This is a genomic window from Streptomyces sp. NPDC007157, from assembly GCF_040634235.1.
Lineage (GTDB): Bacteria > Actinomycetota > Actinomycetes > Streptomycetales > Streptomycetaceae > Streptomyces.
Genome location: NZ_JBEYFE010000002.1, coordinates 397,548 through 509,943 on the forward strand (window position 1 = coordinate 397,548; position 112,396 = coordinate 509,943).

Here is a 112,396-nt window from a genome sequence, read left to right on the forward strand (position 1 = left end):
CCGGGAGCGGTGCGGGTCGGGGAGCCGCACGTCACTCGCCCTGTTCCGGCCGCTCCTCCAGGGCCTGCCGCAGGAGCTCCGCCACGTCCTCGCGGCTGACCCTCTTGGCGTCGATCTCGACGGCCGGGCCGCGCTCGTGCCGGACGCTCAGTTTCACGTCGCTGCGGCGCGGCTGGGTGATCCAGGCGCGCAGGCAGGAGGCGAGCACGGTGAGCGGGCCGCCCGCGCCCAGCAGTACGGACACCGTGTCGAGCGGGACGCCCAGCTGCCCCTCGGCCGGGCCGTCCCCGGTCAGCCGGACCCTGCCGGCGAGCGCCGGCTCGCCTCTGAGCCAGTCGGTCAGGGACTCGGCGTCCGCGACCGGGGCAGGGCTCAGGACGGAGATGATTGCAGTTGCCACGGATCCCCCCGATGCGTGTGCGGACCTTGCCCGACGCGTGCACGGACCTTGTCGGGCGACGGTGTCGACCTCGGCGGCCAGTGTAGGGCCGGGGCAGCGGAACGTGACCTGGTCAGTACGGGCGGCGACGGGGTCGGGTGAACGTACGGGCCACGCAGGACGGGATCACCGTGCTCTCGTCGTGGTCCCGCGCCCGGTACGCGCTCGGCGTCTCCCCGACCAGCTCGGTGAACCGCGAGCTGAAGGATCCGAGCGACGTACAGCCGACGGCCATGCACACCTCCGTCACGGTGAGGTCGCCGCGCCGCAGCAGCGCTTTGGCCCGTTCGACCCGCCGGGTCATGAGATAGCTGTACGGCGTCTCCCCGAAGGCCTTGCGGAAGCTGCGCTGGAAGTGCCCCGGCGACATGAGGGCCGTCCGCGCGAGCTCGGTCATGTCGAGCGGCTCGGCGTACTCGCGGTCCATGCGGTCGCGCGTTCGGCGCAGCCGCCTCAGGTCCTCCAGAGTCATGGCCTCAGCATGGCATGCACATCGCGCCCGCGGACCGGGTCTGTTCTTGAGCCTCCGTTTGCCTCCGGTTCTCGCGCAATTGGCTCACGCTTGTTTGCATAAAAGAATGGACCACATCACGTTCCTCGTGGCGGTCGTGATCGTCACTGCGCTGGCTTTCGACTTCACCAATGGGTTCCATGACACGGCGAACGCGATGGCCACGTCCATCGCGACCGGTGCGCTCAAACCGAAAACGGCCGTTCTGATCAGCGGGGTACTGAACCTGGTCGGAGCCTTCCTCTCGACGGAGGTCGCCAAGACGATCTCCGGCGGCATCGTGAACGACGCCAAGGTGACCCCCGGGATGATCTTCGCGGGGCTGGTGGGTGCGATCCTCTGGAATCTGCTGACCTGGCTGGTCGGACTGCCCTCCAGTTCTTCCCATGCCCTGTTCGGCGGGCTGATCGGCGCGGTGTGGGTCGGCGCCGGCTCGGGGGCGGTCAACTTCGACAAGGTTCTGGAGAAGATCATCATCCCGGCGTTCGCCTCGCCGGTGGTGGCGGGCGTCGCCGCGCTGGTAGCGACGTACTGCGCCTACAAGCTCACCGCCCGCGGCCGCGAGTCCTCGGTGACCCGGGGCTTCCGGCTCGGGCAGATCGGCTCGGCCTCGCTGGTCTCGCTCGCGCACGGCACCAACGACGCCCAGAAGACCATGGGCATCATCACCCTGACCCTGATCTCCGTCGGCGCGCTCCCGGGCGACGCCGGCCCGCCGGTCTGGGTCATCCTCACCGCCGGTCTCGCCATCGCCCTCGGCACCTACATCGGCGGCTGGCGGATCATCCGCACCATGGGCAAGGGCCTGACCGAGATCGAGTCCCCGCAGGGCTTCGCGGCGGAGACCGCCTCCACGGCCGTCATCCTGACCTCGGCCCACATGGGCTTCGCCCTGTCCACCACGCAGGTCGCCTCCGGTTCCATCCTCGGCGCGGGCCTCGGCCGGCGGCTCGCGGAGGTCCGCTGGGGCATCGCCGGCCGCATGGTGGCCGCCTGGCTGATCACCCTGCCCTGTGCCGCGCTGGTCGGCGGCATCTCCGCGGCCGCGGTCAAGCACGGCGGCAACTTCGGCACCATCGTGGTCGCGCTGGTCGGCGCGGCGCTCGCAGCGGGCATCGTCCTGCTGTCGCGTCGCAACCCGATCGACGCGAAGAACGTCAACGAAGGCCACGAGGTCGCCATCCGCACCACGCCCCCGTCCCACGTCGACACTGCCGCCTGAGTGAGGGAGTCCCCATGAACATCGACTGGACCGCACTCGGCGAGGTCACCGCGGTGAGCATCGGAGTTACATTCGCAGTGGTGGTCGTCTTCGCCTTCGGCGTCCTCGGGCTCGCCCGCCACGAGGGGGCCAAGGAGCAGGGCGGCACCAGCGCCGTGGGCGCCGCCCAGGCGGGGCTGTGCTTCCTCGCCTGCGCGGCGGTGGTGGCGTACGGCATCTACCTGATCGTGCCGCAGTTCCACTGACCCACCGACCCACAAGCCGCTGAGGAGGACTGGATGACGACGCCGGACCTGCTGTCCGACCTGGCCGACCTGAAGGTCGACTACAGCGACCCGGACGACCCCGTACTGATCCGCCCGGACGGGTCCCCGATCGACACCTGGCGGGAGAACTACCCGTACCCGCAGCGCATGGAGCGCAAGGAGTACGAGTGGCACAAGCGGCTCCAGCAGATCGAACTGCTGAAGCTGCAGACCTGGATCAAGGAGACCGGACGCCGAATAGTCATCGTCTTCGAGGGCCGCGACGCGGCCGGCAAGGGCGGCACCATCAAGCGCTTCACGGAGCACCTGAACCCCCGTGGCGCGCGGGTGGTGGCGCTGGAGAAGCCCACCGAGCGCGAGAGCGGCCAGTGGTACTTCCAGCGCTACGTCGAACATCTCCCGACGGCCGGTGAGATCGTCCTCTTCGACCGGTCCTGGTACAACCGGGCCGGTGTGGAGCGGGTCATGGGCTTCTGCTCGGACGACGAGTACCGGCGCTTCATGCGGCAGGCCCCGCTGTTCGAGCGGATGCTGGTGGACGACGGGGTGGACCTGGTGAAGTTCTGGTTCTCGGTCTCGCAGAGCGAGCAGCGCACCCGCTTCACCATCCGCCAGGTCGACCCGGTACGGCAGTGGAAGCTCAGCCCGATGGACCTGGCCTCGCTGGACCGCTGGGACGACTACACGGCCGCGAAGGTCGCGATGTTCCGGGAGACGGACACCGAGTACGCCCCCTGGACGGTGGTCAAGAGCAACGACAAGAAGCGGGCCCGCGTCGAGGCCATGCGCAGCGTTCTGGCCCGCTTCGACTACGCCAACAAGGACGAGGAGGTCGTCGGCAGCCCGGACCCGCGGATCGTGGGTGCGGCGGCGGGCCTCCTGGAGGCCGGCGAGGACGACCACCACTAGCCCCGACCCCGAAGGGGCCGACCGGTTCCCCGGCCGGCCTCTTTGCTTGCGAAACCGGTCGAACGGGGCTCGGCAGGGGGCTCCGGCATCTTCCGTATGATCCGCACCCGGATCCGACCGCCGCGACGAAGCGTCCGGTGAGGGCCTCCACCTGTTCCGGGAAAAACGACCGCACCCGGTCCGCCTCGGACGCCGTGGACGGCGACCTGCGGACCGGGTGCGGGCCGGTGGACCGGAAGGTCAGGCCTTCTTGGTCTCCCAGAAGATCTTGTCGATCTCGGCGATGAGCTCCAGGGCCTTCTCGCCGGTCTTCGGGTCCGTGGACGCCTTGGCGGCGGACAGGGCCTTCAGGGTGTCGTTCACCAGAACGTGCAGCTGGGGGTACTTCTCGAAGTGCGGGGGCTTGAAGTAGTCGCTCCAGAGCACCGACACGTGGTGCTTGGCAAGCTCGGCGCGCTGCTCCTTGATGACGGTGGCGCGAGCCTGGAAGTGCGGGTCGTCGTTGGCGGCCATCTTCTCCTGCACGGCCTTCACCGACTCCGCCTCGATGCGGGCCTGGGCCGGGTCGTACACACCGCAGGGCAGGTCGCAGTGCGCGCTGACCTTGACCTTGGGGGCAAACAGGCGGGAAAGCATGGAGCATTCCTTCCTCGTGATCGTCTTCTCAGGTGGGACATTACTCCCTGGGAAGCGTGATTTCGCGAGTGCCCCCATGGGCTTAGGACAAAAGTCCAGGGTCAGACTGAGACTGGTGGAGGAACGGACCGGGGAGGTGCCGGCGATGCCGGAGCTGTCGCAGGAGACCGAGCGGGGGAGGGGCGCGGCGCCCTTCGGACTGGCCGAGGTGACCGGCCCGTCGATGGTGCCCACGCTGTACCAGGGGGATCAGCTCCTGGTGCGGTACGGGGCCCGGGTGAGGGCCGGTGACGTCGTCGTCCTGCGCCACCCCTTCCAGCAGGACCTGCTGGTCGTCAAGCGGGCCGTGGAGCCGCGCGAGGGCGGCTGGTGGGTGCTCGGGGACAACGCGTACGCGGGCGGGGACAGCACGGACTACGGGACCGTGCCGGAGGAGCTGATCCTCGGCCGCGCCCTGTTCCGCTGGCGGCCGCTCAGGGCAGGTCAGCGTTCGCCGCTGGCGCTGGCGCGCTGGGCGTTCTCGGCGGCCCGCCCGGTGCTCGCCGACCGCTCGGGCAGGTCGGGCCGGTCCGCCTCCAGGCGTTTGCGGGCCCGGTAGGCGGCCACGTTGGCGCGGGTCGCGCAGCGGTCCGAGCAGTAGCGCCGGGAGCGGTTGGTGGAGGTGTCGAGGTAGGCGTTGCGGCACGGCGCCGCCTCGCACAGGCCGAGCCGGTCGACGCCGTACTCGGTGAGGTGGAAGGCCAGGCCCATCGCCGCGATCGCCGCGTAGCCGGCGGTGGCGTTGGAGGGGTGGTCGGCCAGGTGCATGTGCCACAGCGGGCGGTCGTCCTCGTCCCGGTGGTCGTGGCCGGAGATCTGCGGTGACACCGGGAATTCGAGCAGCAGTGAGTTCAGCATGTCCACGGCCAGCGTCTCGTCGCCCTTGTCGGCCGCCTCGAAGACCGCGCGCAGCCGGGCCCGTACCGAGCGGAAGCGGGTGACATCGGCGTCGGTGGTGCGGCGGGCCGCCGACGCGTTGACCCCGAAGAGGTCGCGGACGGCCTCGACCGAGGTCAGGGAGTCCTTGCCCCGGGCCGGTTCCTCGCTGTTGACGAGTCGGACGGCATAGTCCGAGTAATAGGCCAGTTCCACTTGTAGTCCTTACGGGGGTGTTCTACGGTCAGTGGTGCGGTCGGGTAACAGCCGGTCGTGCTTCCAGGGTATTACGGGACTCGTACGGCGGAGGGTTGCCATGACGGACGCGCAGACGACCACGACCGGGGCCGACTGGCGGGCCTGGCAGGAGAGCTGGGACCGGCAGCAGGAGTGGTACATGCCGGACCGCGAGGAACGGTTCCGGATCATGCTCGACATGGTCGAGGCGCTCGTCGGTACGGCCCCGCGGGTCCTCGACCTCGCGTGCGGCACCGGCAGCATCACCGCCCGGCTGCTCGACCGCTTCCCGGCGGCGGTGAGCGTCGGAGTCGACCTCGACCCGGCCCTCCTCGCCATCGCCGAGGGCACCTTCGCGGGCGACGATCGGGCCACGTTCGTCACCGCCGACCTCAAGGACCCGCAGTGGCGCGCGCGGCTGCCGTACGACTCGTACGACGCCGTCCTGACCGCCACCGCCCTGCACTGGCTGCACAGTGAACCCCTCGCGGCCCTCTACGGTCAGGTCGCGGAACTCGTCCGCGACGGCGGTGTCTTCATGAACGCGGACCACATGATCGACGACAGCACGCCCCGGATCAACGCGGCGGAGCGGGCGCAGCGGCATCGCCGTATGGATCAGGCCAAGGAGTCGGGGGCGCTCGACTGGGCCGAGTGGTGGCAGCTGGCCGCGCAGGACCCGGTACTGGCCGGGCCGACGGCCCGCCGGTTCGAGATCTACGGCGAGCACGCGGAGGGCGAGATGCCCCCGGCGGCCTGGCACGCGCGTGTGCTGCGGGAGAAGGGGTTCGGCGAGGCCCGGGCGGTGTGGTGCTCGCCGTCGGACACGCTGCTGCTCGCGGTCAGGTAGGCGCCGACGGAGCGAAGCGCCGAAGCCCGAAGCGCCGAAGGGGCGGTACGAGCATCCTCGTACCGCCCCTTGACGTCGCACCGCGACGGAACCGTCTGCAGCGCGACGCAACCGTCGTATTCGCCGCAGCACCGTCGGATTCGCTACAGCACCTTCGACAGGAACGACTTCGTGCGGTCGTGCTGGGGGTTGGTCAGGACGTCGCGCGGGTGGCCGGACTCGACCACCACGCCGTCGTCCATGAAGACCAGGCTGTCGCCGACCTCGCGGGCGAAGCCCATCTCGTGGGTGACGACGATCATCGTCATGCCGTCCTCGGCCAGGTCCCGCATCACGTCCAGGACCTCGCCGACCAGCTCCGGGTCGAGCGCGGAGGTCGGCTCGTCGAAGAGCATCAGCTTCGGCTGCATGGCGAGCGCGCGGGCGATCGCCACGCGCTGCTGCTGGCCGCCGGAGAGCTGCGCCGGGTAGTGGCCCTTGCGGTCGCCGAGGCCCACCCGGTCGAGGAGCCGCTCGGCGCGCTCCCGGGCCACCGCCCTGGACTCGCGCTTGACCTGGACCGGCGCCTCCATGACGTTCTCAAGCGCCGTCATGTGCGGGAAGAGGTTGAAGCGCTGGAACACCATGCCGATGTCCCGTCGCTGCGCCGCGACCTCCTTCTCCTTCAGCTCGTAGAGCTTGTCGCCGTGCTGGCGGTAGCCGACCAGACGGCCGTCGACGTACAGCCGGCCGGCGCTGATCTTCTCCAGATGGTTGATGCACCGCAGGAACGTGCTCTTGCCGGAACCGGACGGGCCGATCAGGCAGAACACCTCGCGCGGCAGCACCTCCAGGTCGATGCCCTTGAGGATGTGCGCCAGCCCGAACGACTTGTGCACGCCCTCGGCCTTGACCATCGGCGCGCCGCTGCTCGGCGGGGTGATGTCCTTGGCGAGACCGGTCATCGGGCCACCTCCGGGCGGCGGAACGAACCGAACAGGCGGAGGTTCTTGCGTAGACGCTGGAACGGCGTCGGCGGCAGGTTGCGCGTCGAACCGCGGGCGTAACGGCGCTCCAGGTAGTACTGGCCGACGCTGAAGACGCTGGTGAGGATCAGGTACCAGATCGACGCGACGAAGTACATCTCCACGACCGCCAGCGAGGTGCTGGAGATGTCCTGGGCGCGCTTGATCAGTTCGTTGAACTGCACCGCGTACGCCAGCGACGAGGTCTTGAGCATGTTGATGAACTCGTTGCCGGTCGGCGGCACGATCACCCGCATCGCCTGCGGCAGGATCACCCGGCGCAGCGTCTGGCCGCTGGTCATGCCCAGCGCGTGCGAGGCCTCGGTCTGGCCCTCGTCGACCGACTGGATGCCGGCCCGGACGATCTCCGACATGTACGCGGCCTCGTTCAGGCCGAGACCCAGCAGCGCCGCCAGGAACGGCGTCATGACCTGGTTCATCTCGTCCTTGTAGAACCCCAGGTTGAGGATGGGGAACACGAGGGACAGGTTGTACCAGAGCAGCAGCTGCACCAGCACCGGAGTACCGCGGAAGAACCAGACGTACAGCCAGCCCACGGTGCTGGTGACCGGATTCGAGGACATCCGCATCACCGCGAGGACGATGCCGAGGACCAGTCCCAGGACCATCGCGAGCACCGAGATGTACAGCGTGTGCCAGACGCCGGACAGGATGGTGCCGTCCGTGACGTAGTCCGGGATGATGCTGTAGTTGATGTTCGCGTTGGAGAAGGCGATACCGATCAGCACCAGGACGGCGATGACGGCGGCGCCGGCCACCCAGCGGCCGTAGTGGCGCACCGGGATGGCCTTGATCTGCTCCGGCGGCACCGCTGGCGCCGGAGTCTTGTCGACCGTGTCAGTCACAGTGACGACCCTTCAGTCTTGCCCGGGGTGCTCAGGAGCCGCCGTTGGTCTTCGCCTCGGTGACCCCGCCCTGCGTGACGTTCCACTTCGTGAGGATCTTCTGGTACTCGCCGTTCTTGATGATCGCGTCGAGGGCGGCCTGGAGGGCGTCACGCAGCTGGGTGTTCTCCTTGGTGACGGCGATGCCGTAGGGGCCGGCCTCGATCTGGTCGCCGACGACCTCGAAGTCCTTGCCGCCGCCCGAGGTCTTGGCGTTGTAGGCCGCGACCGGGAAGTCGTTCAGGTCGGCGACGGACGCACCCTGCTTCAGCCGGAGCAGCGCCTCGGGGTCGGTGTCGAAGGTCTGCAGGGAGATGGCCTTCTTGCCGTCCTTCGTACACTTCGTGCTCTGCGCCTTGGCGATGCCCTCGGAGGTGGTGCCCTGCTGCAGGGCGACGACCTTGCCGCACAGGTCGTCGAGGGACTTGATGCCCTTCGGGTTGCCCTTCTGGACGAGGATCGAGGTGCCGGCGGTGAAGTAGTCGACGAAGTCGACGCCGTTGCCGACCTTCTTGCCGGTGTCGGAGTCGATGCCGTTCTGGCGGTCCTTGGTGTCGTTCATCGCCGACATCACCATGTCGAACCGCTTGGACTGCAGACCCACGATGAGCTGGGCGAACTTGCCGTTCTGGAAGTCGAACTTCACACCCAGCTGCTTGCCCAGCGCGTCCGCGATGTCCGGGTCGACACCGACGGCCTTGCCGTTCTCCATGTACTCGACCGGCGGGTAGGCGATGTCCGAGCCCACCTTGATCACACCGGCCTTGCGGATGTCGTCCGGCAGCTTGCTCGCCAGCGGGGCCGAGGACGTCGAGGAGGAGCCGCTGTCGCCGCCCTTGTCCGTCTGGTCACCGCAGCCGGTGAGGATCAGGGCGCCTGCGACCGCGATCGCACCGAACGCTGCGGTCCTGGAGCGCGCGACAGTGGTACGACGGGTGGAGCCTGCGGTCATGGTGGTTTCCTCCGGCGGTGGGTTGAACAAGCCGATATACCGATGTGCCTGATATGTCGATATGCCGATGGGTCGACGGAAACACACACCATCGGGTGTCGCGACCTCGTGGGTTTACGGCATCCTGCCATTGGGATTGCTCCATTCAGGCGTGTCACGATGTCAAAATCGGATAACGGGTGACCCCCGGGACACGTCGGGCAGGACCTTCCCCGACCCGTCGCCCCGCACATCTGCGGGAATCCGACCTTCCGGCCGGAAGATCTTCGGTTCACCGCCGGTTCATCCCAGGCCGTACCCCAGGGTCGTCCGCCGGTCACTCGCACCGCTCATCTGTCGGCTATCTACGACATCCGTGATGTGACCTTGCGCCTATTCGACTCGTCGCGGGCCCGGTCCGTCCGGTAAGAAGGTTCTTTACACCCCTCATCCGGGGCTCCAGGGCGCGTGTGCGGCGCGCCCGTCGCGCAGGTGCTCGTACGTGCCACTCGTACGTATCAGTGATCGGGCCCCTGCGCGGTGCCCGTCCACTTCCTCACCGGGAGTGGCCGACCCTCAACCATGCATACCTAAGGGGTAAGACAAGTGGCAGCGGAGATCGTCAATCCTCGCAGCGACAGCACGCCGGGCAATTCGGACCAGGAAGGTGGGGCCGAGCCCCTCGATTCCTTCGATCCGGCGTTCGCGCTGCACCGCGGCGGCAAGATGGCCGTGCAGGCCACCGTGCCGATCCGTGACAAGGACGACCTTTCCCTCGCGTACACGCCCGGAGTCGCGCGCGTGTGCACCGCGATCGCGGAACAGCCCGAGCTGGTCAACGACTACACATGGAAGTCGTCCGTCGTGGCCGTCGTCACCGACGGTACGGCCGTGCTCGGACTCGGGGACATCGGCCCCGAGGCCTCCCTCCCCGTGATGGAGGGCAAGGCGATCCTCTTCAAGCAGTTCGGCGGCGTGGACGCGGTCCCCATCGCCCTCGCCTGCACCGACGTCGACGAGATCGTGGAGACCGTCGTCCGGCTCGCTCCCTCCTTCGGCGGAGTCAACCTGGAGGACATCTCGGCACCGCGGTGCTTCGAGGTCGAGCGCAAGCTCCAGGAACGGCTGGACATCCCGGTCTTCCACGACGACCAGCACGGTACGGCCGTCGTGACGCTGGCGGCGCTGCGGAACGCGGCGCGGCTCAGCCGCCGGGAGATCGGCCAGCTGCGGGCGGTGATCTCGGGCGCCGGCGCGGCCGGGGTCGCCATCGCCAAGATGCTGGTCGAGGCCGGCATCGGGGACGTCGCCCTGACCGACCGCAAGGGCATCATCTCGACGGACCGTGACGACCTCACCGCCGTCAAGCGCGAGGTGGCCGGGTTCACCAACAAGGCCGGGCTCAAGGGCACCCTCGAGGACGCGCTGGCCGGCGCCGACGTCTTCATCGGCGTCTCCGGCGGTACGGTCCCGGAGGAGGCCGTCGCCTCCATGGCCGAGGGCGCGTTCGTGTTCGCCATGGCCAACCCGAACCCGGAGGTGCACCCCGACGTCGCCCACAAGTACGCGGCGGTCGTCGCGACCGGGCGGTCGGACTTCCCGAACCAGATCAACAACGTGCTGGCGTTCCCCGGGATCTTCGCGGGCGCGCTCCAGGTGCGGGCCTCCCGGATCACGGAGGGCATGAAGATCGCGGCGGCGGAGGCGCTGGCGTCGGTCGTCGGCGACGATCTCGCCGCCGACTACGTCATCCCGTCGCCGTTCGACGAGCGGGTCGCCCCGGCGGTGACCGCGGCGGTGGCCGCGGCGGCGCGGGCCGAGGGCGTCGCCCGACGGTGACCCGAATGGCCCCGCCCGTCTTGGGCGGGGCCATTTCTTTACCCACCCACCCATCCGATCGGGTGTCTACGAGGTGAGCGTTGTCCTGGGGGCCGCGGCCCCCAGACGGCCGTACCGGGGTGGCGGGAGGCGTTGTCCGGTACCGGTGGGTGGGGGCTTGTCGCGCCCACGCGGCGGAGCCGCATATCGAATACAGCCCCGCGCCCCTTACGGCCGCTGTGGACGGGGCGTTGTGCGCAAGAGGGGATGTGTCACAGCGGCCTCCGGTTTCGCCCTCGGCTCCGGGAACCTATCGTCGGCCCCATGTTCGCCGTCTACGCCGCCCGAATCGACCGCGACCAGCCGCTCTCCGGCCTTGAGTTGGGGGACCGTCCCGCCCCCGAGGGCCGTCCCGGCTGGAGTACCGTCGATGTCCGGGCCGCCTCCCTCAACCACCACGACCTCTGGTCTCTGCGCGGCGTCGGCCTCCCTGAGGGCCGGCTGCCGATGATCCTCGGTTGCGACGCCGCCGGCGTCGACGCGGACGGCAACGAGGTCGTCCTGCACTCCGTGATCGGGCAGAGCGGCCACGGGGTCGGGCCGAACGAACCCCGGTCCATCCTCACCGAGCGCTACCAGGGCACCTTCGCCGAGCAGGTCGCCGTACCCACCTGGAACCTCCTGCCCAAGCCCAAGGAGCTGTCCTTCGCGGAGGCCGCCTGTCTGCCCACCGCCTGGCTGACGGCGTACCGGATGCTGTTCACCAACGCGGGCGTCCGTCCCGGTGACTCGGTCCTCGTGCAGGGCGCGGGCGGCGGGGTCGCCACCGCCGCCATCGTGCTCGGCAAGGCCGCGGGGCTGCGGGTCTTCGCCACCAGCCGGGACGAGGCCAAGCGCAAGCGGGCCCTGGAACTGGGCGCCGTCGAGGCGGTGGAACCGGGGGCCCGGCTGCCGCAGCGGGTGGACGCGGTGATCGAGACCGTCGGTGCCGCCACCTGGTCCCACTCGGTGAAGTCGCTGCGCCCCGGCGGCACGGTCGTCATCTCCGGCGCCACCAGCGGCGACCGGCCCTCGCACGCCGAGCTGACCCGGATCTTCTTCCTCGAACTGAAGGTCGTGGGCTCGACCATGGGGACCAAGGACGAGCTGGAGGACCTGCTCGCCTTCTGCGCCGCCACCGGAGTACGCCCCGTCATCGACGAACTGCTGCCGCTCGACCGCGCCCGCGAGGGCTTCCAGCGGCTGGAGTCCGGCGACCAGTTCGGGAAGATCGTCCTGACCAACTCGTGACCGGGCTCCTGAGCGGCGGGAGAGCGGCCAGGTCGTGCGCGAGGGGGAGGGGAAACGGGTGGGCCGTGTGCGGGCGGCCCGCTTCCCCTCGCCCCTTCCTCAGGACTTCGGGCCGCGCAGCAGCGCTCCGATGCGGGCCGCCGCCGCCGACAGGTGGCGACGGGTGTCGGCGAGCTGCTCCGTGGTGACTCCGTGGTCGCGGGCCGCGTCCCGGATGTCGTCGCGGAAGCGGTCCAGGAGCCGGTCGAGGTCGCGGGCCGGATCGCCGGTGCCGGTCTCGTCGCCGTGCGCCCACTCGGGGACGTACTGCGCCGGGAAGTCCTCCGGGGTCTGCGAGTACTCCGGTGTCCGGGGCCGGTCCGGCGTCGGCTTGCGGAGGTCCGGGCCCGATCCGGGCTGCGGCTCGGTACGGCCGCCGAAGCCGAAGTCCTTGCCGAACTCCCTCCCGAACTCCTTGCCGTAGTCCTTGCCGAACTCCCCGAACTCCTTGGCGAGTTCGGTCAGGCCCTCGCGGACCCCCGTCGGCCAGTCACCGCGGGCGAAGTGGTCCTGGACGTGCTCCTGCACCCGGTTGGCGATGCGCTGCATCTCCTCCTGGGCCTGGGCGCGGGCCCGGGCCTGGGCCTCCTGGGCCTGCCGGCGGGCCCGCTGGGCCTCCTCACGGGCCCGGCGGCTCTCGTCCTTGGCGCGACGGGCCTGTTCCTTCCACTCCTGCTTGGCGCGCCGCATCTCCTCCTTGGCGGCCCGCCAGGACTCCTTGTCACCGAGGTCGCCGAACTCCCCGGTCCCGGCCCCCGTCCCGCTGCCGCGCCGGGCCTCCGAGGCGGCTGCCCGCACCTCGCGGCGCAGATCGCCGGCCGCGCCACGGACGTCGGCCCTTATCTCGGCGGCCAGTTCGGCCACCGATTCCCGGATCTCCAGCTCCAGGTCGGCCAACTCGCCACCGCGGTCCGCCAGTTCGGCGCGACCGGCGTCGGTGATGGCGTAGACCTTGCGGCCGCCCTCGGTGGTGTGCGTGACCAGGCCCTCTGCCTCCAGCTTGGCGAGGCGGGGGTAGACGGTGCCCGCCGACGGGGCGTACAGGCCCTGGAAGCGCTCTTCGAGCAGCCGGATCACCTCGTAGCCGTGGCGCGGGGCCTCGTCCAGCAGTTTGAGCAGGTAGAGGCGGAGACGGCCGTGGGCGAAGACGGGAGGCATCTCAGAGCACCTTCTTGTCGGTCGTACCGTCGGCCGGGGCTGCGGACCCGGACTCGGGCCCGCTCTCGGACCTGTCGGACCCGGTCGCGGTCTCGGACCCGGAGGCGGGCGAGGCGGGCGAGGCGGGTGCGAAGGGGGCGGACGGCCCCGCCGGCCCTACGGGTTCTGTCGGCCCGACGGGTTCCCTCGGTCCGGAGGGGCCGGGCGTCGGGCCGGACTCCCAGGCCGTCTTCTCGTCGTCGTCCTCCTTGGGCGGGCGGCGCAGCAGGGCGATGGAGCCGGAGACCGTGGTGGCGCGGAGCTTGCCGGTGCCCGCGCCGAGGCGGCCGGTGATCTTGTGGGCGCCCCACTGGCCGTGCACCCGCAGTCCGTCGAAGGCGTTGGAGATGGTGCCGCTCGCGGTGTTGGCCTCGACCTCGGCGTCGGCCGGATGCGGCAGCCGGATGGCGATCTCGCCGGAGACGCTGGTCAGCCGGACATCCGTCGGACCGTCCGGGTCCAGGTCGATGATCATGGAGCCGCTGACCGAGTCCGCGCGCACGGCGGAGCCCGAGCCCTCGACGACGGTCAGGTCGCCGGAGACCGAGTTGAACCGCAGGTCGCCGGTGACGGCCTGGGCCTCCAGGTTCCCGGAGACGGTGTCCGCGCGGACCTGGCCGGCGAGGCCGACCAGGGTCGTGTCGCCGGTGACGCCCTTGACCACCGACGTGCCGCTGATCCCGGAGACGACCGCGGCGGCGCCGACCACGCCCACCTCCACGCGGGTCTCCGCCGGGACGGCGAGCGAGACGACCGCGCTGCGCCGCCAGCCCTTGCGGTCGAGCCACTTGAGGAAGCCCTTCCAGGGCAGGTCCTCGTAGGCCACCGTGAGGGTGCCGCCGTGGTGCGTGACGATCAGGGGCGGGCCCTCGATCTCGGAGACTTCCAGGCGGGCGGAACCCTCGTCCGTGCCCACGACGTTGACTGTTCCGTTGACGATGCGCACGTGCAGATCGCTCACGGGGGTGTCGAAGGTGAGCTTCCTGGGTTCAGCGACGGACCACTCGGACATGGTGCGGACCTCCCTCGGCCGGGCATGGCGGCTGCAGACGAGACGCGCGTGCACGGCTCGCGCCATATCGCGTCTTCCATAAACACGATATATCGTGGCTGTCGGAAGTCAAGGCGCTCTTCGGGGTGGTCGGTTGGGCTCCGTGTTGACCTCTGAAGCGGATCGAGTAGTCGCATATCGGGCGGTAAGTGGATTAATTGCCTACCGTGTGTTCATGTCGACGGATGAATCCAGCGCCTTCTCCCGGCCTCCGGGGCCCGGCACGCGTACGCCGCCGGGCGCGGACGGCCTGCCGAGAGCCCATCGGGTGGCCCTGGCCGAGATGGCGGTGGGGCTGCCGGCCGTGGCGTGGGGGATGCGCCGGCGCAGCGTGATGTGGGCCGCGGTGGGGGCGGTGCTGACGGCGCACGGGGCGATGGAGCTGTCGTACGAGACGGTGTTCCCGCGGGACTGACCGACGGCCGGCCGAGGGCTCGGCACGCCTCCCCGCCACGGGCCGGTGGGGGCCGGTCGCATGGTTCCCGCGCCCCGGGCGGGCCGCTTCGCGGGGGCGGGCCTCCTACTCCTCGTCCTCGTCGTCCAGCCGGGCCAACCATGTCGCCAGGCGCTCCACCGGGACCTCGAAGTCGGGGTTCAGGTCGACGAAGGTGCGGAGCTGTTCCGCGAGCCACTCGAAGGTGATCTCCTCCTCGCCGCGCCGCTTCTCCAGTTCCTCGATGCCTCGGTCGGTGAAGTACATGGGTTGCTCTCCTGCTGCCTGCATGTGTGGGTGCCCCGTGGTGGGCGTGTACCAGCCTAGGCGGACGGCAAAGGTGTGCCGCCGGTGATGGGTAGGGCTCGCCCGGTGGGGGAAGGACTCCTTTCCCGTGGACGGGGTCGAGGGGGACGGCGATGTCTTCCTGGGCGGGACACACGGGAAGGGGGGACGGGGAACGTATGGAACAGGACACCACGCGGATCGCGCAGGTGCGGTTGCCGGACGGTACCTCGGTGTGGGCTTGGAGAGCGGGTCCACCCGCCGTGCCGTCGGGGAGGCCGTCGTTCCCGGACGCCGGGCCGGTGGAGCGGTTCGAGGCGCGGCGGGCGGTGCCGCCCGGCGAGGTGGGCATCGGGTTCCGGGCCGGGCCGACCGCGAAAGCCGGGAAGGCCGACCGGGTGGCCGGACCGCTAGCGGTCGGGGAGGCGAAGGCAGCGACCACGGTGCCGCCGACCTGGAACGGAGGCAGACCGCCCGATCCGGACGACGCCGGCCACGACCGTTCCCCCGGCCCACCCGCGGACGCGTCCGGCGGTGCTCCGGTCTCCGGGGACGAACAGGCGGTGGGGGCGGAGGGCGGGGAATGACGGACCGGCAGAACGAGGGCGTATTCGGCGGCTGGGATCCGCCTCGCCCCGCGCTGCGTGAACTCGTGATGGCGGCCACCGTACGCATCCACCGCACAGGCGTCGGGTATGTCCCGGAAGGATCCGGGGCGTTCCTCGGCAGCGGCTTCTTCATCGCGCCGAACTGGGTCCTGACCTGTGCTCATGTCGTCGACGGCGCGGAAGGGGGTGAGGTCACCGTGGTCTTTCGGCCCGGTCCCTTCAGCGAGTCGTGCGCCGTACCCGGCGAGGTCGCGGCGTTCGTTCCGGAGCGCGTCCACCACTCCTCCCAGGGCGACCGGCCCGCCCCCGACCTCGCGCTCGTCCGGCTGCGCGAGCCGGTGGACCACGACTGCCTGTACGTCTCCGAGCGGCCGACGCCGCACTACACCGAGGGGCGGGTGTACTACGCCGGCTGGGCCTTTGCCGAAGGGCAGCCGCAGCCGTCGGACGGCTTCCTGACCGTGCACGGCACCATCGGCGGCTGGTCCTCGGACGTCCAGATGCGCCTCGGCGGGAGCGAACTCCCGCTCGGCATGTCCGGCGGCCCGGTGATCGACCCGGTGCGCGGCGAGGTCGTCGGTGTGCTGCAGTCACGCGCGGACCACGCGCCCGGCGGCACGTCGATCGGCATCGAGCGGCTGCGCACCCTCCCGGTGCCGTGGGAGGCCGGGCCGGAGGATCTCCACCGGCACGACCCGTACCAGAGCGACCTCTACCAGGCTGTCTGGCACGCCCACGACCGCTACCACCGCGACCGTCAGCGGCCCACCGACTCCACGCGCCCCACCTGGACCGACCTCCAGGCCGAACTGGGCGCCCGCCCGGGTCGTACCCTCAGCCCGTACGAGCGGGTCGAACTGCTCGGCCGGCTCGCGGACCTGCCACCCCCGGAAAGCACCCGCGGTCTGCTCGACATCCTCCACTCGCTGCCGGACTTCCGGCCGCCCGCGCTGTCGCCCGCGCCGCGCGGCTGGCGCGACGGCCTCGGCGCGCTCTACGGGAACGCGCGGCACGACGGCGTGCTCCCGCTCGTCGTCGACTACGCGATGCGGGTCATGACCGCCGAGCGTCCGCTGACGCCCTTCGTGCTCGATGCCGAACAGGCCCTGTGGGAGTGGATCAAGCAGGCCGCGACCCACCTGGGCGCCGACCGGCGCGCCGCCCTCGCCCGCAGCCGTGCCCAGCATCTCGGCGACCGGCTGCACGAGCGGGGCGGACCGAGCCGTGCCGGGCACCGCGGCGGGGACGCGGCGCGGGAGCCGTTCGCCCGGTCCGCCGTCCAGCGCTCCGTCCTGCTCCAGGTCGAGCCTCGGGCCTGGGAGCGCGGTCAGTGTGACTGGTCGGTCGCGGTGGTGGAGCGGGACGGCGAGGCGACCGGGCTGGACGATGGACAGGGCGCCGCTCTCGCCGACCTCGCCGCCTGTCTCGCCGAGCCGCTCGCCGAGGCGTTCCGGCGCTGTGACGAACCCGGGCGGTCCGCCCCGCTGTACGCCGCCCTGCCGTACCAGATGCTCGACCTGCCGGTGGACGAGTGGCGGCTGTGGTCCGGTGCCAGGCCGCTGGGCGTGGAGCGGCCGGTCCTGGTCCGCTGCTCGAACCGCGACCAGCTGTCCGGAGAGGACGACTGGTACGGCGCCGAACTCCCGGGCGACGACCTGGAGTCCGACCGTCTCGACCGCTGGCGCCGGGTACATGACGGGTACGAAGGGTACGGCGCCCGGGCCGAGGTACTGGACTGCGACGACGCGCTGCGCCGACCCGTGCCGGCCCTGTCGGTGCTGCGTGGCCTCGCGCCCGGGACCATCCCGGTGCTGTGCCGCGAGGGCGACCGGCGCTACGAGGACGACGAGACCGCGCTCGGCCGGATCATCCAGGCCGGGTACGGGGTGGTGCTGTGGCGCCGCTGGAAACGCCCGTCCGACTCCGTGTGCGGGGAGTTCCACCGGGGTGCCCGGATGACCGTCGACGGCGCGGCCGGCGCCGGGGAACTGCCCGGACTGGTGCACGGTCTGCGCGACCGCTTGCGCAAGGGGCTCACGGAGGCGTTCTGGGCCCACGGCATCGCCCTCCTGTACGACGATCCGCACCAACCCCTGCCCGGTGCGGACGACTTGCTGGAGGCGCCGTGAACTCATCGCACGCTGATATGAGGCTCTTACTACGGGCTACTGAAGGTCGATAACGTGAAGCAGATTCGACGGCTGCCCTGGGGACGGGACGGACGAGTGACGACGAGGGCCGGACATGACCGAATCCAGTGAGTGGCTCATCTACCGTGGCGCCGGGGAACCGCACGACGGCATGAGCCGGCTGCCCCCGCCGCCCCCTTGGCGGGACTTCACAGGCCGGGACGCGGGGGACGCCGGTGACGGCTCTCAGGACCGCAGGCTCGGCGGGTACCGGCATCTGGCCGAACTGCACCGGCCCGGCGCCGAGGAGCTGGAGATGATCAACGCGGCGCTCTACCTGCGCCGCCCGCTCCTGGTCACCGGCAGCCCCGGCGCGGGCAAGAGCACCCTGGCGCACTCGGTGGCGTTCGAACTGGGCCTGGGCAAGGTGCTGCGCTGGTCCATCGTCAGCCGCTCCGCGCTCCAGGACGGCCTGTACCACTACGACGCCATCGCCCGCCTCCAGGACGTCCAGATCGCCGCACGGGGCGGGGACGGCGCGGTCGGCGGCAGTCCGGACGCCATGGAGGCGATCGGCAGCTACATCCGCCTCGGCCCGCTCGGCACCGCTCTGCTCCCCTCCGACACCCCGCGCGTGCTGCTGATCGACGAGCTCGACAAGAGCGACATCGACCTGCCCAACGACCTGCTGAACGTGCTGGAGGAAGGGGAGTTCGAGATCCCCGAGCTCCAGCGGATCGCCGACCGGCTGCCGGACGGCGAGGCCGAGGTGCTCACCGCCGACGGCACCAAAGTCCGGGTCCGCGACGGTCGGGTGCACTGCCGGGCCTTCCCGTTCGTGGTCCTCACCAGCAACGGCGAGCGGGAGTTCCCGGCTCCGCTGATGCGCCGCTGCATCCACCTGGAGCTGGGCCGCCCCGACCACAGCCGCCTCGCCACCTTCGTCCGCGCCCACCTCGGCGACGAGGCGGCCCGCGCGGGCGATGACCTGATCACCCACTTCCTGGAACGCTCCCGCAGCGAACTCCTCGCCACCGACCAGCTGTTGAACGCCATCTACCTCACGGACGCGGCCGCCCCGCCCAGCCGCGACCGTCTCGCCGACCTGCTCATCCAGCGCCTCGACCGCCCGAGGTGAGCCGCTGATGCCGGAGGCAGCATCCCGACACGGCCCCGTCCCGCCCGCCCCGGACCTGGCCGGCGCTGACGGCGGCCCGCTCGCCGAACTCGTCCGCCGGATGCGGGACGGCGGGCTCGATCCCGACCTCGAGGGGCTGCGCGACGCCCTCTGGCTGGCCCGATTCGCACGTCCCGCGGCCGGGGCGGAGACGGACGATCCGCCGGGCCCGGGGTCCGCCACGCACCCTGACCCGCCGAGGGCGAGGGCCGAGGAGGCCGCCGTACCGACACCGCACCCGCGGGAGGCCGTCGCGTCCTCGGAATCCGCGGGCGACGCGAGCCGGCCGTCGGCGGTGGCCCCAGAGGCCGCCGGCGCCGACCGCCGCCTGTCCCTCTACCCCATGCCGCAGCAGCGCGGCGCCGGGCGTGGCCAGGCCGCCGCGCGGATCGCCGGGGTGCCGTTCGGGGTGCCCGCCGCCCCCGCCCTGCCCGCTCCACTCGAACTCCAGCGTGCTTTGCGACCGTTGCAGGCCTACCGAAGTGCCGCGCCGCCGCTGCGCACCGAGCTGGACGAGACGGCGACCGCCGAGCGGAGTGCGCGGGCGGGCGGCCTGATCCTGCCCGTGTACCGCGCGGTGACCCGGGGCGACACCCGGCTGCAACTGGTCATGGAGGTCTCCCCCGCGATGCGCGTCTGGGACCGGATGTTCGACGAACTGGTCCAGGTCTTCGGTCAGTTGGGCGCCTTCGGAGACATTCAGGTGAGCCATCTGCACTGCGGGCCCGACGGCGCGGCCGTGGTCAGCCGCAGCGCGGACGTGCACGCGGCCCCGCTGCACACCGCCGACCGCCTCAACGACCCGACCGGACGCAGGATCACCGTCCTCGTCAGCGACTGCGTCGGGCCGGTGTGGAGCAGCGGCCGCGCCCACCGGTTGCTCCACCAGCTGTCCCGGCAGGCCCCGGTCGCCGTGCTCCAGCCGCTGCCGCAGCGGATGTGGAACCGCACCCGGCTGCCGGTGACGTACGGCGAGCTGAGCCGGGGCGAGACGCTCGGCGGGGCCGGCGTGCTGCGGGTGCACACCCCGGCCGGGGCCGCCTCGGGCGGGCCACGCGGCGCCGTACCGGTGCCGGTGCTGCCACCCGAGCCGGTGGCGCTCGGGGCGTGGGCGAGACTGCTGTCCGGGATCGGCGCCGGACCGGTCCCGGGTGCGGTGGGCTGGGTGCGCGCGGATCAGCCGGCGGTGGCGGCGCCCCGTCCGAGACGCGACCTGTCACCGGTGGAGAGGGTCCGCAAGTTTCGTTCCGTCGCCTCGCCGCGCGCCGGCCGGCTTGCCGTCTACCTGGCAGCCGCCCCCCTCTGGCTGCCGGTGATGCAACTGGTGCAGCGGACCATGCTGCCCGACTCCGGCCCCTCCGACCTCGCCGAGGTGCTGCTCAACGGCCTGGTGACGCGCGCCCGCGAGGACCACGGCGACCTGGGCGCGGACGGCGCGCAGTGGTACGAGATGGAGACCGAGGTCCAGGAGATCCTGCTCTCCACGCTCACCCGCGACGAGGCCCTCCTCGTCCTCAGGCACTGCTCGGAGTACGTCGAGCAGCGCTTCCGCAGAGGCGGCGTCAACTTCCCGGCCCTCGCCCTCGGCCAGCTCGGCGCCGGCCCTGCCGGGCGGCCGCACACTCAGCCCGGCACCAGCCGTCCGGTCCTGACCGGCGACAACGGCGACGCGACCCTGGTCCCGCAGCCGTTCGCCGAGGTTGCCGCCCAGGTCCTCGAACGCTTCATGCCGCTGCCCGCGCAGTTCCGGCCCTACGGCCGCGACACCGCCGCACGGTCCGGTGAACGCGCCCCCCACCCGGCCGTCGACAGATCTCGCGCCCTGCTCGCCCGGTTCGACGACGAGGGCATGGTGCAGGACCTCATCGACGCCGTGCTGCTGCTGCGCGGGGCGACCGAACACGAGGAGCCGACAGGGGCGGACCCGGAACTGTGGGCGCAGTACGCGCACTGCACTCTGCGCCTGTGGGAGGTGCAGGGCGGCGCCGAGTTGCTGCGCGAGGCCGAGGAGGCGGCGCAGCGGGCCGTGTCCCACCCGCACGTGCGGCGCGAACGGGCGGTCCTGGCCCGGGTGTTGCGGGCCGCCGCGACCGACCGCAGGCGGCGCGGCGACCGGGCGCGCGCCGTCGACCTGCTGCGCCGCGCCGACCGGCAGTACGCGGTGGCCTGCGGCGACCCCGGCCTCGACGCGCCGGAGGCGCTACGGCTGACACTGGAACGGGCCGGCGTGCTGGAGGCGCAGTGGAGTCTGAGCGGCGACAGCGCGCTGCTGCACGGTGCGGTCGGCATGCTGGAGGCGTTCGCCGATGCCTGGCCGGATCTCCGGCGACCCCCACCCGAACTGTCCCTGGCCCACGGCCGCCTCCTGCTGCGCCTGTCCGGTGCGACGACCGAACCCGAAGAGGCCCGCGGCTACGCGGCGCAGAGTGCGCGGTCGCTGCGCACCGCCGTGGTGGAGAGCGGCGCGGATCCGGGCACCGGACCCTGGTCCTCGCCCGAGCACGTCCGGGTCCTGCTGGACCTGGCCGACGCGCTGCTCGCGTCGGGCGGTGACCTGGACGAGGCTCAGCAGTGCGTCGAAAGGGGCCTGGCCCGCACCGGCGAGGAGCGACTGCGCGCGGATCTGCTGGTGCGGGCGGGGCGCATCGGAACGGCGCGCTACGCGGAGTCCGGGGAGCCGCGGGAACTGCGGGCGGCGGCGCGAGGCTTCGCCGAAGCGGCGAAGAGGATGCCGTCGGACGCGCCGGCGCACGCGGACGTCCTCGCGGAGTGGGGCGAGGTCCTGCTCCGGCAGGTGGCGTCGGAGACGGGTCCGCGCTCCTCCCGGTCACTGGCCGAGGCGATCCAGGTCCTGCGGAGGTGCCGCGCGGAGACGCTGTCGGGCAGCCTCGAACTCGCCCCTCGCCTCTTCCTGCTCGGGCGTGGACTGATGGTCCGCTACCGCGCCCAGGGCGACCCTGTCGACCTCCGGGAGGCCGAGCACCTCTTCGAACTGGCGGCGGACGGCGCCCACGAACCGCTGCTGTCGGCTCGCTACCGGCTCGCACTGGGGCAGGTCCGGTTCGAGGCGTACCGGAGTCTGGGACGTGCCACCCGTCTGGACGAGGCGGTCGACTCGTTCAGGATCGCCGCGGACGCGGCCCGGGAGGCGGAGCAGGACGCCGGTTCGACCCGCGTGCGCGAGGAAGCCGTGGAACTGGGCGCGCAGGCGCACCATTGGAGGGGTATGTCCTACGAGGCGGCCGCCCGCCCCCGGGCCGCCCGCGAGGCCTATCGGTCCGCCCGTACGCTGTGGCTTCGGCTGCCCGCCGACAGGGTGGGCACGAGTGATCCCACCGCGCCGCAGACGGCGCAGCGGCTGGCGGATCTGGATCGGGGCTGAGGGACACCACGATGCGAGAGGAACCTGGGGTGGACGCACGGGACCAGTCCTTGTCGGACGCGGAGTCGGCCGGGGCGACGCAGCCGCTGCCGGACCTGCTGGAGCTGGACCTGGGGGAACTGAAAAGTGTGGACCATCCCGTGCTGCGGCAGGTGCTGGCGGAACTGACGGAACGGGCGGTCCGGCCGACCGAGATGCTGTGGGGCTTCAACAGCGCGTTCTAGGAGGGGCACGATGTCCCTGCTGATCGAGTCGTGCAGGTGGGGGTGACCGACGTGACAGGACGGGCGACGACCGGTTCCGGGACCGGGAGCGGACGGGGCAGCGCCGATCCCTCTCCGTTCCGGCAGTTCATCGTCAAGGTGCACGGTCGCTGCAATCTGGCCTGTCGTTACTGCTACCTGTACGAGGGCCCCGACCACACCTGGCGCGGGCGCCCCGCGAGAGCACCGGCCGCGGTTCTCGACCGCACGGCGGACCGGATCGCCGAGCACGCCCGCAGCCACGCGCTGACGGCGATCTCGCTCGTCCTGCACGGTGGTGAACCCTTGCTGGCGGGTGTCGACACGCTGGTCGGTTTCACCGATCTGGTACGCGACCGGGTGCCGGCCGGATGCACGGTCCACGCCACCGTGCAGACCAACGCCACTCTCCTGACCGAGGAACGGATGACGACCCTGGCCGGGCACGGCATCCGGGTCGGCATCAGCCTGGACGGCGGACTCGCCGCACACAACGCACGCCGCGTCGACCACTCGGGACGCCCTTCCTGGCCCGCCGCCTCGCGCGGGGCGCGTCTGGTCGCCGACCGCTTCCCGGACGCGTACGCCGGCATCCTCACGGTCGTCGACCCTGCTCTCGACCCGTTGGAGACGTACGAGTCCCTGCTCGCCCTGCGCCCGCCGGCCATCGACCTGCTGTTGCCGCACGGCAACTGGACCGCGCCGCCGCCGCGCATGGCGGCCACGCGCTACGGCGACTGGCTCTGCTCGGTCTTCGACCGCTGGTGGGGGGCCGGCCACCGGGAAGTACGGGTGCGCCTGTTCGAGGAGTGCATCGCGCTGCTGCTGGGCCTGCCGGGCGCCACCGAGTCGCTGGGACTCGCCCCGTTCGACGCGGTCGTGGTGGAGACCGACGGATCCATCGAGCAGGTCGACTCACTGAAGTCGGCGTACGAAGGCGCCGCCGCGACCGGCCTGGACGTGTTCCGGCACGGTTTCGACGACGCGTTGCGGCATCCCGGGGTGGCCGCCCGGCAGGCCGGCGTGGCGGCGCTCTCGGCGCAGTGCCGGGCATGCCCGCTGCTCGACGTCTGCGGCGGCGGCCAGTACGCCCACCGCTACCGGGCCGGGCACGGCTTCGCGAATCCCTCCGTGTACTGCGCCGACCTGCAGCGTTTCATTCGGCATGTGCACGGTCGGCTCACCGGGGCCACGGCGGCGGCCCCCGTACCCGTCCAGGTGGCGTCCACGTCCGAGGAGAGGGCCCTGCCCGTGCTGTTTCCCGTGCTTCCGGACCGGTCGCTGGCCGCACTGGGCCGCACCGAAGGCGATCCGGAGACGCTGGCACTCCTGGTACGCGACCAGGACACCCGGCGCCTGCTCATGCTGCGCGCCCTGCTCGACGCGGTCGAGGGCGCGGACGCGACGGTGCTCCCGGCCGGCGCTGCCGGCCGGCTGCGAGCGGACTGGCACCTGCTGGAGGAGGCCGACCGGGTGCTCCCGGCCGGGGACCGGGGGAGCCTGGCGCCGCCCTACGCCACGACCCCCGCACGTGCGCGGCTCCTGCACCCCCTGGTCGGCCCCTGGGCCCGCCAGTGCCTGCGCGGTCTGGCACCGGAAGCCGGACCGCCGACCGAGCGGCGCGTCCGCGAACTCGGGCGCGACCTCGCCTACTTCAGTGCGCTCGCCGCCGCGGCCGCCGCCCGCGCCGGGACCGCTTTCGCCGTACGGCTGACCGCCCGGGACGGGGTGCTGGTGCTGCCGTCGCTCGGGGCACTGCACACGGCCGAGCCGGGGGAGGCCCCGGTCGACGTCGTCGGTGCGGACGGGCGGCTGACACTGCGTCAAAGAGGCGCCATGGATGTCGTCGTCCGGTTGGAGGACGGTATCGGCGCGTGGTCCGGGGCGCCCGCGTGGACGCCCGCACACGCCCTGCCCGGGCTGCTCTCCGAGAGCCCGCCGGTGCCACTGGACGACCTGGATCCGTACCGCACCGTGCACGGCGGCCCCCGCCACCACGAACTGAGCGGCCCGACGGTGCTCGACGAGGCGGGCCGCAAACGCTGGCTGGAGGCCTGGTCGGGGACCGCCGAGATGCTGCGGCTGGGTGGCGAGCACCGCGTGGCCGAAGCCGTTGCCCTGTTGCGCTGCCTGATCCCACTCGCCGACCCACCACGGCCGGGCCCGGACGCCCGGGGAACCGGCAGTTGCAGCGGGACGCGTCGCGAGGCCTTCGGAGCGCTGCTCAGCAGCACGCCCCCCACTCCGGCCACGTTCGCCGCGACCATCGTGCACGAGCTCCAGCACACGAAACTCTCCGTGCTCAGCGACATGCTGGTGTTGCACCACGCCGGGCCGCGGGAACGCCACTTCGCGCCCTGGCGCCCGGACCCACGACCGTACGAAGGTCTCCTGCAGGGCGTGTACGCGCATCTGGCGCTGGCCGACTTCTTCCAGCGCTGCGCGCTCCGGGCCGAGCGCCCGGCGCACCGTGAGACGGCCTGGTCGCAGCACGCGCGCTACCGCGCTCAGGTGGCGGCCGCGTTGCCCGGGCTGGTGGGATCCTCCGATCTCACCGAGCGGGGGCGCCGGTTCGTGGATCAGATCGTCGCCACCCACGAGCGCATGGCCGAGTTCCCCGCGCCTCGGGGACACACGGCGCGAGCACAGGCGCAGGTGACAGCGGCGCGCGACCTGTGGACGCGGCGGCACGGTGTTGCGGTCCGACACCCGGACGAGTGACGAAGCGCCGTCCGTCGGTCGTCACCGCGTCGGTGACCTACCGGAGAACTGCGTGGAGGCCCTACGATTTTCGATGATCCGGGGGGAGGCGACTGCATGTCCGAAGCCCGTACACCGGGCGGGCCGACGGCGCGGGGTGCCGCGCGGGTCTCCCACGGCCGCGTTCCGGTCGTCACCGGCGAGCGATGTCTCCGGTTCGCACGAGTCCCGGCCGTGACACCCGACGTGTGGGGTGGAGCGCGTCGTCGCACCATCCGGTTCACGGATCGTGACCCGCTGCCGAATCACGTCCGCCAGCTGTGCCGGAGCTCCGAACCGGGCGCGGGCGTGGTGCCCCCGCACGGCGAGTCGGGCCCAGGTTCCAGGATTCCAGGGCTACGCGTGGAGGCCGTCGCATGTCTGAGATCCGTACGCCGGCCAGGCCGACCGAAAGGGGGGCCGTGAGGCAGACGATTACGATCAGCTTCGCTTCGTTCAACCGGGCCTGGGCGGCGTGGATCGGGGACAGGCTGGAGCGGCGTGGCGTCCGGGTCGTCTACGTGCGCTGGGATTCCCCGGCGGAGGAGAGCCTGGTGGACCTCCTGCGCGGCCTCACGCTCGCCGAGGGGCGGGTCCTCATCGTGGTGAGCGAGCGTTACTTCCAGCTCGGTCCCCGCACCTACGAGGAGTGGAACGCGGCACTGCGCGAGGTCGTCGTGCCGGACCCCGCCAAGTTCGCCGCCGTCTCCATCACCAGCACCGCCCTCCCCTCCGCCATCGCCGTACTGGCACCGGCCGACCTGACCAACATGGGCCCCGACGAGGCGGAACGGCGGTTGCTGGACCGGCTGGAACTGCCGGCCGAGGGCCACCCGCCGGCCGGCAGCCTGCGCGGTCCCTGGGGCCCCCGCTTCCCCGCCGAGATGCCCGAGGTGTGGGGCGGTGTGCCGCGCCGCAACACCCGTTTCACGGGCCGCGAGCCGGTGCTGAACGAGACGTACCGTCTGCTCCAGAGCAGCGAACCGGGCGCCGGCGTCGTCACGCTGCACGGCATGTCCGGGGCGGGCAAGACCCAGCTGGCCGCCGAGTACGTCTACCGCTTCGGTTCCGAGTACGACGTGGTGTGGTGGGTCAACGCGGGGAGCCGGGTCACCTACCGCCGTCTGCTGGCCGAACTCGCCCCGAAACTCGGGCTGTCGACGGGTGACGAGTACGGTGAGCGGCTCCGCGCGATCCGGGACTCGCTGCGCCGGGGGACCCCCTTCTCCCGCTGGCTGCTGATCCTGGACGGCGCGGACGAGCCGGACCAGATCTGGGACCTGGTCCCGACCGGCCCGGGCCATGTGATCATCACCTCGCGCAACCCCGAGTGGGGGGAGCACAACAGCAAACTGCTCGAAGTGGGCGTCTACGGCCGTGACGAGTCGGTCGCCTTCATCCGGCGCCGTGCACCCCGCCTGACGGAGCAGGAGGCCGACCAACTCGCCGAGTCCCTGGAGGATCTGCCCCTGCTGCTGGACCAGACGGCCGGCTGGCTGAACGACTCCCACCTGTCGGTCGAGGAGTACATCCGGCTTCTGGAGGGCGGCGTCGACCAGGACGTGGTGCGGGTGTCCGCGGACTTCCCCGTGGCCTTCCAGACCGCGTGGTCGATCCTGCTGAACAAACTGCGGGAGACGGTCCCGGAGTCCGTCGACCTGCTGCGCCTGTGCACGTTCTTCGCCCCGGGCTTCATCCCCGTCCGCATACTGCGCGAGACGTCCCAGCACGACGACCTGCCGGAACAGCTGACCGGGCTGCTGAACGACCCGCTCCTGTGGAACAGGGCGGTCAACCAGCTGCGCCAGTACTCCGTGGTCCGTCTGGAGTCCTACGGGAACGGTGCGGACGAGGCGTTGTCGCCCGGTGAGTCGGTGTACCTGCACAGGATGGTGCACCAAGCCGTCGGCAGGGACATGCCGGAGGAGGACCGGCGGGAGTTCATCGACGTGGTACGACGGGCGCTGGCCGAGGCCGACCCCGGCCGCCCGACCGACACCCGATGCTGGGAGACCTACGCGGACCTGGTGCCGCACCTGCAGTACGCCGACGTGCTCAACAGCACGGACCGCAGGGTGCAGACCCTGGTCCTCAACTGCCTGCGCTACATGTACTTCGCGGGTGAGTACACCGCGGGCTGGAAGCTCGGCCGGCGGGCCCTGGACATCTGGCGTGGGCTGCTCGGCGAGTCGCACCCGCGGGTCTGGGACGTGACCTTCCACTACGCCAACCTGCTGCGTGCGGACGGAAGGCTGGAAGAGACGGAGGCCATCGAACGGGCGGCCGCGGACCGGCTGCGGGAGGAGCGGGGCGAACGCGATCTCGACTACCTGCGCGCACTCAACGGACTGGCCGCCGACGCACGCGGCCTCGGCCGTTACGCCGAGGCCCTCGCCCTCGACGAACACCTGTACCCCACCTACCGGGAACTCCTCGGCGAGCAGGACCCGCGCACCCTCAACGCACTGAACAACTGGGGCTTCACCCTGCGGCTGACGGGCCGGTACCGGGAGGCCCTGGACATCGACCAGCGCACCCTGGAACAGCGCCGACTGGTGCTGAGCCACCGCCACCTGTGGACACTCTTCTCCGAGGTGTCGTTCGCGATCGGCCTCCGGCTGCTGGGCCGCTATGGCGAAGCCGAGTCCATCCAGTCCAGGAACGTGCGCGCGTACCGGATCGTCGCGGGCGTGACCCACCAGGACACCCTGCGCGCCGAGCACAACCTGGCCCTGTGTCTGCTGCGCGGCGGGGACCGCGCGGCAGCCGGAAGCCTGCTCACGAGCGTACTGGAGGGTTTCCAGCGCAAACTCGGCGACCAGGATCTCCTGACCCTCTCCGCCGCCATGAGCCACAGCTGCTTCAACCGTGAACACGGTGACATCGACCTGGCCCGCGAGACCAGCGAGTCCGTCCTGGCCCGGTACGAGCAACTGCTCCCGGAGGGGCACCCGTTCATCATCGGTGCCCGTGCCAACCAGGCGCTGGTCCTGCGCAACGTCGGTGAACGCGACCACGCCCACGCACTGATCGAGCAGGCGCTCGCCGACATGGCCGCGGCCGTGGGCGGGGACCACCCCTACACGCTCGGCTGCGCCATCAACGCCTCCGCCCTGCGCAGCCTGATCGGCGAGCCGGAGGCCGCCGCCGAACTGAGCCGGATCGCCGTGGCCCGGGCCACCGAGACCCTCGGCCGCACCCATCCGCTCACCCTCTCCGCCCGGGTCGCCCACGCGGCCGACCTGCGCGGGCTGCACGCCCGTCAGCAGGCGGAGAAGATCGAGCAGGAGGCCCTGGCCGACCTGGAGGCGACCCTGGGCACGCAGCACGTCCACACCGTCTCGGCCCGTGCCCGCTACCGCCCGTACTGGGACTTCGAGCCCCAGGCCAGCTGAGGCGACGCACACGCCGAAGGGCCCGGCCCCCCAGACGGGGGCCGGGCCCTTCGGCGTGATGATCCGGAGGATCCGCGGGCCTATGCCTCGAACACCTCGCGCACCAGCTGCTCCTGCTCCGCCTGGTGCCGCTTCGCGGAACCGACGGCCGGGGAGGAGCTGTGCGGGCGGGAGATGCGGCGCAGGCGTTCGCCGGCCGGGACGTCCGCGCCGACCGCCAGGTCCAGGTGGTCGATCAGGTTGAGGGCGATGAACGGCCAGGCACCCTGGTTCGCCGGCTCCTCCTGGGCCCACAGGTACTTCTCGGCGTTCGGGTACTTGTTGACCTCCGCCTGGAGCTCCGCACCCGGCAGCGGGTACAGGCGCTCGACACGGATGATCGCCGTGTCCGTGACGCCGCGCTTCTGCCGCTCGGCCTCCAGGTCGTAGTAGACCTTGCCGGTGCAGAAGACGACCTTGCGGACCGCGTTCGCCTCGACCGAGGCGTCACCGATGACCGGGCGGAACTGCCCGCTCGTGAACTCCTCCGCCTTCGAGGCCGCCGCCTTGAGGCGCAGCATCGACTTCGGGGTGAAGACGACCAGCGGCTTGTGGTGCGGGTTGTGCACCTGCCACCGCAGGAGGTGGAAGTAGTTCGACGGGAGGGTCGGCATCGCGACCGTCATGTTGTTCTGCGCGCACAGTTGGAGGTAGCGCTCGATCCGGGCCGAGGAGTGGTCCGGGCCCTGGCCCTCGTAGCCGTGCGGGAGCAGCAGCGTGACGCCGGAGGTCTGGCCCCACTTCTGCTCGGCCGCCGAGATGTACTCGTCGATGACGGACTGGGCGCCGTTGGCGAAGTCGCCGAACTGGGCCTCCCACATCACCAGCGCGTCCGGACGGGTGAGCGAGTAGCCGTACTCGAAGCCCATCACCGCGTACTCGGAGAGCAGCGAGTTGTAGACGTTGTAGCGGGCCTGGTCCTCGGACAGGTACAGCAGCGGGGTGTAGTCGGCGCCCGTCTCGCGGTCGATCAGGACCGCGTGGCGCTGGCCGAAGGTGCCGCGCTGGGAGTCCTGGCCGGAGAGCCGGACCGGGGTGCCCTCCATCAGCAGCGAGCCGATGGCGAGGGTCTCGCCCATGCCCCAGTCGATCGTGCCGTCCTCGATCATCGCCGCCCGGCGCTGCAGCTGCGGCAGCAGACGCGGGTGGACGGTGAAGTAGTCCGGGATGTTGACCTGGGACTCGGCGATCCGCTTGAGGACCTCCGTGGAGATGGCCGTCGGGACGGCGACCGGGAAGCCGTCCAGCGGCTCCTGGACGTCCACGGCGGCGGGCTGCGCGGTGGCCTCGCGGACCTCTGTGAAGACCTTCTCCAGCTGGCCCTGGTAGTCCTGCAGGGCCTGCTCGGCCTCCTCCAGGGTGATGTCGCCGCGACCGATCAGGGACTCGGTGTAGAGCTTGCGCACCGAGCGCTTCTTGTCGATCAGGTCGTACATCAGCGGCTGGGTGAAGGCCGGGTTGTCCGACTCGTTGTGACCGCGGCGGCGGTAGCAGATGAGGTCGATCACCACGTCCTTGTTGAACGCCTGACGGAACTCGAAGGCCAGGCGGGCCACGCGGACCACGGCCTCCGGGTCGTCGCCGTTCACGTGGAAGATCGGGGCCTCGATCATGCGGGCCACGTCCGTCGCGTACATGGAGGAGCGCGAGGACTCGGGGGCCGCGGTGAAGCCGACCTGGTTGTTGATGACGACGTGGACCGTGCCGCCGGTGCGGTAGCCCCGCAGCTGCGACATGTTCAGGGTCTCGGCCACCACGCCCTGGCCCGCGAAGGCCGCGTCGCCGTGGATCGCCACCGGCAGCACCGTGAAGTCCGTGCCGCCCTTGTTGATGACGTCCTGCTTGGCGCGGGCGATGCCCTCGATGATCGGGTCGACCGTCTCCAGGTGGGACGGGTTGGCGGCCAGCGAGACCTTGATCTGCTCGCCGTCCAGGCCGGTGAAGGTGCCGTTGGCGCCCAGGTGGTACTTGACGTCGCCGGAGCCGTGCATCGACTTCGGGTCGAGGTTGCCCTCGAACTCGCGGAAGATCTGCGCGTACGACTTGCCGACGATGTTGGCGAGCACGTTCAGCCGGCCGCGGTGGGCCATGCCGATGATGATCTCGTCCAGGCGGGACTCGGCGGCCGAGTCCAGCACCGCGTCGAGCAGCGGGATGACGGACTCGCCGCCCTCCAGGGAGAAGCGCTTCTGGCCGACGTACTTCGTCTGCAGGAAGGTCTCGAAGGCCTCCGCCGCGTTCAGCCGGCGCAGGATCCGCAGCTGCTCCTCGCGCTCCATCTTGGAGTGCGGGCGCTCCACGCGGTCCTGGATCCACTTGCGCTGCTTGGGGTCCTGGATGTGCATGAACTCGATGCCGGTGGTGCGGCAGTACGAGTCGCGCAGCACACCGAGGATGTCGCGCAGCTTCATCATCGACTTGCCGGCGAAGCCGCCGACGGCGAAGTCGCGCTCCAGGTCCCACAGGGTGAGGCCGTGCTCGATGATGTCCAGGTCGGGGTGCTTGCGCTGCTTGTACTCCAGCGGGTCGGTGTCGGCCATGACGTGGCCGCGGACCCGGTAGGAGTGGATCAGCTCGAAGACGCGGGCGGCCTTGGTGACGTCGTCGTCGTGCGAGGCGTCGATGTCCTTGAGCCAGCGGACCGGCTCGTAGGGGATGCGCAGCGCCTCGAAGATGTCGTCGTAGAAGCCGTTCTCGCCGAGGAGGTAGTTGGCGACGACGCGCAGGAACTCGCCGGAGGCGGCGCCCTGGATGACCCGGTGGTCGTAGGTCGACGTGAGCGTCATGACCTTCGAGATGCCGAGCTTGTTCAGGGTGTCCTGGGAGGTGCCCTGGAACTCCGCCGGGTAGTCCATGGAGCCGACGCCCATGATGACCGACTGGCCGGGCATCAGACGCGGCACCGAGTGGACCGTGCCGAGGCCGCCGGGGTTGGTCAGGGAGACCGTGACACCGGAGAAGTCGTCCATCGTCAGCTTGCCGTCGCGGGCGCGGCGGACGATGTCCTCGTAGGCCTGCCAGAACTCGAAGAAGTTCAGCGTCTCGGCCTTCTTGATGCCGGCCACGACGAGCTGGCGGTCGCCGTTGGGCTTCACCAGGTCGATGGCCAGGCCGAAGTTGACGTGCGCGGGCTTGACGAGGGTGGGCTTCCCGTCCTTCTCCGCGTAGTGCCAGTTCATCGACGGCATGGCCTTGATGGCCTGCACCATCGCGAAGCCGATCAGGTGCGTGAAGGAGATCTTCCCGCCCCGGGCGCGCTTCAGGTGGTTGTTGATGACGATCCGGTTGTCGAAGAGCAGCTTCACCGGGACCGCGCGGACCGAGGTGGCCGTCGGCAGCTCCAGCGAGGCGTTCATGTTCTTCGCGACGGCCGCGGCGGGACCACGCAGGGTGACCAGCTCGGGCCCCTCGGGCGCAGCGGCGGCGGGCGCGGCCTTCGCGGCGGCGGCCGGCTTCGCGGCGGCCGGAGCCGGAGCGGCGGCGGGCTTCGCGGGCGCCGGAGCGGGCGCTGCGGCCTGGGGAGCGGCCGGGGCGGCCGGAGCAGCCGGGGCGGGCGCCGCGGGCGCCGGAGCGGCGGGCGCGGGCGTGGTGGGTGCCGGCGCGGCCGGAGCCGCGGCCTGCTGAGCCTGCGGTTGCGCGGGCGTCGTGGTGCCCGCGGCCCCCGCGGCCGCGGTACCCGCCGGAGCCGAGGCGGCAGGCGCTCCCGGCTTGTAGTCGGCGAAGAAGTCCCACCAGGCTCGGTCTACCGAATTCGGGTCCTGGAGGTACTGCTGATAGATCTCGTCGACGAGCCACTCGTTCGGTCCGAACGCGGCTGCGGGATTCTTGCCCGCTTGGTCTGCGTCGGTGGAGATGCTCGAGTTACTGGGGGACTGTGGCGACACGGCGGCAACCGCCCTCTTCCGCTTCACAAGGTGATGGACAGCGGGAATAAAGGCTACGCCTCCAAGACCGCGAAGGTCAGGTCGGGCCGGTTCATCGTCGTGTAAGTCACATCGGAAACTGTGTTTCGGGCCTTGAAATGGCGGGAAACAAGCGTGGTTCCGCTGTGAGAGGACTGAAGCGGGCATGGCTCCGCCGTGCCGGTGATCACCTCGCTCCGGCCCCCGTCGCGACGTGCGCGGAGGCCGCACCTGATCACACGTGTCCGACTGCGCGGTCGTCCGCGGGACCACCGGTGGATCTTGAGGCTCCGCATCGAACTTTACGTCAACTTGGCACGGATCAAAGCCCCGGGAGGGTGACGATAATCCTGCAGCCCCGGTCGGATTCGGCCACGCCGATCCGGCCGCCGTGCAGATCCACCGCCCACCGGGCGATCGCCAGCCCCAGTCCCGTACCGCCGTCGCTGCCGGGCCCGTGCGGCCGTCGTACGGCTCCCCGGTTGAAGCGCTCGAAGACGCGGTGCCACTCCGAGCGCGGAATGCCGGGGCCCTCGTCCAGGACCTCCAGCTCCAGCGACTCCGGCTGCAGGCCGCGCCGGGCCTTCAGGGTCACCCGGCCGTGCGGCGGGCTGTGCTTGACCGCGTTGTCGATGAGGTTCGCCACCACCTGGTGGATGCGCTCCGGGTCGGCGTGCGCGGTCAGCTCCGGCGGGGAGACGTCCAGGTGCAGATGGACGTCCGTCCGGGTGTGACTGCCGGAGTTCGAGGCCAGTCCGCGCGCCCCGGCGACCATGTTGGCCTCCTTGAGCACGCCCGAGAGGTACGGCCACACCTCGAAGCGGCGCTGCCGCAGCGGTACGACGCCGTTGTCCAGGCGGGAGAGGTCCAGCAGGGTCTCCACCAGCCGTCCGAGGCGCTCGGTCTGCTTCAGGGCCGTGCGCATGGTCTCGGTGTCCGGCTCGGCGATCCCGTCGACGACGTTCTCCAGGACGGCCCGCAGGCCCGCGATGGGCGTGCGCAGCTCGTGCGAGACGTTCGCCACCAGCTCCTTGCGCTGGCGGTCCTGGGCCTCCAGCTCGTCGGCCATGACGTTGATCGTCTCGGCCAGGTCGCCCAGCTCGTCCCGGCGGTTCTCCCGCACCCGGCGCGTGTAGTCACCCTGCGAGATGGACCGGGCCACCGCGTTCATGTCGTCCAGCGGCGCGGTGAGCGAATGGGCCACGAACTGCGTTATCAGCAGAGTGGCGATCATCGAGAAGACCGTGATGAAGCGGAGCTCCGTCTTGGTGTGCACCGCGATCATCGACAGACCCGTGGTGATCAGGACCGAGACGACGACCAGGGCGCCGAGCTTGGTCTTGATCGAGAACGGGCGCACGGTGCCCCAGGGCTCGTCCCCGGGGCCTCTCGGTCCGGCCGGCCCGGCGGTCATGGCGTCGGTGTCTCCAGCGCGTAGCCCACACCGTGCACGGTGCGGATCCGTTCGGCGCCGATCTTCCGGCGGAGCGCCTTGATGTGGCTGTCGACCGTGCGGGTGCCGGAGGCGTCCGCCCAGTCCCACACCTCGGCGAGCAGCTGCTCACGGGAGAGCACCGCGCGCGGGGTGTTGGCCAGGCACACCAGCAGGTCGAACTCGGTCGGCGTGAGGTGCACGTCCTCGCTGCGCACCCGCACGCGGCGCTGCGCGTGGTCGATCTCCAGCTCGCCCAGGCGCAGGATGCCGGACCGGGGGGTGGAGGCCGCGACGGCCGCCCGCTCCACCCGGCGCAGCAGGACGTGCACCCGGGCCGCCAGCTCCCGCATGGAGAACGGCTTGGTCATGTAGTCGTCGGCGCCGACCCCGAGGCCGACCAGCATGTCGGTCTCGTCGTCGCGCGCGGTGAGCATCAGCACCGGCACCGGCCGCTGGGCCTGCACGCGACGGCAGACCTCCAGACCGTCGAAGCCGGGCAGCATGATGTCGAGGATCAGCAGGTCGGGCTGCCAGGCCTCGGCGGTGTCGACGGCCGCCGGCCCGTCGCCCGCGGTTTGCACGAGAAATCCCTCGGCGCGCAGGCGGGCCGCGATGGCGTCGACGATCGTGGGGTCGTCCTCGACGACCAGAACCCGGCGCTGGGCGCCCGGAGTAGCCGTCGCCGTGCCGTTGTGGGAGGTGTGTGTCTGCTCCATCGCCCGCCCCTGTGTGCTTTCCGGAACCAGTGGGGTGATCCCATGACTGCGATTGACGCTTGAATGATCCGCGTCAGGGATGCACATTACGGGGACAGGCGGCGCACTCGCTATCCAGGGCGGACGGCAAGGTGAACGACGTCCGGAACGCCCCGGGCAACCGGGATCTCTTCGGTACGCACCTGTTTGAACCCGGCATTCCACAAGGATTCCTCGAATTCGGCAGAGGGCTGCGCGGACCATACGGCGAGTACCCCGCCCGGCCTCAACACCCTTGCGCAGCTTGCGAGTCCGGCCGGTGAGTAGAGGCCCTCGTTGTCCTTGTCGACGGTCCAGCCGGGCCCATTGTCGATGTCCAGGCACAGCGCGTCGAATGTGTCGGAAGTCTCATTGACGTACGCGACGAGATCGTCCTCGACGATCACCGTGCGCGGATCGGCGAACGCGTCCGCGGACAGCGGCGACAGCGGGCCGTCCCGGTGCCAGTCGACGACGGCCGGCTCCCGCTCCACGACCGTGATCCGCCCCCAGCGCGGGTCCCGTGCGGCGTGCGCGAGCGAGAACCCGACGCCGAGCCCGCCGATCAGCACGGCCGGCTCCGCCCGTTGCTCCAGGGCGTCCCGGGCGGCGTCCACGAGCAGCCGCTCCGAGCGGCCGTCGGAGGTGTCCATCAGGAAGCAGCCGTTGGCGATGATCTGCAGCAGCCCGCCGTGTCTGCGCAGGACCACCTCGCCGTACGGCCCCTCACGCCGGTCCAGGACCGCGGGAGGACCGTCGTCCACGGCCATCGTGCCCATGATGTTCGCCATGTCGGCCATCCTGCCCCAACAGGGCGTTGCGGCCACGCGAATTAGGGGCGTCGGACGGGCTCCCGGGGGTCACTCGTTCGAGGGGCCGCCCGGCGCTTCGCGCCCGTCGGGGGCCGCCGGTGACTCATATGGTTCCTCCCTACCCCTCACGGTTCTTCAGAAAATCCTGTGAATCGCTCCCCGCGTGGCCTCGGTCATAGACAGCGACTCGAGGGACGGCGAAGGCTGGTGAGGTGAAACGGAAGGAGCGCCTCACCGTGGAACGGACCGTTGGGGCCGCAACGACGCCCACCCCGGAGCTCGTTCCGGCGACTTCGCCGGGGGCTCTGGCGGCGGGGCCGTTCCCCGCGGCGGAGGTGGCCGTCCTGCTGGACGGTGTGCCCCGCCAGCGCGGCTGGGGTGCGCTCCCCGCCCCGAGGGCTTCCCGTCCCGCCCTCCGGGTGCGGCCCTGGCGCCTTCTCCCCACCCCCACCGGCGCCCCGGTCACCTTCGCCTACACGGCGGTCCTGGCCCTGACCTCGCTCTTCGCCGTCTACGCCGGCCCCGGCCTGCTGCACGCCGTCTACCAGGACTCCAGCACCGACGTCGCCCACCTCCTGCGCACCCCCGTCTTCGTCCTGCTGGCCAGTGCGCTGTGGGTCGCCGGCGGTCTCCTCTCCCCGTACGCCCTCGCCTTCGTGCTGGTCCTGACCGCGCTGGAGCGGCGGATAGGGGGCGCCCGGACGATCCTCGTCTTCCTGACGGGCCATGTCCTGGCCACCCTCGCCACCGAGGTCCCGGTCGGCCTCGCGGTCCTGGTCGGCCACCTCCCCGACAGTTCCCTGCACCGCCTCGACTACGGCATCAGCTTCGGCGTGGCCGCCAGCATCGGCGCCCTCTCCGGCCTGCTCACCCCCTGGCTGCGCTGGCCCCTGCTCGCAGTGGTCGGCTACAGCCTCGTCACCGACCTCATCGCCTTCGAGGACCCGATGACCAACTGGGGCCATCTGATCTCACTGGGCATCGGGACGACTCTCTGGCCGGTGGTCCGGCGCTGGTACCGGGAACAGGCCCGGGCGGGCGCGAGCGGTACGACCACGACCGCTCCGTGACGCAGGGGCGCGGTCCCGGCGCGGCGCCGCGGGCCCCCTGGCCGACTCCGGGATTCCCGGAGCCGCTGCCGGGCCATGGGATCCGGCGTCGGCCGGCTTCCGTGGGGACGGGGCGGCAGTACTCCGTGGACCGCGTCAGTGCGCCGGGGTCCAGACGTACGGGGTCGTGGTCGTCACCGCCCTGAAGCCCAGCCGCTTCAGGATCGGGGCGCTGTCGGCCGAGGCCTCCACGAGGAGGTAGGGCGCGTTCCGGGCGGCCGCCCGGGCCGCCCGCAGGGCCACCAGCGCGCGGTAGATGCCCTTGCCCCGCCACTCGGCGAGCGTGGAGCCGCCCAGCAGCATGGCGAAGTCCGTGCCGGGCCGGAAGGTCACCCAGGCCGCCGACACGACCTCCCCGGCCGCCTCGGCCACGTACACCTCGTTGTCGTCGGGTGCGACCGTGAGCCGGCCCCTCAGGTAGCCGGCGATCCACGCCATGTCCTCGCCCCACACCACCGTCTCCAGCGCGGCGATGCGGTCCAGGTCCGCGTCGGCGGTGACCCGGCGCAGGGCCACCTCAGGGGGAAGCGCCGGGGACCGTACGGCCAGGTCCTCGACCAGGGCGATCACGACCGTCTCCCGCGGCTCGGGCACGAAGCCCGCCGCGCGCAGCCGGCCGGGGAGGTCCGCCGGGTCGTCGTGCCCGCGCGTCTTCCATTCCACCGCCTCCCCGCGGGCCGCGAAGAAGTCCCGTTGCCGGGCGATCAGCGCGTCCAGCTCGGGGCCGCGCACACCGCCCCAGTCGCGCGGCCCGGTCACGAAGCCGCGGTGCTGGCCCACGACCCGGAGCACGGGGCCGTCGTGGTGGTAGGTGATCCCGGGCGCGGGGGCGGGCTGGACGGCGCGCATCTGGGCGTCGTAGGCGGCCAGCAGGGCCGCGTCGGTGTCGGTGTCGGTCATCGGCCGACCGTAGGGGGAATGCACCCGTGCCGGTCCACTGTTTTTCCTTCACAGGTGCCATACCGCGAGGTCACCACCCGATCGCTCAGAGCGAACGCACCCCCGGGAACATTCAATGGCTCACATGCATTGAGTCGGCATAACTCAAGTTCAATGCCGAAGGGGAGATCATGGCTTCGACGTCCGCATCACTCACCCTCCCTGTGCTGCCCCTCGACGGCGAGGTCGTGCTGCCCGGGATGGTGGTCCCGCTGGACCTCAAGGACCCCGATGTACGTGCGGCCGTGGAGGCCGCCCAGGCCGCCGCCCGTACCGAGCCCGGCAAGCCCAAGGTGCTGCTGGTGCCGCGTATCGACGGGACCTACCCGAGCACCGGTGTGCTCGGCACCGTGGAGCAGGTCGGCCGGCTGGCCGACGGTGACCCCGGCGCGCTGATCCGCGGCCGTTACCGCGTCCGCATCGGCGCCGGCACCACCGGCCCGGGTGCCGCCCTGTGGGTGGAGGGCACCCGTGTCGAGGAGAACGTCCCGGAACCGGTGCCCGGTCATGTCACCGAACTGGTCAAGGAGTACAAGGCCCTCGCCACCGCCTGGCTGCGCAAGCGCGGCGCCTGGCAGGTCGTGGACCGGGTGCAGGCCATCGACGAGGTGTCCCAGCTCGCCGACAACTCCGGTTACTCGCCCTTCCTGACCACCGAGCAGAAGGTCGAGCTGCTGGAGACCGTCGACCCGGTCGCCCGTCTCAAGCTCGCCACCCAGCAGCTCCGCGACCACCTCGCCGAGCAGGACGTGGCCGAGACGATCGCCAAGGACGTCCAGGAGGGTGTCGACAAGCAGCAGCGCGAGTTCCTGCTCCGCCGCCAGCTCGAAGCCGTCCGCAAGGAACTGCGCGAGCTGAACGGCGACTCCGCGAAGGACGGCGAGGAGTCCGACGACTACCGCGCCCGCGTGGAGGCCGCCGACCTGCCGGAGAAGGTCCGCGAGGCGGCCCTCAAGGAGGTCGACAAGCTGGAGCGGTCCAGCGACCAGTCGCCCGAGGGCTCGTGGATCCGCACCTGGCTGGACACGGTGCTGGAACTGCCGTGGAACGAGCGCACCGAGGACGAGTACGACATCCAGGGCGCCAAGGCGGTCCTGGACGCCGAGCACGCCGGCCTGGAGGACGTGAAGGAGCGGATCACCGAGTACCTGGCGGTGCGCAAGCGCCGCAGCGACCGGGGGCTCGGGGTGATCGGCGGCCGCCGTGGCGGTGCCGTGCTGGCGCTGGTCGGGCCGCCCGGTGTCGGCAAGACCTCGCTCGGTGAGTCCGTCGCCCACGCCATGGGGCGGAAGTTCGTCCGGGTCGCCCTCGGCGGTGTCCGGGACGAGGCCGAGATCCGCGGTCACCGGCGTACGTACGTCGGTGCGCTGCCCGGCCGGATCGTGCGGGCCGTCAAGGAGGCCGGTTCGATGAACCCGGTCGTCCTGCTCGACGAGATCGACAAGGTGGGGTCCGACTTCCGGGGCGACCCGGCGGCCGCTCTGCTCGAAGTCCTCGACCCGGCGCAGAACCACACCTTCCGCGACCACTACCTGGAAGTCGAACTCGACCTGTCCGACGTCGTCTTCCTGGCCACCGCCAACGTCCTGGAGGCCATCCCGGAGGCCCTGCTCGACCGTATGGAGCTGGTCCGCCTGGACGGCTACACCGAGGACGAGAAGGTCGTCATCGCCCGTGACCACCTGCTCCCGCGCCAGCTGGAGCGGGCCGGGCTCGCCAAGGACGAGGTGATCCTCGACGAGAGCGCGCTGCGCAAGCTCGCCGGCGAGTACACCCGGGAGGCGGGCGTCCGCACCCTGGAGCGGTCGATCGCCCGGCTGCTGCGCAAGGTCGCGGCCCAGCACGAACTGGGTGAGCGGGAGCTGCCGTTCACGATCAGGGACGAGGACCTGCGCGCCCTGATCGGCCGGCCGCACCACGTGCCCGAGTCCGCCCAGGACCCGGCCGAGCGCCGTACGGCGGTCCCGGGTGTGGCGACCGGGCTCGCGGTCACCGGAGCGGGCGGCGACGTCCTCTTCGTGGAGGCGTCCCTGGCCGACCCGGAGACGGGCGCGGCGGGTCTGACCCTGACCGGTCAGCTGGGTGACGTGATGAAGGAGAGCGCGCAGATCGCCCTGTCCTTCCTCCGCTCGCACGGCGCCGAACTGGAACTCCCGGTCGGCGACCTGAAGGAGCGGGGCGTGCACATCCACTTCCCGGCGGGCGCGGTCCCGAAGGACGGCCCGAGCGCCGGCGTCACCATGACGACGGCCCTCGCGTCCCTCCTGTCCGGGCAGCTGGTCCGCACGGACGTGGCGATGACCGGTGAGGTCTCGCTGACCGGCCGGGTGCTGCCCATCGGCGGCGTGAAGCAGAAGCTGCTCGCCGCGCAGCGCGCCGGGGTGAAGACCGTCATCATCCCGAAGCGCAACGAAGCCGACCTGGACGACGTCCCGGCCGAGGTGCTGGACAAGCTCGACGTCCACGCCGTGACCGACGTCCGACAGGTCCTGGAGCTGGCGCTTGCGCCCGCCACGAACGGCGCGACGCCGGAGGTTCCGGTAGCGGCGTGACGGACGCTGCCGGATGAAGAAGGCCCGGGTCCCCGCGAGGAGGCCCGGGCCTTCGCGCCGTGCGGTGTCAGCCGTTGGCGAGTGCGATCACCCGGTCAATGGCCCCGTTGAACTTGTCGTGGTCTCCGACGGTCGGACCGGACGACGTGTACTGCCACGCCGTGTAGTACGACCAGCCGGCCGGCAGGGTGCCCACGTCCGAGGCGTACCGGGCGACCCACAGCGGGTTGGCTGCGGCGAAGCCGCTGTAGTTGCCGGTGCAGTCGGTCCACCAGCTGGTCGCCGTGTAGATCACGGCGTTCCGGCCGGTGCGGGCCTTGTAGGTGTTGAGGAAGTCGGTGATCCAGCCGACCATCGCGCTCGCGGACTTGCCGTAGCACGCGGCGCCGTACGGGTTCCACTCGATGTCGAGGACGCCGGGGAGGGTCCGGCCGTCCTTGGACCAGCCGCCGCCGTGGTCGACGAAGTAGTTGGCCTGGGCGGCGCCGCTCGTGGTGTCCGGGGTCGCGAAGTGGTACGCGCCGCGGATCATGCCCACGTCGTAGGAGCCGTTGTACTGCTGGGTGAAGTAGGGGTTCGTGTAGTACGTGCCTTCGGTCGCCTTGGTGTACGCCCATTTGACCCCGCTGCCCAGCAGGGTCGACCAGGCGACGTTGCCCTGGTAGCCGGCGACGTCGACGCCCTCGGTCTGGGTGGCGTCGCCGCTCTTGGGCGTACCGCTCTGGCCGTCGTGGGCCAGGACGCCCATGCCCATGTACGCCGAACCGCGGGCGGGGGCCGCCGTGTCGGCGTGGGCCGGGGGCAGGGAGACCGTCGCGAACAGCAGCGCGAGCAGTCCGGTGAGGACGGTGGGTGCGGGTCTGTGCACGGGCATGACGTGCCTCCGTGGGGTGAGGTGGGGGTCCCAGATATGCCAGAGACGGTCGGCGCGAGAGGCGCGACACGACGCGGGGTCACACGGCGCGACGCCAACCGGTGGCGTGGGCATGCCATCGATTGCCTGATGGAGACGCTACGCACGTAGAAGACGCCGGGGAAGGGGGTCCGGAGGCTGCCGTTGGTCTACGCCTGCGGAATACTTGGCGAGCTGCGGCGATGACGGGGTTTGACGGAAACTTTCAGGACTGCGAAACCGATCAGGGGTGCTGACGTGCACGAGGACGACAAGGGCGACGAACAGCGCGCCGCCACCGGGTTGACACCAAGTGGCGCGGACCAGGAATTCCTGACCCTGGAACGCGAGTTGACGGTGCTGCTGCGGCGCGCTCGGGCCAACCAGGGGGAGATGGCCCGGGAGGTCCACCCCGACCTGGAGTCCGCCGCCTACGGCCTGCTGGTCCGGCTCGACGAGTGCGGCGGCCAGCGCGCCACCGAACTGGCCGCATACATCGGCGTCGGCAAGGCCACCATGTCCCGCCAGCTGCGGGCCCTGGAGGAGCTCGGGCTGATCGCCCGCGAGCCCGACCCGGCCGACGGACGGGCCTGGCTGGTCGCCCTCACCGACGAGGGCCGGCGCCGGGTCGGCACGGTCCGCGAGGCCCGCCGCGGCCGTTACGTCAGCCAGCTCGCCCACTGGCCGCGCCCGGAGGTCGCCGAACTGGCCCGACTGCTGCACCAGCTGAACGGCGTGATGGAGAAGTAGCCGCCGGCGGCCGCAGGGCTCGTCGGGGGGCTTCGGAACGCGCGGGGGCTTCAGAACTCGACGTACACCGCCGTCGCGTCGTCGTGCGTCTTGCTCCGCCGCAGGAAGGCCCGCTTCTCCCGGTCGGACGCCTCCAGCTCCCGTACCCGGTCGACCAGCGCCCGCGCGCCCTCTTTGCGTACGACGTCGAAGAGGGCCGTCCAGTCGCCCTCGTGGAACTTCTCCGTCCAGCGGGTCGCCCCGTCCGTGAGGGCGGCGAGCGCGCCGACCCGGTCCCGGGGCACGCTCCCGGCCACCGCACGGGCCGCGACCGAGGGGTCGGCGGCGGCCGTGAAGAAGCCCCCCTCCTTGTTGCGGACCGTGGCGTCGGCGATCGCGTCCGAGGCCAGCGAGGAGCGGGGGACGCGGTCGAGCCGGTCGTCCAGGACCGGGGTGACCCGGCCGTCGGGGGAGCGCAGGAGCAGCGCGGAGTCGGACAGGACGAGGTACTCCAGGGTCTCCTCGGACCAGCGGGTCAGGACGACCGTCGCCTGAGGCGTGCGCGGGTGAGAAAGGTCACAGGTGTCACCATGTGCGTCGGCTGTGCGCCGGATCGCCCGCGCGAGGATCTCCCGCAGCGTCAGATCTCCTGCCGAAACGGTCAGTTCGGTCAGCGCGCCGCCGAGCCGCGCGGTGAACCAGGGGACGGAATGCAGACAGCCGGTTCCGTCCTCGGGCGGAGTGACCCCGTCCAGGACGATCACACAACCCCCCTGCCCCGAGGCGGGAAGTCCGACACCGGCGAAGTCCTCGTTGGGGCGGTCGGGAGCGCCGGGTTCCGAAACGAGTTCAGTTCGCATCCGGCCAGTCTGCACGACCCCTTCACGATCTCCGCCAAAGGCTGGCAACCGCCTGGGAATTCACGCGGTCTCGCAGGTCAGTCGCCTGTTTTGGGCTGGAATGGAGCACTCCGGGAAGGCGTGGCGGCGAATCCTGTCAAAGCCTGTCGCCCGCGTCCAACCGGCCCGCCGGAACAGGGCTCCGCACACCCCGCCGGAACTTGCCCGCCAACTCCCCTCCGATGTTCACTCCTTCGGGTGGCGGGTCAGGTGATGCCAGACCACCGCCCACCGGCGCTGGGAGGGTCGGGGACCTACATAACGGGTGCACGTACCGGGTACACGCACCACTTGGCACCGAAATGCCGGGGATTATGACGGGGTGCCACCCGGCTCCTTGGGTACACGAGTTCAGGAATGCGAGCACCGGTGCAGAAGACGCGGCCTCGGCGCACAGGCAAGAAGACGGCCTCCGAAACGGGCGCCGCCGCTCCCGTCGGCACCGGCCGCCGCAAGCATGTCCGCACGCGGCTGATCGTGGCCGTGGCGGTGGTCGCCGCGGCGATCGCGGGGGCCGGCGCGCCCGCCCTGCTGACCGCCTCCGGTCAGCTGAGCGACTCCCAGGACCTGGTGACCCTCGCCGGGCGCACCCAGGACGCGCTGGCGCTGGCCAACTCGCTCGCCGACGAGCGCGACGAGGTCACCTCCTACGTCGCCGCGGGCCGCCCCAAGTCCAAGGCGCCCTCGCAGGACCGCGGCGCCCGGGTCGACCGCCAGGTCGAGGACCTGCGTGCGGACACCGACATCCCGGGCTGGCTGCGCACCGACCTCGACGGCATCGCGGCCGTCCGCCGGTCCGCGCTCACCGGCCGGAGCACGGCTCTGCAGGCGCACGAGACGTACTCCCGGACCATCACCGAGCTCCACCGGCTCGCCGAGCAACTGGCCGAGCAGACACCCCCGAGGGCCGGCTCCGGCGCCTACGCGCTCGCCGAGCTGGACTCCGCGGTCCAGCAGTCCGCGGCCGCCCGGGGTCTCCTCCTCGCCGCCCTGGACATCCCCAGCACCACCCGGACCACCATCGACCCGCTCACCGGTCTGCCCACCACGAGCACCACCACCTCCGACGCCGACCGCAAGCAGCGCGACGCGCTCACCGCCGCCGCCCAGCAGGCCAGGCTGCGCGCCGACGCGGCCCTCGCCGACTTCCGCGACACCGCGCCCGAGGCGGCGGTCGAGTCGTACGACTCCACGGTCACCGGCAACGACGTCAACGACGCCGACAAGTACCTGGCCGCCCTCACCGACCAGCCGACCCTCTCCGACGGCGACCTCGCCACCGGCACCAAGAAGCTGGACGCGGCGCTGTCCGCCCGGGTCGACCTGATGCGGGGCGCCGAGTCCGCCCTCTACGACCACCGCACCAAGGACCTCGCGGGGCTCCGCGACGACGACGTCACCGCGCTGGAGATCCGGGTCGCGGCGCTGGGCGCCCTGATGCTGGTGGCGGTCGGCATCGCCACGGCCATGGCCCGCACCCTCACCCGCCCCCTCTCGGTGCTCCGCCGGGGCTCGGCGCGGCTGGCCGAGGCCGAGGACCCGCGCACCGCGGAACCGATCACGTTCACGGGCCGCAACGACGAGTTCGCCCAGGTCGTCCGCTCGGTCAACGCCCTGCACGCACACGCCGCCGAGCTGTACGACCGCATCGCCACCCTGGAGACCGACCGCAAGCACCTGGTCGGCCAGCGGCAGAAGATGGCCGACGCCCGCGAGGAACTGCGCGCCGAACTGACCGACGCCGGCGATCAGCTGGAGCGGCTGCGCACCAGCATCGGCGGCACCTTCGTCAACCTCGCGCTGCGCACCCTCGGCCTCGTCGAGCGGCAGCTCGCCGTCATCGAGGGCCTGGAGGAGCGCGAGCAGGACCCGGACCGCCTGGCCACCCTCTTCAAGCTCGACCACTTCGCCACGGTCATGCGCCGGCACAGCGAGAACCTCCTGGTCCTGGCCGGCACCGAGCACGTCCAGCAGCACGCGGGCCCGATCCCGCTGGTGGACGTCGTCCGGGCGGCGGTCAGCGAGATCGAGCGCTACGAGCGGGTCCGTATCTCGGCCCTGCCCCCGCACGCGCACGTGGCCGGCTTCGCCGCCGACGACCTCAGCCACCTGCTCGCCGAACTCATGGAGAACGCCACCTCGTTCTCGCCGCCCGACGTGCCCGTGGAGATCTCCGGCTGGCTGCTGGAGAGCGGCGAGGTCATGCTCTCCGTGCAGGACGAGGGCATCGGTATGACCGCCGACCGCATGGTCCGCCTCAACGGCCGTCTCGCCGACTTCGACCCCGAGGCGCCGTACGACCAGGAGGGCGAGGCCGGTCTCGGCCTCGGTCTGTACGTCGTGGCCCGCCTGGCCCACCGGCACGGTGTCCGGGTGCAGCTGCGCGAGCAGAAGCAGGGCGGGGTGGCGGTGGTCGTGGTCCTGCCCCAGACCCTGCTGGCCGCGGCCCCCGCGACTGCGGTCCCCTCGGCCGCCACGGCCGCCGGGGGCACCCACGGCTTCTCCCTCCCCGGCGCGGACGCGGAGGTCAACTCCAACGTCCTCCACGGCCGCTCGAAGTCCGGCGACCCCCTGGTCACGCTGGCCGAGCAGGCCGTACGGAAGGCGGACGAACAGCCCGCCCACGAACAGGCGGCCGTGCCGAGGGCGACCGCCCCCGAACCGACGGCCCGCCCGAAGGCACCGGCGGAGACCTTCGCCGAGACGACGATGGAACTCCTGGTCTCGGACCCCACGGAGCCACCGACCGCGACACCCGGACAGCCGCCCCGAGCCACCACCGAGGAGCAGGCGTACCCCGCCGCCCCTGCCGAGCAGGCGTACCCCGCCGTTGGCGCCGGGGATCGGACGTACCCCGCCGCCCCTGCCGAGCAGGCGTACCCCGCCGCCGGCGCCGGGGACCGGACGTACCCCGCTGCCGCCGCCGCAGAGCAGGCGCACCCCGCTGACGCCGAGGGGTTCACACGGCCGCGGTCCGCAGCCGCCGACGGTGAGCGGGCCCCGCTGGGGTCACCCGCGGTCGGCCACGAAAGCCGCACGGACGGTGCGGGTGGCAACGGCGGCTTCGGCGAGGCCCACACGGGCGGTGCCGTCGGGGACGACGGCGTCGACGACGGGGACCCGGTCACCAGCAAGGGCCTCCCCAAGCGCACCCCCAAGATCACCGCCCAAGCCCCGGCCCCCCGCCAGCGCGGCACCGGCGTCGACGCCGACGCCCTGCGCCGCAGGCTCGGCGGCTTCCGCAGCGGCGCCGACGCCGGCCGCCGTGACGTCGCGGCGGAGATCGCCGAGCAGACCGGTCAGAACCAGGTGCCGAGCACCACATCAGCGGTACCCGGATCAGCCGCATCCGGTGAAGCCACGGGGGGCACAGTCGAGGAGGCAAGCAGTTGACCGCGCCCAGTACCTTCGGACTGAGCAGTGAGGCCCGTAACCTGCACTGGCTGCTGAGCAACCTCGTGGAGGAGGTGTCCGGCATCCAGTCGGTCGCCGTGGTCTCCTCGGACGGCCTGCTCCTGCTCTCTTCGGACCCCGGCCGCAACGAGGAGGCCCGGGAGGCCCGCACGGCCACCCGCGCCGGCCCGCGCGGCTCCGCCGCCGACCTCGCCACCATCGTCTCCGGCATCGGCAGCCTGACCGTCGGCGCCGCCCGGCTGATGGACTTCGGCGGGGTCAAGCACACGATGGTCGCGATGGACGAGGGCAGCCTCTTCGTGATGTCGATCAGCGACGGCTCGCTGCTCGGTGTACACGGCTCCGCGGAGTGCGACATGAGTGTCGTGGCGTACCACATGGCGCTGTTCGTCGGCCGCGCCGGTCACGTCCTGACCCCCGAGCTCCGCAGCGAACTGAGGAAATCCCTGGAGGCAGACGCGACGAGGAGCGGCCAGTGAGCAACGCGCCGAAGAACCGCAGGCAGAACCTCCCGGTGCGCGGCGGCGACCGCAAACCCGCCCGCGTCCGCCCCTACTCGCTCACCGGCGGCCGTACCCGCTTCGGTCACGTCCTCCTCGTGGAGACGTTCGTGGCCGCGCTGGAGGCTCCGGAGGAGCGCAAGGAACTGACGAATGGTTCCCTCAACACCCGGGTGATGCCGGAGATGCGGGCCATCGTCGAACTGTGCCGCCGGATGCGCACGGTGGCAGAGATCGCCGCGCTGCTGAAGATGCCGCTCGGTGTGGTCCGGGTCCTGCTCAGTGACCTCGCGGACCAGGGAAAGATCCGTGTGTACGGAACGGGGACCGGTCACGGCGCGGGCCGCCCGGACCGCGCTCTGCTGGAAAGGGTGCTGAGTGGACTACGCCGTCTCTGACGCCTCCGGCGTCGCCCCGCTCCTCGACGGGGAGGAGCAAGTGCGGTCCTGGCAGACGGACCGCGGCCGGGCTCCCGTCGCCACGAAGATAGTCGTGGCGGGCGGTTTCGGTGTCGGCAAGACCACGCTGGTCACCGCCGTCTCGGAGATCACGCCTCTGCAGACCGAGGCGCTGATGACCGAGGCGAGCGAGGAGACCGACGACCTCACCGCCACGCCCGGCAAGCTCACCACCACGGTGGCCATGGACTTCGGCCGCATCACCCTCGACGACGACCTGGTGCTCTACCTGTTCGGCACGCCGGGCCAGCAGCGGTTCTGGTTCATGTGGGACGACCTGGTGCGGGGCGCGATCGGGGCCGTCGTGCTCGCGGACACCCGGCGCCTGAAGGACTGCTTCCCGGCGCTGGACTACTTCGAGAGCTGCGGGCTGCCGTACGTCGTCGCGGTCAACCACTTCGACGGCAGCGAGCGCTTCGAACCCGAGGACGTGCGGGAGGCATTGACGATCCCGCCGCGCATACCTGTAATGATCATGGACGCCCGCCGTCGTGTCCCGGTGATCGAGACGCTGTTGTCCCTGGTCGCCCACGCGCTGGACGAAACCCCCGAGTAGCCCCCGAGTAGCCCTCGAGTAGCCCCCGAGTAGATCTTCGTTAGGAGCCACCACCCGCATGCGGAAGATACTCGTCGTGGGGGCCGGCCAGTCCGGTCTCCAGCTCGCCCTCGGCCTCCAGTCGCACGGCTACGAGGTCACCCTGATGTCGAACCGGACCGCGGACGAGATCCGCTCCGGCCGGGTCATGTCGACGCAGTGCATGTTCCACACGGCACTGCAGCACGAGCGCGATCTCCAGCTGAACTTCTGGGAGTCCCAGGCCCCGAAGATCGAAGGACTCGGCGTCTCGGTCGCCGCCCCCGGCTCCTGGGGCGAGGGCCCCGCGGCCCGCGCGATCGACTGGGTGGGCAGGCTCGACGGGTACGCGCAGTCGGTCGACCAGCGGGTGAAGATGGCCGGCTGGATGGAGACCTTCGCCCAGCGTGGCGGCCAGCTGGTCATCCACGGCGCGGCGGTCGGCGACCTCGACTACTTCGCCCGCGCCTACGACCTGGTGCTGGTCTCGGCGGGCAAGGGCGAGCTGGTCCAGATGTTCGGCCGGGACCCGGAGCGGTCCCCCTACACCGAGCCGCAGCGCGCCCTCGCCGTCGCCTACGTCCACGGCCTCGGTCCCCGCCCCGAGCACCCGGACTTCCGCGCGGTCCGCTGCAACCTGGTCCCCGGTGTCGGCGAACTCTTCGTCATGCCGACCCTGACCACCTCGGGACCGGCCGACATCCTCTTCTGGGAGGGCATACCCGGCGGCCCGCTGGACGTCTTCAACGGCGTCAAGGACCCCGCGGAGCACCTCTCCCTGACCCTGGAACTCATGGAGCGGTACACGCCCTGGGAGTACGCGCGGGCCACCAAGGTCGAACTGACCGACGCGGGCGGCACGCTGGCCGGCCGCTACGCACCCACCGTCCGCAACCCCGTCGGCCGCCTCCCCGGCGGCGGCCTGGTGCTGGGCGTCGCGGACGTCGTCGTCGCCAACGACCCGATCACCGGCCAGGGCTCCAACTCGGCCGCCAAGTGCGCCGCCGCCTATCTCGCCTCGATCCTCGAACACGGCGAGAAGGAGTTCGACGAGACCTGGATGCGGCAGACCTTCGACCGCTACTGGGACACCGCCCAGCACGTCACCAAGTGGACGAACGCGATGCTCGCCCCGCCGCCGGAGCACATCCTCAACCTGATCGGCGCGGCCGGCCAGCTCCAGCCGGCCGCCGACCGCTTCGCCAACGCCTTCAACGACCCCGCGGACTTCGAGAACTTCTTCTACGAGCCGGAGAAGACGGAGGCCTACCTGGCCTCGCTGGCCGGCGCCGCCTGAACACGGCGAGCGGGCGGGCAAGCCCTGGGGCGCGGTAGCGCCCCAGGGGGCGCGGGGCTGTGCCGATATGCGGCTCCGCCGCGTGGGCGCGACCAGCCACGACGGTGCCGCACCCGACCGGCGGCCCATGGCGGCACGACCGCCATCGCGGCGCCCCCGGCGGAGCGCATACGCTGCACCCATGACCCCGCAGGCCGCCACCCCCGCCTACCGCAGGCTGTCCGTCGAGGAGCGGCGCAGCCAGCTCCTCGAAGCGGCCCTCTCCCTCTTCGCGCACCGCGTCCCCGAGGACGTCTCCCTCGATGACGTGGCGGAGGCGGCCGGGGTCTCCCGCCCCCTGGTGTACCGGTACTTCCCGGGCGGCAAGCAGCAGCTCTACGAGGCCGCCCTCAGGTCGGCCGCCGAGGAGCTGGAGCACTGCTTCGACGAACCCCGCGAGGGCCCCCTGCTGCCCCGCCTCTCCCGTGCCCTCGACCGCTATCTCGCCTTCGTCGACCAGCACGACGCCGGCTTCAGCGCCCTGCTCCAGGGCGGCAGCGTGGTCGAGACCTCACGGACGACGGCGACCGTGGACGGCGTACGACGGGCCGCCGCGCGGCACATTCTCAGCCACCTCGACATCGCCGACCCCGGGCCCCGGCTGCGGATGACCGTCCGCATGTGGATCACCGCCGTCGAGGCGGCCTCCCTGATCTGGCTCGACGAGGACAAGCAGCCGCCCGTCGAGGAGTTGCGGGACTGGCTGGTGGACCAGTTCGTCGCCGTACTGAGCGTCACCGCGCGCCGCGACCCGCAGACGGCCGCCCTCGTCGACGCCCTCGCGGCGGATGGCTGAAACTGGTGCGGTGAAGAGTCAGGACACCCCCTTCGAGGGCGGCCCCATGGACGGGCGTGTGCTCCCGGTGCTGCTCGGTATGACCGGCCACCCCCCGAAGACGTACCGCATCCCGGTCCCGGACCCGGCCGGCGGCCCGCCCACCGTCCTGGTCTACCGGCGCGTCCCTCGTGGACAGAGCAAGCGTCTGGGCCTGACCCAGGGCTGGAAGTACGAGTACGACCCCACGGGCAAGGGCGGCGGCGGAGGTCCGAAGTGGCCGTGGTCGAAGCCGGATCCGGCCCCGGACCGGGCCCCCGCACCGGACAGCGCGCCGCTCCGCAAGCCGGATGACACGGACGGGTGAAACGGCTGGGCCGATAAGCCCACAATCGCTGCGCGGATCAAACGTACATGTCTGATTATCACGATGCGGAACGGAGAGGCCGTCCCGCATCGGAGGTGATGACGTGTCAGGAAGGTTCCTGCGCCTGGCCTGTACGGCCGCGGTGGCGGCCCAGGCCGTCCTCGCGCCCGTGTCCGCGGTCGCCGCGCCCCCCGCGCCCGGCCCCGAGCGGCCGGTGGCCGAGCTGCTGACCGACCTTCAGCAGCGGTACCGGCAGGCGGAACAGGCCACCGAGACCTACAACGCGACCGAGGAACGGCTCGAGCGGCAGCGCGCCGAGGTGGACCGGCTGGACGGCGAGCTGGCCAGGTCCCGGCTCTCCCTGCACTCCAGCAGGGACGAGGCCGGCCGGCTGGCCCGGCAGCAGTACCAGAGCGTCACCGGGATCTCCCCGTACGTGCGGCTGCTCCTGGCCCGCGACCCGCAGCACGCGCTCGACGAGGGCCATGTCATCGGGCAGTTGGCGCGCGAGCGGGCCGAGACGGTGGGACGCCTCGCGGACGACGAGAAGCGGCAGACCGAACTGGCCCGCAAGGCCCGCAAGGCGCTGGACACCCGACTCGCCCTCGCCGCGAGCCAGAAGAAGCAGCGTGACGAGGTCCAGGGCCGGCTGTCCGAGGTGGAGCGCCTGCTGGCCTCCCTCACCCCCGCCCAGCTGATCGCCCTGGCCAGCCTGGAGCGGACCGGCACGGCCGACGCGCAGCGCGCACTCACCACGTCCGGTGCCCTCAGCGCCACCACACCGCCCCCGTCCCAGGAGGGCGACCGCGCGGTGCGCTACGCGGTACGGCAGCTGGGGAAGCCGTACCAGTGGGGCGCGCAGGGCCCGACGTCGTACGACTGCTCGGGCCTGACCTCACAGGCCTGGGACCACGCCGGCACCCCCATCCCCCGCACCAGCCAGCAGCAGTGGGCCGACCTGCCCCACGTGCCGCTGAACCAGCTGCGCCCGGGTGACCTGGTCGTCTACTTCCCCGAGGCCACCCACGTGGCCCTCTATCTGGGCGACGGCAAGGTGGTCCAGGCCCCCCGCCCCGGCGCGAAGATCAAGGTCTCCCCGATCGCGGCCAACCCCATCCTGGGCGCGGTACGCCCGGACCCGAGGTCCCGGCCCCTGGGCCGCTACACACCCCCGACGATCCCCAAGACGGCGACGGAGGGCCCGGACGAGAGCTTCGGCACGCCACAACCGACGGTGCCTACTCCTACCTGAGGGTGCGCTCCTGCCGTGAGGACGCGCTCCGGCCTGAGGACGCGCGGGGGACTCAGGCCAGCAGCCCCGAGCTCTTCCACAGCCGCCGGCCGGCGCCTCGAAGCACACCGATGTCGTCCAGGAAGTCCGTCAGTTTCCTCGCGCCGTTCTGCATGACCTCCCGCCGGTGGCCGCTCGCCCGTACCTGGGCCACCGCCTCCCGCCGGTCCAGGCCCACGTTCGTGTAGACCTCGGGATTGACGAAGGCCACCGAGAACACCCGTGCGAACTCGCCGGAGGTGACCCGGGTGAACTCCTGGGACCAGCGAGGTGCCGTCATCATCTGGCGGCGCAGCTCCTCGCGGGCGTACCGGACGTGCCGGGCCTCCTCGACCACGTGGATGCGCGTGACCCCCCGGACCAGTGTCTGCACCCGCTCGTCGGGGAACGTCAGCCGCTGCATCCAGTCCAGGACCTCCTCGCCGAGCAGCGTGGCCGTGAAGGAACCGGGCGTGGTCGAGATCGTCTTGAACAGGCGGCCCAGGTTGAGGTGGGCCCGGCTCACCGGGTACCAGGGCGCGTCACCGCGGGCTATCAGGCGGGCGAACATCTTCGAGTGCCGGCACTCGTCCTCGATCTCGGTCAGCGCGTAGCGCACATGCGCGCTCGTCGCCGCCTTGTCGTAGATGTGCCGCACCAGCAGCTGCATCAGGATCAGCTCGAACCAGATGCCGAGCGAGGCGAGGGCCGCGGCCTCGTGCTGGGAGAGCAGGATCCGCTGTTCCTCGGACATCCGCTTCCACATCGGGGTGCCGTAGAGCGACACCAGTTCCGGCGGCCAGAACCACTTGCCGTCCTCGAAGGGCGCGTCCCAGTCCAGCTCCTTGTCCGGGTCGAAGGAGTGCTTCGCGGAGGAGACGAGCAGCCGTTCGGCCACCTGCTCGCGGTCCTTGAGCAGGCCGAGCGCGTCGCGCAGTCCGTCGACCGCGTCCGCTTCCGTCAGGGTCGTCATGGCTCCCTCACCTCGTTACCCGGGGGTATGTTGCCGTCGGCTCTTATGAGACCGCTTGTCAGCAAGACGGTCAATCCCCCGCGCACGACTTGTCGACTCCGCGTCCACCCCGACCCCGTCCACCCCCCGTCCAGCCGGCCCAGTTGAGGCGGCCCAGTTGAGGCGGCCCCGTCCACCCGCCCCGGTTCAGAGCCCCAGCACCGCCCGCATCACCGCCCTGGCGATCGGCGCCGCGTCCCCGCCCCCGCTGATGTCGCCCCGGTCGGCCGCCGCGTCCTCCACCACCACGGCCACCGCGACCTTCGGCTCCAGGTCGTTGTCCGCCTGCGCCCAGGACACGAACCAGGCGTACGGCACGCCCGAGTTGCCGATGCCGTGCTGCGCGGTGCCGGTCTTGCCGCCGACCGTGGCGCCGCGGATCGCCGCGTTGGAGCCGGTGCCCTCCTGGACGACGTCCGTCATCAGCTCCTTCATCAGGACGGCCGTCGAGGGACTCATCACCTGCCGGACCGGCCCGGCGCCGCCCGTGCCGACCGTCTCGCCGGTCCGCCGCACGGTCCGCTCCACCAGATACGGCGGCCGGGCCATCCCGCCGTTGGCCACCGCCGCCGCGACCATCGCCATCTGCAGCGGGGTGGCGCGGGTGTTGTACTGCCCGATCGACGACAGTGCCAGCTGCGCCTTGTCCACGCTCGTGTCGAAGGTGCTCGGCACGGCGGAGAAGGGGATGCGCAGGTGTCTGTCGTTGAAGCCGAAGGCCTGGGCCGTCGCCGTCATGTCCGCGACCCCCACGTCCACGCCCAGCTTGGCGAAGACCGTGTTGCAGGACCACTCGAAGGCGGCCCGCAGCGAGGCGTCCGCGCAGCCGTCCCCCTCGTTGGTCAGCCGGGTCGTGGTGCCCGGCAGCCGGTAGGGGTCGGGGGAGTCGGTCGGCGCGTCCAGGTCGGTGACCACGCCCGCGTCCAGCGCGGCCGCCGCGGTGACCACCTTGAAGGTCGACCCCGGCGGATACGTCTGCCGTACCGCGCGGTTGAGCATCGGCTTCTCCGGGTCGCCGTTGAGGCGGGCCCAGGCCGAGGACACCGGCTCGCCGTTGCCGGACAGTTCAGCGGGGTCGTACGACGGGGTGGAGACCAGGGCGAGGATCCGGCCGGTCGACGGCTCGATCGCGGCCACCGCGCCCTTGCGGGTGCCCAGGCCCCGGAAGGCGGCCTCCTGGGCGTACCGGTCCAGGGTGGTGACGACGTTCCCGCCCGGGTTCTGCGACCGGCTGGTGTCGTTCCACAGCGGGAAGGGCGCGAGCATCGGGTCGGTGCCGGAGAGCAGCCCGTCCTCGGCGTGCTCCAGGAACGTGGTGCCGTACAGCTGGGAGGCGAAGCCGGTGACCGGGGCGTACAACGGGCCCTGCGGGTACGTGCGTTCGTAGCGGAGCTGCTCCCTGCTGTCCCGGGAGCCGGTGACCGGCTCGCCGCCGACCAGGATGTCGCCGCGCGGCAGGCCGTAACGGGCGATGCTGGCGCGGCGGTTGGCGGGGTTGTCGTCGTAGGCGTGGGCCCGGACCACCTGGACGCGGGCCGCGTTGACGAGCAGGGCGAAGAGCAGCAGGGCGCAGAAGGCGCGGGCCCGCCGGATGTACCGGGCCAGGCCGGCGCCCTGGCGGTCGGGGCGGCTCATGGGGCCACCCGTCCGTCGTAGTGGCGGCGGGCCGAGTCGCTCACCCGGATCAGCAGCGCCACGATCGCCCAGTTGGTGACCACCGAGGAGCCGCCCTGGGCGAGGAACGGCATCGCCATGCCGGTCAGCGGGATCAGCCCGGTCACCCCGCCCGCGATGACGAACACCTGGAGCGCGACGATCGAGGCCAGCCCGACCGCGAGCAGCCGGCCGAAGGGCTCGCGCAGGGCGAGGCCGGCCCGGTAGCCGCGCTCGACGAGCAGGCCGTAGAGGAGGAAGATCGCGGACAGGCCGGACAGGCCGAGCTCCTCGCCCGCGGTGGCCAGGATGAAGTCCGACTTGGTGGCGAAGCCGATCAGGATCGAGTGGCCGAGGCCCAGTCCGGTGCCGAGGACCCCGCCGGCGGCGAACGCGAAGAGGGACTGGGCGAGTTGGTTCGGACCCTGCCCGGCGTCGATCGAGGCGAAGGGGTGCAGCCAGTCCTCGATCCGGCCGTGGACATGCGGTTCCAGATGGCCGACGGCGACCGCGCCGAGCACCGCGAGCAGCAGGCCCACGGCGATCCAGCCGGTGCGCCCGGTGGCGACGTAGAGCATGACGACGAAGAGGCCGAAGAAGAGCAGCGACGTGCCCAGGTCGCGTTCGAGGATCAGGACGCCGACGCTCACCAGCCAGATGGTGACGATCGGCCCGAGCACCCGCCCGGTCGGGAACTGCATGAACCACAGCCGGCGGCCGGCATAGGCGAGGGCGTTGCGGTTGGCGGCCAGGTACGCGGCGAAGAACACCGCGAGCAGCACCTTCGCGAACTCGCTGGGCTGGATGGAGAATCCGGCGATCCGGATCCAGATCCGGGCGCCGTTGACGGCCGGGAAGAAGATCGGGAGCAGCAGCAGGACGAGCGCGGCGGCCACACAGACGTAGGAGTAGCGCTGGAGGAGACGGTGGTCGCGCAGCATCAGCACGACCATGATGAACAGGCCGACGCCCAGGGTGGACCAGACGAGTTGGGCGGGGGCCGCCCGGTCGCCGGGGGTCTGCAGGTCCAGCCGGTAGATCAGGACCAGGCCGAGTCCGTTGAGCAGCACGCCGATCGGCAGCGGCAGCGGGTCGGCGTACGGCGCGCGGAAGCGTACGGCGAGATGGGCGACGAGGGCGAGGACGCCGAGGCCGGCGCCGTAACCGGCGGCACCGGGCGGGACGGTGCCGGTCCGGGCCAGGCCGACCGCGCAGTAGCCGTACACGGAGAGCAGGACGGCCAGCACGATCAGGGCGAGTTCGATGCCACGGCGCCGGGGGAGACGAACGGCGGAGGTCGGGGACTCGGGCGCCGCCAGGGTGGTTCCGGCCTTGGTCATGTCCGGAACTTACCCACATAGTGCTAGTTGCGTGCTTTGTTGGCTTGCGCCAGCGTGGCGTGAGGTCCGGGGGCGTTCGGGTGGTGTGGGGCAGGTGCCGGCCGGTGGGGGTTGTTCGCGCAGTGACAGGTGTACTGGTCCCACCTGAAGGGGCGCGGGGAACTGCGCGACAAACCACGACGCACCCGCTAGTCGCGATCGCACCCTCGCCGCCCCTAAGGGAGCGTCAGAACCGCCACGGCTCCGCCGTCCAGCGCGTTCCCGAACGACAGCCGCGCGCCCAGCACCTCCGCCTGCCCCACCGCGATCGTCAGGCCCAGCCCGTGCCCCTTGGTGCCGCCCTCCGTCCGGAACCGCTGGGGCCCGTGTGCCATCAGGTACTCGGGAAACCCGCCCCCGTGATCCCGGACGGTGACCTCCTTGCCCTCCACCGTCAGCACCACCGGCGCCCGCCCGTGGCGGTGCGCGTTGGCGACCAGGTTCCCCAGCACCCGCTCCAGCCGCCGCCGGTCCGTCTCCACCCACACGTCCCGTACGACCTTCACCTCGGTCGACGTCCCGGACGCCCGCACCACCCGCTCGGCCAGCGCGCCCAGCGCCTCCGCGTCGGTCTCCAGCCGCTCCCGGCCGGTGTCGAGGCGGGAGATCTCCAGCAGGTCCTCGGTGAGCGTGCGCAGCGCGGCGACCCGGTCCCGCACCAGTTCCGTCGGCCGCCCCGGAGGCAGCAGCTCCGCCGCCGCGTGCAGTCCGGTCAACGGCGTCCGCAGCTCGTGCGCCACGTCGGCGGTGAACCGCTGCTCGCTCAGCAGCTTGCTCTGCAGCGACGCGGCCATGCGGTCCAGCGCCGCGGCGACCGCGGCCACCTCGTCCTGCGGGCGGGTCGGATCCTTCGTCCGGGGGTCGTGCACCCGCGCGTCCAGGTCCCCGGCGCTGATCCGCCGGGCCACCTGCGCGGTGCCCTGCAGCCGCCGGGTCACCCGGGTCACCGCGAACGCGCCGACCAGCAGCGTCGCCCCGATGGCGAGCACCGACGACCAGAGGATGGAGCGGTCGAGGCCGACGATCGTACGGGCCTGCTGGGAGTAGTCGACGGCCACCGCGAGCGCCCGGCCGTGGTCGGCCGGGCCCGCCGCCCACATCGTGGGGCGACCGTCCTCCGCGGAGACCATCGTGCCGCGCTCCCCGGCCACCGCCAGCACCCGCAGCCGCGGCGGCAGCCCCGCCGGGTCGATCGCGGAGCCCGGCAGCAGCGCGTCACCCGCCTCGTACGCGGTCGTCGCGTCCGCCAGCCGGGACAGTGCCTGGTCACGGGCCTGTGCGACGGTCTGGTCGGTGACCGACACATGCACGAGCACGCCGAGCAGCGCGGCCAGCGCGCAGCACATCACCGTGATGAACGCGGCCGACTTCGCCGCGAGCGTCCCGGCCCAGCGGGGAAGCCTCATCGCGCACTCGCAGAGGGGGAGGCCGCGACCGGGGGAGCGGTGGAGGCCGAAGCCGGGGGAGCGGTGGAGGCCGAAGCCGGGGGAGCGGTGGAGGCCGAAGCCGGCGGAGCGGTGGGTGCGGAGGGCGCCGGCGTACGGCTGTGCCGTGCCTTGCCGGTGCGCAGGAACTCGTCCCGGGAGAACACCATCGCCTTCTGTTCCGGGTCCCACGCCCAGGTCGTCCGGTACTCGTACCCGGTGATCCCGGCCGGCGACCGCACGATGACCGCCCGCCCGGCCAGCTCGACCCCGATGATCGCGTCGTCGTCCTCCAGCACCTGCACCAGCCGGTGGTTCTCGACGGTGTACACGCGCAGCGCGGTCTGGTTGGTCGGATACAGCCGGAAGCCGAGCGTCAGCTCGTCCCGCCCGTCCCCGGTCAGATCCCGGTAGTACGGCTTGAGCAGCGGACACCGCGCCCCGCCGCCCCCGGCCGCGCACTCCTTCATCCGGTTCGTGGTCTCGTGGTACGCGCCCTTGGATCCGTAGCCCGCCGAGTCCGAGGCGATCTCCGCCCGTACGACGGCCACCGGATCGACCCCGCGGAGGTCGTCGCCGGGAACCGTGACGCCCTTGACGGTCTTCGCGCTGCCCTCGTCGTAGGGCCAGGCCGGGCTGGACGCCGGCCGCAGGTCGGGCCAGAGCTTCATGGGGCTGACCGCGGTCGGGGTGGCTCCGGCCTCCTGGAGCCCGCCGGAGTCGCCACAGCCGGCCACCGCCGTCGCCAGCAGGGCGACGGCGGTGGCGGCGAGGGCGGTACGGAGGGGACGACGGGTCGGCACGCTGCTCCTGGGCGGTTCGGGGGTCGGTGGGTCTCGGGCCCCGTACACCTTATTCGCAGATTCGTAGGGAAGTCCTTTTTGTGCACAGGGGTGGCCGGCGCAGGGAAGAGCAGGGGAGAGGCTACTCGGCGAGTTCCTCGAGCAGCCGGGCGGTGGTCAGACCGGCGCGCAGATAGGCGACGAACAGCTCGTTGTGCAGCGCCCAGGGCGAGCGCCGGGCCCGCACCAGCCGTATCGCCTCCTCGGCCGTACGCCCCCGGTGCACCAGTGCCTGCGCGACCACCAGCCCCGACCGGTTGTACCCGCTGTAGCAGCGCACCAGCACCGACCGCCCGGCGTCCACGGCCTCACTGGCCGCCCGTGCGAGCCGGATCACGCCCGCCAGCTGGGTACCGTCCAGTGGTCCGTCGGGAATCGGCCACACCTGGTGCTCGACCCCGGTGTCCGGGCCGTGCCCGGGCAGCCGCAGCAGGCTCTGCACCAGATCGAACTCGTTCCGCACGACGACGGACTCCACTTGTCCCGCACGCCCCCGGAACTCGTGGCCGCCCATCCACAGTCCGGGCAGCACCTCGCTCCACGGGCTGTCCGGAGCCGGAACGTCGTACTGCTCTCCACGGATCCGCACCGGCGCCTCCCCGCTGCGCGCGCCAACCCCTGTCCGTCCAACCCTGTCCATCAACCCCTGTCAAAGGTAGCGGGGTTCTTGCCCGGGGAGCACCCCGCCTGTTCCCATGGGTCGAGGGGTGATGTCGCAATGAGCGGACTGCGCGTCGTGCCGACCTGGCGCCACGGCCAGGAACGGCTGTACGTCTGCCTCACGGACGGACGGAACATCGCCTGGTACGACCGTGAGGCGGGCCGGGTCAATCTGCTCAGCGAGGAGCGCCGGGACGACGTACTGGAAACCCTGCGGCCGTTCCTGACCGGCTCGGTCATGGTCGGGCCGCCACCGGTACCCACGCCCGCCGAACTGGCGCGGCTGACCCTGCACCCCGACGACGACCTCGCGCCCAACCGTCCCGGCGAGGCGCTGCTGATCGCTCTCGACCGGGACCCCGGTCCCGCCCACCGGCTGCGCCCCGACCCGCGCCGCCGCGCCCTGGCCGCCGAGCAGAGTGTCGGCGACGCCCTGGACCACCTGGACGGCGCCGGCTGGCACGCCCTGCACTCCGTCCTGCTGCCCGGCGGTGACCGCCTCCACCATCTGCTGATCGGCCCCGGCGGCGTCTTCTGCGTGCACACGCTCTACGCCCGCAAGCAGAAGGTCCTGGTCGCCGACCCGATGGTCTCCCTGGGCCGCCGCGAGCCCCGGCCGCTGCTGCGCCGCCTGCGCGCGGACGCCGACCGGGCCTCCTACGCCCTGACGGCCGAGGTGCGTCCGGTCCTGGCGCTGACCGACCCGGCGGACGTCACGCTGACGGCCCCGCCCCGCGAGGTCCGTGTCCTCCGCGACCGGGACCTGGAGGGCCTGTCCCGCCTGGGCGGAGTCCTCAAACCGGCGGACGTCGAGGCACTGCACGCGATGGCGCGCGACCGCAACACATGGGCAAGGATCTGACACTCGGCCCCGGCCTCTCGCACGGCAGCGGCGCCGCGTCGGTCCTTGGCCCTGCTCACGGCAGTGGCGCCGCGTCGGTTCCCGGCCCCGCTCACGGCAGCGGCGCCGCCCGCTCCGGGTCCAGCAGCGGTGCCAGCAGGTCGCCGTACTCCTGGAGCCGCCCCGCGACATCCCCGGCCCGGAACTCCAGCTCCTCCGCCCGCCGGCACTCCGTGATCTCCTCCCAGGTCACCGGTGCGGACACCATCGGCTCCCGCCGCGCCCGCGCCGTGTACGGGGTCGCCGTGGTCTTCCGCCCCGCGTTCTGACTCCAGTCCACGAACACCTTCCCCGGCCGCAGACTCCGCGTCATCCGGTGCACCACCAGCCGCGGCATCGCCCGCTCCGCCGCCACGGCCAGCTCCTTGGCGTACTCGCTCACCCGCTCGCTGGACGCCCCCCGCACCCCGGCCAGCAGGTGCAGCCCCTTCGATCCGGCCGTCTTGGCGTACGCCTCGATCCCGTCCCCGGCCAGCCGCTCCCGCAGCCACAGCGCGACCTCGCAGCACTCCACCACCGTCGCCGGAGCCCCGGGGTCCAGGTCGAAGACGATCCGGTCGGCCTCGTCCGGCGTCCGCACCAGCCACTGGTGCGTATGGAACTCGGTGACCAGGTTCGCCGCCCACATCAGGCTCGCCAGGTCCTGCACCAGCACCATCCGGGCCGGCCCGTCCGACCGGCGCACCTCGGCGGTCGTGACCCACTCGGGCGTACCCGGCGGCACGTTCTTGGTGAAGAACACCTGGCCGTCCGGCCCGTCCGGATAGCGCAGGAAGGACACCGGCCGGTCGCGCAGATGCGGCAGCAGGACCTCGGCGGCCGTCGCGTAGTAGTGCAGCAGCTCGCCCTTGGTGAACCCGGTCGCGGGATACAGCACCTTCTCCAGATTGCTGAGCGCGACCCTCCGCCCGTCCACCTCTGTGATCGGCGTCATACGATGACAATCTCATACAAAATTCTCATACAGGCGTTGGGTGTCAGGACGGAAGGAAGCCGCAGGTGCGATCCATATGGAACGGCGCGATCTCCTTCGGGCTCGTCAGCATCCCGATCAAGCTGGTGAACGCCACGGAGAGCCACTCGATCTCTTTCCGCCAGGTGCACACCGAGGACAACGGCCGGATCCGCTACCGCAAGTTCTGCGAGCTGGAGGACCGCGAGGTCACCCAGTCGGAGATCGGCAAGGGGTACGAGGACGCCGACGGCTCGATCATCCCGATCACCGACGACGACCTGTCCCACCTGCCCATCCCCACCGCCCGCACCATCGAGATCGTGGCCTTCGTCCCGGCCGACCGGATCGACCCGCTCCAGATGGACGCGGCGTACTACCTGGCGGCGAGCGGCGCCCCGGCGGCGAAGCCGTACACCCTCCTGCGTGAGGCCCTGAAACGCAGCCACAAGGTGGCCATCGCGAAATTCGCGCTGCGCGGCCGGGAACGCCTCGGCATGCTCCGCGTGGTCGGCGACGCCATCGCCATGCACGGCCTGCTCTGGCCGGACGAGGTCCGCGCCCCGGAGGGCCTCGCCCCCGACGGCGACGTCACCGTCCGCGACAAGGAACTCGACCTCGCCGACGCCCTGATGGACACCCTCGGCGAGGTCGACCTGGAGGACCTGCACGACGAGTACCGGACGGCCCTGGAGGAGGTCATCGCCGCGAAGGCGGCCGGCGAGGCCCCACCGGAGACCCCCGAACCGGCCAGGGGCGGCAAGGTCCTGGACCTGATGGCGGCCCTGGAGAAGAGCGTCCGCGCGGCGAAGGAGTCGAGGGGCGAGGAGGCGCGCGGTGAGGAGGCTCAGGTCACGCCGATGCCGAGCAAGAGGCCGAGGGCGGCGGCGAAGAAGACGGCGACGGCGACGGCGAAGAAGGCGGCGACGAAGGGGACGGCGGCGAAGAAGCCGACGGCCGCGAAGACGTCGGCCCGGAAGACGGCGGCCGAGAAGCCGACGGCCAAGAAGACGGCGGCGAAGAAGTCGACGGCCGAGAAGTCGACGGCCAAGAAGACGGTCTCACCGCGCAAGCGCTCCGCATGAAACCCCCCCCCGTCAGGTGTCGCGCCGGCAGGTCGGACGCGCGTCTCCGCTTCTCTGGCGATCCGTCACCGTGCGCTTCCGCGACGCCGTCCGGATCCCCGTCGCGCATCGCGCCGCGCCCCCACGGTCGCCGAGTCACGCGATGCTCGTTATCAACGATCGAAATAATACATATTTCAACATATCGGTGGATGTAGTGAGGTAATGGCGCAATGCTGGATGAAGGGGAGGACTCGTCGTAAGTCGGGTAAACCGGCTCTCTCACCTGCGAAGGCATCCTCATGCGTGCTCTGCATCTCCACCCCTTCGGTAGAACTCATGTCCTGTCACTGACCCAGGCACGCGCCCCCGCGCGCCCCGTCGCGGAGGTCCGCAGGCCCGCCGATCCGGCCAGGGTCGCCTCGGGCCCGCCGGGCGGGACACCTGCCGCCGGCGTGGGTCCCCGGCTGTCCGCCGGTGACTGCGGGCTGCTGCTGATCAGGCTGACCTTCGGACTGCTGATGGCCGGTCACGGTGCGCAGAAGCTGTTCGGCATCTTCGGGGGGCCGGGCCTGGCGGCCACCGGCAGAGGCTTCGACGCCCTCGGCTACCACCCGGGCAAGGTGTTCGCCGTGATCGGAGGCCTCTCCGAACTCGCCGGGGGTCTCGGTCTGGCTGTCGGACTGTTCACGCCACTCGCGGCCGCCGCCGTCATCGGCGTGATGATCAACGCCATGGTGACCGTGAGCGGTGCCCACGGCCTGTGGAGCCAGAACGGCGGCGTCGAGTACAGCGTCGCCATCTGCGTCGTCGCCCTCGCCCTCGCCGCCATCGGCCCGGGTCGGCTGTCCGTCGACCGGTTCTTCCCCTGGCGCTCGGACGGCTGGCTCGCCGCCGCCGTCGCGCTCGGTCTGGGCGGCATCGGCGCCGCGATCGCACTCAACATCTGAACGCGTCCCGCCCAGCGAGAACTCTCGGGCCATCGAGAACTTTCGCGCCCATCGGGAACTTTCGCGCTTCGCGACAACTCACCCGGCAGGTGATCACCAGGGCGGCCCGCCACCGCGGCCGGGGCCCGGTGGCGGTCGTACGCTTGACAGGCAAGAACCCCGGCTCGCAGCTGGGAGGGCTGGGACGATGCTCAGCACACATGTCCCCGACCTGGCCGCGCTGGAACTGCTGCTCGGTGTAGCCCGGGAAGGCAGCCTGAACAGCGTCGCCCGCAAGGCCGGGGTGAGTCAGCAGGCCGTATCGGCGCGGATCCGCGCGATGGAGGCACAGACCGGGGTCACCCTCGTGCACCGGACTCCACGCGGGTCCACTCTGACCGTCGAAGGCGTCATGATCGCGGAGTGGGCCGCCCGGCTGCTGGACGTCGCGGCCGAGATGGACGCCGGGATCACGGCACTGCGGACCGGCCAGCGGGCCCGGCTCCGGGTCAGCGCCAGCTCGACCATCTCCGAGATACTCCTGCCCGGCTGGCTGGCGTCCTTCCGCGCGGAGACCCCGCAGGGCAGGCGCGCCCCGGAAATTGTTCTGACCTACGCCAACACCGCCGCGGTCGTCACCCATGTCACCGAGGGCATCGCCGACATCGGCTTCACCGAGGGCCCGCACGAGCCCGCCGGGCTGCACGGCAGGGCCGTCGGCCACGACCGGCTCATGGTTGTCGTCGCTCCAGGTCACCCCTGGGCACGCCCTCGGCCCGTCAGCGCCGTCGAACTGGCCGGCACCCCGCTGGTGAGCCGGGAGAGCGGCTCCGGTACCCGGGACACCTTCGCCGCCGCGCTGAGCGCCGTACTCGGCCCCGGTGTCCCGCAGGCCCCCGCGGCACTGTCGCTGTCCACCACCGCGGCGATCCGCTCGGCCGCGCTGGCCGGTGCGGCACCCGCGGTCATCAGCGAACTCGCCGTCGCCGACGACCTGGCCAACGGCCGGCTTGTCGCGGTACGGACACCGGAACTCGACCTGCGCCGAACCCTGCGCGCCGTCTGGGACGGCGCCGCCACCCCACCCAGTGGCGCGGCCCGCGACCTGATCACCCACATCCTGACCCGCCAGAACCAGGAGCGTCACAGCGGCCGAGCCCACTGACGGGGCGACCGCGGGTCATAGCGCGGTGCCGGTGTGGCCGGTGTGGCCGGTAGGGCCGTTATGGCCGCTATGCGTGGCGGCGTTCCGTTCCGGCCTCGCGGTCTCGCGGCCGGTCTTGCGGTCCTGCCGTCTTCCGGTCGTGCGGCCTTGCGTTCCCGCGGTCTTCCGGTCGTACGGCCTTGCGTTCCCGCGGTCTTCCGGCCGTCGATGCCCGTGAACCGGTACAAGCCCGGCTTGTACCCCGGCAAGCGTGAGGCCACTACCAGCGGGTTTCCGCGGCTGCGACCGTCGAATTACGAAGCCCACCAGCGCCGGAAGGAATGCCATGAGCACCAACTCGCCCGCACGACAGCACACCGTCCCCGACCACCACGGTCGCCGCCACGCAACGGCGAACCCGCCGGTCGCGTTCGTGGGCACCGGACGGATGGGCGGCCCGATGGCCGCCAACCTGGCCCTCGCCGGTTTCGACGTACGGGTCTGGAACCGGACCGCCGACCGCGCCGCACTCCTCACCGACGTGGGCGCCGCCGTGGCGCCCACCCCGGCTGAGGCCGTCCGGGGCGCGGGGATCCTCGTCACCATGCTGGCCGACGGTCCCGCCACCGAACAGGCGGCCACCGGGCCCGACGGATTCCTGGCCGATGCGCCCGGACTGGTCTGGGTGCAGATGGCGACCGTCGGAGCCGACTGGACGGCCCGGCTCGGCCGCACCGCCACCCGCCACGGGGTGACGTTCGTGGACGCCCCGGTCTCCGGCAGCGAGGGCCCGGCCCGGGCCGGGCAGCTCATCGTCCTGGCCAGCGGCCCGGACGAGATGCGGAACGTCCTCGCCCCGGTGTTCGGCGCGCTCGGCAGGGCCACCGTCTGGCTGGGCCCGGCCGGCGCCGGCACCAGCGCCAAGCTGGTGCTCAACAACTGGCTCGTCGACCTCGCCGAGACCACCGCGGAGACGCTCTCCTTCGCCCGCCGGCTCGGTCTGGACCCGACCGCGATCGTGGACCTGTTGCAGTCGACGCCCCTCGGGTCGCCGTACGCCATGCAGAAGGCCACCACCATGCTGACCGGTGACTTCACCCCCGCGTTCGCGCTCAAGCACGCCCTCAAGGACGCCGAGCTGGCGGTGCGGGCCGCGCAGGCCAGCGGTACCGAACTCGCGCTCACCGAGGCGCTGCTGCCCCGCTGGCGGGACGCCGCGGCACAGCACGCCGACGACGATCTGGCCGCGGTGTACACCGCCAGCTGACCAGCCCCGCGCCAGCCCTGCTCCCTGGGCAAGGGCCGCGCAGGGCCCCGCAAGAGAGGACCCCGGTGATGACCGCAGCAGCTGGGCCGGCCACCCGCAATGACCCGGAGAACGACCAGATACGGCCCCCCGGGGACCCGGCCCCGACGGCAGGCACGCCGGCGCCCGCCCCCGCCTTCGGGCACCAACGGCTGGGACTCGCACTGATCCTCGTCGCGTCCTTCATGGTGGTGCTCGACTTCAGCATCGTGAACGTCGCGCTGTCGTCCATCCAGCACGAGCTCGGCATCTCGGCCACCTCCGTGCAGTGGGTGGTCACGGCCTACGCGATCACCTTCGGCGGGCTGCTGATCCTCGGCGGCCGCGCCGGGGATCTCTACGGGCGGCGGCGCCTGTTCATGGCCGGGATCGGCGTCTTCACCGCCGCGTCGCTGTCCGGCGGGCTCGCGCACGATCCGCTGCTCCTGATCGCGTCCCGCACGGTGCAGGGCTGTGGCGCCGCGATGGTCGCGCCCGCCGCGCTGTCCCTGATCACCACGGGCTTCCCCGAAGGCCCCCGGCGTACCCGTGCGTTGGGCCTGTACGGGGCGACGGCGTCGATCGGCTTCGTCGCCGGACAGGTGCTCGGCGGTGTCCTGGTGGAGTTCTTCAGCTGGCGCTCGGTGTTCCTGGTGAACGTTCCGGTGGGGCTGGCCGCCATGCTGCTGGCCCCCCGTCTCCTGCACGAGTCGAGGCTGCCCCGGGCCGGCCGGCACCTGGACACCGTCGGCGCGGCGCTCATCACAGGAGCCGTCGCCGCGCTGGTCTTCGCGGTCTCCCAGGCCGGGATCACCGGCGTGGGATCCGCCGGTGTGCTGGTTCCGCTCGGGCTGTCGGCCCTGGCGGCCGTGGCGTTCTTCGCCGTCGAGCAACGGCGTGCCGATCCGCTCGTGCGGCTCGCGCTGCTGCGCACCCGAGGGCTGCGCAGTGCCGGCACCCTGATGCTGCTGCTCGGCCTGTGGAACGGCGGGGAGATGCTGGTGCTCTCCGTGTACCTCCAGGAAGTCCTGCACATGTCCCCCCTGGTGGCCGGCCTGGTGGTCGCCCCGCAGGGCATCGTCGGCCTGGCGACCGGGTTGCTGGGCGCCCGGCTGGCGCGACGCGTGGGGATCCAGCGCGTCCTGGTGCTGACCGCCCTGGCCGCCACCGCCGGCTTCCTGATCCTCACCCGGCTCCCGATGGGCGGCGGTTACCGTGCGCCGCTCGCGGCGGTGGTCCTGGTCGGGTTCGGCACCGCCGGTACGGCGTTCGGAAGCATGGTGACCGCCAGCACCGGCGTCGCCGACCGCGACCAGGGTCTGGTGGGCGGCGTGGTCAACATGAGCCGCCAGCTGGGCGCCGCGCTGGGAGCGGCGCTGCTTCCCGCCGTCGCCGACGCGGTGGACCGAACGGGCCGCAGCAGCATGGCGGTCGGCGACCGCGCCGCGATGCTCGCCGGAGCGGCGGCGGCCGGCCTCGCCACGCTGGTGGCCCTGCGGACCCGGCAGAGGTCCTCCCACACCCCGTCCACGTCCAAGGCCCCGAACCCGGCCTGACGGACCGTCGTCTCATCAGGCACCCATGGGACCACTTCGCGGCCGGGCGGGGGCGGCATCGCCCACGCTGCCGTATCCCTCGGACCGTCCTCGCCGTCGGAGCCACGCTTCAGGTCACGGGCTCCCGACGCGCAGGTACACCGTCACCCTGCGACCGCGGACCTGCTCGTCCGTCACCGACGTGAAGTACCTCTTCAGCACGGAGATCTTCGTCTGGTCCCGTCGCGCCGTCACCGGCGCCGCGACCTCCGCCTCGTCCGTCACCAGCAGGATCCGTCGCCGGGTCAGCATCACGGTCCGGATTTGGGCCGGGTCGGCCTCCACCCCCTTCAGCGTCCCGGACCTCTCCGGACTCTCGGTCAGGGCTATGTCCCGCAGACCGGTGAAGGCGCGGGGGGAGACCAGCTTGGTGTCGCGTCGCGCCGCCGGTACGAAGACCACCGCGTCCCCGGGCTCCTTGAGTCGCTGTACGTCCGTCGCCACGGCGAAGACGTCGTCCACCCGGCTGGCCGGGGAGCGCTTGGCCAGTGACTGGGGGAGCAGCGCCGCCATCGCCACGGCGATCACCACGGGGAGGATCCATGGCGATGCCCTCGGGAAGCGCGGCGTGGCCGCCCGTACCGCCGTGCCCAGCGCTGTCCCGATCAGCAGCGCCAGACCCAGCTGGCTGAACAGGACGTACCGGTCCAGGAACAGCGGCTGGACCAGGGAGAGGCCGATCAGGACGAGCTGCGGCACCGCGAGCAGCGGCAGCCCCACGGCTGCCGACGACAGTCGGCCGGCCTGCGGCCGGTCCAGCAGGGCGCCGAGGCCACCGACCGCCAGCAGGACCGCCGGGCCGATCATCATGTGCCAGGTCAGCGGCGGTATCCAGGAAATCTGTTCGGACTGGCTCCGGGTGAACAGGATCAGGGGCAGCACGCCCGCCACGGCCGCCGCCGCGGCCGCCGTCCATCGGGTCCACACCTCGCGCCGGACCCGTGTCCAGATCAGGGTCGCCGCGTGCGCGGGCAGAATCATCAGCGCCAGCCAGTTCAGCAACCCGCACAGCAGGACGGCGCCGGCGTAGGCCGCCCACTGCGCTGTTCTGCCACGGCCCTTGAGTACGGTCACCAGCAGCAGCGTCGAGATCGCGGCTCCGGCCGTGACCAGTGCGTACGGGCGCCCCTCCTGGAGATAGAACTGCACCGCCGGAAGCAGGCCGAGTGACAGCCCCGCCCCCAGGCCCGCACAGGTCCCGGCCAGTCGCCGGCCGATGACGGTCACGCAGGCCGCGGCCACCGCCATGGCCAGCACGGAGGGCAGCCGCAGCGTCGTCGTGCCGGGCCCGAAGCATTCGAAGAGTCCGTGCATCAGCAGGTAGTAGAGCCCGTGTACGGCGTCGACCTGCCCCAGCATGTGCCAGATCTCCCGGGTGGGCCGCTGGGCCACCTGCCAGGTCGCCGCCTCGTCCCGCCACAGGCTGTGCTGCCGGGACAGTCCCCACACACCCAGGGCCAGGGTCCACAGCAGGGGAATCAGCCAGATGGGCAGGGATCGGCGGCCGGCGGTCAGGTGGGGAGTCATGAAGGTGGTCAGGCCCTCGGGTAGCGGTGCGAACTGAAATCAGCGGTTCGCCACATGACTGAAGACCCGCCGGACCGGCTGTCGGTTCGCGCGGGAACACCCCGAGAAAAGCGCGGATTCCAGACTGGCCGGCAAGGCAAGGGACATTGTCTGCGCCTCCCCGTAACCCGACGACAGTACATTACATGAAAAAGACCGCCACGCCCCGGAGGTCATGGCTGAAAACCATCCACTGAATTTGGCGATATTTAGTGGAACCCGGAAACGGTATTTTCCATCTCCTCGCGCGTTTCATGTCTCTCTCCGACCCGCACGTGGTCCTTGCGAGTTGGCCAGAAATCGCGCACACCGCCTGATGCGTGGCGGGCCGATTTATTCCTGTGATCTGGGTTACTCGAATATTCGGTTGCTCGCGGTCATATCTTTCGTTCAAGATCTGTCCCGGTTACGACCACGGCGCCAACACGGCGTGGTCGAACTACAAGCACCCGGACAACCAGCACGCGTCTTCGGTGAAGACGGGCGGCACGGTGTTCGGCAGCGGCTGCACCGCGAAGGGGAAGTGGTCCCTCGCCTCGGCGGGGCTGAACGGCTCGGTGTCGTACTACTACAACCCGAACTGCTGAGCCTCCCGGTCGAAACTCGACGAGTCTAGGCAGCCGCGAGTGGCGCCGCTCCAGTTGCCTGACTGAGCTCTGTTGGCTGTGGAGGCGAGCATTCCTCGCCTCCACAGCTTTTCTGCTCGGACCTTCAATTCCGACACTGGTGACGTACTGAACGCCATCAAGACGAAAAAAGTCCAGAACTACGTGAAATCGGTGAGCCCGGTCGGGCAGAAAACCGCCCTGGACCTACGGAGCTCGGTCACCAAACTCCGGCTTCAAATATTCAACCTTGTTGTTGCCGTGATAGTGCTCCTCATCGCCGGGGTCGGCGTCTGCCTCATCTACTCACGAAAGAACGCGCAGAGCATATTCGTGCGACACATCGGGGGCTGGAGATATGTCGCCAACCACCGATTCGTCCTCTCCGTGGAGGTGGCCATCGCGCTTGTCTTCGCCACGCGAGTCCCTTTCCAGGCCTGGCAGCAGAACCAGGAACTGGAGAGATTCGCCGCGGCCGGTGCGCCCGCCCCCTTCCAGCCGATTCACATCAGCGCGCTGGATCTCACCGTCATCACCGGTCTTGTTGTCTTCGAACTGGGAGCCGTGCTGCTCGCTCTCGCGTACTTCCATCGCCGCATCGTGAAGGAAGGGGCGACGGAGTCGTGAGTCCCGCCCGCGCGAAAAACCCTCCACTCAGCCGGAGTATGTTGTGATCGAAATCGAGAATCTTTCGAAGGTCTTCGGCGCCCGGACCCTGTGGCGCGACGTCAACCTCACCGTCAACCGTGGCGAGATGCTTGCCCTTGTCGGTCCGAGTGGATCGGGTAAGTCGACCCTCCTGAACTGTCTCGGGCTGCTCGACAGGCCCAGTACCGGGACGATCCGGCATGAAGGGAAAGACATCACCCGATTCGGCCGAAGTGATGTCCGTCGGTTTTGCCGTGACACTCTCGGCTATCTGTTCCAGCACTATGCGCTGATCGAGAACGCGACGGTCATCGAGAACCTGGAAGTGGTGGCCAAGCCACGGCGGCCGGCGCAGAGCGAGGCCACGGGCACGGGCAAGAACACGGGCAAGAGCAAGAACAAGGGCAGTGCGGCTGTCGCTGAAGCCCTTGACCGTGTCGGTCTGGCGGGGCGGGAGAAGGAGAAGATCTACCACCTCAGCGGCGGCGAACAGCAGCGCGTCGCTCTGGCCCGTCTCATGGTCCAGCGGCCGGCCCTGGTGCTCGCGGACGAGCCGACCGGTGCACTCGACGAAGACAACAGCACGGTCGTCATCGACATCCTTCGCGAGATGAGCGAGGCCGGATGCGCGGTGGTCATCGCCACCCACGATGCCGGTGTCCGTCGTCGTTGCGACGCCGTATTCGCTGTGCACGAGTCCTCCCTCGTCCGTTCCCCGGCAGCGGCCGGTGCGGTTGGGTGATCACCCGTCCACGGTGCGGCGCCTGCCCCGGCCGTGGAGGTCGTCGAGAGCGTGACCCGTTCCGTCGCCATCGGCCGGGTCGGCCATGAACGTGACGTACGGCTCGTCGCGTACGGACGCTGTCCGCCGGGCAGCGGTGGAACGGTTTGACGTCCGTCGGCGTCGTCCCTCTCCGGGGCACGATGGCCGTGTCCGGGAGAGGGGAGACCGGATGCGGACGGGCGGCTTCGCCAAGTGGACAAGGGAGTTCGAGGACGAGCGGGAGCGCAGGCGCGCCCTGGGTGACCCGGACTGGGGCCGAGGTGCGACGCTGCATCCGGCGGTGTGGGCCGGCATCCAGCGCTTCCAGGTCGGCGAGGACGGCGACGGCGCCAACCTCGTCGGCAAAGCGGACCAGGCCGGCGACTCCGACTACGCGCAGGCGGTCCGGCTCTTCATCGCCGAGGAACAGAATCACGCCCGTCTGCTCGCTCGGTTGCTGGCCGCGGGGGGCGTGGGGACGTTGACGGGGCACTGGAGCGACACGGTCTTCGTACGGTTGCGGCGTCTCATGGGCCTGCGCATGGAACTGCTGGTGCTGATGATCGCGGAAGTGGTGGCGCTGCGTTATTACCGCGCCCTGCGCGATGGCACCGACGACTCGCTCACAGCGGATGTGGCGGGACGGATCCTGGCCGACGAGCAGCGCCACGTCCCGTTCCACTGCGAGCGACTGCACGACTCCCTGGCCGAGCTGCCCCGCGTGGTGCGCCGCCCGGTCATGGCCGGGTGGCGACTTCTCCTGCTCGCGGCCTCTCTCGTCGTCGCCGCCGACCACGGCCCGGCACTGCATCGACTCGGCATCGGGCGCCTGCGGTTCGTGGCCGATGTCATGGCCTCGTCCCACGCGGTGGTCTCCGCAGTGCTGGTGCCCCGCCCGGATGCGTGGACGAGCGCGGGCTGACGACAGACAGCTCAACCGCTGGTGCGGGACGCTACTTGAGGCCGGACTCCGCTCAGGGCAAGGAGTCCGGGACCGGCTCGGGACCGCCTGTCACCGAGGGTCGACACCCCATATCTTGATGGGCTCGTACGTTCCGTCGTGGAAGTCGAAGACAGTCACTTCGGTGTCGAATAGGTGGCGGAAGTGGCCCCCGTAGCCGGGTTGCGCGATGTGTGGGGCCAGCAGGTCCAACAGGCTCCGGAGGTAGAGCATGGAGTCGTCGACCCAGTCGTTGCGTGCGAAGAGTTCCCACTCGTACCGCGCGCCGGATCTCGTGAACTCCTGCACTTCGCGACGCAGGGACACGACGTCTCCACCGGGCACCCGGCGGTTGGCGTAGCCACCGGGCAGGAGTAGTGGGTACAGAAATCCGTCCTGGTCGTCGAGACCTTCGGGGAACTCGGCATCCATACCCAGGTGCCACCGCAGGGCGGCCATGACCCGTTCGGGGGTGTCGTCGCGCAAGTAGCAGGAAAAGACGACCTCGTAGCGCTCACTCATGGCCGGCATTGTGCACGGCAGGACTGACACCGCCACGCGGTCGTGATTCCACACGCCCCTCGACGCGAACCACGGGTGAGACGGTCGCCGAGGTTGCTGTACTTCTCCGCTGCACGGCAGACGCCGATGGGACGCGGCATCCACTCCGGGAACGTCGCCGTCAGTTGAGGCGTCGCCAGGGGCCGGGACGTCGGAACCGGTCCTCGTTCTCGTTTCGATCGCGTGTGGCAGGAGGCTCGGCGCCTGGCGTTTCCGCCGACCGTCGCGGCTCCGCCACTCACAAGAAGGCCGTACGCCTTCGGTATTCGGCGCTGACCGCGTGTCGCAACGCCGACGCCGATCCCACCGACGCGGCCGAGCATGCCGGCAACAGCGTCGAGGTCCTGCTGACCCGACCCGCTGTGCGAAGTGCCGCGGCGGACGACAGGACGTCGCCGACCGACGCATCGAGGACCTGCTCCGCGAGCACGAGCGAGATCTACTGCCCGAGTCCAAGGCCAGGCCCTTGGGATCCCCCAGGAGACCTTTCGTCGGATCACGTGGCGACCGTTTCCGCTCGCCCCTCGGAGCTCGGCGCAAGACGGCGAAGGCAGGCGGGTGTACCAGGCCTGCTCGGACGATTGCGCCGATCACCCCGCATCGTTTTCTGACCTGCTCGGAGTTCGTCAGAGGGCGCCGGCGACACAGACTGTGGCGGAGGTGTGTCGGGCGCCCTCACGCGCAGGACACGAACCTCCTCAGCCGCGCCCCCTGGCGGAACGGCTCTTCAGATGGACACTGCCCTTGTCATCCCGTGCCACGCGGCGCGACCACGCACAGTGACCGAAGTGCCCTGACGTGTCAGCGCTTGAAGGATTCAGTGGTCCTCTCTTTCGCGCCCCGCATCCTGCCCCGCGCTTCGAGGGCGGCGCCCTTTGCCGCGAGGGCATCCTTGTGCACCGTGTGGGCCGCCTTTCGCACGGCCTTCCCGACAACTTGTTCGACCTTTGCCTTGGTTCTTTCTCCGGCACTCATCTCAGTACCTCCGCGCTCACTGGCCGAGTGCCCGCGAGGCAGGGGTAAAACCTTGAGACGGCGGTGTCCCATGCGTCGCGTCCTACGGAGCGACCGCTTTGTCCCGAAGCAATTGGGATGGACCCTCGGCCTTGGGACGGTGTGCTTCTCACCTGCGCGAGGGCGAAGCCTTCGACGTAGAAACAGGGCTGCCGCGTTGGGTCACGCGAAAGAAGGCTTGCACCTTGCAGGGCCATTACTGACCGAGGTGCCCGAGAGTCGGCGCTATTCCCTGTAAGGGCGGCGGAGTCATCGTCTGCCAACGTTGGTTCGCCTCGGACGGCCCGGAGACGGCCCAGGCGCTGCTGCTACCGCTTCTGGGCTCGGTACTGCTTGAGCAGACCCGCGATCTTTTCGCTATCGGCCGCGCCGTTCAGCTCGACCAGTAGAAGATCAGGACACATGGCGCAAGTCACCGTGGGCTCAGATCCCACACCCTCCGCGCAGGTGAAACAGCCTCTCACCGGGTGACACGGTCGGGGGCCGATCCCGTGTTCGCTCCTCGCGACTGACCGGTGTTCCCCATAGTTTCCCGCTCGATGGGGCACATGGTGCATATGGGGCGCATGAGGCACGAATCCTCGCGCCGTACGCTGCGCCTGTGCGCTATCTGGTTGAGACGTTCGCTGTCGGTGCTCTGCGGCGTGGTCAAGGGATTGAGCAGTTCATCGGGGCGGTACAGACGGCGGAGACGCCGGCCATTCGCTGGGTCGGCATCGAGTCCACCAGGCGCGGGTACGAGGTGACACTGCACGTCGTTGAGGACGTGGGTAGCGAGAACTTCTGCGATCTCCTGGCGTTTCCGCCGCTGGACCCCGATGACGAGTTCGGCCGGACGCTTGCTGTCGCCGATGATGCGGCGGTCGCGATGGTCGAGGCCGAGCGCCGCACCGGGGCGGTCCGCCATCGCTGGGTGAACGCAGGCATGGCAAGAGACGAGTACCTCGACTACCTCCGCGCGGGGCGCCCTACAACGTGACGTCGGTGGTGTCTCAATGACCGCGCCAAAGCGACGGGCGCCGGCCGATGGTGCGGCTGGCGCCCGTATAGGCCAAGGCTTTGAGGGCTGGGCTGGCCTCATCCTTGTCAGGTGACCTTCTCTCCGGCCTGGAGCGCTAGTTCGGAAGACTGCGTATACGAATGTCAGAGACTGCCGATGATCAGCCAGACGGCAAGCCCCAGGACCGCGAGATACCCGCCAATGGAGATCGTCTTGCCGACGCCCTGGCGCCCGGAGTTTTCGATCACCCGGCCGATGATGCCGACGAGCGGCGCCCCGAAAACGATCAAGAGAAGGCCAATCAAGTAGTTCATGAGTTCCCCCTTTGGGATCATTCCCCAGTGATCCAGAAGGGGCGAGCCTAAGTCGCGCGACGCCGCACCGGAAGCGTGTCGTTCTCACAACAGTGGAGGTTGCGCAGGTGGCCAGGGTCACCGGCCAGTGACGACAGCTGCAGGGGGCGTCACTGCCTGCCCCCCCGTCTGCCGGCGTTGCTGTCTGCGTCCGGCTGAGGCGGTCGGGCTGAGGCGGTCTGACTGCCATCTCCCAGACGGGGGATGGGGCACGCTGACGCTCCGGGAGACGCGTCCCGTCTCCGGGAAGCAGTGGACCGATTCTGGGGAACGCCACGACCGACGCGGGCTGAAAGCGAGGGAGGCCAAGAGCGACCGGCCGGTCCCCATTCCGTCCTTACTGGTGGCGATCCTGCGGGCGCACCTAAACGCGTTCGGCACGGCCAAGGAAGGCCGCGTGTTCGGCAACGAGCGTGAGGGCACGGTCGGCTCATCCACCAATTGGCGGATGTGGGAGGAAGACCGAGAGTAAGCGCTCCTACTTGAGCGCGTCGACTCGCCGCTGGCCGGCCGCCCGTACGACCTGCGGCACGCCTGCATCGCACAGTGGCTCAACGTGGGAGTCTCGATCGCCGAGGTAGCCCGGCGAGTCGGCAACTCCCCTGAAGTGATCCATCGGCGCTACCACGGCTGCGTCGACGGCCACGAGGAAGCTGCCAACGCGAAGATCACAAAGGCTCTGGAAGAGGACGGCGACACGATCTAAGCGGTCTCGGGGAAGTCCCCTGCTGATCCGCAACGCTCAGATCACTTGGCCACCCTCGCTCCCAGGAGGACTGGTGCCGCCCCAGTGTTTGTTCGGTGCGCGACCTCAGTTGAGCGCTTGGCCCTCCTTTCCTGGCCGGCAGGCCGTCAGGTCGGCAACCGGAGGGGTATGACCTCGTCCTCCTTTCCGGCATGCCGGAGGGTGGCAGTTTCTGCGGCACGATGGCTGTGCAGGATCCGGGCGATGATCGTCACGCCGAGGGCGAGGTCGTCGCGGATCAGGAGGTCGAGGTGGTCTTCCACGTGGACGTAGCCGCCGCCCTCTGGCCGTGACATGCTGCCGCCGACTTCTGCTCGGCCGAGACCGGCTTCCTCGAGGGCTGAACACGGCGAAGAGGAAGGGCGCGAGGCGCCGCTCACCCTGGACAACGCCTACCGCTCGCTGGACGGTGCTCCGGAGGGCACCCGGGCCCGGCGAATGCCCGATGAGCACCAACTGAAGGCTGACCCGGGCGAGAAGGTGGAGAACCCGGACATCGAGTACCTCGACCAGCAGGGCAACATCGTCGGCTACGGAGAGATCAAGACGATCATTAAGAACAGCTTCAAGAGCTTCAACGGAGCGCTCAGAGAGGCTGTCAAGCAGCTGCGCTGGCGCCAGGACTGGGCGGGAGGTACGGAGGTCAACGAGGTCTTCATACAGGTCCCGGACCTGGTTGATGCCTCGGAGGTCAAGGGGTGGGTCCGCAATTATCGGAATCTGCGAATGAAGAACAACGGCGGCCTCAACAGTGTCCGCGGGTTCCGTCTGCGGGTCTACAGCGAAAGCGGTGACAGTCTGGGCAACTTCGATCTGGGCAACAACACCGACGAAGGCCATTACGACGAACGTACCCATACCTACTATTCGTCGAACGGGTACTCGTACTGAATCGCCTGCTGTTCTCTGACCGCAGGCTGTGAGCCAGGACAGTGGCGGATGCGTACCGTGAAGGCGCGTCCGCCCCTGTCTCTGACTGAAGGGCACGTTCCTTGCCGCTTTACCGAGTGTGTGAATCCTTTCCCGACGCGCCGAGCGCGTTGACGCGGGCGCGTGCGATCATGCGGGACCTGGCCGACTGGAAGACCATCCCCTGGCCGCAACTGGAGTTGATTACCACAGTCGAGCAGTACGTGCACGCAGTTCGCACTTTTGGCGCCGCGCGAATCGTCTGGGAACAACAGGACCTGCCAGGCGTCGGACCCTTCCTGGACGAACTGCAGCGCCGCGGTGTCGCGGGCGATCGGGAGGAGGTAAGCGGCTGGTTCTTTGAGGGAATGCGGCTCCGCCCGGACCTGGCCGATCTGTGGCCGCTGCCCGACGGCCTGACTTTCACCCTGGCCGCGACTCCGCCCTTCGGCGGCCCGGACAGCGAACCTGAGGACGACTGCACCGAGGAGGAACTGGACCGGATGGTCTCCGTAATCGGGCCACTGAACATGAGCGTCAGGTGGAACTGCGGCTGGCGGGGCCTGTCCGATTTCAAGGGCGGCGGCGTCCGGCTCTGTCTGAACAGCGTCTGGACCGAGCAGCACGCTGAGCCGGCCCCAGGTGAGTTCGGCGTCTGGGTCTCCCCCGGTGCCCGCGTCTCCGGGACCCCGGCTGGCAAGGCCTGGCTGCGCGACTCGGGGCTCGCGCTGGGCGAACCCCAGGCGGGGTGATCCGAACGCCCCGAACCTCCTACGCCCCGGTGGAGGCGAGACGTGCGTGCCACTCGCGCGGGGTGACGCCGTGGGCGGCGGAACACGTGGGCGAAGTAATGGGGGCGGGGCGTTCCTGACGGCACGCCCCTGCCCTTGTGCGAGAGGAAATTCTCTTGTCCATGTCGATTCTCTATCGGGTTTGCGAGCCTTTTCCCGATGCGTCAAGTGCGCTGTCGCGGGCGCGTGCAATCATGCGGGACCTGGCCGAGTGGACCGCCCCTCCGTGGCCCCGAGTGAACGACATCACGACCGCGGAGCAATTTGCGTACGCACTCGGCACCTTCGCCACCGCCCGGTTCGGTGCGGACCGCGAACCCCACGGCGTGCCGTTTCTGAACGAACTGCGGCGCCGCGGTGTCGTCACCCTCGATGCGGAGCAGTTGAAGTCCTACATCTCAGGCGACGTGCGGCTCCGCCCCGACCTGGTCGATCTCTGGCCCCTTCCCGAAGGAGTGAGCCTCGTTCTGGCCACGACCCCGCCCTTCGGCGCCCCCGGCAGTGAGCCCGAGGACGACGCTACCGAAGACGAACTGGACCGGATGGTCTCCGTGCTCGGGCCGCTGTCCCTGGACGTCAGGTGGGACTGCGCCTGGCGCGGTCTGCCCGAGTTCAAGGACTGCGGTGTGCTGCTCTGCCTGAACAGCGTCTGGGTGTCGCAGCACGTCGAGCCGTCCCCGGGCGAGTTCGGTGTCTGGATCTCCCTCGGCCCCCGCGTCGCCTGGACGACTGAGGGCCAAACCTGGGTGGGCGACTCCGGACTCCCACTGGGCGAACCCCAAACGGGCTGGTGACCCGGACATCCGGATCCTCCGGCGATCAAGCAGCGCTACTCCTACGGAACCGCCCGCCTCCGCTCGACATCAGGCGGCAATCCGAGACAGGGGCGGACGCGTCCGGTGACGGCGCGTTCGCCCCTGTCCCTGTCCCCGAAAGGCACGTTTCTTGGCCTCGATGCTTTATCCAGTACGCGAATCCTTTCCCGACGTCGCGAGTGCGCTGGCGCGGGCGCGGGCGATCATGCGCGATCTGGCTGACTGGTCCACCGCTCCTTGGCCCCAACTGGAACCGATCAGCACGGCTGAGCAGTACGCGTACGCCATCCGTTCCTTCGGCACTGCCCGCATGGTCGTGGACCGGGAACCTCGCATCTTCCCTTTCCTGGATGAACTGGTGCGTCGCGAGGCCATCACGTTCGACGCGGAGCAGCCGAGGTCCTCGCTGACGGGGAACCTGCGGCTCAGCCCTGGCCTGGCCGATCTCTGGCCGTTGCCCGAGGGCGTGATGCTCTCCCTGGACACGACCCTGCCTTTCGGCACCCCCGAGAGCGAAGCCGAGGACGACGCCACCGAGGAGGAACTGGACCGGATGGTCTCCGTTCTCGGCCCGCTGAGTCTGGACGTCAGCTGGGACTGCGGCTGGCGCGGTCTGTCGGAGTCCAAGGACTGCGGCATGCAACTCTGTCTGAACACTGTCTGGGCGGAAGAGACCTCTGAACTGTCCCTCGGTGAGTTCCGCGTCTGGATCCGACTCGGCACCCGTGTCGCCTGGACACCCGAAGGCGAAGCCTGGCGTCGGGACTCGGGACTTGGTCTGGGCGAACCCCAGCAGGGGTGAGCCGGACGCCCCGAGGCCCTTACGCCCCGGTGGAGGCGAGAGATGCGCGCCACTCGCGCGGGGTTCTACCAGCTCGCCGAGGACGGGGAGGGCGAAGCCGAGGCGGTCGTGAAGAGGATCGACGGTGCCCCCGCCTACGACAGCGTGCCTGCAGGCTGTTCCGTAACTCTTCGGATCGCTCACCGGTGTCTGATGAGCCCCCTATATGTGACAGCTACTGGCAAGGTCCTGGACCGGGGCGGAACCGGGCGAGGAGAGCCGACAGCGATGGCTCGCCGGGCCCTGGTCGAATTAGCGGGACAACTTAAGTCGAATTAGCGGGACAACTTAAGCGGGACGAGGGCCGCGGCGGCACCGTCGTCCCTCCGCGCCGGCGGTTGCAGGGCCCGCCCATTACCTTCCTCGTAGAGCCGCTACTCGTCCAGCGCGTCCCGTACCGCCCGCTGCACCGTCTCCCCGTCCGCGCCCAGGCCCCGGGCCTCGGTCACGAAGCGGAGGGCCAGTTCCGCCAGTTTGGCCGGGTCTGGTGTCCGGGTCGGTGCCGGAAGCGGGGCCACCCGTGTCCCCGCCCCACGGCGGGTGCGGATCAGGGATGCCGCCTCCAGTTCGCGGTAGGCCCTCGCCACCGTGCCCGCCGCCAGGCCCAGGTCGGCCGCCAGCTGGCGCACCGTCGGCAGGCGTTCCCCCTCCGGCATGCGGCCCGTGGTGATGAGTGCGGCCAGCTGGGCGCGGATCTGTTCGTAGGGCGGGACGGGGCTCGCGGTGTCGACGTGGACGGCGGGACCGTTCACCGGCGCACCCCGGCCTTGGGCGCGATCACCGTGAACAGACACCACGGCACGGTGACGAGGGCGACCAGGGCCGTGGGCCACAGTGCCCAGTTCGCGAGGCGCCCTACCGTGCCGTCGCAGCCGATGTCCATCAGCGCGCCCGACGCCGTCGAGGCGGCGCCGAGAAGGGGCGCGGAGACCAGCAGCCCCCATGCGGCGACGATCGCCAGCGACCGGTCGCGGCGGGTCTGCTCGTCGCCGGGGCGGCGGGCGATCCGGGTCAGGGACCAGACGCACGCGGTGGTGGAGACGGCGAGGGCGGCGAGGATGGGCAGGCCGTAGAAGAGGCCCGGCCAGGGGCTCGTGCTCGCCGTGCTTCCGTCCGGGCAGGCCACGGTCAGGGAGCGCCCCGCGCGGCCCATGTCGTCGGGCGAGGCGACCACGGCGGCCACCGCCAGCAGGACGACGAGGACGGCGGCCTCGGCGAGGAGCAGCAGGGTCATGCGCGGTGGCACGTAGTCGCGAATGCGGCGCGGCGCGAGACCGGCCGTGCGGACGGTTCCCCGCGGCGGCGGTGTCAGCGCGTCACCCACCAGGACGCCGGCGACCGCGCAGAGCCCGAACACCGGGATGGCGTACAGGATGCCGACGCCGAGGCCGTCGTTCGAGCCGACCAGGCGGGCGGCGACGAGTCCGACGAGCAGCCCGGCCCAGCGCGCATAGCGGTCGGTGGCGGTCGGGCGTGGGACGATGTCGAGTTCGCGCATGAGAAACCCCCGTGTGCTCGCACTTGTACTCACCGCTTGTATCAAGCGGTGAGTACAAGATGCGGCCCAGTGGAGGGTTGTGTCAAACGGTTGGTACAACTCGCGTGTCCGGCACCGCCTGGCCGGTCACCTCTCCGAGCCCGACCCGTGTCCCGGCCGGATGCACGACCAGAGTGCCGTGAGAACGGAAGGGATCGCCGACCTGTTCGAACAGTTCCCCGACGTCAAGCCAAGGTCGACTCCGGCTACCGAGGCCTGGCCAAGCAGTTCCCCGACCAGGTCAGCGCCCCGCCGCTGAAGCCGAAGAAGGACGCCCCGGCCCAGGAGTGGGCAGCGTACGAGGAGGAACGCCACCGGCAGTCCTCCGAGCGTATCTGCGTGGAGCACGCGAACGCCGAGCACAAGCAGTGGCGCCCCCTCCAGCGCTACCTCGGTCACGCGAGTACTACGACCAGACCACCTCGCCATCGCCGGCCTGGTCTCCGACCGCAGTGCCGAGAGGTGATCACCCCCAAGCCGAACCGCCAGTGCGCTGGCCCGGCAGGCCCTTGCGTGAGGGCCAGTCGGGATCGCGCGAGACGTCCCGGGCGAGATCGCCAATGGCGTTGTCTTGATCGGCGTGGGTCTTCAATCACGCAGTGAAGCTCTTCGGCTTGGGCATATCCGCATCCTTCCGCCGCCGCGTGGCGTCCACACGTGGGTGTGTTGGAGGTGTGTCGCGTGTATCGCAGATGGTGCGCGGACAGTGAGAGACAACAAGAAAGAGCGGGAGTCAGTGAGACTGACTCCCGCTCTCTCATGTCGACATCCGCACTGGTCAGAGCTTGATTCTTGCTGTCTGACTGGCGAGTGCCCCCGGCAGGATTCGAACCTGCGCACACGGCTCCGGAGGCCGCTTGGTCTGGTCGCGTTCTTCCTGGTCGGCAGGGCGCAGCCGCCCTGCCGTAGGCGACCCGTCCACAACTGGTCCACAGCCTCGGGGCCCTGTGGCCTTAGTCGCTGTGCAGACGGGTTGTTCGATGGGCTGAGCTGCCAAGGCAGGGGCTGCTGTAAGTGCGCTCGGTATAAGAGAGCTGATAAGCCAATTACAGCTAGGTGACGAGTTACGAATCTCGTCAGGCTAAATTCCGGAAATCGCTCAGTGGGCAGCTTTGCTCTCGTCGTATTCCTGCATGACCCAATCCCGATAGCGGCTTGCATCGTACCCAGCAGCATCAAGAAGTTTGGAGGATGCTTGGATGCATCTTTCGAATTCTTCGGCCTGAGTTCTAAGCAATTCGTCCACTCTGGCGCGATTGTTTACCCGCCGGGGTACCGTGCGCGATTGAGCGCAGATTTTATCGGCGGGAGCTGGAGGCGGATTGACTACTTTGACTAGGCCGTGGGGATCTGGCTGAACTACCGGGTCGGGCTTGAAGCGAATCGCAAGGGAGACGATGTCGTCGTCGCCGGCACCGTGTCCTGTACGGTATGTCATGAAGCTACGCACGGAAGCTTTCAGTCCAAGCTCCACACCACGCGAGATAATCCATTGAGTCAAGCCCAGCATGAAGGCTTCGTTAGTGTCCACGAGGTCGGCTACACGTATAGGCGAGGCACTGTCCTCCAGGCCCCAGGCCGTAGCAAAGTCTGACGCGTATGCCTCGCAAGTGTCGTGGATCTTCTGCGCTAGGTGGACCAGAGTCTCTTTCGCTGTGTCATCTATGCTGTTGTCATCCATGCGGGTCGTGATGAAGAGAAGAAAATCTTCATCGGAATGCATCTGATGCTGAAGTATCGCTTGCAAGGCCGCGAAATAATTGGGCACACCGCTGGACTTCTCTTCCCCTGCGAATCCACCGCAGAGGTCAATATTGATGGCGTGGAAGGGTGCGTCTCGCTTGACGCGATGCCACTCAGGTGAACGAGTCTGGCCGACTGACCGAAAATCAGCTGAGAACACCTCAGAATCAGAATGGATGCAGTCCATCCTGATAACGGAGAATTCGGCGGAGTTCAACTCGGGTTGCTGAGCATCCTGCGAAGTGACCGCGGTATTGAACCCAAGGTATCGAAGCTTAACTTGGCGCGGCGAGCAGACAGTCTCTGCGATATGGCGAATGTCGAGCAGATCATTGCCTGGCAAAGTCAAATAACGAAACTCGCTGCCGCTAAGCCTGAGATCGCGTGCCAGAATGCCGATCTCCCGGGACCATTGAGCGTCGCGCACGTACTGCTTGCGGGGTCGGTGCCACGGCTTGAAACCGCGCTCCATCTTCGCCGGAAAGGGGACCGGGCCTTCGCCAAGTAGGGCGCGGAGGTCATCTTCTTCGGAGCTTGTCACTTCTTCAGACAAGGTTCTCAGCTTCCATGATGCCAAGGATGGATCCAAGCAGGTTGTCTTGCTCCTTTGGGGTTAGCTGCTCGAGAACCCCGTATACGGACAGCACCTTGGTGATAGCTTCCAGCTTGGTGAGGCTGGTGGGGCTCACCTCAGTAAGCGGCTTGTCCGGAATCTCGCTAAAGATGCGGTCGAGGTCAAATGTTTGAATGACACTCCCGCTGTTGGCTACTGCGTGCTGCGTGTGCTGCGTGTGCTGAGTGGGGCGCTTGAATTGAATCTCTGGAACCACTCCCTCGCCGTCGGTCCGCAGCGAGTTGGCGGAGCTTACGATACGGTTGATATGGTCTTTTGCGTCACGTGTTGCTGACCCCCGGGCCTCCTGACGTAGTTGCTGCGCTTTGCGTTTCTGTGTTGTTGCGAGCTGGCGCAACGCATTGTGCAGCCAACGTGTAAGAATCACCGTGTGCGGGTGAGCAGTATTGAAGCTCTCACGGTCGATGTTTAGCGCAGCTTCTAGCCCCTGCTTTACGAAGATTTCGCAGGTGATCTGCCGCAGACGGGTCAGCTCTGCGACTTGGTAGTTGAAGAAAGTCGAGTCAAATAGGGTTCCGCTTGCTCCGTGAATGCGGACGAGAACCCCTTGATGCTCAGTGGGTGCGACTCTAGGTGTCCAAACGAGATATCCTTCGAACTCGAGAGGGCCAGCACTGACGTCTCGATCGAGGCCCTTAAATTCTTGTCGATGTGATCCGACGAACACCATCGGCTTCTTCAATACGTGTTGCGTTGTTGGCAGATCACGGAATTTGATCGGCCGACTGAGTTGCACGCCGTCGATGGTAACCTTGAAATCACTGTGAGAGTTCTCTGGGGGAGGGAGTTCCGTGAGCTCTCGGACAGTGATGTGAGGGTCGTTGCTTACAAGTTCCTGTGCTGAACCTCTAGAATCGTTGGCGAGTTTATAGAAGTAAGCCCACTCATCCGAGACGCTTTCGTCTAGGACGCTCTTTTCCACGTAGGGAAGGGGAAGCGCGAGGGCAAGATTCCAAAGCATCTGGAGATACGTATCAAACATCTCCGAGAGCTTCACAGTAGTGCGTCCCTGCGCGGACTTCCAGACACTTTTCACCATTTTAGGGAAGGCTGCATGAGCGCTATCCCTTTCATTCCACGGAAGGCTACGCTCTTGATTCTTCGGATCCTTGATGTGAAGCCCTTGCCCGTCAAGGTGGCCAATATGGTATGTCGGGATGGAGGAACGAGCCTTCGCCTCGGATTCATCGCTTAGGGAATGTGTGATCGCGCCCCAGAGTTGCTCGCTGCGAAGGCTGTCCCGTGTCTGAGGGCGGATAGAGGTGAGCACAATCGTTGTGCCATGTGCGCCGACGTCGTTAGTTGGTTCTCGCCACGCCTGGTAACTGCCCGCTCTGAACGTACTTCCTTCGGTGCCAGTCGGGCCGTCAGCAAATTGGCGCAGATTCACTAGAACGATTGTGCGGTGTGGATCACCTGCAGTCTTGGTGATGATCTGGAAACTGTGGGTAAGCTGGGATACGGAGAAGATTCCGATGCCCAGTTTGCCAATCAGCTTGCGACCTTTGGGGCTGATATTGGAGTCCCCTGGCGAGGTAATTCCGAGTTCTTGCCCTTGTTTCGTTCGTTTGGCGCTACCACCGATGTTGTGAAGCAAGTGAATGACTGCTTCGGGAGTCATGCCAGTTCCATTATCTTCAACCGTCATGCGACTGAATCTCGGCGCATCAGTTTTAACTGAGACCCAGGTAGCATCCGCGTCGTACGCGTTTGCGATTAGCTCCCTGACGGCGGATCCAGGTTGACGATAGATTCCATCCGTTACGCGAGCAATGACACGGTCGTTGGTGGTCAGTGCGTTCTCGACTGGATCTGACTGTCCAATCGCCTCGCGGAGTTCATTAGCAAACTGCTGATCTGGGTTACTGCTTGGAGGATTCATCGCTGATTCTTAGTTCCCTCTCTGCAGAGTCAACCTTCATGTCGGCCCACGCTGACCCAACTTCGCCCATGCGTCGGGTTCTCAGCCGAGACTGAGAGCTGAACGAACTTAGTGTAGGCGCCTGGTGACGTCGTACGATGGAAAATGCCAGAAGCTGAAGTGGCAATCTGGACCTTGTGTTGGGCGCGCTTCGGAGGCCCGTTGTTGGACACGGTTAAGGCAGTCATTCCCCGTCCGCGGCATGGTGGGTGGCCTTCGCGCTTTGCTGGTCGGGGACGCGAGTGACTGTGCCCCGGCGGGTCTGGATGAGGTGCCGCAGTTCCTTCGGAGTCGGCCAGGGAGCGCAGCGGTGGATCATGCGGTGGCAGTTCGCGCAGATGAGTGCGAGGTCGCTGAGCTTGGTTCGGCCTTCGCCAGCCTCATGCAGGGGTACAACGTGGTGGCACTCGATGTAGCCGCTGCCGCGGTCGCCGTAGACCTCTTCGAAGTCGAAGCCGCATGCCTCGCACGCGAGCGTTCCGCCTTGCCTGAGCACCGCGGCGATTTTCTTCTTCCGTAGGCCCTTGTTCCGCTCCCGGCGCCTGTGTCGGCTCATCAGCAACCGGCCTTCGGGCGCGCTGTAGTCGTCCAGGTCCCCCTCGTCTTCCAGCGCTAGCGCCTGGAGATCCCCCGTAGTGATGCCCTGCCGGATGAGCCGGGCTGTCTCGCTCATCTCAGCCGGCCGGGCCAGGAACTCGTGCAGCACCTCAACATCGAGGGCGCCGCCGTTGGTGGGCTTGCCCCGGTAGTCCGGGTGACGCGTGGCGATGTCGAACGTCTTGCGGGCCACCCCGTTGGGGTTGCGGAACTTCTCGTTGCGGTCGGCCTCAGCATGGATCGGCATGAGATGCAGGAGACCGGACAGGTCGATGACGTGCGGGTCGTTGGCCTCCAGGCCCTTCCACCCGTTGGTCATCACGAGGTGACAGGCCAGGATGATCTCATCGCGTGTCCAGTCGGGGTTCTTCACGGCCCTGACCTCGAACCCGGCTCGCTTGAGCCAGGCCGCGGCGTGCTCCTTCCCGCCGCTGAATTCTTCTGGCAGCAGCGCACGTCCCTGATCCCACCTGTGCGCCACCCCCGCAATGGCCTTTGAGTCGTACTCCCGTCCCTCGTGCAGGAGGAGGTACGAGCGGGCTTCGCTGAAGCGGTACTTGGCCAGGAACCGCGCTCGGCCTAGCTCGTCGTACTCAGCGATGGCCTTGAGGACGGCATCACGTGTGATCGCACCTTTGCGCATCCTGCAAGGCTACGTGCGAGACTGATTGCGCAGCTCCAAGTCTGTTGACCCCACACCTCGTTGGTGGGCTGTCGTCGTGGCCGTTCGTCACGATCCCCCATCGGTGGCCACGGCGGCCGGCACGCGAAGTCGGCGCCTGAGCCCACTGGGTCAGCCACCAACCGGTGCCCAGGCTCACTTCGCACTGTCCTGTTCACTAACTCAACGGCATCAGGTACTGGCGGGCGCCGTTCGGCAAGATCTGCGATTCGGGAGATTCTATTTCATCTTGACTCCTGCTGCCTTACACTGCCCCTCGGGAGAAGCGGCAACAAACCTGCGGGGGAAAAATGCAGTCGAACATCTACTTCTCGGAATACTTCGGCGTGAGCCGTGAAACCCTTGATGCGTACGGCGCTTTCGATATAAGCATCGTTTCCGACTTGCCCCTATTCATCGACCCTTTCCTGCTGTTCGCCAGCGAGAGAGAGGAGTATAAGGCGCTGCATGATTCAATCGTGATTTACCTCCAATTCCTCCGGTCGAAAGCCAGGGCAGATCTGGATCCCGGCCTTATTAAGAATTGGTACCACTTCAAGGAAGTCAAGCAAAATTGGCTCGGCTTCACGGTGCTAGGTAATGGAGGTCACGCACTCGGGGCGAAGTTTGCTGCATCGCTCAACTCTGCACTGTCCGACATTCTCTCCAACATGGGAGACGAGAGCTCGAATGTAGGCACCCACCTGGAGAAGCTTTCACTGATTGGTCCGGGAGTAGGCAGAGACTGCGTTAGCGACTTCGCGACGAACCTGATCAAACACTACTTGCTTAAGTATACTGAGGGGTTCGCCAAGGCCCATCTCGAGGCGCACCAATGCCGCGAATTCTCGGTAGCGCGTGCAGCTTTCGACTACCGTACTGAATCCTGGCAAACCCGCAAGTACTACTTGCCGGCTCTGCGAGACGACTTTGTCCTGCTAACACCGGTAGACATGCTCACTCGTGATGATACGTGGATCAGTCGTGACGACATGATCCGAAGTTTCTCTAGCCTCCCGGCAGCAGTCGAGGACGCCACTCAACGCGCACTGGTCAATAACTACTTTAGGAAAGAGTTCGACAGGGCTCGTACATCCAAGGCACGAAGTGAGGCAGTCGACAGGATTATTCGCGCATTCCCAGAGTTGATTGACCTATACATCGGGGCCAAGGAGAAGCGTAGAGATGAGGCCCAGCATGTAAGCTCCGCGAGGGCCGAAGACACCCACAGGGTGCTCGTCGAGCAAGTGCAACTCGCCATTCCTGACATCGACGCAAAGAGCGAGTTCTATCAGAAGCCCTGGACAAGCTACGAAGAAGCTCTCGCGAGGGTCCTTTGCTTCAAGGACTACGTTGAGAACCAGGACGGATATCGTGTAATTAATCGCGCAGGCGTCCCATTCTCGCAAGAGTCGGAAGTCCAGCTGTTCTTCGGGCTCATCTGGTGCAACTCTGACTTTGACGTGAACCGTGAGCCGAATAATGGGCGAGGCCCAGTAGACTTTAAGGTCTCCTTCGGCTCGGGAGACAAGTCCCTGATCGAATTCAAGCTGGCGTCAAACAGTAAGCTCAAGCGCAACCTGGAAAACCAGGTGGAGATTTACGAACGCGCAAACGGTACTCGCCAGTCGGTCAAGGTGATCCTCTGCTACACCGCCCGAGATCAAAGGAAGGTGGATCGCGTACTTAAGGAGCTGGGCTTGCAGACTGAAGAAGCAGTGGTAGTAATTGACGCGCGGAATGACAACAAGCCGTCGGCATCCACTGTCTAACGTTCACCCGCCACTCCCCCCAGTTCCCATCCCGTCTGCCGTCGGCCCACACACCGTGGAGCGGGCGTGGTTCATGGCGTCCAGGTGGAGCGCGCCACTGTACGAACGACCTGGACGCCATGGGCCGCGTCTGCTCGGCTCTGCCTGGGTCGATGGCAGACGGGATGGGAACACCCAGCGCAAGCCACCCGCTCGCCGTCACTCGCGAACGGCGCCCCCGCCATCTCGGAGCCTGAGCGCCCCCGCCGGAGGCTGGCTCTGACCGTGCTGCCCTTTACAGTGATCGACTCACGACCCGGCGTTGATCACGTGGGCGCGCGTCGGCGCAGCGCGCGCAGAGCGGGCCGAAGGCAGGAGCGCAGCGCGCAGCGGAGCCGGGAGCGCGCCCGGCGGAGCGGAGCGCAGCCGACTTGATGAAGTAGGGAAAGTTCTACCGCGCTGCGATGAGGCTCTTGCCGTCGTGGCTCCGCACGTGGGGGCCGTTGCCGTCCAAGGCGTCCAGGAGCCGGATCGCGAAGACCTCGGTCATGCGCTCGCTGACCTCTTCGGGCGTGAGCCAGTCGACCGCGGTCGATTCGCTGGACGTGCGCTCGGTGCCACCTGAGGGCTTGCAGCGGAAGACCAGGGCGACGATGCCCCGGGTGGTGTTCTTGTAGACCCCGGTGAGCTGGTCCACCTCGACGTGGATGCCCGTCTCCTCCAGGACCTCGCGGGCTACGCCGGCCTCGGGGGTCTCGTTGAGTTCGAGTACACCGCCGGGAAGTTCCCAAGTGCCGTTGTCCGCGCGGCGGATCGCCAGAAGTCGGCCGTCCTCCCCGATCACCACACCGGCTACAGACACGGAGTGGAGCGGCGTTGACTCGCCTTCCTGGGCACTGTTACTCATGTGCAGGAGCATAGGAGGAAGAGAAGGACTATGGGAACAGCAGTAGGAGGTGAGCGGTCCGTACCTCGCTACGTACAGATCGCCGACGAGATCGTGCAGCAGATCCGGGCCGGCGTCCTGGCACCAGGCGACATGGTGCCCAGCGAGTCCGAGCTGGTCGACCGCTACGGCGTTTCGGGCGGCACGATCCGTAAGGCCATGGTCGAGGTGCGTGCGAGCGGGCTGGTCGAGACACGGCACGGCAAGGGCTCGATCGTGAAGGATCGGCCGCCCGTGCGTCATCGATCCTCCGACCGCTTCCGGCGCTCACTTCGGCAGGGCGGGAAGGCTGCCTACCTTGCCGAGTCCGCTCAGTCCGGTGCCACGGCCAAGGTGAGCGTCCTCTACATCGGCCCGATGGAGGCCCCGGAGGATGCCGCGGAGCGGTTGGGCATCCCCACCGGTACTCAGGTGCTCGCCCGGCGGCGCCTCTACTTCCGCAACGGCACGCCCGTCGAGACGGCGACGTCGTACCTCCCGTGGGACGTCGTGAAGGACATCCCAGAGCTGTTCGCCGAGAACCCCGGCGGTGGCGGCATCTACGCCCGACTCGAAGACCACGGGCACGAGTTCGAGGAGTTCGTTGAGACCCTGCAAGGGCGGCCGGCCTCCAAGGCGGAGTCCTCGGAGCTGGCGCTCAGCCCCGGCGCCCCGGTGATCCATCTAATCCGTGAGGCGCGTACGACCGAGGGTCGCGTGGTCGAGGTCTGCGACACGCTCATGGCCGCTGACCAGTTCGTTTTCGAGTATCGGATCCCGGCGGTCGACTGACGCTTCCTCAACTTCCCTCAGCCCGTCGCGAGTTCTTCTTCGCGGCGGGTTGACTCATGTACAGGAGTCATGCACTCTTCTTCATGCCACTCATATACATGAGTGACGGAGTCCAGCCTCTATAGAGGAGTGAATCGCTGTGCGTCAGATTCCCGTCGACACCACGAACGCGACCGTGATGGTCGCCAAGGCTCCGCAGCCGAAGGTCAAGGACCGCCGAACGGGTGAGATTGCCCTCGACAAGGACGGCGTCACGCTGATGACGGTGGAGGTCATGTTCTCCACGCCGGACGAGGTGGAGATCCTCAAGCTCACCGTTCCGGCGCCGGGCGTCTCCGAGGACCTGGCCATGGGGACCCCGGTCGCGCTCACGGGCCTGGTCGCCTCGGCGTGGGAGAACGAGTTCAACGGGCAGAAGCGGCACGGGATCGCCTTCCGCGCGGTCGCCGTCACCTCGCTCGCCGCCGCTAGCTCGGCGCCCAAGGCGGCCTGATCATGAAGGTGTTAACGGTCGGGCTGGTGCTGGTCGTTGCTGCCGCAGGACTTCTGCGGTGGCGGCGCCCCGCCTGGTACTGGCTGGCCTTCGGTGCTGCCTTCGCCATCGGGCGGGTGCTGGTCAACTACACGTCGGTGATGGACGCGTGCAGGCTGACTGTCCCGCCCTCGCGCTGGCGCCTGGCCCTCGCACGCATCGCCAACCGTCCCGCCCCGGAGTCCCGCGCCCCGCGAATACTGCGTCTGCGCCCCACTCGGACCGGCCTGGTCCTTCGCCTCAAACTCCGCCCCGGTCAGGACGCGTTCGACGTCTCAGCCGCTACGGACCGCCTTCGCCACTCCTTCGCCATGTACGGCGTGACCTCCCGTGAGCTGCGCTCGGGTGTGGTCGAGGTGCGGATGACGGGCTATGACGTCCTCAAGCGGGTCCACATGCCCACGAAGACCGATCCGGCTCCGATGCGCGTCCCGGTCGCCCTGCGCGAGGACGGGGCCGTGCATTACCGGGACTACCGGGCCGTGCCGCACGGTCTGACCCTGGGGGCCACGGAGTCCGGGAAGTCCGTCTACCAGCGCAACCTGGTCGCCGGGCTCGCCCCGATGGATGTCGCGCTGGTCGGCATCGACTGCAAGCAGGGGGTCGAACTCTTCCCACTGGCCCGCCGGTTCTCCGCGCTCGCCGACAACCCAGACGCCGCCCTTGACCTCCTCGAAGCCCTCGTCACACACATGGGAGACGTCTACCAACTGATCCGGGCTGAGCAGCGGATCACGGTGAACGTCCCCGACGCGGAGATCGCATCCGACATCTGGGATCTCCCCGACCACCTGCGGCCGACGCCGATCGTGATCCTGGTGGACGAGGTCGCCGAACTGGCCCTGTTCGCGTCCAAGGACGAGGAGAGGCGCCGGGACCGGATCATCACCGCCCTGGTCCGGCTCGCCCAGCTCGGCCGAGCCGCCGGCATCTATCTGGAGATCTGCGGGCAGCGCTTCGGCTCCGAACTCGGCAAGGGCATCACGATGCTCCGAGCCCAGCTCACCGGCCGCACCGCCCACCGCGTCAACGACGAATCCTCCGCCAACATGGCCTTCGGCGACATCGCCCCGGACGCCGTCCTCGCCGCCATCCAGATCCCCACCGAGACCCCCGGCATCGCCGTGACCGGCGACTCCACCGGCGGCTGGGCCCGAATCCGCGCACCCCACACGTCACTGCGCCAGGCCGTGAACATCTGCAACAGGTACGCCGACCGCACCCCCGACGTCCCCGCGCTCGCCCCCTTCCGGCCCGTCGTCGACTCCCTGGCGCCGGCCTCCGAGCCGCTCGCCAAAGCCGCTCCCGCGACCGCCTGACACCTCCCCCTCCTCGGCCGGCGCGACCGTCTTGCGCCAGGTCCCTACCCCCTCCATGCCTGAAAGAAGGGAGATCGACTCCCATGTGTGAGCACATCGAGGACTTCCACCGCACCGTGCTGATGCTCGGCGCACTGGCCCTGTACGCGGACATGCCGGGTGCCGACGACGTGTTCATCGACACCATCGGCCCGTGCCTGGCCGCATCGCTTCCCGAGCCGCCGCCCGGCATGTTCCCGCCCGGCTACGACCCCGACTACCCCAAGGGCTCGTGATGGCTCGCCCCGCGTTCCGCGTCGACGCCGTGCTCGTCCAGGCCGTCATCGCCGGTGCCTTGTCCTTCGCCCATCTCCACGACCTGGCCGACGCCGCCGGGCAGGACGGCTGGAAAGCCTGGGCCTACCCGATCAGCGTTGACCTGCTCCTCGTCGCCGCCTGGCGTCGGCTTCGCAGCGACGGCCCGTCCCGGCTGGCCTGGTGCTGGTTCCTCATCGCCCTGGTGGCCTCGCTCGGCGCGAACGTAGCCACCGCCGGGTTCCTCGACCTCGCCCATCCCCCGGCCTGGCTGCGATTTGGCATCGCCGGATGGCCCGCGCTCGCCTTCCTCGGCGGCACGCTCCTCGCCCACTCCCACACGTCCGAGGATCCCGAGCCCGTTCGGCCGGCACCCACAGCACCGGTTCCGGCGCCAGAGGTGGAGCAGGAATCCGCCCCGGACCCGGCGCCCGTATCGGCGCCACTCCCCGCGGACACCCCTGCGCTCGCCCCCGCTACCCCGGCTTCACCGCCTCCGCCGGTTCCGGCCGCGCTGGTCGACCACGCCCGCAAGCTCGCCGCCGACCACCACACCCGCACCGGATCCCCGATCGACACCGACACCCTGCGCGCCCGCCTCGGCGTCCCGCCCCAGCTCGCCGACGCCATCGCCGCCCAACTCGCCTGACCCGAGGGGAAAACCGCCATGCCTGCCCGAGACAACTTCCATTCCCTGATGCGGATCGGCCCCGTGCAGATCGGCACCCACCGCGACCGTCACGGCCACACCAAGCACGCCGCCGTGTGCACCAACGACCACTGCGGCTGGTCCGCCGACTACTCCAGCCAGACCGCCGCCCAGCTCGCCGCCCGCACCCACCACTGCCCCGCCCGCTGAGGAGACACCCGTGCAGGTTCCGCTCTGGCTCGCCCTGATCGTCGTCGGCTCGCTCGGCGTCAAGCTCATCCGCCCGCCCTGGTGGCTCGTCGCCGTCCTCCTCCTCGGCGGCTACCTCCTCGCCGACAGCCTGCTCGCCCCCGTCATCGACACCGCCGTCAAGTAGCCGCCCTCGAAGGGAGATCCACCATGCTCCGCCCCAAGGTCCCGGCCATGCCCCAGCCCACCGGCCACGTCACCCGGCCCGCCGTCGTCGAGCCGACCGTTGTCATCCAGCCCGCCCCCGCCTCCGTGCCGGCGTCGACATCGGCCCAGCCGACTGTCCAGCTCACCCCCGGCGCCGTGATCGCCCTCGTCGGCGGAGGGACGGCCGTAGTCCTGATCGTCGGCGCTGTCCTGGTCTCCATGCTCCTCGCGGTCGCCGTCACGGGTGCGTCCGTCGCTGTCTGCGCCCTGGTCATCCGCTCGCTGATCGCCTCCGAGAACAGGCGCCGCTGACCGGCCTCCGGACGGTGTCACAAGCCGCCAAGCATCGCCGCCGTCCGGACGGCTTACGCACCCCTTCCAACCGCCAAAGAGGGAGAACCGTGGACACCCAAGCGCTCGCCGCCGTCCTGCCGTTAGTCGGCTGGGCCACCCACTCCGGGCTCCTCGCCCACCGCCTCGCCGCCGCCCGCCGCGACCCGCTCACCGGCCTCCACACCCGAGCCGGATGGACGGCCCGCACCATCCGGTTCATCCGCCGGCACTCGGACGCGCTTGTCGTCCTGGTCGACCTGGACGGCTTCAAGACCCTCAACGACTCCTACGGCCACGCAGCTGGGGACACCGCCCTCGCCGTGGCCGGAGCCCGCCTCAACAGTTGGTGCGGTCGGCACGGAATCGCCGGACGACTGGGCGGAGACGAGTTCGTCGCAGTCATCGATCACCTCGCCGGGCCCGAGCTGGGGGACTTGAGTCGCGATCTCCACCGGCCCTTCCTCCACGCCGGACAAGTCCTGCCGCTGGCTGCCTCGTTGGGCTCGTGCCGTCTGGCCGACCTACCGACTCGAACGCTCCCCGACGCCTTGGCCGCTGCCGACGCCGCCATGTACGCGGCCAAGGGACGCACCACCCGCCGTGGGCAACGCCCCGCCTCCACTTGACCGGCCTCCGGGCGACGCACAAGCCGCCAAGCATCGCCGCCGCCCGGACGGTCCGGCCCCTTCCAACCGCAATCGAAAGGAACTCCCAGCATGACGCACCGCGCCCGAGCCCGGTCCCGGATCTGCCCCAACTGCGACGGCTTCGCCTCCGCCGCCGTCGCCCTCGGCGGCCGCGACCGTCGCGGACATCTGCGCACCATCACCGTCCACTGCCCGGCCTGCCACGGCACCGGCACCATCACCCGCCCCGCCGTGCGCCAGGCGGTGAGCGTCTGATGCCCCGCAACTGGAGCCGAGGAGTCGACCGCATTCCGCCCGACGCGCTCGACGGCGACTACGACCGCTTGAAGAAGGTCGTCAAGGCGCACGAGCTGCACGACAAGGACCGGGCCGTGAAGGCCACCCGCCCCAGCCGCTCCTCCACCGAGGCGTCCAGCAGCAACGTCAGCACCCCTCAAATGCGGGGATGGCGCCGTTGAACATCTCAACCCAGCTCGATCCGACCACTCTCAGCGACCTGCTGAGGGTGGCTTCGGCCGACGACTTCGACCGCTGGCACGAGCAGATCCGCCGCACCGGCGGCTGCGCCGACCCCATCCACCTCACCGGCTGGACCCTCAGCAAGGACAAGACCACCGGCGAGACCCTGCACCACTACTCGACCGAATCCGAGCCCGGCGGACGACTGCGGGTCGCATGCGGCAACCGCCGGGCCTCCCGCTGCCCCTCCTGCGCTTGGACGTACGCGGGCGACACCTACCACCTGATTCGCGCGGGTCTGGCGGGCGACGACCGCCGCGACATCCCCTCCACGGTCCGCGATCACCCGCGGGTCTTCGCCACCCTCACCGCCCCATCCTTCGGCCCCGTCCACAACCGCCCCGACCGAGGAACCTGCCGCTGCGGCACCCGCCACACCACCGACGACCCCGCACTCGGCACGGCACTCGACCCGTGCACCTACGACTATGCGGGCGCCGTCCTGTTCAACAACCACGCGGGCGACCTCTGGCAGCGCTTCACCAATAGGCTCCGCCGCGAGCTCGCTGCCCGCGCCGGCCTGACACAGCGGGAGCTGAAGGAGTCGGCCCGGCTCTCCTACGGCAAGGTCGCCGAGTTCCAAAAGCGCGGCGCTCTGCACTTCCACGCCGTGATCCGTCTCGACGGACCGGACGGCCCCGATACCCCGCCGCCGTCCTGGGCGAGCGTCGGCCTTCTCACTGACGCGATCCAAGCTGCTGCCGCGCACTCCTATACCTCGGTCTCCGTCCCGGCCGTCAAGGACCAGCCCGCCCGCACCTTCCGGTGGGGAACCCAGCTCGACGTCCGCCCCGTGAAGGCGTTCGGCGACGGCTCCGACATCACCGAACAGGCCGTCGCCTCCTACGTCGCCAAGTACGCCACCAAAGCCGCCGAGAACACCGGCACCCTCGACCGCCGCATCGGCGAGCTCGCCGAACTCGATCGCCACCAAATCCCCGACCACACCCGCCGCCTCATTGAAGCCTGCAAGCAGCTGGATCCGCTCTACCCCGAACGGCGCCTGTGGGCTTGGGCTCACATGCTCGGCTTCCGCGGCCACTTCAGCTCGAAGTCCCGCCGCTACTCCACCACCCTCGGCGAACTCCGCCAGGCCCGCGCCGACTTCCGCGCCGCACAGGAACGGCAAGCCCTCGGCCTCGACGATCGCGAGCCGGACACCGTCCTCGTCCTCGCCGACTGGCAGTACGCCGGCCACGGCCATACCCCCGGCGAATCCGCCCTCGCCGCCACCATCTCCCGCGACCTCCACCACAACCGCGAAACCGCCCGCGAAGAACTCTCCGCTCTGGAAGGAGCCTGATGTGAAAGACGAGCTGATGACCGTCCCGCAGATCCTTAGCGAGCTCGGTGGAGTGTCCCGACGGACGTTCTACCGCTGGCGTGAGTTGGGGTACGGGCCGGCCGCATTCAAGCTGCCCAACGGGGAGCTCCGGGTGTGGCGGAGTGACTTCACCACGTGGCTGCGGCAGCTGGAGGCCGCCGCGTGAAGTCTCTCGACGTGAAGGTCTGGGCCGTACGAAAGCGTGATACGAAAACGCCCTCATACGGCGTCCGGTGGTCTGTTGCGGGCAACGTCTTCTCCGACTCCTTCCGTACGAAGGCACTCGCCGATCACTATCGCGCGAAGCTCATGCGGGCGATGCGCGATGGCGAGGAATTCGATGAGGCGTCCGGGCTTCCAGGGTCCATGGAACAGAAGAAGTCGGCCGTCTCCTGGTATGACTTCGCCCTCAGATACCTCGCCATGAAGTGGCCACATGCCGCCCCCAATACACGCGACGGCATCAATGAATCGCTCACTAGCGTGACCGTGGAGCTCCTCGACGAGCGGGCTGGACGGCCGTCCGACCAGGCCATCCGCAAGGCGCTTCGCAACTGGGCCTTCGTCCTGCCGGGGCCCGATGACCGAGACGTCCCGGACGATGTGCGGAACGTCCTCCACTGGGTGTCGAAGGCATCGCGGCCGCTCGCCGATCTTGCTGAACCGGCCACGGCCCGTGCGGTGCTGGACTCACTGAAACTCAAGCTCGACGGCGCGGCCGCGGCGGCCGAAACCGTGCGGCGTAAGCGGCGGACCCTTGTCAACGCTGCCAACTATGCGGTCGACCTGGGGGAGCTGCGCGAGAACCCGATCACGGCCGTCCGCTGGCAGAAGCCGAAGGTCTCCAACCAGGTCGATCCTCGCGTTGTCGCGAACCCCGAGCAGGCTCGGAATCTTCTGGCGGCCGTCTCCTACGTGGGCGGCTACCGGCGGGCCCGTGGTCGGCGCCTGGTGGGTCTTTTCGCTGCGATGTACTTCAGCGGTCTCCGGCCGGCTGAAGCGATCGGCCTCGTCGAGACGGACCTTCGCCTCCCCGAACAGGGCTGGGGATCGGCGCTGCTTCACCGGACTCGTCCATCGGTCGGCAAGCAGTGGACCGACTCGGGGGAGACCCACGACGACCGCGGTCTGAAGAACCGGCCGGTTGAGGACGTCAGGCGGGTGCCGATCCCGCCCCATCTCGTGGTCGCGCTTCGCGAGCACCTGGCCACCTTCGGTACGGCGGACGACGGACGACTCTTCTTCAGCGAGAAGGGCTCGGTCGTCCCGTCCTCGACCTACTACCGGGTTTGGCAGGAGGCCCGTCTCATCGCGCTCCCGCCGTCCGTCGCGGCCTCGCCGCTCGCGAGTCGGCCGTACGATCTGCGGCACTCGGCTTTGTCGACGTGGCTCAACGCGGGGGTCGACCCGACAGAGGTTGCCGAGCGCGCCGGCAACAGTGTCGAAGTCCTACTGACTCGCTATGCGAAGTGCCTCGACGGGCGGCAGGACGTCGCCAACCGGCGTATCGAGGACCTGTTGCGCGAATACGAGTGAGGCACCCTGCACACCCCACCGAGGCCCCGGGCAACTTGTCCGGGGCCTCTCTCGTCATGAGCCCTACCTGTTGCGACGCTTCGAACTGAGAGCGGACGAGGGGGGACTCGTGGAGTTGAAGGTCACGCGTTGGAAGCGGTACGGACATGATCGCCTGTACGCGAACCTGCCTGATGGCAGGGCGGTCGGCTGGGCAGATGTGAAGACGGGGGACATCACGGTCCTGGTGGCCGAGTATCGCGACGACGTGATCGCCATCCTGACAGACCACTTACGGAACAACCCCGAACTGGTCCAGCCGCAGAAGACACTCGGGACGCCCCAGGCTGAGGCCGAGGTTCCCCCGTCGCTGCCGCCCCTGACGGCGGCCGATGACCTGTCGGCCAACCGTCCCGGTGAGTCTCTGCTCGATAAATCCGGGCCGGGCCTGATCAAGCGGGTCGTCTCGCAACTCCTGCGGCGCCCCGCCGAATGGGACTCCTGGCGGAAGGGCCTTGCGGGGGAGCGGAGGGTGGGAGCCGAACTGAACCGGTTGGAGCGGCACGGCTGGCGTGTCCTGCATTCCATCCCCTTGGCAGACAAGGTGGATGTGGATCACCTGCTGATCGGGCCCGGTGGCGTATTCAGCATTAATACGAAGAAGCACCAAAAAAGGGCTGTGTGGGTCGGCGACGACTCAGTCAAGGTCGATCACGGAAAGCCGGCGCCCTATGCGCGCAAAAGCCGGGCTGAAGCCAAGCGGGTAGCTCGCACGCTTGAGCACTATTGCGGCTTTCCTGTACCGGTGGAACCCGTGCTCGTCTTCGTCGGTGTGACCGATTTGAACGTGGTCGCCACGCAGCTCAGCGTACGCGTGTACAGGGAGCGTGAAGTAGCGGCGCTGGCGCCGCTTTCCGGGGTGCTGACGGCCGAGCAGGTCGAGCGTGTGTACGGCGTCGCTCGCCATCGTCAGGCTTGGATCCGGGCATGAGCCGGTACGTCCCAGCGAGGTGCCGGCCTCCCTGCGTGATCTGTGGGTGACCCCTGGCTGGGCGAGATGACCTGTCAGTGCCGTCTCCTACACTCCGCTTTCGATCAAGCATGTCGAACGGAGAGGGGACACGGATGGGCGGCGACGAATGGGCCCGCACGGGCCCGTATCAGCGTGATCTGGTGGCCGCGTTCCGGCAGGCCCAGGAAGACGAGCTGGCGAGGGACAGCCGCGGCTTCGAGGGGCGGTCCGTTGAACAACTCTGGCGCGACCCGGACTGGCAGGAGTACATCTTCACCGGTGGCACGGGAACCGTGCTGGACTTCCCTCTCATGATCGAAGCCGAGGACAGCGACGACGGTCCGTTCATGCGGCCGCTCACCGATAGCGAGGTGCGCGCGTGGGCTTCTCACGGCCGGCCGACCTACGAGGAGTGGGACGCGGCTCTCGACTCCGGGCGGTTGGAGTTCCCGGGCCGCAGCCAAGGGAATTGCACAGTGCTCTACCGCGACGGTAGGCCCGTGCACATCGGGTACTGGGGCGTCACCACCGACTAGCGTGGGATCAGTAGCGCCTGGCGATGCGGCCCCCGCACCTGTTCCGGGGGTACGTCGATTTGGGGGCCTCACCTGGTGTGATGCCCCAAGATCCCGTCCACGCCTCGTCCACAGACCTCGACATACGGTCGCTCCGGGCGGCATCTGGCTGCACATACGCGAAGACCCCGGCCTCAGCGTTTCCGCTGGTGACGGGGTCTTTGGGCACCTCATAAGGGGTGCCCCCGGCAGGATTCGAACCTGCGCACACGGCTCCGGAGGCCATCAGGGGCCGTTGCGCTTTTGGGGTGCTGACCTGCGGCGGAGGTGCGGTCCTGGTCTCCGCTGATGAAGGTCATTACGCCCCTATTACGTGGGCGGCCTGTCGGGCGGCCCGTCCGGCCCGTATGGTCGAAGCATGATCTCGGGCAGCAGCGGGGGACCGGACGGCGGCGGCACGGAGTTCACGGCGGAGGGCTTGGAGTCCGTGCTCCAAGAGGCCTGCGCGACGGCCGGGCTCGACTCCCGCGGTGGCGAGCTGCTGCGGCTCGGTTCGAACGCGGTCTATCGGCTCACCTCGTTACCCGTCATCGTCCGCATCGCGCGTGATCGATCCGTCCTTGGGGACATGGACCGGGCCGTGAGTGTGGCCCGGTGGCTGGAGACGCAGAACTTCCCGGCTATGCGCGTGCCGGCATCGGTCACGCAACCGCTGGTCGTCGGCGGCCTGGTGGTGACCTTCTGGGAGAGCGTCCAAGACCGCGAGGAGTACGCGACGGTCGGCGAACTGGCCGACCTCCTTCGCCGCCTCCACTGGCTTGAGGAACCTGAATCCCTCCGCCTCCCTTACTTCGACCCGCTGGCCAAGCTGGCGGCCTCGCTGGAAGGCCTGGACGGCATCTCGGCAGAGGACCGGACGTTCCTGGACGAACGAGCGGCACGCCTCGCCAAGGACTACGACCGACTGGACTTCGTCCTTCCCTTCGGCATGATCCATGGTGACGCCAGTATCGGGAACATCCTCCGTCACCGGGACGGGCACGCGGTGCTCATCGACCTGGACGGCTTCGCTCTCGCCCCGCGCGAGTGGGACCTGATCCAGACGGCGATGTTCTACGACCGGTATGGCTGGCACACAGAGGCGGACTACGCGGAGTTCGTTCACCGGTATGGCTTCGACGTGATGAACTGGCCCGGGTACGAGACCTTGGCGGACCTGCGTGAACTGATGATGGTCGCGTGGCTCGGCCACCAGGTCACGACCAGCGACTCAGCCGCTGCGGAATTTGGTCGGCGGGTGCGGTCCCTTCGCACCGGAGAGGGGCGAGACCAATGGGGTCCGTTCTGAAGACGCGGCGATGTGTGGATCAGACAAGGACATGATCGCCCGAGGCGATCCATAGCCTGTTCTCCCTGACCTGCTCGGTGAACGTCTGCACGTCCGCACTGCTGCTGGTCACTGCGAGGTTCCGCCGGAACTCGGCAAGGTAGCTGACGCATCGCGCCGATTTGAGCTGTTCGCCCAGGTCAAGCGCATCGAGTGCCACGCGACAGGCCTCCTCGACGTCCCCGGCGCGTAGGTGGGCGTCGGCGAGAACCATGGTCGCGAAGAAGTCGCTCCGTACGTGGCTGCCACTCATGGCGTTCTCGGCGTGGGCGACGGCTTGCCGGGCGCTGTTGACGTCACGGAAGCAGTGGGCGGCTTCTGCGGCAAGCTCGGCCTCGTCGAAATAGCTGATCCACTCGGGCTCGTCGTCGTTGTTCCGGCTCTCCAGCGCCTTTGTGGCGGCACTCAGGGCGGCTTCGCAGGCCCGGATGTCTCCGGTCCGGGCAAGCGCGCGTGCCTCCATGGCGTGGAACTGGGCGCGAAGCGTGGGAGTGGCCACGGGAGAGATACCCATGAGAGCAGCACGGGCGAGCGTCGCGGCCTGCGTATACCGGCCGAGAAACGTTGCCTGATGGCTCATGGCCGACAGAATGCTTCCAGCGAGTCGGCGGTCATTGGCGTCCTGGGCCAACCGGAGAGCTTGGAGGAAGTACCTCTGTGCCAAGCCGTGCCGACAGGCGTCGTAAGACATCCAACCGGCCAGGAGAGTTGCCTCCGCGACGGTCGAGAACAGGGCCCGGCCGACCTGTTCGGTGTATTGGCCGCGCAGCAGCGGCGTCACTTCGGTACTGAGGTACTGGATGGCTGCGTGCCGCGCGTGATCGCCACCGAATCGGTCGTCTAATTCGGCGAACATGTCGGCGGTGGTCTTGATAGCACCCACGTCTCCGAGACCGACGCGCATTCCGTTCTGCCGTTGCCTGGGAACGGCAGGCTCGGGTGCCACCAACCACCGGAGCGAAGCTTCGTTCCAGGCAGGTTCGGAGGGCTCGGCCTGGAGCAGGGGCTCATACCGGTTGAGGTCGGCCCGCCACAGCTGGCCGACGGCTTCGATGGCGCCCTCGGGACTCTCCGGATAGCCGGCGTCCAGGAGCCCTGTGTCCCGCTCGCCTTCGTAGTTCAGCCCGAGTTCGGCGGCACTGAGGTCGTAGGCCTCGCACAGCAACGGACCGTAGAAGTCGTCCGGCGCGCTGTGCCCGTTCTCCCAACTGGCGATACGGCGCTTCACGCTCGCATCTGACGGGAGCTGGTGGCCACGACGCGTTGCGGCCTGGCGGAGCTCGCGTACCAATCGCGGCTGACTCCAGCCTCGAACCACACGGGCTTGCCGTAAGCGAACGCTGGTCGGCTCCATCGAAGACGTGACCGTTCCCTCCGCATTGCCCCGCTGGCGCAACTTTTGGGGCACATGACTCCTCGACCCTACGACCGAATGTACGCGCTGCTCATCGCTGAGCGCTGCAAGTAATCGGAGATCGTGAGCGATTGCAACATGACGGGGGATGACGCGTGCGCGGGTGACGCGTCGTCCCCCGTCACCTCTCGTCATCTGCCCTGGTCAGGGTGGCGACCACGAGTCTGGACACAGGGCGGCATCGGGGCCGCAACTGAGTCTGACCGAGGTGAGATGACGTGCAGAGGATGACCAGGAGGGGCATCGAATGGCTCTCCGCGGCGGCTGACGATCCGGAGGGGTGCCGCGCCACCTGGATCGATGACCCCCGTGCACCGTACATGCTGCCGACCGGCCGCTACTTCGACGTGGTGACCGTGGATCAGCGGGTCGGCATGGAGACCTTCGACCAACTGCTCCGCCGCGGCCTGCCGTTCGGCCCTACTGTCCTCGATCACAAGGCACAACGTGTGGGCTTCTTCCTGGGCTCGCGGAGCCAGGAGACTTTCCTCTACTACCTCGGACGGGAAGAAGGCACTGCACCCGCCTACCGCTACCTGAGCCGCGGCTCCGCGGTCGTCGTCCCTGGCCCCATTCCCCTGCGCGGGGACCGTTACGAGTGGCTGCGCGCCCCGGCCCGGCGGCCTATGGCCAACCCGCTCCGTCCGGTGGCCCTGGCGACCATGCTCGTCGCCTCCGCCGAACTGCTGGCTCGGGTGGACCGGTACGGCGAGCGCTACCGGGCCGCGGACACCTTCGGCCTCTCCGCGATTGAGGGGGCTTCGATCGATGGGGCAGGATGATGCCACCGACCGGCACGACGCTGCCACCTGGTCACCGTTGGACAGTGACGGTTGGTACGCCGCGCGTAACGCCACCACCGCCCTGCGGGACGCTCTGATCCGGGCGGGACTGGAGAAGGACTTCCCCTACCTTCGGGCCGAACTGAATGCCTTCGGGCACGGCCTGGTCGAACTCGGGCGCGTGTCGCCGGCCACCGCGGAGCGACTGGCGGAACTGCTACGGCTGGCGATGGCTTCGGGCTTGCAGCGGCTAGCGGAGAGCGGCGACGAGACGACCGAATCTCGTGAGGAAAGGGGCTGAACCATGACCGACCGATGGGGCGTAGTCGCCAAGCGTGCGGAAAACCTGATGCCCGGCGTCCCCTACGTCCGCGGCTGGGCACAGGCTCGACGCAGCGCCGGCGCCCTGGCTGAGCACCTGACAGCCCTGGGCATGGAGTCGGACTTCCCCGGCCTTGCGGCTGACGTGAACGTCTCGGGCGACGGCTTGGTGCGCCTCGGCAGCATCCGTCCCGAGGCAGCGCTGATGCTGGCCGAACTGATCCTGTCGGGTCTCACGGCGGAGACGGCCACCCACGCTGATGCGACGGGGAAGGGGACGATGGCTGCCCGACGAAGTCCGTCCGCCGCCTGAACACTTCAACTCCGAAACTCCGGCTGGTTGCGGTCCGAGAGCGCTCCGGCGACCGGTCGGCTTGCCCCGTACGTCCCGCTTCCCCCGGCGGATGACGTACGGGGCCACTTGCGCCGTCGTTCTGCCGCTCGGCCGGGACCGGCGCCCCAGCGCCGCAGCCCGGACGAAGCGGCAGACCGCCCCGGCCCGCGATGTGGCTGGGACGCTCGTAGCTGACCTGCATGAGAGGACATCAGCCTAGGGAGCTACGGGCACTTGGGTGCAGTCCGGGTGCCGACCTGGGCGAGCGGCCGAGGTACGGTCCCGTCGGGTCTGGCCGCTTTCGCCGTGATCCCCCGCTGTTCCCCGCTTGATCTGGTGCGCCTGTGGTGCGCCTGTGGTGCGGGAACGGTGCTGGGTCAGGAAGCCAATCCTCAGCGGGCAGCGTTACCACTTCCGCCACTTGTCCGTGATCTGGTAGCGGCCGAGTCCATGCCGGGCGGTCAGTGCGACGATGTCGACGCCGTGCTCGGTGAGCGATTGGTCGATGAACTGGCACAGTTGCTCGCGTTCGTCGGTTTCGTAGGCGCTCTCGTTGTGGGCTTCGTGCACGGCGTTCAGGGCCAGGACGACGCGCTCCACGACGCCGAAGACCTGTGCGTCGTCTGCCTCGCCCAGCCCGGGAAGCTCGCTCTCAAAGCTGTCGAGGACACCATCGGTTGACGTGAGCAGTTCTTCGGGGAACAGTCCCGCCGTGCAGGCGCACTCAGGGTCCAGGGTGCCGGCGGTAAGCTCCTCGGTTTCTTTGGCTACACAGTTGCGCCAGTTCGTCGTAGGTCTCTCAGCCATGGAGCGAACCGTATAGCGCCAGCCTGACAGTGGGGCAGAGCACCGAGCGGCCAGTACGCCAGCTTCAGCACTGGTGCACGCTTTCCAACTGTGGTGGTGGGCTCGGGACCTGTGTACAGGGCCGTTCACCCGCGTTCATGGGCGGTTGGCCATGGGAGCGGCTACCAGCTTCGGTCTCGCCTGAATGACGGTGAACGGCGCTGAATGAGACGGAAACTGAGACGGACGGACATGCCGGGCTGAGGCGTCCGGCCAGCCAGATCGCTGGTCTGGCAGCTTCCTCCGTACGAGGATGCTGCCATGCGCCATACCGAAGAAGAGGACGAGCGGCTCAGGCTGATAGGGCGCTACGTCACGCCCGGCCGACGGTACCTCAAAGTCGGTGGCGTCATTCTAGGTATGAGTGGACGCGACCGAGCCAGGTTCCTGAAGAAGCTGGGCAAGGCTGCCGGTGAGATCAGCCCTCGTGAACTGTGCACCCTGCTCGACGGAGGATGGCGCGAGCGCAAGACAGCGGCCTGGCTCATCGCTGTGGCTGGCAGGACCGAGTTCCGGGAGCGCCTTGGCGAACTCCTGCTCGCCAGCGAAGGGCCCTATGCAGGACAGGCGTACTGCGTGGCGCTGGCCACCTTCGGCACTTCTGCCGACGCAGACGCCTTGGTCGCCTATCTCGACTACTACCTTCCCCAAGCTGACCTTTACTACGACCAGCCAGCCGCCCTCGGCGCGCTCTTGCTGCTCGACGCCAAGCTCGGTGCTGACCACGCGGCCCGGTTCCTCGCCCCGAATGGCCTCTGGCAGCAGTGGATCGAGGGGCCGCCCAGCAAGGACCGCGATGCCCCCGACAGCTATCGAGAGTTCATCGGTCAGCTCTGCGCTTTCGCTGATGAAGCTGCCAAGCACTGTTCGGCACGTAGCTCGGTTTGACCGACACTGACGGTTGAGAGCATGGGTTTTTTGCTGGTCGGACAGGTGGACGCCTATGCCTGAGAGGCCGACGGTGGTCGTCGTTGGCTGCCGGCGAGCAGCCTCGGACGGCCCAGAGACGGCCCAGGCGGTCGACCGATTCAGACCTCACTCATGCGGTGCGGCTCAGGCAACGGCGACAACGGCACGTCGAGTACGCGACCCAACAGCGCTCGCGCAACGGCGTCGCGCTCCGAGTCCGGTTGGCCTGGTCTCATCGAGAGGATCACACGGTCTTGAGTGACGACGGCAGCACCCGTGAAGCTAGGGTCGGTGATCGAAGACTCGCCCAATGTGACGTCCAGCTCTGCGAGGAGCTCAGGTAAAGGGGCGTCGAGAAGGTGCTGAGGGCTCAGCGCCTTTTGGGCATAGCCGGGTTTCAGCTTTGCCGTCTGCGCTTGGTCTTGGTCGTGCCTTGTCACGGGCCTATCTCCTCAGCCGACCTTTGATGGGACGCCACAGTTCTTCCCCAGGGCCGGGCCAGAACAACACCACGCTGAACGATCTCCCCATAACAGCGAGGGCAGGAACACCAGTTCGAGGACCGCGCTGAGAACATCAGCTTGGGAAGCTAAGCGTAGATAGGGGCCACATTGGGCTGACCTGCGGCGGAGTGGTGTTGGAGTCCCGGTCGCCCCCAGGGCATGTCCCCGCTGTTCCCCGTGGTTCCCCGCAGGATCTGGCACGCCAATGGCACGGTCCTTCCACCTCGCACATCCCCTGGCGGAGCTTGACCCACGAGTGCCTGGGCCTCAGCCAACGAAAGTCAGCCACGACGGCGGGTGGGCCGACAGACTACGCACGCGTGTGTCTCGCTGCACCCCAACTGGCCTCAGCCACGCTACCGGGATTGACCTCAACTACAGCGAGCCTTCCTGGCACATCCGCGCCGGCAGAGCCGACGTTCCTGCTTGCCAGTCTTCACGCGTTCAAGACGACAGCACTCCCAGATGGATACCGGAGTGGGCCTTGGTGCGTTCCCGCAACTAGAGGGCCGGTTGTCAGTGGGCGCTGCTAGCGTCGGGACTCAAGGCGCAAGATGGGACTAGCCGGTCTTTTAGGTTAGCTTAACCTAACTTACATCTACCGGTCTAAACCATTGAGCGGGACAAGTAGTTGGCGGGGGAGATGGACAGTAACTACAAGCCCTACGATCACATAGCTAGCGCATCTCGAATTCGTGGAATTCTAAATCAAGCGGACATAAATTACAGCGAAGAAGACTCGCTTCCCGATCGAGCAAGGCTCACATACTCGAACGGCTTCTACGCTTATTGCTCCGCTCTCTTTGTTGATATTCGCGGCTCCTCGCAGCTCCCGTCAAAATATAGACGTCCAACATTGGCACGCCTGTACCGCGCATACGTGAGCGAAGTTGTAGCAATCATGAATAGCGACCCGTTCTGTCGAGAAGTAAATATTGTTGGCGATGGCGCATGGGCCGTTTATAACACTCCGAAGCAGCGAGACATTAACGATGTATTCCATATCGCCTACACCATTAACTCTATGATTCAAGTGTTGAATTATGAGCTACGGCGCCGAGGCATCGACGCTATCTCCGTAGGCCTTGGCATGTCGTATGGTCGCGCTCTCATGATCAAGGCCGGTTATAACGGGAGTGGATTGCACGATGTCGTCTACATGGGAGACGTTGTAAACCATTCCGCCAAGCTTGCTGCACACGGTAACAAGACCTACGCGGACGATCCACTGATGGTCTCCGAAGTCTTCTACGAGAATTTGACCGATAAAAACAAATCACTCCTCCATTGGAGCCGCCAACGTCAATGTTGGAGCGGAAACGTTGTAAATTCAGAAATGGAAGCCTGGTATAAAGAGAACTGTAGCTAGACACTGAATCATCTCGCGAATTTTGGAGACGCTGGTGAAGAGAGATAGATGGCTCCGCAATAAGCCTGCCGCTCCCTCATTCATATCTAATCCCGATCAGGCCTGGAAAGCCTTGTCTCTCGTGGTCGACTGGATTAAGCATGCCGAATCAAAGGCGGCGGCCACTCTCGCCTCTTCCGGAGTTGTTGCTGCGATTCTTTATAACCTGCTAAAGGACGAGAAGAAACTAAACCTGCCATCCTTGATCTGTACGGTCGCCTGTGCCTTCTTTGCAGCTACGGCTGCCCTGTGCGCAGGAATGGCGCTCCGCCCACGACTGCGTTCGCGTGAAGAACCGAAGAGTGCTCTGTACTACCACCACATCGCTCGCAAGCATGTCCGAAAACAGGGAAGCGATACGTATGTGGAGCAGCTAAAGGCACTCACAGCCGATAGTGATCTGCTCGTAGCTGAAATTGCGGCTCAGATTTGGGCCAATGCCCACGTCGCACGCGACAAATACCGCTGGGGTAATTACGGACTGACGAGCTTGCTTCTCGCCCTTCCTGCACTCACGGCCACGGCAGCAGCTCTCTACGTGAAGTAGAACGGGATAGGTAACAATGGACAGCAACCACAAAACCTATAACTACATCTCTAGCTTTTCACGCATCGACGATATCCTGGCTTTGCCATCCGGCAACTATGAAGAGGTGAACGAACTTCCCGACCGGGACAGGCTTACCTATACCAACGGCTTCTATGCTAAATGTTCTGCGGTATTCGTCGACATCCGGAAGTCGTCGAGCCTACCGGATAAATACAAGAGACCCAAGCTGGCCAAACTTTACCGGGCATACATTTCCGAGATGGTGGCCATCATGAATGGAAGTGAGCAAGCCAGAGAGATTAATATTGTGGGGGATGGCGTTTGGGCCGTCTTCAATACCCCATACAAGAGCAATATTGATGAAGTCTTCTCCGTGATTGCGCAATGCAATAGCCTGGTTAAGGTGCTCAACCATAAACTCGGGAAAGCCGGATACAGCGAACCGATTTCAGTAGGAATCGGGGCCGCCTACGGCAGAGCGCTGATGATCAAGGCTGGCTATAGCGGAAGTGGGATCTCTGATGTCGTCTACATGGGCGATGTCGTCAATAGAGCCGCCAAGCTCGCCGCTAAAGGAAGTTCAGGTTTTCTTGTACCTCCCATCATGCTCGATGGAGACTTCCAGTTCAACCTGAATGAAGAGAATAAAAAGATGACGGAGAAGAATTGGAATTACGACTGCCACACTGCCAATGTAGTTAACACGCTAATGGAGCAGTGGTACAAGGATAATTGCAAATGAGCTCTCGCATGTACGATACTCAAGAGCTCACGCCGGAGGCGACGTACCCCTTCTCTGGGCATCGGGCGACTGATTGCTCAGAGCGCGGCACGGGCGCCGGCCGGGCTGGAGCGGGGCGGAGACAGGAGCGCAGGCCCGGCCGGGGGCCGGGCCGCGCGCGGTGAGCGGAGCGAGCCGCCTTGATCACGTGAAGAAAGTCTGAGCCACCAGGGGTCCGACTACAGCCTGAACGACAGTTCCAACTCGTCGCCCGGTAGGTGGAACTCCTCCAGGGCCAAGGGCTTGTCCGCCACTGTGAGTGTCACGCGCAGGACATGGAGAAGTGGCACCCCGTTCCCGAGTCGGAGGGCCTGTGCCTGGTCCGGCAGGGGCATCCGCGTTCGGACGTACTCCGTGAAGTGGAGTTCGTGGCCCAGGTCGGAGAGGGCGGCGTAGAGCTCCGGCGCTGGCGGTGGGGCTTCTTCCTCGTACTTGGTGTCTACAAGGACCGAGAACGGCACGTACGTCCGGTGAAGTTGGCGGAGGTGGCCGTTGTCGGCCGTCTGGAGGGCGTCGTACGTGAACATCGGCTCGCCCGGCGGGATGCGGAGCAGGTCGGCGAGGGCCAACGGAGCGTCGGTGCGGATGGCTACCGGTGGCTCGGCGTCGGTCCAGCGGATGCCGTCGGCCTCGATGTAGCGGCCGTCCGAGGCTCGGCGTACGCCGCGCGGGCGGGTGAGGCCGGGGCGGCTGTGGGGGGAGCGGGCGAAGGTGCCGCGGCCCATGATGGCCTCGACGAGACCTGATGCCCTGAGCTCGGCCAGACCCTGACGGACTGTGGGGCGCGTCACGCCGAACTGTTTCGCCAACGCCTCCTCGGAGGGGAGTGGTTGGCCGGCCGGGAAGGTGCCGTGCAGGATGCCATCGCGCAGGTAGTCGGCGATTTGCCGGTACTTCGGCTGCGTGTTCTTCGGCGGCATGCGGGCCCTCCGTGGCGGTGGCTTCTGCGGCTGTCCGTCGCCGTGGACGGCTTGCCCACGATCGTGGGCAGTTTCTCGTATCGCTAGGTCGGTTGACAACCCGTACTACGGGTCGTCACTCTGGTCTGGCATCACCCGTACTACGGGTGGTCTAGCAACCCGCAGGATCGGCCTGCGGGTGCCAGAGACGAGGAGAGACGAACAGTGGCAAGCCTTCCGATCGACACCGCGAAGTTCACGGGGATCATCTGCGCCGTGCCCCCGGCTCCGCGGGTCGCCAACCGAGAGACCGGTCAGTTGCGGGTCGACCGCGAGACCGGCAAGACCATGTACCAGGTCGGCCTGTGCCTGATGGCCGGGGCGTCGGCCGACGTCGTGACCGTGAGCGTGGCCGGTGAGCCGGCCGGTGTGCAGCTCGGCATGCCGGTGGCCGTGCGGGACCTGGTCGCCACGCCTTGGGAGAACGAGGGGCGGCACGGGATCGCGTTCCGTGCGGCGGAGATCCGGCCCCTGAGCGCTCCCGCCCCGGCGGGCAAGGGGGCCGGGCAGTGATGAAACTGGCCTCCACCACCACATCGGCCGGTGCGACCGGGCCGAGTTGGGTGCTGTTGGTGGCGGCAGTGCTGGTGTCGGGCTTGCTTCTGGCGGGCCCGGCCCTGCGCCGCCGTCATCCCGTCGCCTGGTGGCTGTTACTCGGCTTCCCGGTCGCCGCCTTCCGGGTCATGCGGACCTGGCGGCCCTTGATGGCCGGGTGCGGGCTCGCCGTGAGCCGACGACCGGCGCTTACGGTCGTCTCCGGGCTCGTCGGCAACGGCGCGCCTCCGCCACAGCCGCGTGTGCCGCACCGCGGTCTCATACGGCCGACTGCCGGCGGCTTCGTGTTGCTGGTCCGGCTGTTACCAGGGCAGGTGCCCGAGGACTTCGTCAAGGCGGCGCCCGCCATGGCGGAGGACTGGCAGGTGCACGCGGTGCGGGTGACCTCATGGAAGCCGGGGGTCGTAAGGGTCGTCGCGTCGGCGTCCGATCCGTTGGCCGCTCCGCGGGTGCCGAAGCAGCGGGGCCCTGGCCATCTGCTCCGGGTGGCCGTGGGCGTGCTGGAGACCGGGGCCTCGTGGGTGGTCGACCTGCGGCGCGTGCCGCACTGGCTGATCGTGGGGGCCACCCGTTCCGGCAAGTCGACACTGATCAACGCGCTCGTGGCGGGTCTCGCCCCGCAGCATGTCGCCTTGGTCGGGATCGACTGCAAGGGTGGCATGGAGCTGTCCCTCTACGAGCCGCGGTTGTCCGCCCTCGCGACCAACCGTGAACAAGCGGTCAGGCTGCTGGCCGCGCTCGTTGATCTGACCCTCGACCGCATGAGCGTGTGCCGGGCGGCACGGGTGCGAAACGTCTGGGGTCTGCCGGACAAGGAACGTCCCGTACCCGTTGTCGTGATCGTTGACGAGATCGCGGAGCTGTTCCTCGTCGCGAGCCGCAGCGAGAAGGACGAAGCGCAGGCGGCCGGTACGGCACTCATCCGGCTCGCTCAGCTCGGTGCGGCACTGGGGGTGTTCCTCGTCGTCGCCGGCCAACGCGTCGGCTCCGACCTGGGGCCCGGGGTCACCGCCCTGCGAGCGCAGCTCGGGGGCCGGGTCTGTCACCGCGTGGCCGACCCCGGAACAGCCGAAATGGCGCTTGGCGACCTCAACCCCGATGCGCTGAAGGCGGCGCAGGCCATCACACCGGAACAGGCCGGTACTGCCGTCCTCGCTTCCGGCGACGGCTGGGAACGGGCCCGCTCGCACCTGATCACCGAGGCGGAGGCGGAAGCCGTTGCCGCCGAGTACGCGCACCTGACTCCTGTCCTGTCCGAGCTGCACGTCGAAGCGCCGTGAAAGGGGCCTGCCGTGCTGGTGTCCATGTCTGCCGTTCTCCTGCTGGGCCTGCTGATCTGGTTCCTGCTGCGCATCCGGTACCTGCGGTGGGCCGACGCGCTGCTCTGCGGAGCCTTCGGCTTCCTGCTCTCCAAGACCGTGGCCGCGCCGTTCGCTCAGGCGTTCCTCGACGGCGTGAACGGCTTCCTCGGTCAACTCCGCTTCTGAAAGCACCTGTTGGGAAGAGAAAGGGACTTCCTGTGTCCGAGTACGTCATCCGCTCCGGTGACCGGGACGCGTTCATCGCCGGTCTTCGGGAGCTGGCGGACTTCCTGACCGCCAACCCCGCTGTCCTCGTCCCGCGCAACGCGGCCTTCGGCGTCTTCGTCGACGCGTCCGACCCCGCAGCGCGCAGGGAGGGCGCGGAGCATGTCGCCGCGTTCCTCGGCGTGCCCGTCGAGGACATCGGCGAGGGCTACTACGACGCACGCCGTGACTTCGGACCGATCGCCTACAGCGTCATTGCGATCCCGCCCAAGGACCGGCAGTGATCGCCCGTACGACGGGCTCCCGACGGGGCGCGAAGTCGCCAAACCCGACCCCGTCAGGAACCCACTCCATCCGCCACGTGAGCAGTGAAAGGAGCACTCCCACTTTGTCCACTGCGCATCATTCGCGCAAATCTCCGCTGCCCGACTGCGACCTGAAGGGAGACGATCCCGAGGTCTCGACCTGCGAGGGATCCGAACGTGTGGTCCTCGTCGGGTTCGACGATACCGAGCAGCACCTGTGCCCGGCGCACGCTGCCGCGGTCTGGCTCACGGATCCGACGTTCCGGTTCAGCGCCAAGACTCGGCCTGAGGCAATCTCGGCCGTGATGCAGCATGCGTTCGGTGGGCGCGGTGGTCGACGATGACCACGACCCTCGTACCGGGCAGCGCTGCCGCTTTGGTCGCCAGGGCATCGGAACCCGACTTCGGCGCCTGGCGCCGGAACATCGTCAGCCTCGGCGGTTGCACCAACCCGATTCACCTGGTCGGCACGGCGACCGTCTTCGACACGACCACGGGCGCGGCTCTGCTCTCGTTCGGTTCGGACGTCTACGGCGGTCGCCTGCTCACCGCATGCGGCAACCGACGGGCGACGGTCTGCCCGGCCTGCTCGGCGCTGTACCGGGCGGACACGTACCAACTCGTGCGGGCCGGACTCGTCGGCGGCAAGAACGTCAACGAGGCGGTGATCGGGTACCCGCGCGTGTTCGCCACGCTCACCGCTCCCGGCTTCGGCCCGGTCCACACTCGGCGGGAACGCGATGGGCTCGTACGGGCCTGTCGTCCCCGCCGGCCGGGGGAGTGCTGCCCACACGGGCGGCCGCTCGGATGCGGTGCGCGCCATGCGGCCGACGAGTCCCGACTCGGCGAACCGCTCTGCCCGCGCTGCTACGACTACGCGGGTGCCGTTCTCTGGCACGCGTTCGCCGGTCGGCTCTGGCACCGGTTCGGGCTGGAGCTGCGGCGGGAGGTCGCTCGGCGGGCTGGTTTGTCGCGTACGGAGTTCGGGGAAGTCGCCCGACTGTCGTACGCGAAGGTTGCCGAGTATCAGCGGCGGGGCCTGGTCCACTTCCATGGGGTGATCCGCCTCGACGGACCGGAGGGACCCGAGTCACCTCCGCCCGACTGGGCGACTACGGCACTGCTGGCGGAGGCCGTTCCGGTGGTGGCTGGTCGGGTGCGGCTTCCGGCCCCGGGCGCGGACGTCGTTGGTCCGCGGGAGCTGCGTTTCGGCGGTCAGGTCGACGTACGGCCTGTCACCTCGTACCGCCGGGACGCGGGGGAGCGGCCCGCCTCTGCGGGGGCCGTCGCGGGCTACATCGCCAAGTACGCGACGAAGGGAGCGGAGTCCGCCGGCGCGGTGGACGGCCGGATCTACGACGCGCAGGACATGGTCATGCTGCCCGTCCGGGCCCATGTGCTGCGCATGATCGGCACGTGTTGGTGGCTGGGCGGCCTGCCGGAGTTCGAGCCGCTCGGGCTTCGTCGCTGGGCGCACATGCTCGGGTACGGCGGCCACTTCTCCAGCAAGTCGCGGCGCTACTCGACGACGTTGACTGCTCTTCGACAGGCCCGTGCCGACCACCGTGCGGAGCAGCAGCGGGCATCCCTCGGTCTGGCTGACGTCCCGACCGCGACGGTCGGCCAGTGGCGTTATGCGGGGCGCGGCTACTCGCCGGCGGGGGAGCTCCTGGCCGCTTCGGTGCGGGAGGGCGGTGGTCGTCGTGGCACGTGACAGCCGTGCGAAGACGGCGGAACTGCTCACCGTTCGGCAGGTGCTCGACGAACTGGGCGGCATCTCCCGACGCACCTTCTACCGCTGGCGGGAACTGCGCATCGCTCCTGCCTGCATCCGGTTGCCCAACGGGGAGCTCCGGGTTCGGCGGGACGCGCTGAACGACTGGTTGGAGGAGCGGGCGGAGGGGGCGGCGTCGTGAAGTCGTACAAGGTCTCCGTCTGGAAGATCTCCGTCAACAAGACCACCAAGAAACCGACTTACCTCGTGCGCTGGGTCGTCGACGGCCAGCCGTTCAGCGAGTCGTACAAGACCAAGACGTTGGCCGACCGCTTCCGCGCGAAGCTGGTGGGCGCGCTCGACAAGGGCGAGCCGTTCGACACGGTCACCGGTCTGCCCGATTCGCTGCGTGGTGGCAAAGCTGCTCTGTCGTTCCTCGACCTGGCGGTGAAGTACGTGGACAGTCGTTGGGCAGAGGCGTCTGCCAAGCAGCGGGACAGTGTGACGGATGCACTGGCGACGGTCGTTCCCGTCCTCGTGAAGCCGGGGCGGGGGCGGCCTGCTCCTGAGGTGTTGCGGCGGGCGCTGCGCTCGTACGTGCTGCCCGTACCTCGTAGGGAGCGGGAGCGGCCGGAGGAGATCGCCGCCGCGGTGCGGTGGATCGAGAAGGCGTCGTTACCGGTGGGAGAGCTGCAAGAGATCGCTCGGGTCCATGAGCTGATCGACGTGCTGGGCCGGAGGCTGGACGG

113 protein-coding genes, 1 tRNA gene and 2 pseudogenes (2 of these 116 only partly in view) are annotated in these 112,396 nt (G+C 69.1%); 76 read left to right on the forward strand and 40 right to left on the reverse strand.

Features of this window, described 5'->3' with window-relative positions; all coding sequences use genetic code 11:
- The 3 genes from ABZ642_RS04720 to ABZ642_RS04730 form a co-directional block, all read right to left on the reverse strand.
- Nucleotides 1-30, reverse strand: partial view of a tetratricopeptide repeat protein gene (locus ABZ642_RS04720; RefSeq protein WP_360477038.1) — the 5' end (the start) only. The gene continues 1,287 nt to the left of window position 1, outside the view; 30 of the gene's 1,317 nt are visible here — the first part of the coding sequence; the start codon lies at nt 28-30; its stop codon lies beyond the left edge, outside the window.
- A gap of 1 nt (nt 31) precedes the next feature.
- Nucleotides 32-400, reverse strand: coding sequence for a hypothetical protein (locus ABZ642_RS04725; RefSeq protein ID WP_360477041.1), 369 nt, complete (start codon nt 398-400; stop codon nt 32-34).
- Nucleotides 401-512: 112 nt separating this feature from the next.
- Nucleotides 513-911 carry a helix-turn-helix transcriptional regulator gene (locus ABZ642_RS04730; RefSeq protein WP_360477044.1) on the reverse strand — a complete coding sequence of 133 codons (399 nt, stop codon included), beginning with the start codon at nt 909-911 and terminating at the stop codon, nt 513-515.
- Nucleotides 912-1,017: 106 nt separating this feature from the next.
- Here ABZ642_RS04730 and ABZ642_RS04735 point away from each other — a divergent pair, with 106 nt between their 5' ends.
- The 3 genes from ABZ642_RS04735 to ppk2 are packed head-to-tail and all read left to right on the forward strand — an operon-like array spanning nt 1,018 to nt 3,347.
- Complete coding sequence (locus tag ABZ642_RS04735) at nt 1,018-2,172, forward strand: inorganic phosphate transporter (RefSeq protein WP_360477047.1); 1,155 nt, start codon at nt 1,018-1,020, stop codon at nt 2,170-2,172.
- A 14-nt stretch (nt 2,173-2,186) separates the two neighbouring features.
- Nucleotides 2,187-2,417, forward strand: coding sequence for a hypothetical protein (locus ABZ642_RS04740; RefSeq protein ID WP_360477050.1), 231 nt, complete (start codon nt 2,187-2,189; stop codon nt 2,415-2,417).
- 33 nt (nt 2,418-2,450) lie between these two features.
- On the forward strand, nt 2,451-3,347 hold the full coding sequence (ppk2, locus tag ABZ642_RS04745; RefSeq protein WP_360477053.1) for a polyphosphate kinase 2: 897 nt from the start codon (nt 2,451-2,453) through the stop codon (nt 3,345-3,347).
- A 240-nt stretch (nt 3,348-3,587) separates the two neighbouring features.
- Here ppk2 and sodN read toward each other — a convergent pair whose 3' ends face one another.
- On the reverse strand, nt 3,588-3,983 hold the full coding sequence (gene sodN, locus ABZ642_RS04750) for a superoxide dismutase, Ni (RefSeq protein WP_055634112.1): 396 nt from the start codon (nt 3,981-3,983) through the stop codon (nt 3,588-3,590).
- Between the two features lie 145 nt (nt 3,984-4,128).
- Between sodN and sodX the strand changes: the two genes are divergently transcribed.
- Nucleotides 4,129-4,581, forward strand: coding sequence for a nickel-type superoxide dismutase maturation protease (gene sodX / locus ABZ642_RS04755; RefSeq protein ID WP_360477615.1), 453 nt, complete (start codon nt 4,129-4,131; stop codon nt 4,579-4,581).
- Here sodX and ABZ642_RS04760 read toward each other — a convergent pair.
- Nucleotides 4,467-5,114 (reverse strand): CGNR zinc finger domain-containing protein, encoded by a 648-nt coding sequence (locus ABZ642_RS04760; RefSeq protein WP_360477056.1) that lies wholly within the window; start codon nt 5,112-5,114, stop codon nt 4,467-4,469. The two genes, sodX and ABZ642_RS04760, sit on opposite strands and share 115 nt — an antisense overlap.
- Nucleotides 5,115-5,214: 100 nt before the next feature.
- On the opposite strand from ABZ642_RS04760, the gene ABZ642_RS04765 reads away from it, so the two are divergent.
- The gene (locus ABZ642_RS04765; RefSeq protein WP_360477059.1) at nt 5,215-5,985 is read left to right on the forward strand and encodes a class I SAM-dependent methyltransferase; all 771 of its coding nucleotides are present in this window, start codon (nt 5,215-5,217) and stop codon (nt 5,983-5,985) included.
- A gap of 143 nt (nt 5,986-6,128) precedes the next feature.
- On the opposite strand, the gene ABZ642_RS04770 is transcribed toward ABZ642_RS04765, so the two are convergent.
- Genes ABZ642_RS04770 through ABZ642_RS04780 form a run of 3 tightly spaced genes read right to left on the reverse strand, consistent with a single transcriptional unit; the run spans nt 6,129 to nt 8,846 of the window.
- Nucleotides 6,129-6,929, reverse strand: coding sequence for an amino acid ABC transporter ATP-binding protein (locus ABZ642_RS04770; protein WP_360477062.1), 801 nt, complete (start codon nt 6,927-6,929; stop codon nt 6,129-6,131).
- A complete protein-coding gene (locus ABZ642_RS04775; protein ID WP_360477065.1) occupies nt 6,926-7,855 on the reverse strand; it encodes an amino acid ABC transporter permease in 930 nt (309 codons plus the stop codon). Before ABZ642_RS04775 ends, ABZ642_RS04770 begins: the two co-directional genes overlap by 4 nt.
- Before the next feature lie 31 nt (nt 7,856-7,886).
- Nucleotides 7,887-8,846: an ABC transporter substrate-binding protein gene (locus tag ABZ642_RS04780; RefSeq protein WP_360477068.1), complete on the reverse strand. Its 960-nt coding sequence runs from the start codon at nt 8,844-8,846 to the stop codon at nt 7,887-7,889.
- 585 nt (nt 8,847-9,431) lie between these two features.
- On the opposite strand from ABZ642_RS04780, the gene ABZ642_RS04785 reads away from it, so the two are divergent.
- Together ABZ642_RS04785 and ABZ642_RS04790 are read left to right on the forward strand one after the other, a co-directional pair.
- Nucleotides 9,432-10,664: an NADP-dependent malic enzyme gene (locus ABZ642_RS04785; RefSeq protein ID WP_360477071.1), complete on the forward strand. Its 1,233-nt coding sequence runs from the start codon at nt 9,432-9,434 to the stop codon at nt 10,662-10,664.
- Between the two features lie 303 nt (nt 10,665-10,967).
- Nucleotides 10,968-11,933: a zinc-binding dehydrogenase gene (locus tag ABZ642_RS04790; protein ID WP_360477074.1), complete on the forward strand. Its 966-nt coding sequence runs from the start codon at nt 10,968-10,970 to the stop codon at nt 11,931-11,933.
- Nucleotides 11,934-12,032: 99 nt separating this feature from the next.
- Here ABZ642_RS04790 and ABZ642_RS04795 read toward each other — a convergent pair whose 3' ends face one another.
- Both ABZ642_RS04795 and ABZ642_RS04800 read right to left on the reverse strand, forming a co-directional pair.
- Complete coding sequence (locus tag ABZ642_RS04795; protein WP_360477077.1) at nt 12,033-13,130, reverse strand: PadR family transcriptional regulator; 1,098 nt, start codon at nt 13,128-13,130, stop codon at nt 12,033-12,035.
- Nucleotide 13,131: 1 nt separating this feature from the next.
- Complete coding sequence (locus tag ABZ642_RS04800; protein WP_360477080.1) at nt 13,132-14,181, reverse strand: DUF4097 family beta strand repeat-containing protein; 1,050 nt, start codon at nt 14,179-14,181, stop codon at nt 13,132-13,134.
- 214 nt (nt 14,182-14,395) lie between these two features.
- Between ABZ642_RS04800 and ABZ642_RS04805 the strand changes: the two genes are divergently transcribed.
- The gene (locus tag ABZ642_RS04805) at nt 14,396-14,635 is read left to right on the forward strand and encodes a hypothetical protein (RefSeq protein WP_360477083.1); all 240 of its coding nucleotides are present in this window, start codon (nt 14,396-14,398) and stop codon (nt 14,633-14,635) included.
- 105 nt (nt 14,636-14,740) lie between these two features.
- Here the strand turns inward: ABZ642_RS04805 and ABZ642_RS04810 are convergent, their stop codons facing one another.
- Nucleotides 14,741-14,920 carry a DUF6104 family protein gene (locus tag ABZ642_RS04810; protein WP_152776632.1) on the reverse strand — a complete coding sequence of 60 codons (180 nt, stop codon included), beginning with the start codon at nt 14,918-14,920 and terminating at the stop codon, nt 14,741-14,743.
- A 197-nt stretch (nt 14,921-15,117) separates the two neighbouring features.
- Here ABZ642_RS04810 and ABZ642_RS04815 point away from each other — a divergent pair, with 197 nt between their 5' ends.
- The 8 genes and pseudogenes from ABZ642_RS04815 to fxsT all read left to right on the forward strand — a co-directional run bounded on the left by ABZ642_RS04815 (nt 15,118) and on the right by fxsT (nt 28,610).
- Nucleotides 15,118-15,525 carry a hypothetical protein gene (locus ABZ642_RS04815; protein WP_360477087.1) on the forward strand — a complete coding sequence of 136 codons (408 nt, stop codon included), beginning with the start codon at nt 15,118-15,120 and terminating at the stop codon, nt 15,523-15,525.
- A complete protein-coding gene (locus ABZ642_RS04820; protein WP_360477090.1) occupies nt 15,522-17,675 on the forward strand; it encodes a trypsin-like peptidase domain-containing protein in 2,154 nt (717 codons plus the stop codon). The genes ABZ642_RS04815 and ABZ642_RS04820 overlap by 4 nt, the downstream gene beginning before the upstream one ends.
- 115 nt (nt 17,676-17,790) lie before the next feature.
- The gene (locus ABZ642_RS04825; RefSeq protein WP_360477092.1) at nt 17,791-18,813 is read left to right on the forward strand and encodes a MoxR family ATPase; all 1,023 of its coding nucleotides are present in this window, start codon (nt 17,791-17,793) and stop codon (nt 18,811-18,813) included.
- 7 nt (nt 18,814-18,820) lie between these two features.
- A complete protein-coding gene (locus ABZ642_RS04830) occupies nt 18,821-22,234 on the forward strand; it encodes an SAV_2336 N-terminal domain-related protein (RefSeq protein WP_360477095.1) in 3,414 nt (1,137 codons plus the stop codon).
- Between the two features lie 11 nt (nt 22,235-22,245).
- Nucleotides 22,246-22,458 carry an FxSxx-COOH cyclophane-containing RiPP peptide gene (fxsA, locus tag ABZ642_RS04835; protein ID WP_360477098.1) on the forward strand — a complete coding sequence of 71 codons (213 nt, stop codon included), beginning with the start codon at nt 22,246-22,248 and terminating at the stop codon, nt 22,456-22,458.
- 129 nt (nt 22,459-22,587) lie between these two features.
- Nucleotides 22,588-23,673: pseudogene (locus tag ABZ642_RS04840) on the forward strand (FxsB family cyclophane-forming radical SAM/SPASM peptide maturase); the annotation flags it as partial.
- Between the two features lie 639 nt (nt 23,674-24,312).
- On the forward strand, nt 24,313-25,197 hold the full coding sequence (locus ABZ642_RS04845; protein WP_360477619.1) for an HEXXH motif-containing putative peptide modification protein: 885 nt from the start codon (nt 24,313-24,315) through the stop codon (nt 25,195-25,197).
- 395 nt (nt 25,198-25,592) lie between these two features.
- Nucleotides 25,593-28,610 (forward strand): FxSxx-COOH system tetratricopeptide repeat protein, encoded by a 3,018-nt coding sequence (fxsT, locus tag ABZ642_RS04850; protein WP_360477101.1) that lies wholly within the window; start codon nt 25,593-25,595, stop codon nt 28,608-28,610.
- A gap of 80 nt (nt 28,611-28,690) precedes the next feature.
- Here fxsT and ABZ642_RS04855 read toward each other — a convergent pair whose 3' ends face one another.
- The 4 genes from ABZ642_RS04855 to ABZ642_RS04870 form a co-directional block, all read right to left on the reverse strand.
- Nucleotides 28,691-32,533: a multifunctional oxoglutarate decarboxylase/oxoglutarate dehydrogenase thiamine pyrophosphate-binding subunit/dihydrolipoyllysine-residue succinyltransferase subunit gene (locus tag ABZ642_RS04855; RefSeq protein WP_360477104.1), complete on the reverse strand. Its 3,843-nt coding sequence runs from the start codon at nt 32,531-32,533 to the stop codon at nt 28,691-28,693.
- Between the two features lie 340 nt (nt 32,534-32,873).
- Nucleotides 32,874-33,965, reverse strand: coding sequence for a HAMP domain-containing sensor histidine kinase (locus ABZ642_RS04860; RefSeq protein ID WP_360477107.1), 1,092 nt, complete (start codon nt 33,963-33,965; stop codon nt 32,874-32,876).
- Nucleotides 33,962-34,702: a response regulator transcription factor gene (locus ABZ642_RS04865; RefSeq protein ID WP_351747300.1), complete on the reverse strand. Its 741-nt coding sequence runs from the start codon at nt 34,700-34,702 to the stop codon at nt 33,962-33,964. The genes ABZ642_RS04860 and ABZ642_RS04865 overlap by 4 nt, the downstream gene beginning before the upstream one ends.
- 110 nt (nt 34,703-34,812) lie before the next feature.
- Complete coding sequence (locus ABZ642_RS04870; RefSeq protein ID WP_360477111.1) at nt 34,813-35,511, reverse strand: spermidine synthase; 699 nt, start codon at nt 35,509-35,511, stop codon at nt 34,813-34,815.
- 257 nt (nt 35,512-35,768) lie between these two features.
- Here ABZ642_RS04870 and ABZ642_RS04875 point away from each other — a divergent pair, with 257 nt between their 5' ends.
- A complete protein-coding gene (locus ABZ642_RS04875; RefSeq protein WP_360477114.1) occupies nt 35,769-36,602 on the forward strand; it encodes a rhomboid-like protein in 834 nt (277 codons plus the stop codon).
- 135 nt (nt 36,603-36,737) lie between these two features.
- Here ABZ642_RS04875 and ABZ642_RS04880 read toward each other — a convergent pair whose 3' ends face one another.
- Complete coding sequence (locus ABZ642_RS04880) at nt 36,738-37,541, reverse strand: GNAT family N-acetyltransferase (RefSeq protein ID WP_360477117.1); 804 nt, start codon at nt 37,539-37,541, stop codon at nt 36,738-36,740.
- Between the two features lie 170 nt (nt 37,542-37,711).
- On the opposite strand from ABZ642_RS04880, the gene lon reads away from it, so the two are divergent.
- A complete protein-coding gene (lon, locus tag ABZ642_RS04885; RefSeq protein WP_360477120.1) occupies nt 37,712-40,132 on the forward strand; it encodes an endopeptidase La in 2,421 nt (806 codons plus the stop codon).
- A gap of 67 nt (nt 40,133-40,199) precedes the next feature.
- On the opposite strand, the gene ABZ642_RS04890 is transcribed toward lon, so the two are convergent.
- On the reverse strand, nt 40,200-41,006 hold the full coding sequence (locus ABZ642_RS04890; protein ID WP_360477123.1) for a lysozyme: 807 nt from the start codon (nt 41,004-41,006) through the stop codon (nt 40,200-40,202).
- A gap of 276 nt (nt 41,007-41,282) precedes the next feature.
- Between ABZ642_RS04890 and ABZ642_RS04895 the strand changes: the two genes are divergently transcribed.
- A complete protein-coding gene (locus ABZ642_RS04895) occupies nt 41,283-41,774 on the forward strand; it encodes a MarR family transcriptional regulator (RefSeq protein WP_360477126.1) in 492 nt (163 codons plus the stop codon).
- A 50-nt stretch (nt 41,775-41,824) separates the two neighbouring features.
- Here ABZ642_RS04895 and ABZ642_RS04900 read toward each other — a convergent pair whose 3' ends face one another.
- Entirely contained in the window at nt 41,825-42,613 is a 789-nt protein-coding gene (locus tag ABZ642_RS04900) for a hypothetical protein (protein ID WP_360477129.1), read from the reverse strand.
- A 408-nt stretch (nt 42,614-43,021) separates the two neighbouring features.
- Here ABZ642_RS04900 and ABZ642_RS04905 point away from each other — a divergent pair, with 408 nt between their 5' ends.
- From ABZ642_RS04905 to ABZ642_RS04940, 8 genes are all read left to right on the forward strand, one after another.
- Complete coding sequence (locus ABZ642_RS04905; RefSeq protein ID WP_360477132.1) at nt 43,022-46,045, forward strand: nitrate- and nitrite sensing domain-containing protein; 3,024 nt, start codon at nt 43,022-43,024, stop codon at nt 46,043-46,045.
- Nucleotides 46,042-46,545 (forward strand): roadblock/LC7 domain-containing protein, encoded by a 504-nt coding sequence (locus ABZ642_RS04910; protein WP_360477135.1) that lies wholly within the window; start codon nt 46,042-46,044, stop codon nt 46,543-46,545. Before ABZ642_RS04905 ends, ABZ642_RS04910 begins: the two co-directional genes overlap by 4 nt.
- On the forward strand, nt 46,542-46,964 hold the full coding sequence (locus ABZ642_RS04915; RefSeq protein WP_217561068.1) for a DUF742 domain-containing protein: 423 nt from the start codon (nt 46,542-46,544) through the stop codon (nt 46,962-46,964). The genes ABZ642_RS04910 and ABZ642_RS04915 overlap by 4 nt, the downstream gene beginning before the upstream one ends.
- Entirely contained in the window at nt 46,945-47,580 is a 636-nt protein-coding gene (locus tag ABZ642_RS04920) for an ATP/GTP-binding protein (RefSeq protein WP_360477139.1), read from the forward strand. The genes ABZ642_RS04915 and ABZ642_RS04920 overlap by 20 nt, the downstream gene beginning before the upstream one ends.
- A gap of 58 nt (nt 47,581-47,638) precedes the next feature.
- Entirely contained in the window at nt 47,639-48,895 is a 1,257-nt protein-coding gene (locus ABZ642_RS04925) for a styrene monooxygenase/indole monooxygenase family protein (protein ID WP_360477142.1), read from the forward strand.
- Nucleotides 48,896-49,076: 181 nt separating this feature from the next.
- Nucleotides 49,077-49,730 carry a helix-turn-helix domain-containing protein gene (locus tag ABZ642_RS04930; RefSeq protein ID WP_360477145.1) on the forward strand — a complete coding sequence of 218 codons (654 nt, stop codon included), beginning with the start codon at nt 49,077-49,079 and terminating at the stop codon, nt 49,728-49,730.
- 10 nt (nt 49,731-49,740) lie between these two features.
- Nucleotides 49,741-50,076, forward strand: coding sequence for a hypothetical protein (locus ABZ642_RS04935; RefSeq protein ID WP_360477148.1), 336 nt, complete (start codon nt 49,741-49,743; stop codon nt 50,074-50,076).
- A 103-nt stretch (nt 50,077-50,179) separates the two neighbouring features.
- A complete protein-coding gene (locus ABZ642_RS04940; protein ID WP_360477151.1) occupies nt 50,180-51,328 on the forward strand; it encodes an NlpC/P60 family protein in 1,149 nt (382 codons plus the stop codon).
- Nucleotides 51,329-51,380: 52 nt separating this feature from the next.
- Here the strand turns inward: ABZ642_RS04940 and ABZ642_RS04945 are convergent, their stop codons facing one another.
- The 6 genes from ABZ642_RS04945 to ABZ642_RS04970 form a co-directional block, all read right to left on the reverse strand.
- On the reverse strand, nt 51,381-52,319 hold the full coding sequence (locus ABZ642_RS04945; protein ID WP_360477154.1) for a diiron oxygenase: 939 nt from the start codon (nt 52,317-52,319) through the stop codon (nt 51,381-51,383).
- Between the two features lie 186 nt (nt 52,320-52,505).
- A complete protein-coding gene (locus ABZ642_RS04950; protein ID WP_360477157.1) occupies nt 52,506-53,993 on the reverse strand; it encodes a penicillin-binding transpeptidase domain-containing protein in 1,488 nt (495 codons plus the stop codon).
- Nucleotides 53,990-55,351 (reverse strand): FtsW/RodA/SpoVE family cell cycle protein, encoded by a 1,362-nt coding sequence (locus ABZ642_RS04955; RefSeq protein ID WP_360477160.1) that lies wholly within the window; start codon nt 55,349-55,351, stop codon nt 53,990-53,992. Before ABZ642_RS04955 ends, ABZ642_RS04950 begins: the two co-directional genes overlap by 4 nt.
- Nucleotides 55,352-55,566: 215 nt before the next feature.
- On the reverse strand, nt 55,567-56,796 hold the full coding sequence (locus ABZ642_RS04960) for an ATP-binding protein (RefSeq protein WP_360477163.1): 1,230 nt from the start codon (nt 56,794-56,796) through the stop codon (nt 55,567-55,569).
- A complete protein-coding gene (locus ABZ642_RS04965) occupies nt 56,793-57,617 on the reverse strand; it encodes a hypothetical protein (protein WP_360477166.1) in 825 nt (274 codons plus the stop codon). Before ABZ642_RS04965 ends, ABZ642_RS04960 begins: the two co-directional genes overlap by 4 nt.
- 121 nt (nt 57,618-57,738) lie before the next feature.
- Nucleotides 57,739-58,245 (reverse strand): protein phosphatase, encoded by a 507-nt coding sequence (locus ABZ642_RS04970; RefSeq protein WP_360477169.1) that lies wholly within the window; start codon nt 58,243-58,245, stop codon nt 57,739-57,741.
- A gap of 129 nt (nt 58,246-58,374) precedes the next feature.
- On the opposite strand from ABZ642_RS04970, the gene ABZ642_RS04975 reads away from it, so the two are divergent.
- Nucleotides 58,375-59,178 carry a nuclease-related domain-containing protein gene (locus ABZ642_RS04975; RefSeq protein WP_360477172.1) on the forward strand — a complete coding sequence of 268 codons (804 nt, stop codon included), beginning with the start codon at nt 58,375-58,377 and terminating at the stop codon, nt 59,176-59,178.
- Between the two features lie 91 nt (nt 59,179-59,269).
- On the opposite strand, the gene ligD is transcribed toward ABZ642_RS04975, so the two are convergent.
- Nucleotides 59,270-60,151, reverse strand: coding sequence for a non-homologous end-joining DNA ligase (gene ligD, locus ABZ642_RS04980; RefSeq protein WP_360477175.1), 882 nt, complete (start codon nt 60,149-60,151; stop codon nt 59,270-59,272).
- Between the two features lie 65 nt (nt 60,152-60,216).
- On the opposite strand from ligD, the gene ABZ642_RS04985 reads away from it, so the two are divergent.
- The 5 genes from ABZ642_RS04985 (at nt 60,217) to ABZ642_RS05005 (ending at nt 66,147) form a co-directional block, all read left to right on the forward strand.
- Entirely contained in the window at nt 60,217-61,254 is a 1,038-nt protein-coding gene (locus ABZ642_RS04985) for a Ku protein (protein WP_360477177.1), read from the forward strand.
- 434 nt (nt 61,255-61,688) lie between these two features.
- Nucleotides 61,689-62,183 carry a DoxX family protein gene (locus ABZ642_RS04990; RefSeq protein WP_360477622.1) on the forward strand — a complete coding sequence of 165 codons (495 nt, stop codon included), beginning with the start codon at nt 61,689-61,691 and terminating at the stop codon, nt 62,181-62,183.
- 187 nt (nt 62,184-62,370) lie between these two features.
- Nucleotides 62,371-63,327 carry a LysR family transcriptional regulator gene (locus ABZ642_RS04995; RefSeq protein WP_360477180.1) on the forward strand — a complete coding sequence of 319 codons (957 nt, stop codon included), beginning with the start codon at nt 62,371-62,373 and terminating at the stop codon, nt 63,325-63,327.
- A 325-nt stretch (nt 63,328-63,652) separates the two neighbouring features.
- Nucleotides 63,653-64,573, forward strand: a complete 921-nt coding sequence (locus tag ABZ642_RS05000) for an NAD(P)-dependent oxidoreductase (protein ID WP_360477183.1) — start codon at nt 63,653-63,655, stop codon at nt 64,571-64,573.
- Nucleotides 64,574-64,641: 68 nt separating this feature from the next.
- Nucleotides 64,642-66,147 carry an MFS transporter gene (locus ABZ642_RS05005; RefSeq protein WP_360477186.1) on the forward strand — a complete coding sequence of 502 codons (1,506 nt, stop codon included), beginning with the start codon at nt 64,642-64,644 and terminating at the stop codon, nt 66,145-66,147.
- A gap of 114 nt (nt 66,148-66,261) precedes the next feature.
- Here the strand turns inward: ABZ642_RS05005 and ABZ642_RS05010 are convergent, their stop codons facing one another.
- Nucleotides 66,262-67,713: a glycosyltransferase family 39 protein gene (locus tag ABZ642_RS05010; protein ID WP_360477189.1), complete on the reverse strand. Its 1,452-nt coding sequence runs from the start codon at nt 67,711-67,713 to the stop codon at nt 66,262-66,264.
- Nucleotides 67,714-68,093: 380 nt separating this feature from the next.
- Here ABZ642_RS05010 and ABZ642_RS05015 point away from each other — a divergent pair, with 380 nt between their 5' ends.
- The 4 genes from ABZ642_RS05015 (at nt 68,094) to ABZ642_RS05030 (ending at nt 70,690) form a co-directional block, all read left to right on the forward strand.
- Nucleotides 68,094-68,339, forward strand: coding sequence for a lactococcin 972 family bacteriocin (locus ABZ642_RS05015; RefSeq protein ID WP_360477192.1), 246 nt, complete (start codon nt 68,094-68,096; stop codon nt 68,337-68,339).
- A 72-nt stretch (nt 68,340-68,411) separates the two neighbouring features.
- Nucleotides 68,412-68,984, forward strand: coding sequence for a hypothetical protein (locus tag ABZ642_RS05020; protein ID WP_360477195.1), 573 nt, complete (start codon nt 68,412-68,414; stop codon nt 68,982-68,984).
- Between the two features lie 43 nt (nt 68,985-69,027).
- A complete protein-coding gene (locus ABZ642_RS05025) occupies nt 69,028-69,747 on the forward strand; it encodes an ABC transporter ATP-binding protein (RefSeq protein ID WP_360477197.1) in 720 nt (239 codons plus the stop codon).
- 211 nt (nt 69,748-69,958) lie between these two features.
- On the forward strand, nt 69,959-70,690 hold the full coding sequence (locus ABZ642_RS05030) for a ferritin-like domain-containing protein (RefSeq protein WP_360477200.1): 732 nt from the start codon (nt 69,959-69,961) through the stop codon (nt 70,688-70,690).
- 90 nt (nt 70,691-70,780) lie between these two features.
- Here ABZ642_RS05030 and ABZ642_RS05035 read toward each other — a convergent pair whose 3' ends face one another.
- Entirely contained in the window at nt 70,781-71,230 is a 450-nt protein-coding gene (locus ABZ642_RS05035) for a hypothetical protein (protein WP_360477203.1), read from the reverse strand.
- 1,654 nt (nt 71,231-72,884) lie between these two features.
- On the opposite strand from ABZ642_RS05035, the gene ABZ642_RS05040 reads away from it, so the two are divergent.
- On the forward strand, nt 72,885-73,262 hold the full coding sequence (locus tag ABZ642_RS05040; RefSeq protein ID WP_360477206.1) for a hypothetical protein: 378 nt from the start codon (nt 72,885-72,887) through the stop codon (nt 73,260-73,262).
- Nucleotides 73,263-73,426: 164 nt separating this feature from the next.
- Here the strand turns inward: ABZ642_RS05040 and ABZ642_RS05045 are convergent, their stop codons facing one another.
- Entirely contained in the window at nt 73,427-73,597 is a 171-nt protein-coding gene (locus ABZ642_RS05045) for a hypothetical protein (protein ID WP_360477209.1), read from the reverse strand.
- A 184-nt stretch (nt 73,598-73,781) separates the two neighbouring features.
- On the opposite strand from ABZ642_RS05045, the pseudogene ABZ642_RS05050 reads away from it, so the two are divergent.
- Nucleotides 73,782-74,342 (forward strand): annotated as a pseudogene (locus ABZ642_RS05050) (site-specific integrase); the annotation flags it as partial.
- Nucleotides 74,343-74,488: 146 nt separating this feature from the next.
- Here the strand turns inward: ABZ642_RS05050 and ABZ642_RS05055 are convergent.
- On the reverse strand, nt 74,489-74,677 hold the full coding sequence (locus tag ABZ642_RS05055; RefSeq protein ID WP_360477211.1) for a hypothetical protein: 189 nt from the start codon (nt 74,675-74,677) through the stop codon (nt 74,489-74,491).
- Here ABZ642_RS05055 and ABZ642_RS05060 point away from each other — a divergent pair.
- From ABZ642_RS05060 to ABZ642_RS05075, 4 genes are all read left to right on the forward strand, one after another.
- Nucleotides 74,676-75,272, forward strand: coding sequence for a hypothetical protein (locus ABZ642_RS05060; protein WP_360477214.1), 597 nt, complete (start codon nt 74,676-74,678; stop codon nt 75,270-75,272). The genes ABZ642_RS05055 and ABZ642_RS05060 overlap by 2 nt on opposite strands.
- Nucleotides 75,273-75,442: 170 nt before the next feature.
- Nucleotides 75,443-76,042 carry a hypothetical protein gene (locus ABZ642_RS05065; protein ID WP_360477217.1) on the forward strand — a complete coding sequence of 200 codons (600 nt, stop codon included), beginning with the start codon at nt 75,443-75,445 and terminating at the stop codon, nt 76,040-76,042.
- A gap of 275 nt (nt 76,043-76,317) precedes the next feature.
- Nucleotides 76,318-76,875 (forward strand): hypothetical protein, encoded by a 558-nt coding sequence (locus ABZ642_RS05070; RefSeq protein ID WP_360477220.1) that lies wholly within the window; start codon nt 76,318-76,320, stop codon nt 76,873-76,875.
- Between the two features lie 160 nt (nt 76,876-77,035).
- A complete protein-coding gene (locus ABZ642_RS05075; protein WP_360477625.1) occupies nt 77,036-77,698 on the forward strand; it encodes a hypothetical protein in 663 nt (220 codons plus the stop codon).
- A 413-nt stretch (nt 77,699-78,111) separates the two neighbouring features.
- Here the strand turns inward: ABZ642_RS05075 and ABZ642_RS05080 are convergent, their stop codons facing one another.
- The 6 genes from ABZ642_RS05080 to ABZ642_RS05105 all read right to left on the reverse strand — a co-directional run bounded on the left by ABZ642_RS05080 (nt 78,112) and on the right by ABZ642_RS05105 (nt 84,812).
- Nucleotides 78,112-78,489 (reverse strand): GntR family transcriptional regulator, encoded by a 378-nt coding sequence (locus ABZ642_RS05080; RefSeq protein ID WP_360477223.1) that lies wholly within the window; start codon nt 78,487-78,489, stop codon nt 78,112-78,114.
- Nucleotides 78,486-79,235: a hypothetical protein gene (locus ABZ642_RS05085; protein ID WP_360477226.1), complete on the reverse strand. Its 750-nt coding sequence runs from the start codon at nt 79,233-79,235 to the stop codon at nt 78,486-78,488. Before ABZ642_RS05085 ends, ABZ642_RS05080 begins: the two co-directional genes overlap by 4 nt.
- Before the next feature lie 850 nt (nt 79,236-80,085).
- Nucleotides 80,086-80,165: transfer RNA gene (locus ABZ642_RS05090), tRNA-Arg, on the reverse strand.
- A 208-nt stretch (nt 80,166-80,373) separates the two neighbouring features.
- Nucleotides 80,374-81,570 carry a hypothetical protein gene (locus ABZ642_RS05095; protein WP_360477229.1) on the reverse strand — a complete coding sequence of 399 codons (1,197 nt, stop codon included), beginning with the start codon at nt 81,568-81,570 and terminating at the stop codon, nt 80,374-80,376.
- The gene (locus ABZ642_RS05100; RefSeq protein WP_360477232.1) at nt 81,563-83,533 is read right to left on the reverse strand and encodes an ATP-binding protein; all 1,971 of its coding nucleotides are present in this window, start codon (nt 83,531-83,533) and stop codon (nt 81,563-81,565) included. The genes ABZ642_RS05095 and ABZ642_RS05100 overlap by 8 nt, the downstream gene beginning before the upstream one ends.
- Nucleotides 83,534-83,756: 223 nt before the next feature.
- Nucleotides 83,757-84,812, reverse strand: a complete 1,056-nt coding sequence (locus ABZ642_RS05105) for an HNH endonuclease (protein ID WP_360477235.1) — start codon at nt 84,810-84,812, stop codon at nt 83,757-83,759.
- Between the two features lie 329 nt (nt 84,813-85,141).
- On the opposite strand from ABZ642_RS05105, the gene ABZ642_RS05110 reads away from it, so the two are divergent.
- Nucleotides 85,142-86,602, forward strand: a complete 1,461-nt coding sequence (locus tag ABZ642_RS05110; protein WP_360477238.1) for a hypothetical protein — start codon at nt 85,142-85,144, stop codon at nt 86,600-86,602.
- Nucleotides 86,603-87,032: 430 nt separating this feature from the next.
- Here ABZ642_RS05110 and ABZ642_RS05115 read toward each other — a convergent pair whose 3' ends face one another.
- Nucleotides 87,033-87,500, reverse strand: a complete 468-nt coding sequence (locus ABZ642_RS05115) for an NUDIX domain-containing protein (RefSeq protein WP_360477241.1) — start codon at nt 87,498-87,500, stop codon at nt 87,033-87,035.
- Nucleotides 87,501-87,518: 18 nt separating this feature from the next.
- Between ABZ642_RS05115 and ABZ642_RS05120 the strand changes: the two genes are divergently transcribed.
- From ABZ642_RS05120 to ABZ642_RS05200, 17 genes are all read left to right on the forward strand, one after another.
- On the forward strand, nt 87,519-88,298 hold the full coding sequence (locus ABZ642_RS05120; protein ID WP_360477244.1) for a GntR family transcriptional regulator: 780 nt from the start codon (nt 87,519-87,521) through the stop codon (nt 88,296-88,298).
- 139 nt (nt 88,299-88,437) lie between these two features.
- Nucleotides 88,438-88,791, forward strand: a complete 354-nt coding sequence (locus ABZ642_RS05125; protein WP_360477247.1) for a hypothetical protein — start codon at nt 88,438-88,440, stop codon at nt 88,789-88,791.
- Nucleotides 88,792-88,793: 2 nt separating this feature from the next.
- A complete protein-coding gene (locus tag ABZ642_RS05130; protein ID WP_360477250.1) occupies nt 88,794-90,149 on the forward strand; it encodes an FtsK/SpoIIIE domain-containing protein in 1,356 nt (451 codons plus the stop codon).
- Between the two features lie 83 nt (nt 90,150-90,232).
- Nucleotides 90,233-90,424, forward strand: coding sequence for a hypothetical protein (locus tag ABZ642_RS05135; RefSeq protein WP_360477252.1), 192 nt, complete (start codon nt 90,233-90,235; stop codon nt 90,422-90,424).
- Nucleotides 90,424-91,092, forward strand: coding sequence for a DUF2637 domain-containing protein (locus ABZ642_RS05140; RefSeq protein ID WP_360477255.1), 669 nt, complete (start codon nt 90,424-90,426; stop codon nt 91,090-91,092). The genes ABZ642_RS05135 and ABZ642_RS05140 overlap by 1 nt, the downstream gene beginning before the upstream one ends.
- Nucleotides 91,093-91,110: 18 nt before the next feature.
- Nucleotides 91,111-91,302 (forward strand): mobile element transfer protein, encoded by a 192-nt coding sequence (locus ABZ642_RS05145; protein ID WP_360477258.1) that lies wholly within the window; start codon nt 91,111-91,113, stop codon nt 91,300-91,302.
- Between the two features lie 10 nt (nt 91,303-91,312).
- Nucleotides 91,313-91,468 (forward strand): hypothetical protein, encoded by a 156-nt coding sequence (locus ABZ642_RS05150; protein WP_190034180.1) that lies wholly within the window; start codon nt 91,313-91,315, stop codon nt 91,466-91,468.
- Between the two features lie 23 nt (nt 91,469-91,491).
- Nucleotides 91,492-91,800, forward strand: a complete 309-nt coding sequence (locus tag ABZ642_RS05155; RefSeq protein ID WP_360477261.1) for a SpdD-like protein — start codon at nt 91,492-91,494, stop codon at nt 91,798-91,800.
- Nucleotides 91,801-91,889: 89 nt separating this feature from the next.
- Entirely contained in the window at nt 91,890-92,447 is a 558-nt protein-coding gene (locus ABZ642_RS05160) for a GGDEF domain-containing protein (protein ID WP_360477264.1), read from the forward strand.
- 90 nt (nt 92,448-92,537) lie between these two features.
- A complete protein-coding gene (locus ABZ642_RS05165; RefSeq protein ID WP_360477267.1) occupies nt 92,538-92,723 on the forward strand; it encodes a hypothetical protein in 186 nt (61 codons plus the stop codon).
- Entirely contained in the window at nt 92,723-92,926 is a 204-nt protein-coding gene (locus tag ABZ642_RS05170; RefSeq protein ID WP_360477270.1) for a hypothetical protein, read from the forward strand. Before ABZ642_RS05165 ends, ABZ642_RS05170 begins: the two co-directional genes overlap by 1 nt.
- A 2-nt stretch (nt 92,927-92,928) precedes the next feature.
- On the forward strand, nt 92,929-94,290 hold the full coding sequence (gene repSA / locus ABZ642_RS05175) for a replication initiator protein RepSA (protein WP_360477628.1): 1,362 nt from the start codon (nt 92,929-92,931) through the stop codon (nt 94,288-94,290).
- A 16-nt stretch (nt 94,291-94,306) separates the two neighbouring features.
- Nucleotides 94,307-94,477: a helix-turn-helix domain-containing protein gene (locus ABZ642_RS05180; protein WP_190172842.1), complete on the forward strand. Its 171-nt coding sequence runs from the start codon at nt 94,307-94,309 to the stop codon at nt 94,475-94,477.
- A complete protein-coding gene (locus ABZ642_RS05185; RefSeq protein ID WP_360477273.1) occupies nt 94,474-95,847 on the forward strand; it encodes a site-specific integrase in 1,374 nt (457 codons plus the stop codon). Before ABZ642_RS05180 ends, ABZ642_RS05185 begins: the two co-directional genes overlap by 4 nt.
- Before the next feature lie 109 nt (nt 95,848-95,956).
- Nucleotides 95,957-96,817: a nuclease-related domain-containing protein gene (locus ABZ642_RS05190; protein WP_360477276.1), complete on the forward strand. Its 861-nt coding sequence runs from the start codon at nt 95,957-95,959 to the stop codon at nt 96,815-96,817.
- Between the two features lie 134 nt (nt 96,818-96,951).
- Nucleotides 96,952-97,374 carry a hypothetical protein gene (locus tag ABZ642_RS05195; protein ID WP_360477279.1) on the forward strand — a complete coding sequence of 141 codons (423 nt, stop codon included), beginning with the start codon at nt 96,952-96,954 and terminating at the stop codon, nt 97,372-97,374.
- A 397-nt stretch (nt 97,375-97,771) separates the two neighbouring features.
- On the forward strand, nt 97,772-98,701 hold the full coding sequence (locus ABZ642_RS05200) for an aminoglycoside phosphotransferase family protein (RefSeq protein ID WP_360477282.1): 930 nt from the start codon (nt 97,772-97,774) through the stop codon (nt 98,699-98,701).
- 19 nt (nt 98,702-98,720) lie between these two features.
- Here the strand turns inward: ABZ642_RS05200 and ABZ642_RS05205 are convergent, their stop codons facing one another.
- Nucleotides 98,721-99,968, reverse strand: coding sequence for a hypothetical protein (locus ABZ642_RS05205; RefSeq protein ID WP_360477285.1), 1,248 nt, complete (start codon nt 99,966-99,968; stop codon nt 98,721-98,723).
- Between the two features lie 404 nt (nt 99,969-100,372).
- Here ABZ642_RS05205 and ABZ642_RS05210 point away from each other — a divergent pair, with 404 nt between their 5' ends.
- Genes ABZ642_RS05210 through ABZ642_RS05220 form a run of 3 tightly spaced genes read left to right on the forward strand, consistent with a single transcriptional unit; the run spans nt 100,373 to nt 101,570 of the window.
- A complete protein-coding gene (locus ABZ642_RS05210) occupies nt 100,373-100,936 on the forward strand; it encodes a bifunctional DNA primase/polymerase (protein ID WP_360477288.1) in 564 nt (187 codons plus the stop codon).
- Nucleotides 100,923-101,237, forward strand: a complete 315-nt coding sequence (locus ABZ642_RS05215) for a hypothetical protein (protein ID WP_360477291.1) — start codon at nt 100,923-100,925, stop codon at nt 101,235-101,237. The genes ABZ642_RS05210 and ABZ642_RS05215 overlap by 14 nt, the downstream gene beginning before the upstream one ends.
- Nucleotides 101,238-101,240: 3 nt before the next feature.
- On the forward strand, nt 101,241-101,570 hold the full coding sequence (locus ABZ642_RS05220) for a hypothetical protein (RefSeq protein WP_360477294.1): 330 nt from the start codon (nt 101,241-101,243) through the stop codon (nt 101,568-101,570).
- A gap of 426 nt (nt 101,571-101,996) precedes the next feature.
- Here ABZ642_RS05220 and ABZ642_RS05225 read toward each other — a convergent pair whose 3' ends face one another.
- Nucleotides 101,997-102,398: a hypothetical protein gene (locus ABZ642_RS05225; RefSeq protein ID WP_360477297.1), complete on the reverse strand. Its 402-nt coding sequence runs from the start codon at nt 102,396-102,398 to the stop codon at nt 101,997-101,999.
- A gap of 300 nt (nt 102,399-102,698) precedes the next feature.
- Here ABZ642_RS05225 and ABZ642_RS05230 point away from each other — a divergent pair, with 300 nt between their 5' ends.
- On the forward strand, nt 102,699-103,325 hold the full coding sequence (locus ABZ642_RS05230; protein ID WP_360477300.1) for a DUF6000 family protein: 627 nt from the start codon (nt 102,699-102,701) through the stop codon (nt 103,323-103,325).
- Nucleotides 103,326-103,465: 140 nt separating this feature from the next.
- Here ABZ642_RS05230 and ABZ642_RS05235 read toward each other — a convergent pair whose 3' ends face one another.
- Entirely contained in the window at nt 103,466-103,786 is a 321-nt protein-coding gene (locus ABZ642_RS05235; RefSeq protein WP_360477303.1) for a hypothetical protein, read from the reverse strand.
- A 706-nt stretch (nt 103,787-104,492) separates the two neighbouring features.
- Between ABZ642_RS05235 and ABZ642_RS05240 the strand changes: the two genes are divergently transcribed.
- The 3 genes from ABZ642_RS05240 to ABZ642_RS05250 all read left to right on the forward strand — a co-directional run bounded on the left by ABZ642_RS05240 (nt 104,493) and on the right by ABZ642_RS05250 (nt 106,549).
- On the forward strand, nt 104,493-105,218 hold the full coding sequence (locus ABZ642_RS05240; protein WP_360477305.1) for an adenylate/guanylate cyclase domain-containing protein: 726 nt from the start codon (nt 104,493-104,495) through the stop codon (nt 105,216-105,218).
- Nucleotides 105,219-105,339: 121 nt separating this feature from the next.
- On the forward strand, nt 105,340-105,804 hold the full coding sequence (locus ABZ642_RS05245) for a Pycsar system effector family protein (protein WP_360477308.1): 465 nt from the start codon (nt 105,340-105,342) through the stop codon (nt 105,802-105,804).
- A gap of 16 nt (nt 105,805-105,820) precedes the next feature.
- Nucleotides 105,821-106,549, forward strand: coding sequence for an adenylate/guanylate cyclase domain-containing protein (locus ABZ642_RS05250; protein ID WP_360477311.1), 729 nt, complete (start codon nt 105,821-105,823; stop codon nt 106,547-106,549).
- A 218-nt stretch (nt 106,550-106,767) separates the two neighbouring features.
- Here ABZ642_RS05250 and ABZ642_RS05255 read toward each other — a convergent pair whose 3' ends face one another.
- A complete protein-coding gene (locus tag ABZ642_RS05255; protein WP_360477314.1) occupies nt 106,768-107,508 on the reverse strand; it encodes a GntR family transcriptional regulator in 741 nt (246 codons plus the stop codon).
- A 204-nt stretch (nt 107,509-107,712) separates the two neighbouring features.
- Here ABZ642_RS05255 and ABZ642_RS05260 point away from each other — a divergent pair, with 204 nt between their 5' ends.
- From ABZ642_RS05260 to ABZ642_RS05295, 8 genes are all read left to right on the forward strand, one after another.
- A complete protein-coding gene (locus tag ABZ642_RS05260) occupies nt 107,713-108,060 on the forward strand; it encodes a hypothetical protein (protein ID WP_360477317.1) in 348 nt (115 codons plus the stop codon).
- On the forward strand, nt 108,060-109,382 hold the full coding sequence (locus tag ABZ642_RS05265; RefSeq protein WP_360477320.1) for an FtsK/SpoIIIE domain-containing protein: 1,323 nt from the start codon (nt 108,060-108,062) through the stop codon (nt 109,380-109,382). The genes ABZ642_RS05260 and ABZ642_RS05265 overlap by 1 nt, the downstream gene beginning before the upstream one ends.
- Before the next feature lie 12 nt (nt 109,383-109,394).
- Entirely contained in the window at nt 109,395-109,589 is a 195-nt protein-coding gene (locus tag ABZ642_RS05270) for a hypothetical protein (RefSeq protein ID WP_108014878.1), read from the forward strand.
- A 32-nt stretch (nt 109,590-109,621) separates the two neighbouring features.
- A complete protein-coding gene (locus ABZ642_RS05275; RefSeq protein WP_360477324.1) occupies nt 109,622-109,912 on the forward strand; it encodes a hypothetical protein in 291 nt (96 codons plus the stop codon).
- Between the two features lie 104 nt (nt 109,913-110,016).
- Nucleotides 110,017-110,277: a hypothetical protein gene (locus tag ABZ642_RS05280; RefSeq protein ID WP_360477327.1), complete on the forward strand. Its 261-nt coding sequence runs from the start codon at nt 110,017-110,019 to the stop codon at nt 110,275-110,277.
- Nucleotides 110,274-111,647 carry a replication initiator gene (locus ABZ642_RS05285; RefSeq protein WP_360477330.1) on the forward strand — a complete coding sequence of 458 codons (1,374 nt, stop codon included), beginning with the start codon at nt 110,274-110,276 and terminating at the stop codon, nt 111,645-111,647. Before ABZ642_RS05280 ends, ABZ642_RS05285 begins: the two co-directional genes overlap by 4 nt.
- Complete coding sequence (locus ABZ642_RS05290; protein ID WP_360477333.1) at nt 111,637-111,849, forward strand: helix-turn-helix domain-containing protein; 213 nt, start codon at nt 111,637-111,639, stop codon at nt 111,847-111,849. Before ABZ642_RS05285 ends, ABZ642_RS05290 begins: the two co-directional genes overlap by 11 nt.
- On the forward strand, nt 111,846-112,396 hold the beginning of the coding sequence (locus ABZ642_RS05295) for a site-specific integrase (RefSeq protein WP_360477336.1). Its footprint extends 823 nt past the window's final position; 551 of the gene's 1,374 nt are visible here — the first part of the coding sequence; its start codon is at nt 111,846-111,848; the stop codon falls past the right edge of the window. The genes ABZ642_RS05290 and ABZ642_RS05295 overlap by 4 nt, the downstream gene beginning before the upstream one ends.

Bases quoted from the DNA above. Each gene is read 5' to 3' on its own strand.
- ABZ642_RS04730 (WP_360477044.1), bottom strand. From the start codon at position 911: ATGACTCTGGAGGACCTGAGGCGGCTGCGCCGAACGCGCGACCGCATG.
- ABZ642_RS04735 (WP_360477047.1), top strand. From the start codon at position 1,018: ATGGACCACATCACGTTCCTCGTGGCGGTCGTGATCGTCACTGCGCTG.
- ABZ642_RS04740 (WP_360477050.1), top strand. From the start codon at position 2,187: ATGAACATCGACTGGACCGCACTCGGCGAGGTCACCGCGGTGAGCATC.
- ppk2 (WP_360477053.1), top strand. From the start codon at position 2,451: ATGACGACGCCGGACCTGCTGTCCGACCTGGCCGACCTGAAGGTCGAC.
- sodN (WP_055634112.1), bottom strand. From the start codon at position 3,983: ATGCTTTCCCGCCTGTTTGCCCCCAAGGTCAAGGTCAGCGCGCACTGC.
- sodX (WP_360477615.1), top strand. From the start codon at position 4,129: ATGCCGGAGCTGTCGCAGGAGACCGAGCGGGGGAGGGGCGCGGCGCCC.
- ABZ642_RS04765 (WP_360477059.1), top strand. From the start codon at position 5,215: ATGACGGACGCGCAGACGACCACGACCGGGGCCGACTGGCGGGCCTGG.
- ABZ642_RS04770 (WP_360477062.1), bottom strand. From the start codon at position 6,929: ATGACCGGTCTCGCCAAGGACATCACCCCGCCGAGCAGCGGCGCGCCG.
- ABZ642_RS04780 (WP_360477068.1), bottom strand. From the start codon at position 8,846: ATGACCGCAGGCTCCACCCGTCGTACCACTGTCGCGCGCTCCAGGACC.
- ABZ642_RS04790 (WP_360477074.1), top strand. From the start codon at position 10,968: ATGTTCGCCGTCTACGCCGCCCGAATCGACCGCGACCAGCCGCTCTCC.
- ABZ642_RS04795 (WP_360477077.1), bottom strand. From the start codon at position 13,130: ATGCCTCCCGTCTTCGCCCACGGCCGTCTCCGCCTCTACCTGCTCAAA.
- ABZ642_RS04800 (WP_360477080.1), bottom strand. From the start codon at position 14,181: ATGTCCGAGTGGTCCGTCGCTGAACCCAGGAAGCTCACCTTCGACACC.
- ABZ642_RS04805 (WP_360477083.1), top strand. From the start codon at position 14,396: ATGTCGACGGATGAATCCAGCGCCTTCTCCCGGCCTCCGGGGCCCGGC.
- ABZ642_RS04810 (WP_152776632.1), bottom strand. From the start codon at position 14,920: ATGTACTTCACCGACCGAGGCATCGAGGAACTGGAGAAGCGGCGCGGC.
- ABZ642_RS04815 (WP_360477087.1), top strand. From the start codon at position 15,118: ATGGAACAGGACACCACGCGGATCGCGCAGGTGCGGTTGCCGGACGGT.
- ABZ642_RS04820 (WP_360477090.1), top strand. From the start codon at position 15,522: ATGACGGACCGGCAGAACGAGGGCGTATTCGGCGGCTGGGATCCGCCT.
- ABZ642_RS04825 (WP_360477092.1), top strand. From the start codon at position 17,791: ATGACCGAATCCAGTGAGTGGCTCATCTACCGTGGCGCCGGGGAACCG.
- ABZ642_RS04830 (WP_360477095.1), top strand. From the start codon at position 18,821: ATGCCGGAGGCAGCATCCCGACACGGCCCCGTCCCGCCCGCCCCGGAC.
- fxsA (WP_360477098.1), top strand. From the start codon at position 22,246: ATGCGAGAGGAACCTGGGGTGGACGCACGGGACCAGTCCTTGTCGGAC.
- ABZ642_RS04845 (WP_360477619.1), top strand. From the start codon at position 24,313: ATGGATGTCGTCGTCCGGTTGGAGGACGGTATCGGCGCGTGGTCCGGG.
- fxsT (WP_360477101.1), top strand. From the start codon at position 25,593: ATGTCTGAGATCCGTACGCCGGCCAGGCCGACCGAAAGGGGGGCCGTG.
- ABZ642_RS04860 (WP_360477107.1), bottom strand. From the start codon at position 33,965: ATGACCGCCGGGCCGGCCGGACCGAGAGGCCCCGGGGACGAGCCCTGG.
- ABZ642_RS04865 (WP_351747300.1), bottom strand. From the start codon at position 34,702: ATGGAGCAGACACACACCTCCCACAACGGCACGGCGACGGCTACTCCG.
- ABZ642_RS04870 (WP_360477111.1), bottom strand. From the start codon at position 35,511: ATGGCGAACATCATGGGCACGATGGCCGTGGACGACGGTCCTCCCGCG.
- ABZ642_RS04880 (WP_360477117.1), bottom strand. From the start codon at position 37,541: ATGACCGACACCGACACCGACGCGGCCCTGCTGGCCGCCTACGACGCC.
- lon (WP_360477120.1), top strand. From the start codon at position 37,712: ATGGCTTCGACGTCCGCATCACTCACCCTCCCTGTGCTGCCCCTCGAC.
- ABZ642_RS04890 (WP_360477123.1), bottom strand. From the start codon at position 41,006: ATGCCCGTGCACAGACCCGCACCCACCGTCCTCACCGGACTGCTCGCG.
- ABZ642_RS04900 (WP_360477129.1), bottom strand. From the start codon at position 42,613: ATGCGAACTGAACTCGTTTCGGAACCCGGCGCTCCCGACCGCCCCAAC.
- ABZ642_RS04925 (WP_360477142.1), top strand. From the start codon at position 47,639: ATGCGGAAGATACTCGTCGTGGGGGCCGGCCAGTCCGGTCTCCAGCTC.
- ABZ642_RS04930 (WP_360477145.1), top strand. From the start codon at position 49,077: ATGACCCCGCAGGCCGCCACCCCCGCCTACCGCAGGCTGTCCGTCGAG.
- ABZ642_RS04945 (WP_360477154.1), bottom strand. From the start codon at position 52,319: ATGACGACCCTGACGGAAGCGGACGCGGTCGACGGACTGCGCGACGCG.
- ABZ642_RS04950 (WP_360477157.1), bottom strand. From the start codon at position 53,993: ATGAGCCGCCCCGACCGCCAGGGCGCCGGCCTGGCCCGGTACATCCGG.
- ABZ642_RS04955 (WP_360477160.1), bottom strand. From the start codon at position 55,351: ATGACCAAGGCCGGAACCACCCTGGCGGCGCCCGAGTCCCCGACCTCC.
- ABZ642_RS04960 (WP_360477163.1), bottom strand. From the start codon at position 56,796: ATGAGGCTTCCCCGCTGGGCCGGGACGCTCGCGGCGAAGTCGGCCGCG.
- ABZ642_RS04975 (WP_360477172.1), top strand. From the start codon at position 58,375: ATGAGCGGACTGCGCGTCGTGCCGACCTGGCGCCACGGCCAGGAACGG.
- ligD (WP_360477175.1), bottom strand. From the start codon at position 60,151: ATGACGCCGATCACAGAGGTGGACGGGCGGAGGGTCGCGCTCAGCAAT.
- ABZ642_RS04995 (WP_360477180.1), top strand. From the start codon at position 62,371: ATGCTCAGCACACATGTCCCCGACCTGGCCGCGCTGGAACTGCTGCTC.
- ABZ642_RS05000 (WP_360477183.1), top strand. From the start codon at position 63,653: ATGAGCACCAACTCGCCCGCACGACAGCACACCGTCCCCGACCACCAC.
- ABZ642_RS05005 (WP_360477186.1), top strand. From the start codon at position 64,642: ATGACCGCAGCAGCTGGGCCGGCCACCCGCAATGACCCGGAGAACGAC.
- ABZ642_RS05010 (WP_360477189.1), bottom strand. From the start codon at position 67,713: ATGACTCCCCACCTGACCGCCGGCCGCCGATCCCTGCCCATCTGGCTG.
- ABZ642_RS05030 (WP_360477200.1), top strand. From the start codon at position 69,959: ATGCGGACGGGCGGCTTCGCCAAGTGGACAAGGGAGTTCGAGGACGAG.
- ABZ642_RS05035 (WP_360477203.1), bottom strand. From the start codon at position 71,230: ATGAGTGAGCGCTACGAGGTCGTCTTTTCCTGCTACTTGCGCGACGAC.
- ABZ642_RS05045 (WP_360477209.1), bottom strand. From the start codon at position 73,597: ATGAACTACTTGATTGGCCTTCTCTTGATCGTTTTCGGGGCGCCGCTC.
- ABZ642_RS05060 (WP_360477214.1), top strand. From the start codon at position 74,676: ATGCTGCCGCCGACTTCTGCTCGGCCGAGACCGGCTTCCTCGAGGGCT.
- ABZ642_RS05055 (WP_360477211.1), bottom strand. From the start codon at position 74,677: ATGTCACGGCCAGAGGGCGGCGGCTACGTCCACGTGGAAGACCACCTC.
- ABZ642_RS05065 (WP_360477217.1), top strand. From the start codon at position 75,443: ATGCGGGACCTGGCCGACTGGAAGACCATCCCCTGGCCGCAACTGGAG.
- ABZ642_RS05075 (WP_360477625.1), top strand. From the start codon at position 77,036: ATGCTTTATCCAGTACGCGAATCCTTTCCCGACGTCGCGAGTGCGCTG.
- ABZ642_RS05085 (WP_360477226.1), bottom strand. From the start codon at position 79,235: ATGCGCGAACTCGACATCGTCCCACGCCCGACCGCCACCGACCGCTAT.
- ABZ642_RS05100 (WP_360477232.1), bottom strand. From the start codon at position 83,533: ATGAATCCTCCAAGCAGTAACCCAGATCAGCAGTTTGCTAATGAACTC.
- ABZ642_RS05105 (WP_360477235.1), bottom strand. From the start codon at position 84,812: ATGCGCAAAGGTGCGATCACACGTGATGCCGTCCTCAAGGCCATCGCT.
- ABZ642_RS05110 (WP_360477238.1), top strand. From the start codon at position 85,142: ATGCAGTCGAACATCTACTTCTCGGAATACTTCGGCGTGAGCCGTGAA.
- ABZ642_RS05115 (WP_360477241.1), bottom strand. From the start codon at position 87,500: ATGCTCCTGCACATGAGTAACAGTGCCCAGGAAGGCGAGTCAACGCCG.
- ABZ642_RS05120 (WP_360477244.1), top strand. From the start codon at position 87,519: ATGGGAACAGCAGTAGGAGGTGAGCGGTCCGTACCTCGCTACGTACAG.
- ABZ642_RS05130 (WP_360477250.1), top strand. From the start codon at position 88,794: ATGAAGGTGTTAACGGTCGGGCTGGTGCTGGTCGTTGCTGCCGCAGGA.
- ABZ642_RS05135 (WP_360477252.1), top strand. From the start codon at position 90,233: ATGTGTGAGCACATCGAGGACTTCCACCGCACCGTGCTGATGCTCGGC.
- ABZ642_RS05140 (WP_360477255.1), top strand. From the start codon at position 90,424: ATGGCTCGCCCCGCGTTCCGCGTCGACGCCGTGCTCGTCCAGGCCGTC.
- ABZ642_RS05145 (WP_360477258.1), top strand. From the start codon at position 91,111: ATGCCTGCCCGAGACAACTTCCATTCCCTGATGCGGATCGGCCCCGTG.
- ABZ642_RS05155 (WP_360477261.1), top strand. From the start codon at position 91,492: ATGCTCCGCCCCAAGGTCCCGGCCATGCCCCAGCCCACCGGCCACGTC.
- ABZ642_RS05165 (WP_360477267.1), top strand. From the start codon at position 92,538: ATGACGCACCGCGCCCGAGCCCGGTCCCGGATCTGCCCCAACTGCGAC.
- ABZ642_RS05170 (WP_360477270.1), top strand. From the start codon at position 92,723: ATGCCCCGCAACTGGAGCCGAGGAGTCGACCGCATTCCGCCCGACGCG.
- ABZ642_RS05180 (WP_190172842.1), top strand. From the start codon at position 94,307: ATGACCGTCCCGCAGATCCTTAGCGAGCTCGGTGGAGTGTCCCGACGG.
- ABZ642_RS05195 (WP_360477279.1), top strand. From the start codon at position 96,952: ATGGGCGGCGACGAATGGGCCCGCACGGGCCCGTATCAGCGTGATCTG.
- ABZ642_RS05200 (WP_360477282.1), top strand. From the start codon at position 97,772: ATGATCTCGGGCAGCAGCGGGGGACCGGACGGCGGCGGCACGGAGTTC.
- ABZ642_RS05215 (WP_360477291.1), top strand. From the start codon at position 100,923: ATGGGGCAGGATGATGCCACCGACCGGCACGACGCTGCCACCTGGTCA.
- ABZ642_RS05220 (WP_360477294.1), top strand. From the start codon at position 101,241: ATGACCGACCGATGGGGCGTAGTCGCCAAGCGTGCGGAAAACCTGATG.
- ABZ642_RS05225 (WP_360477297.1), bottom strand. From the start codon at position 102,398: ATGGCTGAGAGACCTACGACGAACTGGCGCAACTGTGTAGCCAAAGAA.
- ABZ642_RS05230 (WP_360477300.1), top strand. From the start codon at position 102,699: ATGCGCCATACCGAAGAAGAGGACGAGCGGCTCAGGCTGATAGGGCGC.
- ABZ642_RS05240 (WP_360477305.1), top strand. From the start codon at position 104,493: ATGGACAGTAACTACAAGCCCTACGATCACATAGCTAGCGCATCTCGA.
- ABZ642_RS05250 (WP_360477311.1), top strand. From the start codon at position 105,821: ATGGACAGCAACCACAAAACCTATAACTACATCTCTAGCTTTTCACGC.
- ABZ642_RS05255 (WP_360477314.1), bottom strand. From the start codon at position 107,508: ATGCCGCCGAAGAACACGCAGCCGAAGTACCGGCAAATCGCCGACTAC.
- ABZ642_RS05265 (WP_360477320.1), top strand. From the start codon at position 108,060: ATGAAACTGGCCTCCACCACCACATCGGCCGGTGCGACCGGGCCGAGT.
- ABZ642_RS05285 (WP_360477330.1), top strand. From the start codon at position 110,274: ATGACCACGACCCTCGTACCGGGCAGCGCTGCCGCTTTGGTCGCCAGG.